101 protein-coding genes and 2 pseudogenes (2 of these 103 only partly in view) are annotated in these 115,343 nt (G+C 62.5%); 31 read left to right on the forward strand and 72 right to left on the reverse strand.

From position 1 onward, the window contains the following. From HDG33_RS17470 to HDG33_RS17535, 14 genes are all read right to left on the reverse strand, one after another. Positions 1-619, reverse strand: partial view of an aldo/keto reductase gene (locus tag HDG33_RS17470; RefSeq protein ID WP_184031854.1) — the 5' portion only. 398 nt of this gene lie to the left of the window's left edge; the window shows 619 of its 1,017 coding nt (coding positions 1-619); it begins with the start codon at positions 617-619; the stop codon falls past the left edge of the window. Between the two features lie 184 nt (positions 620-803). Beyond that, positions 804-1,466: an acetyltransferase gene (locus HDG33_RS17475; protein WP_184031375.1), complete on the reverse strand. Its 663-nt coding sequence runs from the start codon at positions 1,464-1,466 to the stop codon at positions 804-806. Between the two features lie 114 nt (positions 1,467-1,580). Beyond that, positions 1,581-2,381, reverse strand: a complete 801-nt coding sequence (phnE, locus tag HDG33_RS17480; protein WP_184031376.1) for a phosphonate ABC transporter, permease protein PhnE — start codon at positions 2,379-2,381, stop codon at positions 1,581-1,583. Then, a complete protein-coding gene (locus HDG33_RS17485; RefSeq protein ID WP_260330459.1) occupies positions 2,378-3,061 on the reverse strand; it encodes a phosphonate ABC transporter ATP-binding protein in 684 nt (227 codons plus the stop codon). Before HDG33_RS17485 ends, phnE begins: the two co-directional genes overlap by 4 nt. Before the next feature lie 173 nt (positions 3,062-3,234). Further along, a complete protein-coding gene (locus HDG33_RS17490) occupies positions 3,235-4,134 on the reverse strand; it encodes a phosphate/phosphite/phosphonate ABC transporter substrate-binding protein (protein ID WP_184031380.1) in 900 nt (299 codons plus the stop codon). A 65-nt stretch (positions 4,135-4,199) separates the two neighbouring features. Beyond that, entirely contained in the window at positions 4,200-5,333 is a 1,134-nt protein-coding gene (locus HDG33_RS17495; RefSeq protein WP_184031382.1) for an alpha-D-ribose 1-methylphosphonate 5-triphosphate diphosphatase, read from the reverse strand. Between the two features lie 503 nt (positions 5,334-5,836). Beyond that, complete coding sequence (locus tag HDG33_RS17500) at positions 5,837-6,787, reverse strand: SMP-30/gluconolactonase/LRE family protein (RefSeq protein ID WP_184031384.1); 951 nt, start codon at positions 6,785-6,787, stop codon at positions 5,837-5,839. A 37-nt stretch (positions 6,788-6,824) separates the two neighbouring features. Then, positions 6,825-7,703, reverse strand: a complete 879-nt coding sequence (locus HDG33_RS17505) for an SDR family NAD(P)-dependent oxidoreductase (protein WP_260330460.1) — start codon at positions 7,701-7,703, stop codon at positions 6,825-6,827. 86 nt (positions 7,704-7,789) lie between these two features. Then, positions 7,790-8,101, reverse strand: coding sequence for an NIPSNAP family protein (locus HDG33_RS17510; RefSeq protein ID WP_184022539.1), 312 nt, complete (start codon positions 8,099-8,101; stop codon positions 7,790-7,792). Positions 8,102-8,145: 44 nt separating this feature from the next. Beyond that, a complete protein-coding gene (locus HDG33_RS17515; RefSeq protein ID WP_184031386.1) occupies positions 8,146-8,595 on the reverse strand; it encodes a CoxG family protein in 450 nt (149 codons plus the stop codon). Positions 8,596-8,604: 9 nt separating this feature from the next. Continuing rightward, positions 8,605-9,573 (reverse strand): NAD(P)-dependent oxidoreductase, encoded by a 969-nt coding sequence (locus HDG33_RS17520; RefSeq protein WP_311548339.1) that lies wholly within the window; start codon positions 9,571-9,573, stop codon positions 8,605-8,607. Then, on the reverse strand, positions 9,501-11,855 hold the full coding sequence (locus HDG33_RS17525) for a xanthine dehydrogenase family protein molybdopterin-binding subunit (protein WP_184031388.1): 2,355 nt from the start codon (positions 11,853-11,855) through the stop codon (positions 9,501-9,503). The genes HDG33_RS17520 and HDG33_RS17525 overlap by 73 nt, the downstream gene beginning before the upstream one ends. After that, positions 11,848-12,336 carry a (2Fe-2S)-binding protein gene (locus HDG33_RS17530; RefSeq protein ID WP_184031389.1) on the reverse strand — a complete coding sequence of 163 codons (489 nt, stop codon included), beginning with the start codon at positions 12,334-12,336 and terminating at the stop codon, positions 11,848-11,850. The genes HDG33_RS17525 and HDG33_RS17530 overlap by 8 nt, the downstream gene beginning before the upstream one ends. 7 nt (positions 12,337-12,343) lie before the next feature. Then, positions 12,344-13,216: a xanthine dehydrogenase family protein subunit M gene (locus tag HDG33_RS17535; RefSeq protein ID WP_184031390.1), complete on the reverse strand. Its 873-nt coding sequence runs from the start codon at positions 13,214-13,216 to the stop codon at positions 12,344-12,346. Between the two features lie 591 nt (positions 13,217-13,807). Here HDG33_RS17535 and HDG33_RS17540 point away from each other — a divergent pair. Beyond that, positions 13,808-15,220, forward strand: a complete 1,413-nt coding sequence (locus tag HDG33_RS17540; RefSeq protein ID WP_184031859.1) for a DHA2 family efflux MFS transporter permease subunit — start codon at positions 13,808-13,810, stop codon at positions 15,218-15,220. A gap of 130 nt (positions 15,221-15,350) precedes the next feature. Next, positions 15,351-15,842 carry a hypothetical protein gene (locus HDG33_RS17545; protein WP_184031391.1) on the forward strand — a complete coding sequence of 164 codons (492 nt, stop codon included), beginning with the start codon at positions 15,351-15,353 and terminating at the stop codon, positions 15,840-15,842. Positions 15,843-16,093: 251 nt separating this feature from the next. Here the strand turns inward: HDG33_RS17545 and HDG33_RS37360 are convergent, their stop codons facing one another. The 8 genes from HDG33_RS37360 to HDG33_RS37365 all read right to left on the reverse strand — a co-directional run bounded on the left by HDG33_RS37360 (position 16,094) and on the right by HDG33_RS37365 (position 24,892). Then, complete coding sequence (locus HDG33_RS37360) at positions 16,094-16,672, reverse strand: hypothetical protein (protein WP_260330461.1); 579 nt, start codon at positions 16,670-16,672, stop codon at positions 16,094-16,096. Between the two features lie 428 nt (positions 16,673-17,100). Then, a complete protein-coding gene (locus HDG33_RS17555) occupies positions 17,101-18,969 on the reverse strand; it encodes a tetratricopeptide repeat protein (protein ID WP_260330462.1) in 1,869 nt (622 codons plus the stop codon). Then, positions 18,966-19,835, reverse strand: a complete 870-nt coding sequence (locus HDG33_RS17560; protein WP_311548333.1) for a peptidyl-prolyl cis-trans isomerase — start codon at positions 19,833-19,835, stop codon at positions 18,966-18,968. The genes HDG33_RS17555 and HDG33_RS17560 overlap by 4 nt, the downstream gene beginning before the upstream one ends. Before the next feature lie 14 nt (positions 19,836-19,849). Beyond that, positions 19,850-20,968 (reverse strand): DUF2827 domain-containing protein, encoded by a 1,119-nt coding sequence (locus HDG33_RS17565; RefSeq protein ID WP_184031394.1) that lies wholly within the window; start codon positions 20,966-20,968, stop codon positions 19,850-19,852. A gap of 33 nt (positions 20,969-21,001) precedes the next feature. After that, on the reverse strand, positions 21,002-22,105 hold the full coding sequence (locus HDG33_RS17570; protein ID WP_184031396.1) for a DUF2827 domain-containing protein: 1,104 nt from the start codon (positions 22,103-22,105) through the stop codon (positions 21,002-21,004). After that, on the reverse strand, positions 22,102-23,241 hold the full coding sequence (locus HDG33_RS17575) for a DUF2827 family protein (protein WP_184031398.1): 1,140 nt from the start codon (positions 23,239-23,241) through the stop codon (positions 22,102-22,104). The genes HDG33_RS17570 and HDG33_RS17575 overlap by 4 nt, the downstream gene beginning before the upstream one ends. Before the next feature lie 136 nt (positions 23,242-23,377). Further along, entirely contained in the window at positions 23,378-24,142 is a 765-nt protein-coding gene (locus tag HDG33_RS17580; RefSeq protein ID WP_311548334.1) for an OmpA family protein, read from the reverse strand. 18 nt (positions 24,143-24,160) lie between these two features. After that, positions 24,161-24,892, reverse strand: a complete 732-nt coding sequence (locus HDG33_RS37365) for a YadA-like family protein (protein WP_311548335.1) — start codon at positions 24,890-24,892, stop codon at positions 24,161-24,163. Between HDG33_RS37365 and HDG33_RS17590 the strand changes: the two genes are divergently transcribed. Beyond that, the gene (locus HDG33_RS17590) at positions 24,876-26,330 is read left to right on the forward strand and encodes a hypothetical protein (protein WP_184031404.1); all 1,455 of its coding nucleotides are present in this window, start codon (positions 24,876-24,878) and stop codon (positions 26,328-26,330) included. The genes HDG33_RS37365 and HDG33_RS17590 overlap by 17 nt on opposite strands. Here HDG33_RS17590 and HDG33_RS38245 read toward each other — a convergent pair. Beyond that, positions 26,330-30,682, reverse strand: a pseudogene (locus tag HDG33_RS38245) (beta strand repeat-containing protein); the annotation flags it as partial. The gene HDG33_RS17590 and the pseudogene HDG33_RS38245 overlap by 1 nt on opposite strands. Between HDG33_RS38245 and HDG33_RS17620 the strand changes: the two are divergent. After that, a complete protein-coding gene (locus tag HDG33_RS17620; protein WP_184031410.1) occupies positions 30,582-31,010 on the forward strand; it encodes a hypothetical protein in 429 nt (142 codons plus the stop codon). The pseudogene HDG33_RS38245 and the gene HDG33_RS17620 sit on opposite strands and share 101 nt — an antisense overlap. A 5-nt stretch (positions 31,011-31,015) precedes the next feature. Here the strand turns inward: HDG33_RS17620 and HDG33_RS38250 are convergent. After that, a pseudogene (locus HDG33_RS38250) lies at positions 31,016-34,087 on the reverse strand (ESPR-type extended signal peptide-containing protein); the annotation flags it as partial. A 117-nt stretch (positions 34,088-34,204) separates the two neighbouring features. Beyond that, positions 34,205-34,948 carry an EAL domain-containing protein gene (locus tag HDG33_RS17640; protein WP_184031416.1) on the reverse strand — a complete coding sequence of 248 codons (744 nt, stop codon included), beginning with the start codon at positions 34,946-34,948 and terminating at the stop codon, positions 34,205-34,207. A gap of 569 nt (positions 34,949-35,517) precedes the next feature. Between HDG33_RS17640 and HDG33_RS17645 the strand changes: the two genes are divergently transcribed. Next, complete coding sequence (locus HDG33_RS17645; protein ID WP_184031423.1) at positions 35,518-36,114, forward strand: recombinase family protein; 597 nt, start codon at positions 35,518-35,520, stop codon at positions 36,112-36,114. A 176-nt stretch (positions 36,115-36,290) separates the two neighbouring features. Here HDG33_RS17645 and HDG33_RS17650 read toward each other — a convergent pair whose 3' ends face one another. After that, the gene (locus tag HDG33_RS17650; protein ID WP_184031425.1) at positions 36,291-36,887 is read right to left on the reverse strand and encodes a recombinase family protein; all 597 of its coding nucleotides are present in this window, start codon (positions 36,885-36,887) and stop codon (positions 36,291-36,293) included. Positions 36,888-37,984: 1,097 nt separating this feature from the next. Here HDG33_RS17650 and HDG33_RS17655 point away from each other — a divergent pair. The 3 genes from HDG33_RS17655 to HDG33_RS17665 all read left to right on the forward strand — a co-directional run bounded on the left by HDG33_RS17655 (position 37,985) and on the right by HDG33_RS17665 (position 41,075). Beyond that, positions 37,985-38,824, forward strand: coding sequence for a PadR family transcriptional regulator (locus HDG33_RS17655; protein WP_184031427.1), 840 nt, complete (start codon positions 37,985-37,987; stop codon positions 38,822-38,824). Positions 38,825-38,888: 64 nt separating this feature from the next. After that, positions 38,889-39,725, forward strand: a complete 837-nt coding sequence (locus HDG33_RS17660; protein WP_184031429.1) for a siderophore-interacting protein — start codon at positions 38,889-38,891, stop codon at positions 39,723-39,725. A gap of 66 nt (positions 39,726-39,791) precedes the next feature. Beyond that, positions 39,792-41,075 carry an MFS transporter gene (locus tag HDG33_RS17665; RefSeq protein ID WP_184031431.1) on the forward strand — a complete coding sequence of 428 codons (1,284 nt, stop codon included), beginning with the start codon at positions 39,792-39,794 and terminating at the stop codon, positions 41,073-41,075. Positions 41,076-41,123: 48 nt separating this feature from the next. Here the strand turns inward: HDG33_RS17665 and HDG33_RS17670 are convergent, their stop codons facing one another. From HDG33_RS17670 to HDG33_RS17715, 10 genes are all read right to left on the reverse strand, one after another. Continuing rightward, positions 41,124-42,218, reverse strand: a complete 1,095-nt coding sequence (locus HDG33_RS17670; protein ID WP_184031433.1) for an AI-2E family transporter — start codon at positions 42,216-42,218, stop codon at positions 41,124-41,126. Between the two features lie 253 nt (positions 42,219-42,471). Then, the gene (locus HDG33_RS17675) at positions 42,472-42,654 is read right to left on the reverse strand and encodes a CsbD family protein (protein ID WP_018425391.1); all 183 of its coding nucleotides are present in this window, start codon (positions 42,652-42,654) and stop codon (positions 42,472-42,474) included. A gap of 179 nt (positions 42,655-42,833) precedes the next feature. Beyond that, a complete protein-coding gene (locus HDG33_RS17680; protein WP_221311444.1) occupies positions 42,834-44,111 on the reverse strand; it encodes a hypothetical protein in 1,278 nt (425 codons plus the stop codon). Then, entirely contained in the window at positions 44,111-45,754 is a 1,644-nt protein-coding gene (locus tag HDG33_RS17685; protein ID WP_184031437.1) for a hypothetical protein, read from the reverse strand. The genes HDG33_RS17680 and HDG33_RS17685 overlap by 1 nt, the downstream gene beginning before the upstream one ends. 300 nt (positions 45,755-46,054) lie before the next feature. After that, a complete protein-coding gene (locus HDG33_RS17690) occupies positions 46,055-47,218 on the reverse strand; it encodes an enoyl-CoA hydratase/isomerase family protein (RefSeq protein WP_184031438.1) in 1,164 nt (387 codons plus the stop codon). Next, positions 47,215-48,015, reverse strand: a complete 801-nt coding sequence (locus HDG33_RS17695) for an enoyl-CoA hydratase (protein WP_184031439.1) — start codon at positions 48,013-48,015, stop codon at positions 47,215-47,217. The genes HDG33_RS17690 and HDG33_RS17695 overlap by 4 nt, the downstream gene beginning before the upstream one ends. Beyond that, positions 48,012-48,929 (reverse strand): 3-hydroxyisobutyrate dehydrogenase, encoded by a 918-nt coding sequence (mmsB, locus tag HDG33_RS17700; protein ID WP_184031442.1) that lies wholly within the window; start codon positions 48,927-48,929, stop codon positions 48,012-48,014. The genes HDG33_RS17695 and mmsB overlap by 4 nt, the downstream gene beginning before the upstream one ends. A 32-nt stretch (positions 48,930-48,961) precedes the next feature. After that, a complete protein-coding gene (locus HDG33_RS17705; protein ID WP_184031446.1) occupies positions 48,962-50,503 on the reverse strand; it encodes a CoA-acylating methylmalonate-semialdehyde dehydrogenase in 1,542 nt (513 codons plus the stop codon). Between the two features lie 117 nt (positions 50,504-50,620). Beyond that, entirely contained in the window at positions 50,621-52,312 is a 1,692-nt protein-coding gene (locus HDG33_RS17710) for an AMP-binding protein (RefSeq protein ID WP_184031457.1), read from the reverse strand. A 153-nt stretch (positions 52,313-52,465) separates the two neighbouring features. Further along, the gene (locus HDG33_RS17715; RefSeq protein WP_184031869.1) at positions 52,466-53,599 is read right to left on the reverse strand and encodes an acyl-CoA dehydrogenase family protein; all 1,134 of its coding nucleotides are present in this window, start codon (positions 53,597-53,599) and stop codon (positions 52,466-52,468) included. Between the two features lie 221 nt (positions 53,600-53,820). Between HDG33_RS17715 and HDG33_RS17720 the strand changes: the two genes are divergently transcribed. From HDG33_RS17720 to HDG33_RS17750, 7 genes are all read left to right on the forward strand, one after another. Then, on the forward strand, positions 53,821-54,867 hold the full coding sequence (locus tag HDG33_RS17720; RefSeq protein ID WP_184031459.1) for an AraC family transcriptional regulator: 1,047 nt from the start codon (positions 53,821-53,823) through the stop codon (positions 54,865-54,867). Positions 54,868-54,952: 85 nt separating this feature from the next. After that, positions 54,953-56,575 carry a nodulation protein NfeD gene (locus HDG33_RS17725; RefSeq protein ID WP_184031461.1) on the forward strand — a complete coding sequence of 541 codons (1,623 nt, stop codon included), beginning with the start codon at positions 54,953-54,955 and terminating at the stop codon, positions 56,573-56,575. Beyond that, positions 56,572-57,342: a slipin family protein gene (locus HDG33_RS17730; protein ID WP_184031463.1), complete on the forward strand. Its 771-nt coding sequence runs from the start codon at positions 56,572-56,574 to the stop codon at positions 57,340-57,342. The genes HDG33_RS17725 and HDG33_RS17730 overlap by 4 nt, the downstream gene beginning before the upstream one ends. Positions 57,343-57,556: 214 nt before the next feature. Further along, the gene (locus HDG33_RS17735) at positions 57,557-57,823 is read left to right on the forward strand and encodes a DUF4148 domain-containing protein (protein WP_184031465.1); all 267 of its coding nucleotides are present in this window, start codon (positions 57,557-57,559) and stop codon (positions 57,821-57,823) included. Positions 57,824-57,963: 140 nt separating this feature from the next. Further along, positions 57,964-58,458, forward strand: a complete 495-nt coding sequence (locus HDG33_RS17740; RefSeq protein ID WP_090806534.1) for a YaiI/YqxD family protein — start codon at positions 57,964-57,966, stop codon at positions 58,456-58,458. A 129-nt stretch (positions 58,459-58,587) separates the two neighbouring features. After that, complete coding sequence (locus tag HDG33_RS17745) at positions 58,588-59,889, forward strand: NCS2 family permease (protein ID WP_184031467.1); 1,302 nt, start codon at positions 58,588-58,590, stop codon at positions 59,887-59,889. A 186-nt stretch (positions 59,890-60,075) separates the two neighbouring features. Further along, positions 60,076-60,609, forward strand: a complete 534-nt coding sequence (locus HDG33_RS17750; protein ID WP_184031871.1) for a cytochrome b — start codon at positions 60,076-60,078, stop codon at positions 60,607-60,609. Between the two features lie 165 nt (positions 60,610-60,774). On the opposite strand, the gene HDG33_RS17755 is transcribed toward HDG33_RS17750, so the two are convergent. Beyond that, positions 60,775-61,065, reverse strand: a complete 291-nt coding sequence (locus HDG33_RS17755) for a DUF1488 domain-containing protein (RefSeq protein ID WP_026226687.1) — start codon at positions 61,063-61,065, stop codon at positions 60,775-60,777. A gap of 305 nt (positions 61,066-61,370) precedes the next feature. Between HDG33_RS17755 and HDG33_RS17760 the strand changes: the two genes are divergently transcribed. Beyond that, positions 61,371-61,679: a 2Fe-2S iron-sulfur cluster-binding protein gene (locus HDG33_RS17760; protein WP_184031469.1), complete on the forward strand. Its 309-nt coding sequence runs from the start codon at positions 61,371-61,373 to the stop codon at positions 61,677-61,679. 54 nt (positions 61,680-61,733) lie between these two features. On the opposite strand, the gene HDG33_RS17765 is transcribed toward HDG33_RS17760, so the two are convergent. The 3 genes from HDG33_RS17765 to HDG33_RS17775 are packed head-to-tail and all read right to left on the reverse strand — an operon-like array spanning position 61,734 to position 62,895. Further along, on the reverse strand, positions 61,734-61,928 hold the full coding sequence (locus HDG33_RS17765) for a YqaE/Pmp3 family membrane protein (RefSeq protein ID WP_090806541.1): 195 nt from the start codon (positions 61,926-61,928) through the stop codon (positions 61,734-61,736). 21 nt (positions 61,929-61,949) lie between these two features. Continuing rightward, complete coding sequence (locus HDG33_RS17770) at positions 61,950-62,192, reverse strand: DUF1653 domain-containing protein (RefSeq protein WP_184031471.1); 243 nt, start codon at positions 62,190-62,192, stop codon at positions 61,950-61,952. Positions 62,193-62,250: 58 nt separating this feature from the next. Beyond that, on the reverse strand, positions 62,251-62,895 hold the full coding sequence (locus HDG33_RS17775) for a transcriptional regulator (protein ID WP_018425410.1): 645 nt from the start codon (positions 62,893-62,895) through the stop codon (positions 62,251-62,253). Positions 62,896-63,132: 237 nt separating this feature from the next. Here HDG33_RS17775 and HDG33_RS17780 point away from each other — a divergent pair, with 237 nt between their 5' ends. From HDG33_RS17780 to HDG33_RS17805, 6 genes are all read left to right on the forward strand, one after another. After that, positions 63,133-63,351: a hypothetical protein gene (locus HDG33_RS17780; RefSeq protein WP_184031473.1), complete on the forward strand. Its 219-nt coding sequence runs from the start codon at positions 63,133-63,135 to the stop codon at positions 63,349-63,351. A 592-nt stretch (positions 63,352-63,943) separates the two neighbouring features. Next, positions 63,944-64,225, forward strand: a complete 282-nt coding sequence (locus tag HDG33_RS17785; protein ID WP_013092017.1) for a hypothetical protein — start codon at positions 63,944-63,946, stop codon at positions 64,223-64,225. 135 nt (positions 64,226-64,360) lie between these two features. Further along, positions 64,361-64,630, forward strand: coding sequence for a translation initiation factor IF-1 (infA, locus tag HDG33_RS17790; protein ID WP_184031475.1), 270 nt, complete (start codon positions 64,361-64,363; stop codon positions 64,628-64,630). Positions 64,631-64,878: 248 nt separating this feature from the next. Next, positions 64,879-65,289 (forward strand): hypothetical protein, encoded by a 411-nt coding sequence (locus tag HDG33_RS36975; RefSeq protein ID WP_221311445.1) that lies wholly within the window; start codon positions 64,879-64,881, stop codon positions 65,287-65,289. 266 nt (positions 65,290-65,555) lie between these two features. Next, complete coding sequence (locus tag HDG33_RS17800; protein ID WP_184031477.1) at positions 65,556-66,131, forward strand: ANTAR domain-containing response regulator; 576 nt, start codon at positions 65,556-65,558, stop codon at positions 66,129-66,131. A 7-nt stretch (positions 66,132-66,138) separates the two neighbouring features. After that, positions 66,139-67,290, forward strand: a complete 1,152-nt coding sequence (locus HDG33_RS17805; protein WP_184031479.1) for a CmpA/NrtA family ABC transporter substrate-binding protein — start codon at positions 66,139-66,141, stop codon at positions 67,288-67,290. A 91-nt stretch (positions 67,291-67,381) separates the two neighbouring features. On the opposite strand, the gene rhaS is transcribed toward HDG33_RS17805, so the two are convergent. The 6 genes from rhaS to rhaM all read right to left on the reverse strand — a co-directional run bounded on the left by rhaS (position 67,382) and on the right by rhaM (position 73,369). Then, positions 67,382-68,392 (reverse strand): rhamnose ABC transporter substrate-binding protein, encoded by a 1,011-nt coding sequence (gene rhaS, locus HDG33_RS17810; RefSeq protein WP_184031481.1) that lies wholly within the window; start codon positions 68,390-68,392, stop codon positions 67,382-67,384. A gap of 39 nt (positions 68,393-68,431) precedes the next feature. Continuing rightward, positions 68,432-69,463, reverse strand: coding sequence for an ABC transporter permease (locus tag HDG33_RS17815; protein ID WP_184031483.1), 1,032 nt, complete (start codon positions 69,461-69,463; stop codon positions 68,432-68,434). After that, on the reverse strand, positions 69,456-70,511 hold the full coding sequence (locus HDG33_RS17820; protein ID WP_184031485.1) for an ABC transporter permease: 1,056 nt from the start codon (positions 70,509-70,511) through the stop codon (positions 69,456-69,458). The genes HDG33_RS17815 and HDG33_RS17820 overlap by 8 nt, the downstream gene beginning before the upstream one ends. After that, entirely contained in the window at positions 70,508-72,037 is a 1,530-nt protein-coding gene (locus HDG33_RS17825) for a sugar ABC transporter ATP-binding protein (protein ID WP_184031487.1), read from the reverse strand. Before HDG33_RS17825 ends, HDG33_RS17820 begins: the two co-directional genes overlap by 4 nt. A gap of 46 nt (positions 72,038-72,083) precedes the next feature. Next, complete coding sequence (locus HDG33_RS17830) at positions 72,084-72,977, reverse strand: amidohydrolase (protein ID WP_184031489.1); 894 nt, start codon at positions 72,975-72,977, stop codon at positions 72,084-72,086. A gap of 74 nt (positions 72,978-73,051) precedes the next feature. After that, positions 73,052-73,369, reverse strand: a complete 318-nt coding sequence (gene rhaM, locus HDG33_RS17835; RefSeq protein ID WP_184031498.1) for an L-rhamnose mutarotase — start codon at positions 73,367-73,369, stop codon at positions 73,052-73,054. 121 nt (positions 73,370-73,490) lie between these two features. On the opposite strand from rhaM, the gene HDG33_RS17840 reads away from it, so the two are divergent. Continuing rightward, positions 73,491-74,486, forward strand: coding sequence for a LysR family transcriptional regulator (locus HDG33_RS17840; protein WP_184031518.1), 996 nt, complete (start codon positions 73,491-73,493; stop codon positions 74,484-74,486). Positions 74,487-74,505: 19 nt separating this feature from the next. Here the strand turns inward: HDG33_RS17840 and HDG33_RS17845 are convergent, their stop codons facing one another. The 5 genes from HDG33_RS17845 to HDG33_RS17865 form a co-directional block, all read right to left on the reverse strand. After that, positions 74,506-75,288 (reverse strand): SDR family NAD(P)-dependent oxidoreductase, encoded by a 783-nt coding sequence (locus tag HDG33_RS17845; protein WP_184031520.1) that lies wholly within the window; start codon positions 75,286-75,288, stop codon positions 74,506-74,508. Positions 75,289-75,345: 57 nt separating this feature from the next. Beyond that, the gene (gene rhmD, locus HDG33_RS17850) at positions 75,346-76,524 is read right to left on the reverse strand and encodes an L-rhamnonate dehydratase (RefSeq protein WP_184031529.1); all 1,179 of its coding nucleotides are present in this window, start codon (positions 76,522-76,524) and stop codon (positions 75,346-75,348) included. Positions 76,525-76,634: 110 nt separating this feature from the next. Next, positions 76,635-77,387, reverse strand: a complete 753-nt coding sequence (locus tag HDG33_RS17855; RefSeq protein ID WP_184031531.1) for an SDR family NAD(P)-dependent oxidoreductase — start codon at positions 77,385-77,387, stop codon at positions 76,635-76,637. Between the two features lie 162 nt (positions 77,388-77,549). Further along, a complete protein-coding gene (locus HDG33_RS17860; protein ID WP_184031536.1) occupies positions 77,550-77,783 on the reverse strand; it encodes a hypothetical protein in 234 nt (77 codons plus the stop codon). Positions 77,784-77,929: 146 nt separating this feature from the next. After that, positions 77,930-78,547 (reverse strand): copper-binding protein, encoded by a 618-nt coding sequence (locus HDG33_RS17865; protein WP_184031543.1) that lies wholly within the window; start codon positions 78,545-78,547, stop codon positions 77,930-77,932. Positions 78,548-79,492: 945 nt separating this feature from the next. On the opposite strand from HDG33_RS17865, the gene HDG33_RS17870 reads away from it, so the two are divergent. After that, positions 79,493-79,768, forward strand: coding sequence for a hypothetical protein (locus HDG33_RS17870; RefSeq protein ID WP_184031549.1), 276 nt, complete (start codon positions 79,493-79,495; stop codon positions 79,766-79,768). A gap of 85 nt (positions 79,769-79,853) precedes the next feature. Here the strand turns inward: HDG33_RS17870 and HDG33_RS17875 are convergent, their stop codons facing one another. Beyond that, positions 79,854-80,162, reverse strand: coding sequence for a hypothetical protein (locus tag HDG33_RS17875; RefSeq protein ID WP_184031551.1), 309 nt, complete (start codon positions 80,160-80,162; stop codon positions 79,854-79,856). Between the two features lie 787 nt (positions 80,163-80,949). Between HDG33_RS17875 and HDG33_RS17880 the strand changes: the two genes are divergently transcribed. After that, the gene (locus tag HDG33_RS17880) at positions 80,950-81,276 is read left to right on the forward strand and encodes an H-NS family nucleoid-associated regulatory protein (RefSeq protein ID WP_184011295.1); all 327 of its coding nucleotides are present in this window, start codon (positions 80,950-80,952) and stop codon (positions 81,274-81,276) included. Here HDG33_RS17880 and HDG33_RS17885 read toward each other — a convergent pair. Together HDG33_RS17885 and HDG33_RS17890 are read right to left on the reverse strand one after the other, a co-directional pair. Beyond that, positions 81,273-81,893 (reverse strand): arsenate reductase ArsC, encoded by a 621-nt coding sequence (locus HDG33_RS17885; protein ID WP_184031553.1) that lies wholly within the window; start codon positions 81,891-81,893, stop codon positions 81,273-81,275. The two genes, HDG33_RS17880 and HDG33_RS17885, sit on opposite strands and share 4 nt — an antisense overlap. Positions 81,894-82,175: 282 nt before the next feature. Continuing rightward, positions 82,176-82,889, reverse strand: coding sequence for a J domain-containing protein (locus tag HDG33_RS17890; protein ID WP_184031555.1), 714 nt, complete (start codon positions 82,887-82,889; stop codon positions 82,176-82,178). Positions 82,890-83,324: 435 nt separating this feature from the next. On the opposite strand from HDG33_RS17890, the gene HDG33_RS17895 reads away from it, so the two are divergent. From HDG33_RS17895 to HDG33_RS17905, 3 genes are all read left to right on the forward strand, one after another. Next, the gene (locus tag HDG33_RS17895) at positions 83,325-83,540 is read left to right on the forward strand and encodes a transcriptional regulator (protein WP_184031557.1); all 216 of its coding nucleotides are present in this window, start codon (positions 83,325-83,327) and stop codon (positions 83,538-83,540) included. A 203-nt stretch (positions 83,541-83,743) separates the two neighbouring features. Then, a complete protein-coding gene (gene iaaH / locus HDG33_RS17900) occupies positions 83,744-85,198 on the forward strand; it encodes an indoleacetamide hydrolase (RefSeq protein ID WP_184031559.1) in 1,455 nt (484 codons plus the stop codon). 103 nt (positions 85,199-85,301) lie between these two features. Next, the gene (locus HDG33_RS17905) at positions 85,302-86,090 is read left to right on the forward strand and encodes a CDP-diacylglycerol diphosphatase (RefSeq protein ID WP_184031561.1); all 789 of its coding nucleotides are present in this window, start codon (positions 85,302-85,304) and stop codon (positions 86,088-86,090) included. Between the two features lie 238 nt (positions 86,091-86,328). Here HDG33_RS17905 and HDG33_RS17910 read toward each other — a convergent pair whose 3' ends face one another. From HDG33_RS17910 to HDG33_RS17990, 18 genes are all read right to left on the reverse strand, one after another. Continuing rightward, positions 86,329-87,993 carry a glycoside hydrolase family 44 protein gene (locus HDG33_RS17910; protein ID WP_184031563.1) on the reverse strand — a complete coding sequence of 555 codons (1,665 nt, stop codon included), beginning with the start codon at positions 87,991-87,993 and terminating at the stop codon, positions 86,329-86,331. After that, complete coding sequence (locus HDG33_RS17915; protein WP_184031565.1) at positions 87,971-89,146, reverse strand: alginate O-acetyltransferase AlgX-related protein; 1,176 nt, start codon at positions 89,144-89,146, stop codon at positions 87,971-87,973. Before HDG33_RS17915 ends, HDG33_RS17910 begins: the two co-directional genes overlap by 23 nt. A 4-nt stretch (positions 89,147-89,150) precedes the next feature. Beyond that, positions 89,151-90,560 carry an MBOAT family protein gene (locus HDG33_RS17920; protein WP_184031572.1) on the reverse strand — a complete coding sequence of 470 codons (1,410 nt, stop codon included), beginning with the start codon at positions 90,558-90,560 and terminating at the stop codon, positions 89,151-89,153. Positions 90,561-90,713: 153 nt separating this feature from the next. Then, the gene (locus HDG33_RS17925) at positions 90,714-91,409 is read right to left on the reverse strand and encodes a cell division protein FtsQ (protein ID WP_184031577.1); all 696 of its coding nucleotides are present in this window, start codon (positions 91,407-91,409) and stop codon (positions 90,714-90,716) included. Between the two features lie 50 nt (positions 91,410-91,459). Next, positions 91,460-92,110: an SGNH/GDSL hydrolase family protein gene (locus tag HDG33_RS17930; RefSeq protein WP_184031580.1), complete on the reverse strand. Its 651-nt coding sequence runs from the start codon at positions 92,108-92,110 to the stop codon at positions 91,460-91,462. 52 nt (positions 92,111-92,162) lie between these two features. Then, on the reverse strand, positions 92,163-96,209 hold the full coding sequence (locus HDG33_RS17935; protein WP_184031592.1) for a cellulose biosynthesis protein BcsC: 4,047 nt from the start codon (positions 96,207-96,209) through the stop codon (positions 92,163-92,165). A 12-nt stretch (positions 96,210-96,221) separates the two neighbouring features. Further along, the gene (gene bcsB / locus HDG33_RS17940) at positions 96,222-98,630 is read right to left on the reverse strand and encodes a cellulose biosynthesis cyclic di-GMP-binding regulatory protein BcsB (protein WP_184031598.1); all 2,409 of its coding nucleotides are present in this window, start codon (positions 98,628-98,630) and stop codon (positions 96,222-96,224) included. A 40-nt stretch (positions 98,631-98,670) separates the two neighbouring features. After that, positions 98,671-100,995, reverse strand: a complete 2,325-nt coding sequence (gene bcsB, locus HDG33_RS17945) for a cellulose biosynthesis cyclic di-GMP-binding regulatory protein BcsB (protein ID WP_184031600.1) — start codon at positions 100,993-100,995, stop codon at positions 98,671-98,673. Continuing rightward, complete coding sequence (bcsA, locus tag HDG33_RS17950; RefSeq protein WP_184031607.1) at positions 100,992-103,247, reverse strand: UDP-forming cellulose synthase catalytic subunit; 2,256 nt, start codon at positions 103,245-103,247, stop codon at positions 100,992-100,994. The genes bcsB (HDG33_RS17945) and bcsA overlap by 4 nt, the downstream gene beginning before the upstream one ends. A gap of 103 nt (positions 103,248-103,350) precedes the next feature. Then, complete coding sequence (gene bcsR / locus HDG33_RS38255) at positions 103,351-103,773, reverse strand: BcsR/BcsP family cellulose biosynthesis protein (RefSeq protein ID WP_409259033.1); 423 nt, start codon at positions 103,771-103,773, stop codon at positions 103,351-103,353. Between the two features lie 610 nt (positions 103,774-104,383). After that, on the reverse strand, positions 104,384-105,523 hold the full coding sequence (locus HDG33_RS17955) for a mannitol dehydrogenase family protein (protein WP_184031613.1): 1,140 nt from the start codon (positions 105,521-105,523) through the stop codon (positions 104,384-104,386). A 25-nt stretch (positions 105,524-105,548) separates the two neighbouring features. Beyond that, positions 105,549-106,559, reverse strand: coding sequence for a zinc-binding alcohol dehydrogenase family protein (locus HDG33_RS17960; protein WP_184031621.1), 1,011 nt, complete (start codon positions 106,557-106,559; stop codon positions 105,549-105,551). Between the two features lie 113 nt (positions 106,560-106,672). Further along, on the reverse strand, positions 106,673-106,987 hold the full coding sequence (locus HDG33_RS17965) for an L-rhamnose mutarotase (RefSeq protein ID WP_221311446.1): 315 nt from the start codon (positions 106,985-106,987) through the stop codon (positions 106,673-106,675). A gap of 25 nt (positions 106,988-107,012) precedes the next feature. Next, on the reverse strand, positions 107,013-107,186 hold the full coding sequence (locus tag HDG33_RS17970) for a hypothetical protein (protein WP_184031630.1): 174 nt from the start codon (positions 107,184-107,186) through the stop codon (positions 107,013-107,015). Continuing rightward, on the reverse strand, positions 107,183-108,199 hold the full coding sequence (locus HDG33_RS17975) for an aldo/keto reductase (RefSeq protein WP_184031632.1): 1,017 nt from the start codon (positions 108,197-108,199) through the stop codon (positions 107,183-107,185). The genes HDG33_RS17970 and HDG33_RS17975 overlap by 4 nt, the downstream gene beginning before the upstream one ends. A gap of 114 nt (positions 108,200-108,313) precedes the next feature. Beyond that, on the reverse strand, positions 108,314-109,258 hold the full coding sequence (locus tag HDG33_RS17980) for an ABC transporter substrate-binding protein (protein WP_184031634.1): 945 nt from the start codon (positions 109,256-109,258) through the stop codon (positions 108,314-108,316). A gap of 68 nt (positions 109,259-109,326) precedes the next feature. Further along, entirely contained in the window at positions 109,327-110,355 is a 1,029-nt protein-coding gene (locus tag HDG33_RS17985) for an ABC transporter permease (RefSeq protein WP_184031637.1), read from the reverse strand. Further along, positions 110,348-111,895: a sugar ABC transporter ATP-binding protein gene (locus HDG33_RS17990; RefSeq protein WP_260330473.1), complete on the reverse strand. Its 1,548-nt coding sequence runs from the start codon at positions 111,893-111,895 to the stop codon at positions 110,348-110,350. The genes HDG33_RS17985 and HDG33_RS17990 overlap by 8 nt, the downstream gene beginning before the upstream one ends. Positions 111,896-112,139: 244 nt before the next feature. On the opposite strand from HDG33_RS17990, the gene HDG33_RS17995 reads away from it, so the two are divergent. The 3 genes from HDG33_RS17995 to HDG33_RS18005 form a co-directional block, all read left to right on the forward strand. Then, a complete protein-coding gene (locus HDG33_RS17995; RefSeq protein ID WP_184031639.1) occupies positions 112,140-112,880 on the forward strand; it encodes a FadR/GntR family transcriptional regulator in 741 nt (246 codons plus the stop codon). A gap of 530 nt (positions 112,881-113,410) precedes the next feature. After that, complete coding sequence (locus HDG33_RS18000) at positions 113,411-114,715, forward strand: ATP-grasp domain-containing protein (RefSeq protein WP_184031646.1); 1,305 nt, start codon at positions 113,411-113,413, stop codon at positions 114,713-114,715. A gap of 10 nt (positions 114,716-114,725) precedes the next feature. Beyond that, positions 114,726-115,343, forward strand: the 5' end (the start) of a protein-coding gene (locus HDG33_RS18005) for a CoA-binding protein (protein ID WP_184031653.1). 2,082 nt of this gene lie beyond the right edge of the window; 618 of the gene's 2,700 nt are visible here — the first part of the coding sequence; it begins with the start codon at positions 114,726-114,728; its stop codon lies beyond the right edge, outside the window.

Below are 115,343 nucleotides of genomic sequence, written 5' to 3' on the forward strand. Positions count from 1 at the left end.
GTGGGCTGTACGAAATCACGCCGAGGCCGTAACGGTGCGCGGCTGTCAGCTGTTCGGCCTCGGCCTGCCGATTCGCGAGGTTGTAGAGCGGCTGACTGGCTACCGGGGCAGCGAGACCCAGTGCCTGGGCGGTATGACTGAATTCGGCGATCTTCCATGCGCGATGGTTCGACAGGCCGTAGTAGCGCAATTTGCCGGCCTGGACCAGATCATTTAGCGCGCGCACCGTTTCATCGACCGGCGTGTCGTGATCTTCAGCGTGGAGGTAAAGCAGATCGATATAGTCCGTCTTCAGGCGCTTGAGGCTGGCCTCAACGGCTCGCACCATGTGTTTGCGCGACGCGCCGCGCGCATTGACGTCACCATCGCCGAATGGACTGGCAAATTTCGTCGCCAGCACCCAGCGATCGCGCCGGGCGGCGATGCAACGCCCGACGACACGCTCCGATTCACCGCCAGCGTAGACGTCGGCGGTATCGATCGAGTTGACGCCTTGTTCATGCGCCTGGTCGACGATGCGTGCCGCGGTTGCTTCGTCGGTCGGATCGCCGAACAGCATCGTCCCAAGCGTCAGCGTCGAAACCTTCAGGCCGCAGCGGCCGAGTTGGCGATATTCCATATGAGACTGTTCCGTTAATTTGAAGGATCTAACCTGGGAATTCCACGTGACACATCCATAGAGACGGGCACGTCGAGACCAGGTGATTGAAGCGACGACAGTTGGCACCCTCGTCTGGGCAACGCACCATTAGGGCCGTGCAAGGCTCCGCCCGTCGCGGAGAAACGGCCGCTTGGCCATTCATTCACTTTTGCCCGTCGTACTTCTCCACGAACTCGGCCGCCGTGAGCCCACGAAAATCGGCCAATGCCGCGTCAATGCGCTCGGCGCTCCAGTCCCACCAGGCTATCTGCTGCATGCGCTCCGCGATGCGCGCGTCGACGCGAAAACGCAGCACCCGCGCCGGCACCCCGACGACGATGGCGAACGGCGGAACGTCCTTGGTCACAACGGCTCCTGAGCCGACCGCGGCGCCAGTGCCGATCGTCACGCCGGGCATGATGATGGCATCGTGGCCGAGCCACACATCGTGACCCACCTCGACCGACTCCTGCGCCCGCCACTGCAAGATGTCGACGTCGTCGTCGAGAGACAATCCGTACGATCGCGAGCGATAGGTAAAGTGATGGTGGGTCGCACGCCACGAAGGATGATTGGGCGGGTTGATGCGCACGCCGGTGGCGATATTGGCGAACTTGCCAATGAGTGCGTGGGCGATCTGATTGTCACCCATCGCATAGCCGTAGTCGCCGATGACGGATTCGGCGACATGACTGCGCGGACCGAGATAGGTGTAACGGCCAAAGTCGCTGGCGCGAACTACCGCCGTTGGATGGATTTCCGGATGCTCCGACAGAACGCGACCGAGCGCCCACGGATCGACGCCGACGCCATGATTGATCAACATATCAATTCTCGTGCTTCAATGATAAGGAGAACCTTGGGCCGCCGGCTGCGCACTTCCCATGACGATCGCGCCAGGGCATATAGAGCGACGGCGACGCAGGTGAGCGGTCCGCGTTCAGGTGACACGGCTGCGCAGGTAAGCGGAAACGCGTTCGGCACAGACGACCAGGACGAAGGTGGCGATCAACAGGAACGACACCGTCTGGTACTGGAACAGGTTCATTGCAGTCAGCAACTGGAAGCCGATTCCGCCTGCTCCAACAAAGCCGAGCACGAGCGACGAGCGCAGGTTTTCGTCGAAGCGGAACAGCCCAATGCCGAGCAGCGAGGGCAACACGCCCGGCACGACAGCATGGCTTAACACCTGCAGGCGCCCTGCACCGGTCAGCGTCAACGCTTCGACGGGGCCCATATCCATGTCTTCGATTACTTCCGCGAACAGCCGCCCAAGCATGCCGACCGAATGGACCGCAAGCGCAAGTGCGCCCGGAAACGGCCCCAGCCCGACCGCCGTGACGAACAACAGTGCCCAGACCAGATCGGGCACTGCCCGGGTGACGCCGATCAGCGCGCGCGCGGCGTAGTACAGGGGCAGCGCGGGTGTGACATTCGCGGCCGCCAGAATCGACAGCGGAAAGGCGAGCAGCACCCCGAACACCGTGCCGAAAATCGCCAGATCGATCGTTTCGAGAACCGGCCACAAGTTCGGGACGAACTGATCGAACGCCGGCGGCAAGGCGCGCGAAATAATGTCGACCATACCGTGGGCACCGGTAACCAGATCCTGCGGACGGGCCTGGACGACGATCCACGCCTGCACAAACAGCGCGAACAGCACGACGGCGGCACACACCGACCAGATGGTCCGGCTGCTCGACGAGCCCGTCGATGCGCGCATTTCAAGAACCTTGCTCATGACGCCTCGGCCAAATAAAGGCTCGCGATCTGTTGACGGGAGACGGCCGACGCCGTCCGATCGAATTCAAGCAGGCCGCCGCGCAGACCGATCAGTCTGTCGGCATATCGCGTCGCCAGTTCGGGCTGGTGCAGTACGCACACCACCGCGAGACCATCCTCGTCGGCGAGGCGGCGCAGCAGCCGCATGACTTCGTCGGCCGCTTCGGGGTCCAGACTGGCGACCGGCTCGTCGGCGAGCAATACGTGAGGACGTTGGGCCAGCGCGCGGGCCACCGCCACGCGCTGCGCCTGTCCGCCCGAAAGCGTGCCGGCGCGCTGGCGCGCCAGATGCAGCAAGCCGACCTCGTCCAGATAGGACAGCGCCGGATCGATCTCCTCGCGAGGCACCCGACCCAGCGCGGTTGCCAGCGTCCGGTGTCGGCCGAGCGCGCCGCAGCAGACGTTCGCCAGCACGCTGCGCCGCTTCACGAGATTGGCGTTCTGCGAGATCAACGCAAGCGGCAGACGCGCCTCACGCAAAGCTTTGCCCGACAGTGCGGCGAGATCGCGCCCAGCCACCTCGACCGACCCGGCGGTCGGCCGATTCAGTCCGACCACGCACTTCATGAAGGTCGACTTGCCGCTGCCATTGCTGCCCAGCACCACGACCAGCTCACCGGCGTGGACCGACACATTCATGCCGCGCAGCGCAGTGTGGCCATTTGCGTAACGCATCGTCAGATCACGGACAGCCAGCTTTACGCCGGGCCCACGCGTCGTATGGAGTGCTGCTCCGGGTAGGCTCGACACGCCGGCTGAAAACCGGCTCGCCGAATCTATCGGGACGCCACCCGAGGTGCTGGACAGAGTGCTCACAGTTTTGCCAGGTCGATGTGAAGAGTCGAAACCAGATCGCGGATCTGGTTATAAGCAGCATCCGTTTGCGGCACCGTCTTCAGTTCCGGGTTCTGGTTCGATGCCAGGAACTTCTGATCGGCTTCCGGTAATTGGCGTAGATCGAGCGAACTCAGCACACTTGCCAGACGGGCCTTGAAATCCGCCGGCAAGTCTCCGCGCACGGCCAGCGGGTCGAGCGGAATCGGTTCCGATTTCCACAGCGTCACGTAAGCCGCAGGATCGAATTCCTTGTGTAGCTTGGCGCTGGCGATTTCTTCGCTGTTCAGCTCCCCCGCTTCGACCTTATGGTTGCGCAGCGCCTCGAACGACGCCGTGTGGCTGCCCGCGTAGACCGCTTTTACGCCCTTGTCCGGATCGATGCCGTTCTTGCTCAGTCCGAAGGCGGGAAACAGATGGCCGGACGTCGACGCCGGATCGGCGTAAGCGAACGAGCGACCCTTGGTGTCGCCCAGCGTCTTGATGCCCGAGCCGGGCCACGTGACGATGGAGGCGTAGTAAGTGGCCGGCTTGCCCTGCTCGCCGGCGAACGTGGCGACGGCTTCAGCGTGCGCGACCTGGTGGGCGAGCACGTAGCCGAGGGGACCGAATTCGCCGAATTCGAGCTTGTTGTTGCGCATTGCCTCGATCTCGGCGTTATAGCTGGTCGCGACGTAGAGTTGCACCGTGCAGCCGAGCTTGTCGCCAATCATCTTGGCGAGATCTGAATAGACCGGCAGCATGCGCTGAGCCGATTCGTAAGGTTCGACACCAAAGCGAATCACACCATCGTTCGGACACGTACCCGCTGCATGTGCGGTAACGGAGACAAAACTCACGGCCAGAGCTGCTGCAGATAAAAAGTTGGATACCTTCATATTTTCCTCAATTTATGTTTCGTACAGACCAGGCGACTCAACAACGGATTGCTTTGTTCCGGGCATCAGACAACGCGCTCGCCTGCCCGATACGTCGCGCGAGGCACAGGCAGCGCATCGTGCATCCGCACGCGCACAAAATCGGCACGCAAACCGGGGGCGATCGCGCCGCGGTCGTCCAACCCCACTGCGCGCGCGGGTTCCGCGGATACCGTTGCCATCGCGCGCGGCAGCGTCCAGCCGGCCTTGCCGACCAGTTCGAAGGCGGCGGTCAACAGGCTCGAGGGCACGTAGTCCGAGGACAGGATGTCGAGCAGTCCGGCTTTCGCAAGTTCGATTGCCGAGACGTTGCCCGAGTGCGATCCGCCTCTTACGACGTTGGGCGCGCCCATAATCGTTGCGATGCCGTGTTCGCGCGCGGCTTGCGCGGCGATGCGGGTGGTTGGGAATTCCGCCAGGACGATGCCTTCGGCCGCTGCCTGTTCAACATGCTCGATTACGGTGTCGTCGTGGCTCGCCACCGGCACGCCGAGCTCCATGCAGCGCGCAACGATCTCGCGACGGTGCCGGTCGGCGAAACGTTCCTGTCCGTCTGAAAGCTCAGCAATCACTGCGGCGAAGTGTTCGTCGGTCAATTTGCCGTGCCGTTCCTGCCAGCGACGCCATTGATCCCGATCGTGCCATTGGCGCTGGCCCGGCGTGTGATCCATCACCGAAGCGAGCCGCAGCAATGAATGCGTGCACAGTGAATCGAATACATTCACGACGTCGGGGGCGGCGATTTCACAGCGCAGGTGGAGGAAATGCTCGGCACGCAGCAACTCGCACGCGGACAGGCGCGCGAGTGCCTCCACGCATTGCGTCTGAAGATCCCGGCTGTGCATGTCGACGTCCGAACGCGCGCCGATCCTGAGCGAATCGAATACGGTTGTGATGCCCGCCGCGGCCACCTGTGCGTCATGAATCACCAACGCCGCGTCGATATTCCATCTCACGCCCGGCCGCGGCGCCAGATGCTTCTCGAGATTGTCTGTGTGTAGTTCGACCAGGCCCGGCAACAGATAGTCACCGTTCCAGTCTTCGGCTTCGGCCGCCGACGTCGTGCCCCGTTCAAGGTCGACAATGACGCCGTTTTCAATCCGCAAGGTTCCCGTAAATTCCTCGTCCCGCGTGACGACGCGAGCGTTCCTGATCAGCATCGACATGCTCCGTATGTGTGTCGGCTTTAGCGAGCTGCTGTACGACGCAGCGTTGGTCGTGATTCGACGCGATGAGTCGTGCTGTTGCGTCCGCGATCTCGACGCTCCGCCCGGCAGAAAGCGACGCTCGTGCTTCATGGGCGTTTCCTGCCGGCCCAGAAAGCGGTTGCTGGCCGCGCTTTCGTCTAAACGTCTAGATGTTTAGGGAAAGATCCAACCGGCCGATTCCGCGAGCACGACCGTAATGGGTTCATCACGGTCCGCGCTCTACCATGCACAACTGCGAATTCATTTCACCCGACCGGAATGACAAGACCATGACAGCGACCGACAACAAACACCGAGCGTTTCAATCGAGCGCGGAGTAGACGTTGTAATGGAGCGGCAAATCGAACAGATTCTTGATTGACGAGGTGGACAGGGGCATCGCAAGTGGACGCCATTCGTCGTCGATGAGCATCGAGGGCAGTCGCAATGCTGAAGCTGGCTGCCTCAACACTGGCTCATGTTGGGACGGCCGCCTTGGCATCCACGTAAAGCGCGTAGAGCGACTGGCCGGCGGCCATGAACAGGCGGTTGTGCGCTGCGCCGCCAAAGCACAGGTTCGCACAGCGTTCAGGCAGCGCGATGCGGCCGATGGCCTCGCCGTCCGGTGCGAACACCATCACGCCGTTCAACGCGGGTCCTGTACCCCAGCCGGCCCACAGGTTGCCGTCGGTGTCGCAGCGGAAGCCATCCGGCGCGCCGTGCTCGCCGCCGTCGACAAAGATGCGGCCGTTGACGAGGCGTCGGCCATCCTCGACGTCGTACGCCCGGATGCGTCTTGGCGTGGATCCGGACTCGACAATGTAGAGGCGGCTTTCATCCGGCGAAAAACAAAGGCCGTTCGGATTGGCGATGTCGCCAGCGACGATCTCTGCTTCGCCGGAGCGCGGGTCCAGGCGGTAGACCTGGGTTGGCAGTTCGGCCTCCCCCCTGACACCCCCGTAATCACTCACAATTCCAAAGGTCGGGTCAGTGAACCAGATGCTGTCGTCGCTCTTGACGACGACGTCATTGGGCGAGTTGAGCCGCTTGCCGTCGAAACGGTCCATGAGAATGGTCAGGGTGCCGTTGTACTCGGTGCGCGTCACCCGGCGGTTGCCATGCTCGCAGGTGATCAACCGCCCCTGGCGGTCACGCGTGTTGCCGTTGGCGAAACCTGACGGCCTGCGAAACACCGCAACCGCACCGGTTTCTTCATCCCATCGCATGATGCGGTTGTTCGGAATATCGCTCCATAGAAGGTAGCGGCCGTCGCCGAACCACACGGGCCCTTCACCAAAGCGCATTCCAGTCGCAAGGCGCTCCACTGCGGCATGGGTAATGCGATATTTCAGAAAGCGCGGATCGAGGACCTCCACCGACGGATCGGGATAGGTTTCGCTCTGTCGCCACCTTGGAATCTCTACCATCTCCCATCTTCCACTTACGATTTGCGGGGCGGGCAAGTCAGTCGTTCTTTTGGATATACGCTGCGAACGCCTGCTCGTAGTCCGGATGCCAACGCGATAGCGCCGGGCGATTCTCTACAATGTCTCCCGCAGCCCAAAGAATGCGTCGCTCGTCGAGGGAGCGAGGCACATCGTTGTCGGGGCACAGAATGTAGAAATCGCCGGCACCCAGTCGCTCGATCATGAAATCGACAGTCTGCTCGGGTGTCCAGGCAGCGGCCGGTTTCTCGGTACGACCTTGCGCGGCAAGCTCCGTAAACACAAAGCCAGGGATCAGCAAATGCGCGCTGATCCGGCAGCCTGGCGTATTGCGCAACTCGTGCTGCAGTGCTTCGGTAAACGCCTTCAGGCCGGCCTTGGAGACGTTATAAGCCGGGTCGCCGGGCGGCGTCGTGATGCCCTGCTTCGAACCGGTATTAATGACGAGGCCCGGGCGTCCGCGCGCGATCATCGCGGGCACGAAGGTCTGAGTGCCACGAATGACACCCCATAGATTGACGTCGAGCACCCGCTCCCAGTTAGCCGCCGCGCCGAACATGGCGCTACCCGGTTGAATCCCCGCATTGTTCATGAGGATATCCGTGCCGCCGAAGCGATCCCGAACGGCTGCTTCGAGGCGGACCAGGTCTTCGAGGCGGCTGACGTCCGTCTCGACGGCCAGTACATCCTTCGCGCCTTCAGCAGCCACGCTGGCAATCGCCTGCTTCGCGTGCGCCAGGCGGTCCTCACCCAGATCCGCGATGCACACGCGAAGCCCGAGCTGCGCGAACCGCTTCGCCGAGGCGAGTCCAATGCCGGCAGCGCCGCCTGTCACGACGGCGACGGCTCCGGGAGTGAAAGTAAAGTGTGTCATCAATAGTCCTTTCTGATTCGTCATAAAACGTCAGCCCGCCACCTCACAAGCAGACCGCCAAACGGCAGGTACGTCGATAGGTCGCGCAGCCGGGAAATTCGTCACTCACCTCAGTCCATTGGGCAAAACGGCACTGGCGACAGAAATACCGATTCCTGATGGACGAGATACGGCAGGATGCGCGGCGTGAAAGCTTGCCAGCGTGGATCGGCTGCGAGTTTCGCGCGCTGCGCGGCCCGATGCGCGTAGTCCTCGTAGCCCCAGCAGAATACGATCGAGTTCAACGTGCCTGAGTCCTTCGTCCAGCAACCCTTGAGGCGGGCGTACTGACCGATGATGCCGAGCCCTTCGCGCTCGTAGATGTCGAGGAACTCGCCTGTCTTTCCCGCCGTAATCTGATATGTACGCATTTCTACCAACATGATTCCCTCTGTTTCGATCGGTACTCTCTCGCAGCACACCGCCCTCAGACCGCGTGGCTTTCGACGTGCGCCTTCAGCGCGCTGAAGAACTCGTCGAGATTCTTGCTCGCGGCGGACTGAATCAGGCGCGACCCCACGCTCATCAGCTTCCCGCCAATCTCGACGTCAGCGTCGTACACCAGCACGGTCGTATTGCCTTGCGCTCCAAGCTGCAGGCGCGCAGTGACTTTGGCAAAGCCCAGCGCACCTGCACTGCCCATACCGGCAATCGTATAGGCCCTGGGCGGATCGAGATCCGACAATTCGACGTTGCTTTTGAAGGTCACCGCCATCGGGCCGACGCGAATCTGCACGGTCGATTCGAAATGCAGGTCGTCGAGCCTCTTCAGCGCTTTGCAGCCGGGCAGGCATGCTTCGAGTTCTACGGGATCGTTCAATGCACGCCATGCGGCTTCAGGGGGCACGGGCAGGATGGTTTGATCTGTCAGCTTCATCGACGCCGCTCAGCGCTCGTAGAGTTTGGACAGCGCCTGCGTGCCGTTGCGCGCGCAGCCCCGCTCGGCCAACTCCTGGTACATTACGCGCACCAGTTCCAGACCCGGCAATTCACGTCCCATGCTCCGCGCTTCCTCGTGCGCAATCCGCATGTCCTTGATGAAATGCTCGATGAAGAAACCGGGTGCAAAATCGCCCTTGGCAATGCGCGGCCCCAGGTTGTTCAGCTGGAATCCACCCGCCGCACCTCCGCCAATCGCGCTCAATACGGTGTCGGCATCCAGGCCGGCGCTGTGCGCATAGGCGAGCCCTTCGCACACGCCCATCATCGTCGACGCAATGACGATCTGATTGCACAGCTTCGTGTGCTGACCCGCACCCGGGCCGCCTTGCAGGACGATGTTGGTGCCGAGGCAGCGCAACATCGGTTCCACGCGTGCGAGCACAGCGCTTGCGCCGCCGACCATGATCGACAGGCGCCCTTCGCGCGCACCGATGTCGCCGCCCGATACCGGCGCATCCAGCATGTGCACCCCGCGCTCAGCGGCGTGCGCGGCCAACTCTTCGGCCAGTTTTGGACTCGACGTCGTCATGTCGACCAGCACCGCGTCGCGCCGCGCATGCGCGATCAGACCGTCGTCGCCCAGATATAGTGTGCGGACGTCCGCGGGGGTGCCGACAATCGTGAACACGACGTCCGATACTTCGGCGAGCGCCCGCGGGGTCGCTTGCCATGTCGCGCCGGCCTCGATGAGCGGCTCAGCCTTCGCACGCGTACGGTTATAGACATGCAGCGGATAGCCCGCGGCGGCGAGCCGCGAGGCCATCGAGAAACCCATGATGCCAAGGCCGATAAAGCCAATCGCGCGTTTGCCTGTAGATTGATTCATGATGGTTGGTCCGTTCAGAGTTTGTCGCGCAGCAAGTCGCGCAATAGCATGGGAGTCAGTGGATGACGGTCGGCAACGACGCCAAATGGCGCAAGCGCATCATTGACCGCGCTGGTCAATGCGCCGATCGCTCCCATCACCCCGCCTTCGGCCATCCCCTTGATGCCGGCCGCCGTCGACTTGCCAGGCGTATGCAGCGGGATGATCTCGAAGTTGGGCAATTCAGTTGAAGTAGCGATCAGGTAGTCGGCGAGTGAGCCGGTCACGTTCTGTCCTGAGTCGTCGTAACGCATCTGCTCGAACAGCGCGCCCGACAGTCCCATCGCCACGGCGCCATGCTGCTGCCCTTCCACCACGGTGGGATTGAGCAGCGTGCCGCAGTCTTCGGCGACGACGTAACGCGCGATACGGATTGCGCCGGTCAAGACGTCCACCTCGATCTCGCATCCATGAGCCGCATTCGAATAGGTCATGGCCGGAGGGTCGTAAGTCAGGTGAAATTCAAGGCCCGGCGTCAAACCTTGCGGCAACGCAGTGGGATCCAGATACGCACGCCGCGCCACGTCGGCAAGCGTCAAACCTGTGTCGATCCACTCGTGCGCGCGACGACGCTCGATTCTGGCGTCGATCAGGCGCAGCGACTGCTCGTCAGGCAAACCAAGGCAACCGGCGGCGATCGCGAGCACCTTGCGGCGTGCGTCGAGTGCGCACAGGTAAAGCGCGCCGCCGCCTGCCGTGCCGCTGCGGGCGCCACGACTGCCCATACCGTATGGTGCGATATCAGTGTGGCCCATATGAATGCGCACGCTCGACGGCGGCACGCCCAGGCCCTCCGCCACCGCGTTGGCCATCGCGCTCTCATAGCCCTGGCCGCTGGGCCCTAGACCGACCGACGCGTTCACCACCCCGCCTGGTTCGATACGGATCCAGCTTGCCTCGTGCCCCGAACCGGGAATTCCCGCGGCCTTATAGAAGCGCGAACCATACGTGGTCGGTTCCACCACGTTGCACAGGCCAAGCCCCAGGTAATGGCCATCTGCGCGCGCCGCCTGCTGGCGCTCGCGAAAGCCCGCGTAGTCGAGCGCCGACAGCAAGGCCTCGAACGTCTGGGTCGGCGTGATGTCGTCCAGACATTCTCCCGTAGCAGTGCGGTACGGCAGTTCTGCCGGACTCAGCAGGTTGCGCCGGCGTACCTCGACCGGGTCGAGTGCCAGTTCCCGCGCGATTGCATCCAGCGTGCCGTCCATCACCCAGCTGGTGATGGACATCGGCGCGCGCATCGGTGCATTGCCGCATTTATGACTGAGCACGACCTTCACATCGAAAGCGTAGTCCTGCAGCCGGTACGGTCCGCTCAGGATCATCGCAACGACGCGCGCCAGATAGTTGGCAGGAAAGAAGCAATAGGCGCCAAAGTCTTCGCGGAGTTCGAGTTCGAGAGCGAGCAGCGTGCCGCGCTCATCGACCGCTGCGCGGGTGCGGCAGAAGTCCTCACGTGAATTGGCGGCGGCCGTCAGGTTCTCGAGGCGATCCTCACGCCAGCGCACGGGCCGCTTCAAATGGCGAGCCAGCGCAGCAACGGTCAACTCTTCGCGATACAAGGCGATTTTCTGTCCGAACGCTCCGCCGACATCGGGCGACATCACGGTCACCTGAGACTCGTCGAGCTTGAGGCGCTGCGCCAGTTGAGTGCGCAAAGGATGGGGCACCTGCGTTCCGATATGGAACGTCATGTGGTTCCGTCCGGCGTCCCAGACCGCTGCACAGCCGCGGGTTTCGATCGGCACATGGGTCTGGCGCTGCTGCTGGAAGGTCGCTTCGACTATCCGGAAGGCCCGGCTGTTGGCGCGCTCAGGGTCGCCATGCACGTAGGTCTGGTGCGAGACCAGGTTGCCTGGCACGGCCGGGTCCACTTGCGCCGCGTTGGGCGCGAGCGCCTGCCACATGTCTGTCACCGCGGGCAGCGGATCGAACTCGACGAGCACCTGCTCGGCAGCGTCTTCAGCGAGGTACCGGTCCGTCGCGACGACGCAAGCGATCAGATCGCCCTGAAAACGCACTGTGTCCACTGGCATCGTCGCAAATTCGACGGGCTTCAGTCCTTCGACGGGTGGTGCGACACGGAACGGTGTAGTCCACTGCGCGAGTTCCACGCCCGTGATGACGGTTACGACGCCGGGCATTGCGGCGGCGCCGTGAATATCGATGGAGACGATCCGCGCATGCGCGTGCGGCGAGCGAACAAAGCACACGTGAAGGACACCGGGTATCTCGATGTCGTCGAGATACCGGCCATAGCCGGTCAGCAGCCGATAGTCTTCGGTGCGAGGCGTCGCTTTGTTGAGGTAACGAAACGTCTGCTCAGACATCGCCCGTCTCCGCGCGCATCCGCTCGGCCGCGAGCAGGATCGCCCGCACGATGTTCTGATATCCGGTACAGCGGCACAGATTGCCCGATAGCACCTCGCGCACCTGGGCCTCGGATGGCCAAGGGTTCTCGCGCAGGTACGCTTCAAATGTCATGACGATGCCGGGCGTGCAGAAACCGCACTGCAGACCGTGGCATTCATGCAGCGCGAGCTGGAGCGGCGACAGACGACCGTCTTGCGCTACCGCCTCGATGGTCGTGATCTGCGCTTCATCCATCTGCACGGCGTAAGCCAGACATGAGCGTGCCGGGCGGCCATCGATCAACACGGTGCATGCGCCGCACACACCGTGCTCGCATCCGACATGCGTGCCCGTCAGCCGGCAATCTTCGCGCAGCACATCGGACAATAGCTTGCGAGGCTCGCAATGCACATCATGGCGCGCACCGTTCACACTCAGATAAATTGCTGTCTTTTCCATGAACGGCCTAATCGGGTTGCGTAACGCCAGCGGTTATCCGCTGCAATGCTCGAGCGATGAGCGCCTTGACGAGATCGCGCCGATACGCGGCGCTAATGCCTGGCTGATCGTGCACCTCGACGGCGTTTGCGACTGCCTCGGCAATCCTGCCGACGCTCGGCGCACCGGCCGTTTCGCCGACGAATCCCGCAGCGAGGTCGTCAAGCACCAGCGGCACATCTGCCACACCGCCTACGCCGATCCGCAACGAGGCGAACCTGTCATCCGCGAGCACGGCGGTGACAGCGCAAGCCGCGATCGCGAAATCGCCGTGCCGTCGGCTAAATGCTTCGAAGGCATGCCGCTCGCCGGACAACGCCGTCGGAAAGCGCACCGTGCGAATGATTTCGTCGACCGCCAGATCGGTGGTCATCACCGCGATCAGAAACTGTGCCGCCGACACCTGTCGGCTGCCGGCCGGCCCGACAATCTCGATGCGTGCGCCTAGCGTGCTCGCAATGAGCGGCAATTGCGCCGCGGGGTCCGCATGCGCGAGACTGCCGCCGAGTGTCCCGCGCTGTCGGATCGCGTAATGTCCGATCGTCGCCGCCGCTTCAGCCAGTAGCGGGCAAGCAGCGCGCACTGTGTTGCTGGTGGCCAGCTCGTGATGGCGCGTCATTGCGCCGACCGCTAGCGTATCGGGTTCAAGCGTGACGCCCTTGAGTTGAGGCAGCGCATTCAGATCGACCAGGTGCGCCGGTTGCGCGAAGCGCATATTCATCATCGGCGCGAGGCTTTGTCCTCCGGCGATCAGCTTGGCGTCAAAACCGTGAAGAGCAAGAAGCGACAGTGCGTCGTCGAGCGTGTGCGGCCGGTGATACGAAAATGCGGTGGGTTTCATATGCCTTGCGCCCGCGGACTCAGGCCGCAATTCCGGGCGAAGACCGGCAACCCGCGACAGCCCCCGCCCGCCGATAACCGAGGCAATCGACGACGGCCATTCCCGATTCGCTTGACGCTGCTCATGAGTCGCTCCAGCCGCGTGCGCGGCGCTGTTCACCCCGTGGGATAGCTACTGCTTCAGCCATCGCATTGGCAACGAGGATATCGCCGATAAATTAAATCGTCAATTGACGACTAAATTTCCATGAACAGGCTCGACGTCGATCCAGCATGCAAGCTGGTGTAGTTGCCTGTTTGTAAGGGAAATCACGATGTGGCGTTTTTTATCGGCCGTTTGATCGGCGCCATCCCTGCCTTCATGCCCCTCCCTTGTGAACCAGTTTTTCAAATACATCTTCACATGACGACTTATGATTTGATAGAGTACATCGTCCGCAAGCATGAACCGGTGTCGCCATGCTCCCGGTCTAGCCATGCACTATCTCAGTGCCATCGCGAAGCGAGCTTCATCTGTGACCGCCGGCATCGGCAAACACCCGCGCCAGTGCGTTTGCGAGTCTGCCACTCAACCCGTATCGGTTCTCCGCTCATGTCTTTGTCAAGCCGTCAATCGGTCGTCATTGCGTTGATCGTCGCCAGTGCCTATTTCATGGAGAACCTGGACGCTACGGTGATTGCGACAGCGCTGCCCCACATGGCCGCCACGTTCGGCGTCACGCCCGTGAGGTTGAGTATCGGCATGACCGCCTATCTGCTCGCGCTCGCGGTTTTCATCCCGATCAGCGGCTGGGTGGCGGATCGCTTTGGGCAACGCTCTGTGTTCGGTAGCGCAATCGTCGTGTTCACGGGCGCCTCGATACTTTGCGGACTCAGCAACGGTCTCGTCGAATTCACAGTCGCGCGGATCCTGCAGGGACTCGGCGGTGCAATGATGGTGCCGGTAGGCCGGCTCGCGGTGCTGCGCAGCACTGAGAAGCGTCATCTGATGCGCTCGATCGCCTACATTACCTGGCCCGGGTTGGCCGCACCGGTGCTGGGTCCAGCGCTGGGCGGCTTTATATCGACCTATTTCAGCTGGCGGTGGATCTTTTTGCTGAACGTCCCGATCGGTCTGCTGGGTCTGGTGCTGACCGCCACGTTCATTCCGAACTACCGCCAATCCAGCCGCCGGCCGTTCGATGTGCCCGGATTCGTGCTTAGCGGAGTCGCGCTAACCTGCCTCATGTATGGCATGGAACTCGTTGGGCAACCATATGGCGACTGGCACATCACGGTCGCGGCCCTGACGGGTGGCATGGTCGCCGCGGCCTTCGCGGTACGGCATTTCCGGCGTGCCGAACATCCGCTGATCGATCTTGCGCCGTGGCGAATCCCGACCTTTCGCGTCACCCTCGAAGGAGGTTCGTTGTATGTCGTCTCGGTCAGCGTTTCGCCCTTCCTGTTGCCGCTGTTCTTCCAACTCGGTTTCGGGCTGAACGCGTTCGCCGCCGGTTTGCTCGTGCTCGCTTACGCGGCCGGCAATCTGGCCATGAAGACCGTCACCACGCCCATTCTCAAGCGCTTTGGTTTTCGCAAGGTAATGATCGTGAATGGCCTGCTCACTGCCGTCACCATCGCCCTGTGCGCCCTACTCTCGCCGGACACGCCACGCACGCTGATCATGCTGGTGCTGCTGATCGGCGGGCTATGCCGATCGATGCAGTTCACCAGCATCAACACGCTCGCATTCGCGGACGTGCCGCCGGCGCGGATGAGTTCGGCGAGCACGTTTTTCAGCATGGTCCAGCAAATGACCATCGGTCTAGGCATCGCATTCGGTGCGATCGCGCTGCATGCTGCAGTCCTGATACATGGCGGCCACGCGCAGCTTTCGCTCGCTGACTTCCGGGTCGCGTTTCTGCTTGTCGCGGTGTTGGTACTGATCTCCATGCTCTACTTTATCGGCATCGAACCCGATGCCGGCTGCGAGGTTAGCGGCCATACGCGAGCCGCATCGCAGTAGTGCGGAAATTGTATCGAGCGCATTGACGGCTACCGGTCCAAATTAAACAGAGAGAGTCCGTGCAGAATAACCCGGGTACGCCGCTCACCGCTGCACATCTCACGCTGCGCCAGGTCGGCGCTACGCAGTAATGTGGAGGGATGCGATCAGCTTTCCGGAAGGTCACGAGCGAGTTTGGCAGAACCATTTTTCGAAGAGCATCACGCGTCTGACCCACATATTCGGCGAGGAATCGACTCAACAGGCTCTCACTCAGTTCGGCGAGGAAGCAACGGCTTTGCTAAAGCGATTGCTGGCTCAGCATGAGGTAATTGACCGATATCGTTCTGATGTCGACGGACATTGCTCTGCGTGTTTCCGTGTGCTGTCGGGAGGCTTGCCGCGTGATGCCAGCGAAGCGGCGCAGGCCATAGAAAAGGCAGGGCGTCATCTGATTCGCGAGCGGCTACCTGCTATTTTTGGCGGCGGGACAGGCGCCCGGATCAACTACGGCCTGTCGGTGTTCGTTTTGCCTTCCGAAGCAGTCTCGGGAGATGCCAAAGCATGTTGGCGTCAATGGACGAAAGATCGATCGAGGTCCCAAACCAAAAAACCCAGGCGGAAGACCGCCGCTTCCTGCTGAGCAGAAACTCGTTCAGCGTTCGATCCGGCTGACCGCCTCACAGTGGGCGAAAATCGATGCATACGGCCTATCCTGGCTGCGCCAGCTAATCGAGCGCGCCAAACCACCAAAAAGATTGCAGGAGCCTGGAGAACAGACGCCTGACGATTGATCCAAAAAAGAGTCGGCGAGGCGAACAAACCTCGCCGACCGAAAATGCCCCGGCTTTACGAGGGTCGCCGGGACAGGAGGGCCAAACCTTGATTAAAAAATTACTTGCTGATCGCGACGCGCACGCCTGACGAGACAGGACCGGATACCCCTGAACTACCGTGCTGCGTCGAATTTGCCAGTTGATTCACGAAGGAACCGACTTCCGGCCAATGATAGAATTTCATCCACACGACAGCCGCGATCAGCACGGACGCCATGGTCAGCGCGAACACTTTCCACGTGCGCCGTGATCGCGGTTTTTCGTCTTTCGCAGCAGCGAGTGCTGCGGCAATTGATGAAGACGGTTTGATCGTGCTCGTGAAGCGGATGTCGTTCACGAACACTTTCCCGGCTTCGAAACGGTTGTGCGGCGGAATTTGCGGCTGCTGCGCCGGTTTTGCTTCTTCATTGGCGCCAGATGCGCTCACGCGTTCAGCGCTCACGCGTGGCCGCTGCGGTTCGAAGTCCGCAGCTACAACCGCGAGCCGCACAGATACCCTGTCGAGAAAAACCTGCACATCTGGTTGCAGGTAGCCGAGCGCATCTATCGATCCTTCATTCAGATGGTCCGCAATCGTCGCAAGCTGCGACGCCAACAGCCCCGGCAATTCCGAAATATCGGCCTGCTCGATCAGCACGTGATGCTTGATTAATCCGCCGAGAATCGCGGCGCAAATGCATGTCAATGCGCACGTAGCCTGCGCCGGTACGCCAATTTGCGTGGCGACGTGATCACTCAGCACGCTCGCATCTCTGCCGGTCGCGAGAGCCACGAACGTGAAGCCCGCGTGTTCAAGCTCTTTCAGTTGACCGGTCGTATCGACCAGCTTTGCGCACTCGTCGTCAATGCGCGGGTTGATATCGCGCGACATCAACGCGCCGAATACCATGACAGTTTCCTCGCGCCCTTCCGATGATCGCGCAGCAAGCGCGGCAATCAGAATCGATCCGGCACGGCTGAAAACGTCCGCGATAGCGGGCGCAGGCAATCCGACTTTCATCGCGATTTTTTCACGAACGATATCGTCAACGCACGCACCCAGTGCGGCGGAAAGATTGATCCGTTTCAATGCAGGCTCCCCGTTGCGTTTTCCGTTTGCTCAACCTGCGTTTCGTGACTGAACGCAAGCACAGCAAGATCGCGCGTCAGCGCCTCGAAAACAGGCGTCCAGTCGCCGTATGTGGATTGCCGGTAAAGGCGCGTGTTTGCGTACCACGGACTATCCGTGCGGTCCGTCATCCAGACCCAATGCGGATTAACGTCGAGCAGGACCCACGTAGGCACGCCCAGGCCGCCCGCCAGATGCGCAATCGACGTGCACACAGTGATGACGAGATCGAGGCCGCTGACGACTGCTGCTGTGTCGTCAAACGATGACAATTCCGCAGCCGGATTTGCGACAGTCAGGCCCGCGCCGCGCAGATGCTGCACGACCGTTTCCGCGTCCATCTGCAGATTCACGAACGTGACATTGCTCATGCCTGCAAAGGCGCGTGCGTAATTCAGCGGATCGACCGAACGCAGTCCGTTGCGTTGATGCGTTTTGCTGCCGCTCCACGCGAGGCCAACCCGCAATTTCCGGTCGTTCGGCAGATACTTGCTCCACGTCTGGACCTTCTGCGGATCGGCTTTCAGATACGGTTCGTCGGGCAAATCGTTGAGCGTCACGCCGAGTAGAAAAGGCAGACTGCCCACGGGCAAATGAAAATCGAAATGCGGCAGCGGACGCTGATCGTGCGGAATGATTGTCGGCACTTCGTCACCGAGGCTGCGTGCAAAAAGCATTTGCAGACTGCTGAAACAGCAATAAACCAGCTTGCCGCCCTGCCGTTCCACGAATTCAGTGACAGCCGGGACAAAACGCACAAACTGCAGGGCATCGCCGTGCCCCTGCTCGCCCCAAACGAAAATCGTTTTACCCTTTAGCGCTTCGCCGTTCCAACGTGGCGCGGGGATATTCGGCACGACATCACGCAGTTCCGGCGAACCACTCCAGCGCGCCTCGTGATTTCGCCAGCCGTTTTCGTAGTCGCCGAGCAGCAATTGCAGCATGGCGATAGTCCAGATCAGCGAAGGATTTTCCGGATTGAAGCTCAGCGCCCGCTGCGCGATTTCGAGTGCGGCAGAGAACTGTTGCAACTCGCGCAGCACGTACGAATATGTCTGCAACGCGCTGACGAGATTCGGCGCGAGCGCGCATGCCCGTTCGGCTGCGACCAGGCTGTCATTGAGCTTGCCGGTTTTGAGCAGCACAGACGCAAGATTTGTCCACGCAAAGGCGTGATCCGCGTCTTCAGCAAGTGTCGCTTCGAAAAGGTGACGCGCCTCGTCGTACCGGTTCAATTCGAGGTAGGCAGCGCCGAGGTTGTTGCGCAGCATCGGCAATTTCGTGTTCAGGCTGAGGGCCTTCTGGTATGCCTCGAGCGCCTGCGCATGGCGTCGCGTCTGCTGATACGCGAGCCCGAGCCGAAACCAGTTCCCGGCATCGGCGCCGAAATGCTCACAAAGAATGATCGCGATATTGATGGCGTCATCGCCCCGCCCCATGCGCGATAAAGAATCGAACCAGTCGATGAGCCACACGTCGCCGCGTGCGCCGGTATTCCACGCGCGCTGAAACCATTCCTGCGCATCGGCATCGTTGCCGAACCTGATCGCCACGCGCGCACGTTCGACAAGCGCATCTACGTTGTCCGGTTTGATGCTGTGCGCCTTATCGAGCAGTTGCTGTGCTTGCACGAGCCGCCCACGCAGAATCATCAAGCGGCTGCACGCGATCAACACTATCGGCTCATCTGACTCCATCGCGCGCTGCGCATCGAGCAGTCGTGACGCGCCAATCAGATCGCTGCGCGTGATTTTACTTTCGACATCACCGAGCCATTTCATTTGCGCGTCCGTCACTTGCTTCCCCGTCACTTGTGTCAGCGTCATTTCGATGCGCTCCGGAAAGTCTGTTGCGGACGGATGGCCGATTTCTCCGCAAGCCGACCAATCAGCCCTGCAAAGGTGTCATCGTTCTTTTTGCCCTGCATCGCTTTGCGCATCGGTTCGCGCGCTTCGTCGTAAGACGGAACCACCGTAGCGCGTCGATCATTGAGGCGCGCAACGATAAAGCTGTCGCCGACGCGAACAGGCGTGCGCGTGAGTTCGCCGGTCTTCAACGTCGCGATAACATGCGCGAGCGGCACCGGCACACCTTGCGCGTGACCTTCTGTGATCGGAGTTTTGAAGCTGACCCATGCCGTTTGCGCAGCACTCGCCTGCGTGCGTGCAGCGACCTGATCAAACGAATCGCCGTTCTGAAGCAGCATCAACGCGAATCGTGCTGTCGGCTCATCGGCAAACACCATCTGGCTTACCTGATACTGATACGGCCCAAGTTCGCTGATGATTTCGTTATAGCGTTGGCGCACCTCGGCATCCGTGACCGGTTCAGCAGACAGATGCCGCGCAACGTACAGCCGATTTTCGGTATCGATTTTCGCTTTCTGCATTGCGGCGCGAACCGGTTCCGTGTTGCCCAAGCCTTCGCGCTCCGCTGCCTGACGCAGCAATTCACGCGCAACGAGCCCTTGCAGAATTTCCGGTCGCATCGTTTCGGGACGGCCTGTCATCGCTTCCTCTAATTCGACGCGATGGACGGCCACGCCGTTAACCGTCGCCACGGCATCATCAGAAGCTGCGAGCGCCGTCGGAACGTGAAGTCCAGCCGCGACGATTGCCAGAACCATCAAACCCGTCACGCGCGGAGTACGTACGTTTTGCATGTGTGTTTTCCTCATCTGTGTTTTTTTCACTTGTGGTTTTCTGGTTAGGCCGCGACTAGCGCCGCGAGCAATTCGTCGTAACGGGCAATAAGCGGTTCGTGCGTGGCAAGGAAAGGTTTGATCGCTGCGCGCTGACGGGCGCGATACGTTTCCCAATTGCCGTTATGGTTTTTGATCGCGTGCACAAGCTGCTGCGTACCTGCATCCAGATCGCTTTCCGGATAGAAGTACCCGATTTCCTTGCACAGATGCGCGTTATGCACGAGCGCATATCCGTTCCAGGCCGCATCGAAATAGAAATAGTTCAGCGCGAGGCCCCATTGATGCGACACGACGATATCCGTGTGCTCAGCCAGAAATTGCGGCGTATCATGACGGCCAACGAAGCTGACCTTGCTGTCGCGCACCAGGTCCAGGTAATGCGCGATGCCGATAAATTCAGGACATGAGCGCGCCAGATGTTCAGCGTTCGTCACGTGCACGTAGCCGAGTTTTTCGCCAACCTGCCGATATGCACTTTCTGCAATCAGCAGCGGATTCAGGCAGAACTTCAGCACGTCGATATTCGGTTCCATGATCGATATGCGTGCAGACCCCTTACCCGGCCTGTATTCGCCTGCGAACGGCATTTCTTTCGTACGCATGTTGAGGCACATCGAGTCCCACACGAAAGGCACAGGGACGACTTGATGACGCCGCAGCACGCCGAGAAAGCCTGCGCTTGTCTCCATCACCTGCGGAATCACCCAAACCTGGTCATAGTTCTGGTTGATGAAAACGTGATCGGTCAGACGCCGTCCGAAAATCATCGCCTCAGTCATCTGCACGCATTCAGGCCCGCAGCAGTAGCTAACGATCTTCGTACCACGTGCTTTGAGATAGGCCGTCTGCTCGTTGCCGATCTGGCCGCCCAGCTCGATCAATACATCGAGACTGTCTTTTGCATCCGCGAACGCACGTGTCGGGAAGCGGTTCAAATCCCACGGCAGCGCGGAAGTAACGGCCACGTTCGTTGTGTTGACCAGCGTTACCTCGTGACGCAGCGGTGAATGCTGAAACAGCTTCGCCAGATACAGCGCGTTCTGCTTGATGCCGTTGACCCACAGACTTTCAGCTTCGTGGTGAAGCCCAATCGTGATACCAATTCGTAATTTTCGATTCATACTTCCCTCCTGTTTTTTATAAGGTCAAACGGTTCAGGCAGTGACGACCGCCGCGATTGCCGCGCTGTACTGTTCGATATTTGCGGGCGCAAGCGGATCGAGCGTCGCGAGAAATGCCTGTGCTTTCGCCCTGTAGTCATCGAGGCTTGCGTCGTGAACGACGAACGCTTCACGCAGCGCGAGGGCTCCCCCTTCGCAATCGAAATCCCCGTACCGATAGCCGCAGCCGCCCAACAGATCCGAGTTGTGGATCAGCGGATAACCGCCGTGCAGCGCTTCGTAATAGACGTAGTTCTGTGTGTTCTCCCAAGTGTGCGAAACGATGGCGTCCGCTTGCTGCGTGAGAATTTCGTGGACCGGCAAACGCGGCTCGAATGTCGCGCGGCCCTGCGTGACGAGATCGAGGCTGCGAGCAAAACCGACGAACTGCGCATCATTTTTCAGATGCATCGTGTTGAAGAAACGCGCGTAGTCGATCAGGCCCGGTTGCTGCCGATGCGCAAGGTCTGCGAGTAGCATCGGAATATGCGACGTTTTCACCATGCAGATATTCGGTTCGAGCACGGCGAGCCGCCAATTCGACCGACCCGGCTTGTATCCGAACGCACCATTTGCCGCACGCTCAACAAGCGCAGGGCTCCACAGGTGTTGCATCGCCTTCACTGGCGCACGCAGTGCCGTTTCGTAATAGCTCGCGCAGGTTTTTTCGAACGCAGGCAACGTCCAGATTGCACTGTAGGGCGTGCCTGACACGAGCATTCCATGTGGCAAACCGAACATCATTCGCTCTATGTCGATCACGTAATCATTTGCTACACGCATGCCGATGACATGACGACCTTTCTCGCAAAAACTGCGCGCCCAATCCGGATTAAGCTGCGCACTCAGCTCGACAATCACGTCGAGCTTTTCTCGCGCCGTATCGAGGTCGATCACGGGCACGGGTGCGAATTCGAGAAATTGCGCTGCTGCTGCCGGATCGCCGTCGCCGCCGTTGACCAGGTACGCGGCTTCGACGTTGGGCGAATGCTTGAGCAGCATCGCCAGGAAATAGCAGTTCTGAAAAATGCCGTTTTCCCAAATGGACTGCTGGCCTTGACGCAGATAAATGGTCACGCCGACCTTTAGCTTTTTCATACTGCCACCCCCGCCTTTCTGGCAGTCAGGGCGAGCAGCAGCCGCGCGTACGCTGAAGCGTTGGGCGGTGCATGTGGTGACAGCGACGCGAGGAAGCTGCGCGAACGCTGCAAGTAATATTTGTGGTGCGCGTCGTGTGAGCGGGCGCGAAGAAGCTGCGCCGCGCCGGCTTCGATGTCTGAATCCGGATAGTAGTAGCCGTATCTTTCGAGCCACGGCGAATTGTGGATAAGCGGATACCCACCGTACAGCGCATCGAGGTACAAAATGTTCTGGTCGTTCTGCCATTGATGCGCGACCACGGCATCGGCGTGCTGACTCATGAAACCGGCAAAATCGTGCCGCCCATCGAGCCGCACACGCTCCTGCCGGTTCAAATCCATCGAGCCGAGCAGAAAGGAGAACGACGGATGATCCTGCATCTGCACGCTGTTCAAGACGTGCAGGGATTTGACGGCATCCGGTTCCGCGCGGAAGGCTGCTTCAGCGATCAACATTGGAATCACGCAGCATTTGACGACTGAAATGTTCGGCTCAAACACGGCCACGCTCAGACTGCGACGTATCGGCTCGCCAAGGGCTGGCCGCGATTCGTAGCCGAACTTGAGTCCGGCTTTTTCGACAGCCGTGATTCGCTGCTCGATAAATGTGCTGTCCCACAGAAACGGCACTTCGACAACCGGACAGCGATGCAGCGTGCGCATCATCGGAATCAACGCACGATCCTTGCCGAGAATCCAGATTTCATCGCAACGTGTGGCGCGCGAGAAATAGCCGTCACGTTTGAAAACGCTTGGTTCGATCAGGCCCACATACGGCTGACCGCAGCAGAAAAAGACGATTTTCGAACCGCGCGCGCGAGCGTAGTCGAGCCATTCGACATCGAGGCCCCCGCCCATTTCGAAAATCAAATCCGGCAGTTCGGCCAGCTCACGCGTGGCGACGAGCGGCACGCCATTTGCAAGTGCTTCGGCTTCTGGCGGCAAACACGGCTGATCGCCGCAGTTCAGAAGCACAATATCTGTCACAAAAGGCAACTCCCGCAGCAGTTGCACAAAGTAAAAGATGTTCTGCCCTAACCCGTTTTCCCATATGCTCTGCCCCGCGTGCGTGAGCACAGAAATCCCGATCTTCATTTCCCGTTTTCCCTCTTTTTAGTCTGTTGGTCCTTCCGCGCTAAAGCGTGCTCATTTCTTTTTATGCGCGAGCGTCGTTGTTCACTCGAGCGCTCACGCGAACAGCGCTTTGCGGTAGTACCTGTGCAGCAATTCTCTATTCGAGCGTGATATCGACCCGCCTATTTTTCGCGCGACCCGCCGCTGTTGCATTGCTTGCGACCGGACTGCTTTCGCCGTAGCCGTGCACGTTGAATTTCTCCGCGCGCAGCCCGTGATCACGCAGATATTTCGCCACCGACTGCGCACGCCGTTCGGACAGGTCCTGGTTGTGTTCAACGGAGCCAGTCGAATCGGTGTAGCCGTTAATCGTGATCGCCCGGAAAGTCGTCCCGTTCGCAGCTTCGACTAGCACGTCAAGCTTTTCGCGCGCCTCTGCTTTCAGCGTCGATTTATCCGTGTCGAAATTCGCGTCACTGTCGAGCGTGATGCGTTTCGGTGGCGCAGCCGGTACAACAACAGGCGCAGGAATCGGCGCAGGCTTCGCTACAACGGGCTGCGCAGGTTGCGGCGGTGTAGCGCATTGGAAAGTGAGAATGCGCACGTCACGCGGGTTTTGATCATCGCCCAGGGGCGCAACCTGCTCGAAGGGCTGCATCTGCTTTTTGCCGCAGATTTCTTTCGCCTGCGAAAAGCACGCGTCCTGACCTTCGAAAAGGCCGTGACAATCAACGCGGTACGCCTGTTGACCATTCGGCATGCTGACCCGATAGGCATTCCAGGTGGGACCTTGCGACGAACACGCCGCGAGCAACACGGCTGCAAAAGCACCAAGCAGAATTTTTGCTGACATTTTTTCCTCGTTTTTGATCGGCTTTTTCTGCGCGGGACAGATGTTGTGAAATCCATCCCGCGCACTCATCAACGCATCAACCAGGAGTTACCACTGATACGACGCGCCTACGCCATACGAACTACCGGCGCTGCTGATGCCCACACCGGCCCGAACCTTCAGGTTGCTCGTAATGCGTGCGGTGAAGCCGATTGCGGTTGCACCGTAGCCCTGATAGCTCGCCCCGCCAATTCCGACCGAAAGCGTCTTGCCTTGATCGACATCCGGAATCATCGTGAGAGCCGTAGCCGCAGCAACGCCGCCGTATGCCTTGCGGGCAACGGAATTGATGCTGTTGTTCAGGCTGTTCTGCACGCCTTGCAGTTGGGACATGTTCACGCCATCAGTCGGGTTGATACCCGGCGCGACGTTCGTCAGGCGACGTTCGTTACCAGCCGAACCGAGGGAAACGGTGTTGTCCTCATCCGCAACCGAATCCTTGCCAAGCGAAACGGAATTGCGCCCGCTCGCGATGGCACCCGCACCAACCGCAGTTGCGTTATCTCCGGATGCAGTCGAACCGACGCCCATAGCGCTCGAATTCGCGCCGGTGGCATTCGCGCTGTAGCCGAGCGCCGTCGCGGCGTTTCCGGCAGCATTTGCCTTGTTGCCATAAGCCGAAGAATTCGTACCCCCGGCAGTCGCGTTCACGCCAACAGCGATAGCATTTGTGCCTGTTGCACCATCGTTGTTGTAGTTCCCGCCTTGCACACCGTCATCGTTGATGCTCACGTAGTGCGACGGTTTCAGGGTCGAAATCACCGTGGACAGCGAAGACACATTGCTGTTCGTCGTGGACAGGCCGGTCGAAAGCGAATTGACGCTGCTCGTCACAGTCGAAAGACCCGTCGAAGTCGAACTGCTCAACGACGACAAACCGGTACTCGTGGACGTGCTAAGCGACGACACGCCAGTCGAAAGCGAACTCGTTGCCGTAGACAGCGAACTCGTTGCAGTCGATGTCGAAGTCGAAAGCGAATCCACGTTGCTCGTGACCGTCGAAAGTCCGGTGCTCAAGCTCGAAATACCTGTCGAAGTCGAAGTGGACAGCGACGAAATGCCGGTACTCAAGCTCGAAATTCCGGTGCTCGTGGACGTGCTCAACGACGAAATTGCAGTCGAAGTCGAAGTCGAGAGCGACGAAACACCCGTGCTCAAGCTGCTGATGCCCGTCGAAGTCGAAGTGCTCAACGAATCAATTCCGCTCGTCACGGTGCTGAGGCCCGTCGAAAGCGAACTCAGGCCGGTTGACAAAGAGCCGATGCCGGTTGACGTGGACGTACTGAGCGAATCGACGCTGCTTGTCACGGTCGAAAGCCCCGTCGAAGTCGAAGTCGAAAGCGAATCAACGCTGCTCGTGACAGTAGACAGGCCCGTACTGAGGCTACTAATCCCTGTCGATGTCGAAGTCGAGAGCGACGAAACGCCCGTGCTCAAACTCGAAATGCCAGTGCTCAGGCTCGATACAGCCGTCGAAGTCGAAGTGCTCAACGACGAAATACCGGTGCTGAGACTGCTAATTCCGGTCGAAGTCGAAGTAGACAGCGACGAAACGCCGGTGCTCAAACTGGACACAGCCGTCGAAGTCGATGTCGAGAGCGAATCGACGTTGCTAACAACGGTAGACAGGCCCGTGCTGAGGCTCGAAATTCCGGTGCTAGTCGAAGTGCTCAACGACGACACGCCGGTGCTCAGGCTGCTGATGCCGCTTGACGTGGAAGTGCTCAACGAATCGACGCTGCTCGTCACAGTTGAAAGACCGGTGCTCAGTGACGAAACGCCGGTGCTGAGCGAACTCAGACCCGTGGAAGTCGAAGTGCTCAGCGACGACATGCCGGTCGAAGTCGAAGTCGAGAGCGAACCGATTGCCGTGCTCGTGGACGTGCTGAGGGAATCGACGTTGCTGACGACCGTCGAAAGGCCCGTGCTCAACGAACTGAGGCCCGTACTCGTGGACGTGCTCAACGACGAAAGTCCCGTGCTCGTGGATGTCGAGAGCGACGACAAGCCTGTCGAAGTCGAAGTGCTCAACGAATTTACGTCACTGACGACTGTCGAAAGACCGGTGCTCAAACTGGACAAGCCCGTCGAAGTCGAGGTGGACAGCCACGATACGCCCGTGCTCAGGCTCGATACAGCCGTCGATGTGCTTGTCGAGAGCGAAATTATTCCCGTGCTCGTGGACGTGCTCAGCGAATCAATCGCCTGGTTCGTTTGATAAAGCTGCGAACCATTGATTGCATCCGTGCTGTTCGCGTTGATTTGACCCGCCGCGACGTTCGTGATTTGACGTTCCGAACCCGGCGCACCAACACTCACTACGCCGACAGGATTTGCACCGGCGAACTGATACGTTGCGCCGCCGATAACTGCGCTCGGAGTCGGATGCGAAACGTCGGTAATCGAGCCTGCGCCAAGTGCAACCGAATTATCGTTTGCAGCATTTGCGCCGTCGCCGATCGCAACGCCCCTTGCGCCCGCTGCTGTGGCGTTCGTACCTGCCGCAATTGCGTTCAGACCTGTCGCGCCATCGTTCGCGTAGTTGCCTTGCTGCACGCCGTTATCGTTGACGCTGTAGTAATGCGTCTTTGCGGCTTCGATTGCAGTCGAAGTCGATGTGGACAAGGAACTGATGCCCGTCGATGCAGACGTGCTCAACGACGACACGCCGGTACTCAACGAACCGACACTGCTTGTCACAGTGCTGAGCCCCGTCGAAGTCGAACTGCTCAACGAAGAAATGTCGCTGACCGCAGTCGAAAGACCCGTCGATAACGAACTTACGCCTGTCGAAAGCGAACTTGCGACAGTCGAGGCCGAAGTCGAGAGCGACGAAATTCCCGTCGATGCCGACGTGCTCAACGATGACATACCGGTCGACAGGGAACTTACGCCCGTGCTCAACGAACCGATATTGCTCGTCACAGTGCTGAGGCCCGTCGATGCGCTCGTGCTGAGCGAATCAACGCTGCTCGTGACCGTAGACAGACCGGTCGAAGCAGACGTGCTGAGCGACGACAGGCCGGTGCTTGCCGAAGTGGAGAGCGAAGCCACATTGCTATCCGTTGTCGAAAGGCCCGTGCTGAGGCTCGAAATCCCGGCGCTAGTCGAAGTGCTCAACGACGTGACGTTGCTCGTGACCGTCGAAAGACCCGTCGATGCCGATGTGCTCAGCGACGAAATGCCCGTGCTCAACGAACCGATGCCGCTCGTTACCGTGGACAAACCGGTACTCGTGGAAGTCGAAAGCGACGAAATACCCGTGCTCAGCGAAGAAACCGCAGTGCTCGTGGACGTGCTGACCGCATCGATTGCCGTGTTCGTCGCGTACAGTTGCGAACCATTAATTGCGTCCGTGCTGTTTTGCGTGACCTGGCCTGCCGCAACGCTGGTAATCTGACGTTCCGCATTCGGAGCGCCGACGCTAACGACACTCGAAGGATTTGCACCTGCATATTGATACGTTGCACCGCCGACCGTACCGCTTGCAGTCGGATGCGAAACGTCAGTGATGGAACCCGAACCCAAAGCTACATCGCCGGTATTTTTCGCAACAGCGCCCGAACCAACGGCCACAGAGTTTGCGCCCGTCGCATTCGCCGAATTTCCGACTGCAACGCCTGCTGCACCAGCTGCGGTTGCGCCCACGCCTGCCGCGAGCGCATTGATGCCTGTCGCGCCATCATTTGCGTAATTCGCGCCCTGGACGCCGTTGTCGTTGACGCTGTAATAGTGCGTCTTGCTTGCCGAAATCGCTGTAGACAGCGAACTCGTCGCACTGGACAGGCCGGTCGAAAGCGAACCGATTCCGCTCGTGACGGTAGACAGGCCCGTCGAAGTCGATGCCGACACGGAACCGATGCCGCTCGTGATCGTGGACAGGCTGGCCGAAGTTGCAGTGCTCAGTGACGACAGGCCGGTCGAAGCCGAAGTGCTCAAACTCGAAACGCCGGTACTGAGCGACGACACGCCAGTCGAAAGTGAGCTTACGCTTGTGCTCAACGAGGCCACGTTGCTCGCGACCGTCGAAAGACCAGTACTTGTCGAAGCGCTCAACGAAGAAATACCGGTGCTTGCGGAAGTCGAGAGCGAGGACACGCCGGTCGAAAGGGACGACACGCCAGTGCTCAACGAAGAAACACCCGTCGAAAGCGACGACACGCTAGTGCTGAGGCTAGAAATTCCCGTTGAAGCGGAAGTGCTCAGACTCGATACACCTGTGCTCAACGACGAAATTCCCGTCGATGCGGAAGTGCTGAGCGACGACAAACCGGTCGAGAGCGAGGAAACGCCAGTGCTCAACGAGGAAACGCCGGTCGAGAGTGAAGATACGCCCGTGCTCAACGAGGAAACGCCCGTGCTGAGGCTCGAAATGCCGGTCGATGTGGAGGTCGAGAGCGCATCAACAGCGAGATTAGTTGCATTCAGTTGCGAGCCGTTAATCGCGTCTGTGCTGCTCGCATTTACCTCCCCTGCTGCAACGTTTGCGATCTGACGCTCCAGGTCCTTCGTGCCGACGCTTACAACACCTGTGGGGTTCGCGCCTGCATATTGGTACGTATTGCCACCGACCGTACCGCTCGAAGTCGCAACGGCATTTTTCGTCAAAGCTCCGTTGCCGAGCGCGACAGAATTTGCAGTCGATGCTGTTGCGCCATTTCCGATAGCGATTGAATTTTGCGTTTTCGCCTGCGCGTTGCCGCCAAACGCCATTGCGCCATCGGTCGAAGCAACCGCGCCGCTGCCGACTGCAACCGAATTGTTTCCGGATGTGATTGCACCGTTACCAATAGCTGCGTCACCGTCACCGGATGCCGTTGCGCCGTGTCCCAAGGCAGTCGAATCGTTACTGCTCGAAACCGAATTCTGACCGACTGCTACACCGCCGACACCGTTTGCCTGTGCACTGTTTCCGACTGCAACTGCGCCATCACCAAGCGCGCTCGTGTTGTAGCCGATTGCAGCCGATGCATTTCCTTGCGCATTGGCATTTACGCCCGCAGCGATCGCATTTACGCCGCTTGCGCCGTCATTGTTGTAATTCCCTTGCTGCACGCCGTTATCGTTGACGCTGTAGTAATGCGTTTTGCTTGCGAAAATTGCGGTCGAAAGAGAACTCGTTGCACTAGACAGGCCGGTCGAAAGCGAACTGAGCCCCGTGCTTGCGGAAGTCGAGAGCGAGGAAAGTCCCGTGCTGAGGGACGATGCGCCCGTGCTCAACGAACTAATGTTGCTGACGGCACCGGACAAGCCGGTAGACAGCGAGCTATTCGCCGTCGATGTGGACGTGCTCAAAGAGCTAAGGCCGGTCGATGCCGATGTGCTCAACGACGATACGCCCGTCGAGAGCGATGCCACATTGCTTACGACCGTCGAAACCGAATTCGACAAAGAACTGATACCGGTCGAAGCCGAAGTCGAAAGGCTCGATACGCCCGTGGAAAGTGAACTCACGCCCGTGGACAGACTGGAAATCCCCGTCGATGCGCTCGTGCTCAACGACGACACGCCAGTAGACAACGAGCCGACGTTACTTGCGACCGTGGACAGCGAATTCGACAAGGACGAAATTCCGGTCGAAGCCGAAGTGCTGAGCGACGACACGCCGGTACTCAGCGATGAGACTCCGGTTGAAAGTGACGAAGCGACCGTGCTCAACGATGAAACGCCAGTGCTCAGCGAAGAAATGCTAGTCGAAGTGCTTGTCGAAACGGAATCAAGCGCGAGATTCGTCGCATTAAGCTGCGAACCATTTACGGCATCCGTGCTGTCCGTATCGAGTCGCCCTGCCGCAACGTTCGTGATTTGACGCTCAGCATTTTTTGCGCCGACACTTACGACACTCGTCGGAGCCGCACCGGCGAAGTCATAGGACTTTCCGCCGATGGTTGCATTCGGAGTCGGATTTGCAGCAGCCGTGCTCGAACCGCTGCCAAGTGCAACGTCCCCTGCATTTGTTGCGACAGCAGACGAACCGAGGGCAATCCCGCCGTCCGCCGCCGCAGTCGAAGTGCTGCCGAGGGCAAGTGAGCCGGTTCCGGTCGCGCTGTTCGAATTACCGAGTGCGACTGCGCCTGTTCCATTCGCTGTATTGTTTGCGCCAATCCCCACCGCGCCCGTACCTGAAACCGAACCCGGATCGCCGATTGCAACTGCACCATCGCCGCTTGCAGTTTGCTGATTTCCGATTGCGACCGCACTACCGTTGAGCGCCTGCGATTTATAACCCATCGCAACGGAACCATGACCGGCAGTCGCTGCGACCGTGTTGCTATCGCCGACTGCCACACTCGAATCCGCCAGCGCCTGCGAGTTGTAGCCGACCGCCGTTGCATTTGCACCGCCTGCCGATGCAGCGACACCTGCGGCAATTGCATTTACGCCGGTTGCGCCCTTGTTGTCGTAATTCGAACCTTGCGTGCCGCCGTCGTTCACGCTGTAGTAGTGCGTTTTATTTGCATCGACAACGGTGCTCAGCGACGACACGTTACTGTTCGTCGTTGAAAGACCCGTGGACAAAGAACCGATGCCCGTCGATGCTGAAGTGCTCAACGAATCCAGCCCGCTCACGACAGTCGAAATCGAGCCCGACAATTGCGACGCGCCGGTACTGAGCGACGAAATTCCGGTCGAAGCTGATGTGCTGAGCGACGACAGGCCGGTTGAGAGCGAACTCACGCCGGTTGAAAGTGACGACACGCTGGTCGATAAAAAACTCACGCCCGTCGAGAGCGAGCTTGCGACGGTCGATGCGGAAGCCGAAAGGCTCGTGACGTTGCTGTTCGTTGTCGAAAGACCTGTACTGAGCGACGACACGCCCGTCGAAAGTGACGATACGCCCGTGCTCAGGCTGCTAATGCCCGTCGATGCAGACGTGCCGAGCGAATCAACAGCTTGATTCGTTGCGTTCAATTGCGAACCGTTCACGGCATCCGTGCTGTCTGCGGTAAGCCGCCCCGCTGCAACATTCGTGATCTGACGTTCGTTGTCTTTGCTGCCGACGCTCACAACGCTTGCCGGTTTTGCGCCTGCGAAGTCGTACGATTTTCCGCCGATAGTCGCGCTCGGAGTCGGATTCGCTGCGGCAGTGACCGAGCCGGAACCGAGGGCGACATCGCCGTCATTTGTCGCAACTGCTCTTGCGCCGACTGCGACAGAATTCGCGCCCGTACTATTTGCTGTGTCGCCCAACGCTACACCGCTCGCGCCTGCTGCTGTAGCGCTCGTGCCGATAGCAATTGCATTTACGCCCGTTGCACCGTCATTCGCGTAATTGCCTTGCTGCGTGCCGTTGTCGTTGATGCTGACGTAGTGTGATTTGCTCGCGGAAACGATGGTGCTGAGCGACGACACATTACTGTTTGTCGTTGACAAGCCAGTCGAAAGCGAACCGATGCCGCTCGTCACAGTAGATAAGCCCGTCGAAGTGGACGCGCTCAAAGAGCTAAGGCCGGTGCTTGCCGAAGTCGAAAGACTCGAAATTCCCGTGCTCGCGGAAGTGCTCAACGAAGAAAGACCCGTGCTCAACGACGACACGCCAGTCGATAAAGAACTCACGACGGTGCTGAGGCTCGAAATTCCGGTCGAGGTGCTTGTCGAAAGCGATTCAACAGCCTGGTTCGTCGCGTCAAGCTGCGAACCGTTGACGGCATCCGTCGAATTTGCGTTCAGTTGTCCAGCTGCGACATTCGTAATTTGTCGTTCAGCGTCTTTATCGCCAACGCTGACGACGCTTTTCGGGGCAGCGCCCGCAAAGCTGTACGATTTTCCGCCGATAGTTGCGCTCGAAGTCGGATTCGCTGCCGCAGTTACTGAGCCCGAACCCAAAGCCACATCGCCCGGATTTATTGCCGTCGCCTTCTGACCAATCGCGACCGAATTTGCTGCTGCGCCGTTCGCTGCATCACCGAGAGCCACCGCGCTTGCGCCCGCTGCCGTGGTATTTGTACCTATGGCAATTGCATTTACGCCGCTTGCGCCGTCGTTCGCGTAATTGCCTTGCTGCGTGCCGTTATCGTTGATGCTGATGTAGTGCGTGCGCGTCGTGGACACGACCGTGCTGAGCGACGACACATTGCTGTTTGTCGTGGACAGGCCGGTCGAAAGAGAGCCTACGCCGCTCGCGACCGTAGACAAACCGGTTGATGCAGAAGTGCTGAGCGAACTAAGACCCGTGAACAGACTAGATACGCCTGTGCTGAGCGACGATACGCCGGTCGATAAAGAACTGACGGCAGTCGATGCCGAAGTCGAGAGCGAACCGACGTTACTATCAGTTGTCGAAAGCGCGGTGCTCAATGAGGAAATGCCCGTGCTTGCGGAAGTCGAGAGCGACGACACGCCTGTGCTCAGACTCGACACAGCAGTCGATGTAGAAGTCGCAAGGGTATCGATTGCCGAATTGGTTGCGAAAAGCTGCGAGCCGTTGATTGCATCGGTGCTCGCGCCTGTAACGCGACCTGCGGCCACATTCGTGACTTGCCGTTCTGCGCCTGTCTTGCCCACGCTCACGACGCTCGTCGGAGCGCCCCCGGCATACGTATAGCTCTTGCCGCCAATCGTGCCGCTAGGCGTTGGATTTGCCGCAGCCGTAATCGAACCGGTTCCTAATGCGAGACTGTTTGCGTTTGCAGCCGTTGCGCCGTTACCGAGTGCCATTGCACCAGCAGCCGAAGCAACTGCGGCCCCGCCGATTGCAGCCGAATTTCCGCCGACAGCCGATGCGCCACTTCCAAGCGCAAGATCGTTGATGATCGTTGTGCTGCCTGCCACGCCCGCCACCGCGTTCGTGCCTGCCGCAAAAGAATCCGTGCCGTTCGCTTTGGTTCCTGATCCAATAGTCACGGCTCGCAAACCAGACGCAATCGCCGATACGCCGACCGCCGTTGCGTTCGTATTCGACGCCGTTGAATTCATACCAACGACTGTCGCATTCACCCCGGACGCCAGCGCACCGTTACCAACCACGAGCGAATTCGTATTGTTACTGATCGAGGATGTACCGACTGCCATCGAGCCGGTGCCACTTGCCGTCGCTAAAGAACCGATGCCTACGTTATTTGCCGCAGAAGCGGTTGCACCGACACCGATTGCGGTAGCACTTGTTCCGCTTGCGGTTGACGTTGCACCGAGCGCCATACTTGATGCGGCATTAGCCAGTGCGTTCATACCGAACGCAGTCGAATTTGTTCCGTCTGCTTCGGCTGAATAGCCGACCGCCATAGCTTGTGGGCCGGTAGCCGTTGCTTGACGCCCAAGCGCAACCGCGTTTGCGCCTGTCACTAATGTCTGCGCGCCGATAGCCATGCCGTAGAGGCTCGTCACTCTCGATGTCACGCCGATAGCCACGCTCGCGTCGCCGCCTGCGCTTGAACCGGGAGCAAAAGCGAGCGAATTATCACCCGAGGCAGTCGAAGTTGCGCCAATAGCAGTAGCAGCAGCGCCTATGGCGTTCGCACCAATCCCAATCGCCGCACTAGACGCTCCGCTTGACCGCGCGTTGGGACCGAATGCAACCGAATTCAAACCAGTTGCTCGCGCGGCAGTACCGAAAGCCGAGGCACCTTGCACAGAAGCTGTCGCATTAGTACCCACCACTGTCGAATTTGGTCCCGCTGAAATCGCATCGCCGCCGATAGCAATCGTTCCGGAAGATCCCGCAGTCGCGCCACAGCCAATCGCAATGTCTTTCAATGTACCGGCCACCGTTGACTCCGTACACGCCGGAGCACCACCGGGAATATTCACTGACTGTGCATACGCCACATCCGGCGCGCTGAAGCCCGCGACGACCGCGACTGCTGCCATCGCCATCATCGTAAGTTGTGGAACGTGTTCGCTGAACCACGGACCAATTTCCGCCGCACTCAAAACGCCGCCTGCAACCTTCCCCTTCCCGTGCGCGGTATCCAATTCAGACACCGCGACGAAAGCCCCTAACGAGTCATTCCAGATCGTTCGATAACTTACGTTCATTTTCAGCCCGCCTTTCTCAAAGGTTTTTCTTTAAACATCGTCGAACACACGCACATCCGCTGCACAGGGGGCATCCCTCGCCAACGCGATTAGTAGTCGTATTTGTTAAATCGAAAACTACAATTGCAAATTACTGGCAACCCAATTCAGGGCGTCAGGTGCCTTGACGAAATGACCCTGAACCCATTTCGTCGTGCACTCGTGGACGTGCAGTAAATCCATCGGCTCATCAACGCCCTGGATCACTACATCGTCGGCCTGCTCTGCTGCGAGGCGTACCAATCGCGCGAGGCGTCCAACGTGTTTTTCGCCGTGGCGGGCAGCGGCGACGAAGGACGCATCGATCTTGACGATGTCAGGCGTACGGATGCCGATAGCGGTTTCGATTCCGAAGTTGTCTATCGCGATCCTGCAACCGGCCTGCTTGAGGCGATATGCGAAATGCTGTGCGTTGTCGTGGGCGTCGAACCAGGCGGGCTCCGGAAATTCGATCACCAGCCGTTGCGCCACTTCGGGCGCTTCTTCGAGCAGATGAAAAATCGCATTCCACACGACATCTGCGACCGCGCTCTGAACGGAAATGTTGATGCCGAGCCTCAGAGTGGCAGAACCGCGCAAGGCCGCGATGGCTTGTTTGACGACGTACCGGTCGAACAGACGGATGAGCGACATGCGCTCAAGCGCCGGCATGAAAAGAGCCGGATTCAATTCGTTGCCGCGTGCATCAGTCGCTGCCGCGGAACACTCGTGATAGAGCACGTTTTCGCTGCCTGTGACGTTACACACCGGTTCACGGTGCAACTTCACACGCGAGTCGATCATCGCGCTAAACACTTTTCCCGCCAAACCCTTGTCGTCCATCTTCTTCTCCGGACCGGTCAATTCCGTACTTCTTTTTTGAGCGGACAGCACTCGAACCACAGGTTTAAGTGTTAAAAATTCTGATTCTTTTTCGGGCGAACCCCGCACGCACAGATCGCCCCGATCTATCGGTCACGGTCGTCGACTTCAATTTGCGAAACACTGTCGACCCTTCGTCTCGAGGCGGTCAAAAAGGAACCTTTGTGCCAAATTGCTAAAAAAGTTCTTCCAGCTTCCATACGGCCGCGTCAGGTAAGCCCTACTGGCACGTCAGGCGAGGATTACAAGCAGTCAAAATGGGGCGGACAAAAGGGTTCCTTTTTGTCCAGTAGAATGCGTTCATATCTTGCAATGCCTGACACTTCTTTGGCTCACGGAACATAGACAAGTACAGAGCAACCGCAATGGCAAAGCTGTGCGCTCGCACCAAAAGCTTTGTGGATTTCTTATGACTGACAGATGGATGAAGTACGCCTTTTTTCGCTGGGTTTGCCAGCTGTCGGCATTTTTCTCAGAGATGCAGGCGGCCTGCGGTACCGCAACGGGGCCGCTCAGCGGAGGAGCACACTATGAAAATCGGATACGCGCGCGTCTCAACAGAAGAACAAAACCTATCGCTACAGCAAGACGCATTGCTGCGTGCAGGATGTGAAGTGTTGTACACGGACCATGGCATATCCGGCGCGTCCTTTTCCAGGACAGGACTGAACAACGCGCTCGCAAAGATATCGGCCGGCGATACGCTTGTCGTATGGAGGTTGGACCGGCTTGGCCGATCAATCGGGAAACTAATTGAACTGGTGAACTATCTTGGCAACAACAGTATCGACTTTATCTCGCTGACCGAGTCAATCGACACAACATCAGCCGGCGGCATGCTGATGTTCCACATGATGGCAGCACTGTCCGAGTTCGAGCGGCGACTCATTAGCGAACGCACTCGTGCAGGAATGGTGGCGGCGCGTGTACGCGGCAAGAACTTCGGCCGTAAGCCGCTACTAAGCCCGGCACAGCGTCGCCAGGCGGTCGCACTATTGGAAACGACCTCGATAGCCGAGATCGCACGGAAATTCAATGTGCATCCACGCACACTGAAACGGGCGATCAGCTTGGACGCTAATGCGATACGGCAACGAACGAAGCCGTCTGCGCAACGAGGTCAATGAACCTCCGTATTGAACAGACGCGGCTCAGGTGCGCAGCGTCGTTTTGAAAGATGCCGATTGCTAGAGGCACTGAGTGGCATCCGGACGCACACGTGGGTCTTACCGAGACAGTCCTGTGGTGACTCACGGTTCCACCGAACCACAAACCGATCTATCGGCGGTCGCAGCGGCAATCGCTATTCCATATCGGCAGTAGTTAAAGCCCGTGCTTTTGGCTGATTCATATATCGCCTCAACGTGCGCCTGTCGATATTTAAGGTTTCCGCAACGACCTTGGCAGGATGTTCCTCTAGCAATTCGCGAGCTCGTTGTCGCTGTGCCTCGTTCAATGCGGCCGGCCTACCGATATTGCTGCCCCGCGCACGTGCCGCAGCAATACCAGCGCGAGTCCGTTCACTGATCAGTCCGCGCTCGAACTCCGCAAGCGCCGCTAGCATGTGAAATGTGAAGCGTCCGCTTGACGAGCGCGTATCAATGTACTCGGTCAATGACACGACTCGCACTCCGCGCATATCCAAGTCTCCGATTATTGCCGCGAGGTGCCTCATTGACCGCCCGAGGCGGTCCAGCCGCCACACAACGAGAGTGCTGCCAGGGACGGCTGCGGCCAACGCTTCGTTCAAGCCGGGGCGGTCGAACTTAGCACCCGAAATTCCCCGGTCTGAAAACGTCGCATCGCAGCCGTAGGCGGCGAGCGCTTGTAACTGCAGGTCCAAGTGCTGTTCATCGGTTGATACTCGGGCATAGCCGATTTTGTTGTCACTGATCTTCATACCGGTCGCAGGTTCTATTGTCGTGAAAAGATTGCGCCGTGCGCAAAATCTCGGGTGCCAATCCCGTCTTCAAGTCGGGTATGGGTGCCTCGCCGCATCGTCCCGGAGGCTTCGCCGCAATTGGCGATTTCGCGAGATAACAACGCCGACGTTACGCTACTCGTATGACGTACGACGACATTCCGATGCGTCGCAAATTCTTAAGGCGACGCGACGTGCGCAGCGCCGACGTTTAATTAAACGCTTTCGACGTCAAATGTGAATTGTAAAGCGGACAAATATATTGACAACTTAATTCGCACGTTTCGCGCAGCCATTTGTACAAATAATGTTAATTCCTGTCTTTTGCTCGCCTTCAGGCGCGAAGTGAACTCAGGGTCTCGGAGAATCGGCCTTTGCTTCAAAATAGGGCCGACACATTCCCACCTCCTTGGTCGGAAGAACGGATAGGGCGCACGCCTGCCGAAATGCGTCAGGCAGTGGTGTCTGCCACTGCCCGTCTCTCGCGAGCTCGTAATGGCAACGTGGCGTACATACTACGCAACATCCCTCAAGAACCTTTGCGGGCGACCAATCAATTGACCGAAACCGACAAAGCGGACATCAAACAGGCCGTCGTCATATTAATGAATGGACATGGGAAGTTCCGATCTTCATAAGAACGCGCGAAAACCTTAAATCTGTCCACGCACCCATAATGAGTAGCTTATTGTCATTAAGTGGCGTTCTGTGCCGTCACGTCAAATTCATATAGATAAATAGTTAACTATGTTATATGATGTCATACGTAATTTGCGACCGTTGCGATTGCTCGATGGAATCCAGAACACGAGAGCAGTGGCGGAAATCGGCTTGCCGACCAGACCGATTTTGCGCAGCGCGACCAGCCGCTGAAGGCGTTCCCCAACCGGCGTGTCATCGTCGCCGGCCGCGCGCCAGGTAGCACAGGCGTAGCGGCGTTTCGTCCGCGACCGAACGACCTTTCGCGATCCCGCAGACTTCGTTGTGCGCTCATAAGATCGCAAAAAGAGTTTGACAGACAATCTTTAGATATATATCTTAAGATGCATCTTACGACACTCATAGGAGAGTCCCAGATGCGTCATCCACATCATTTTTCCGGTCCGCGCGGCGCGCGCGACCGTTTTCATCTCGGTTTCCGCCTTCCCTCGCCGCAGGCGAGCGAAGTCGCCGACCTGGGCGCCTCCGAAGCATGCGCTTCCTCCGGCGCCCGCCACCACTACCTGCTGCACGTTTTGCGTCACGCCTTTGGCCGCCATCACGAGTGGCGCTTCGGCGGCCGTGGCTCGCGCTTCGGCGGTGGTTTCGGCGGTCCGGGCAGATACGGTGGCGGCCCCGGCGGCTTCGGCGGCGACGGCGATGGTTTCCCGCGTGGCCGCAAATTCAGCTCCGACGATCTGCAACTGCTGCTGCTATCGCTGATCGAAGCGCAGCCGAGTCACGGCTACGAGTTGATCAAGGCGCTCGAAACGCGCTCGAACGGCTTCTACAGCCCGAGCCCCGGCATGGTCTATCCAGCGCTGACCTATCTCGAAGAACTCGGCTACGTCACCGTGCGGCTCGAAGGCAACCGCAAGCGCTATGAGCTGGCGGATGCGGGCCGCGAATATCTGGCCGCGAACCGCGAGCGCGTCGAGCTGATGCTCGCGCGACTCTCGCATATCGCACGCAAGATGGATTCGGTGCGCCGCGCGTTTGCCGGCGAGGAGCCGGCCGACGTCAGCGAAGGCGGCTGGGTGCCCGAGCTGAATGAAGCGCGCCGCACGCTGAAGAACGCGCTGCTGCGCCGCGACAACGCGCCGGCCGACGAACAGCGCCGCATCGCAGCGATCCTGATGCGCGCGGCCAAAGAAATCGAAGGCGGCAACCGTGGCGACATCGCAAAGCCCGGCAACGACAGCGAGCCGACCGCCTGACAACGCGCGCCCGTCCACGAGGCGACCCGCGCGTCCTCCCGAACCGAACCGGAGCATCGCCCACATGCAAGAGCAACCCACTCGCCCTGATCTCGCCGTGCATCGCGTACGGCATCCGTTGAAGTTTCGTCTGCTGCAGGTCAAGCAGGTGCGCGCGCTGACGCCGCACCTGATTCGCGTGACCTTCACCGGCGCCGATCTGGACGACTTCGTCTCAGCCTCGTTCGACGATCACATCAAGGTCTTCTTCCCCGACCCCGGCGCCGACAAACCTACGCTGCCGCAAGCCGGCCCCGACGGCCCGGTGTACCCGGAAGGCAAGCGGCCGACCGCGCGCGATTTCACGCCGCGCCGTTTCGATCGCGACGCCCGCGAGCTCGACATCGAGTTCGCGATGCACGACGCGGGCCCCGCGGCGACGTGGGCCGCGCAGGCGCAGGCGGGCCAGTATCTGGGCGTCGGCGGCCCGCGCGGTTCGCTGGTGATTCCGACCGGCTTCGACTGGCATCTGCTGATCGGCGACGACACCGCGCTGCCCGCGATCGCGCGCCGTCTCGAAGAGTTGCCGGCCGGCACGCGCGTCGCCGCAGTGATCGAGGTCGCCGATCCGTCGGCGCGCATCGAGTTCACGACGCAGGCCGAGGTGCATCTGGTCTGGTGCTATCGCAACGAAGCCGACACGCAAAACGGCACGCGCGGCGAAGCGCTGTTGCACGCGGTGCGCGAGACCTGGCTGCCGGAGAACGGCGAAGGCTACGTGTGGGCCGCAGGCGAAGCGGCGACGATCCGCGCGGTGCGTCAGCATCTATGCGGCGAGCGCGGCGTCGACAAAACGCGGATTCGCGCGGCCAGCTACTGGAAACAGGGCGCGGTCGCGGTCCACGAAACGATCGACGACTGAGCTTCTGCTCGCGTGGCGCGCGGCATTAGCGGCGTACTTCGAACAACGACAAAAGGAAATCAACCGATGTACTCAATCACTGCACGGCACGAGCGTCGTTTGTTGTGGCTGCTCGCGCTCACGCAGTTCACCATCATCATGGACTTCATGGTGATGATGCCGCTCGGCCCGCAGATCATGAGCGCATTCCAGATCGCGCCGGCCGCGTTCGCGACGGCCGTATCCGCGTATTCGTGGTGCTCGGGGCTGTCGGGCCTGTTCGCGGCGACCTATATCGACCGCTTCGACCGGCGCCGTCTGCTGCTCACCATTTACGCGCTGTTCGCGCTGTCGAACCTCGCGTGCGCGCTCGCGTCGAGCTTCGCGCTGCTGCTCGCCGCGCGCGCGTTCGCGGGCATCACCGGCGGCGTGCTCGGCTCCGTGATCATGGCGATCGTCGGCGACGTGATCCCGCTGCAACGGCGCGGCGCCGCGACCGGCACGATCATGACCGCGTTCTCGCTCGCGGCGATCGCCGGCGTGCCGGCCGGCGTGATGCTCGGCGCGCAGTTCGGCTGGGCGGCGCCGTTCTTCCTGCTGGTCGCGTTGTCGCTGCTGGTGTGGTTCGCGGCCTCGCAACAGGTGCCGTCGCTGGCCGCGCATCTGAGCCGCCGGCAGCCGCCGCTCGCGGAAGTACTGCCCGAGCTGTGGCGCCTGCTGAGCAACCGAAGCCATCTGAACGCGTTCGCGCTGACGTTCATGATGATGATCGCGCACATGCTGGTGATCCCGTTCATTGCGCCGATGCTGGTCGCCAATCACGGCGTCGCGCCGCGACAGCTGTCGTGGCTGTACATGGCCGGCGGCGCGGCGACCTTCTTCACGTCGCGCCTCGTCGGCAGATTCGCCGACCGCTTCGGCACGCAGCGCGTGTTCCGCTGCGCGGCGCTGCTGTCGTTCGTGCCGGTGCTGTTCATCACGCATCTGCCGAACCTGCCGTTCTACGCGCTCGTGCTGTTCTTCCCGTGCTTCCTCGTGTTGATGAACGGCCGCATGGTGCCGATGCAGGCACTGCTGACCACGGTCCCCGAGCCCGCGCGACGCGGTGCGTTCCTGAGCGCGAACAGCGCGCTGCAGGCGCTCGGCACCGGCACTGGCGCGTGGCTCGGCGGCTTGATGCTGAGCACGTCGGCTGATGGCCGCATCGCCGGGTATGGAACCGTCGGCTGGGCGGCGGTGGCGGTCGCATGCGCGGCGGTGCTGTGGGTCTCGCGCGTGAAGGGCGTGCCGCGCGAAGTGGCGGCGGCCAGCGCCGCTGGCGCGATGATGCCTCGCGCCGGCATCGAAGCTCACATCGCTGGAGAAGGTTAGCGATGCCAGGCGGCGCGCGGTGTCGCTGCGCCAACTGCGCGCCGCGCGTTACGCCTCATCGTCGGTGCTGCCCGTCAGCGCGCGCCGCGCGGCCTCGCCCTGCCCGTGCGACGCCGAGTAAAACACGCGCGCCCGGCCGATCACGATTTTCAGCGTCGCGATGACGGGCACCGCGAGAAAAATCCCAGCGACGCCGCCAAGCTGATCGCCCGCGAGCAGTCCGACGATTACCAGAAACGGACTGACCTCCACGCCTTCGCTCATCAGATACGGATTGAGCACGTAGTCCTGGAACAGCCGGTACAGTCCGATAAAAATCACGAGCCACAACAGGTGCGGATAGCCGCTGAATACGGCGACCACGAGCGTGATCGCGACCGCGGCAAGCGGCCCCGCGAACGGCACGAATTCGAGCATCCCCGCGCTGACCGCGAGCAGAAACGCGTACGGCACGCCGAGCAGCGAAAACACGACGCCGTAGCTAAATAGCGTGGCGAGCGACAGAAACAGCAGCGCGCGCACGTACTTCGACAGCAGCACGTTCAGATCGTCGACGATCTCGTTCCACAGCACGCGATGCCGGCTGTTCAGCAACGCCAGAAACGCGTCGCGCATCCGTTCGCCGTCCTTGATCAGCAGGAAGCTCAGGATCGGAATCAGCACCAGGTAGATCAGGTTGCTCGCCGCGTGGACGACGCCGAGCCCGAGGCTGCGCGCCAACGGCACGGCGTTGTCCGAGCCGGTCTCGATCTGGCTGCGCACGAAATCGACGATCCGCTCGCGCAGCGGTTCGAGAAAATGCGGCAGCGGAAAACGGTTCGGCACATCGGTGCGCAGCAGCGCGGGCAGTTGCGTGAAGAGGCGCGTCGCCTGATCCTGCAATTCCACGCCGAACAGTGAGCCAACCACCGCGAGCAGCGCGACCACGACGACGAACACGACCGCGATCGACACGACGCGCGGCATGCGGCGCGGCCTCACGCGTTCGACCAGCACCACCATCGGGTAGATCAGATAGCTGAAAAACACCGCGAACACGACGACGAGCACCGTCGTCGACGCGATATAGATGAGGAAAAATAGCAGCGCGAGCAGAGACGCGGTCCAGACTTTCCTGGCCGCGCCGACGTCGAATCCCAGCATGAAGCGTCCTCGAATGGGCGATGCGGCGCCGGCGCGACGAGTGCGCCGGCTGACTCTGGACCGTAACAGAAATTTACACGTTCCGTGTGTCGAACGCCGCGCCGCGCCGCGAGGGCGCGACGCGGCGAGCACCGGCGGCGTGCGAGGCGCTACGCACGCGGTGCGTCATTGCACGGCTTGCGTGCCTGACTTGATGCGCCCGATACCGGGGGGCGGGATAAATGAAGCTGCGGGTACGTGAAGTTTCGGCTCGCTAACTCTTCACACGCTCTCGTACCTCTTCGGTTTCTTCGCCGATTCTCGCCTGTATCCTGCCGGCTATTTTTTCGGCCGCTCCTTCGGCCTGTTTCGCGCGATTGCCGGTGACCTTGCCAATCGCTTCCTTGACCGAGCCCTTGAGCTCCTTCGCTGTACCTTCTACACGATTCCTGTCCATGGTGCCTTCCTGCCAGGTTTGACTGTGGAGTTGCCTGCTGGCGTTGCAACGAAACAGCCAACGTACGGCGCGACGCGCCTCGTTATGGCGCGGATCGCTTCGCCAGAGGCGATCCGCGTCGGAGCAACCTTAAAATTCCTAGCATCCGGCGTTCCCGATACCCAGTGCGCCGCGCATCGTCACCTCACCGTGACGGTGTCCTTCGCGGCGTCGTTGGCGGCATCCTTGCCGTGAGCCGGATCAGGATGATCATCTTTCGCGCCATGAAAGATATGCTTGAAAAGTTCCTTGTTCTTTGCGCCATTCAAGAGGTTTCGCAGCGCGGCTTCGTCATCGGCCGGCTTGAACGAAAGCACTCTCTTGCGGTAGCGCTCCCTGCGTTCATCGAGCATGTAACTCGCCGGTAGCGGCAGTTCGCGGCTGCCCACGTCGAGATCGATGCCTTCGAAGGTCAGCAGCCCCGCATCGTGATTGATGAAGCACGCGGGAGGCTTGGTCCGGTCGATCACGTAGACGCACTGCTTCTGCAGATTGCCGGCGTCGGGCAGCTTGCCGCGGAAGATCTTGTCACGCAGGAACGTGCACATTTCTTCCCAGCACTCCTCGGTGGATTTTCCCGCCGCGCAGGACCGCAAAATTTCGGTCTTCAGAATGGCCTCTGGCACGGCATAGTAAATCGGATAACCCGCCCTCAGGTAAAGTTGCAGTTGCAACACTTCGTAACAGCGGCCCAACGCATGGATCGACGGCACGAGCAAAGACCGTTCATCCGACTCGTCGCCTTCGGTGGGTCCGGTCGCCGTCTGACTGCGGATCGACGGATGTTCCGGCAGCCCGGAATTCTCCGGTTCCGGCTGTCCGCCGCCCCACAGGATCAGATCGCGAAACAGGATCATCGGCAGGAACGAATGGACGATCAGATCCGTCGACGCCCTGCGTTTGGCGCGCTCGTTCGCATCGGCTTCCACCGGCAGCGTGGGATGCCACTTGCGCGACGAGCGCACGATATCGCCGATCGCCTTCGCCACGCAGATGCCGTTCGGTAGCCCGCCCCCCTCCTCGTCGGCCCAGGTCTGCACCAGGTCCCACGGCTCGCCAATCGGCACGCCGAGAAAATAAAGACCGAGCGACACCGCCGTCAGCAACTCGACGTAGAACTGATTCGCCTGATATGGCGCCGCAGGAATGCCCCGCATCAACTGCGAATCGGCGAGCAGCTTCTTGCCCGATCCGACCTTGCACAGCGCGCCGGCGCAGTGCTTGAGCCGGTCGACGAGACCGCGCACGTCGCGACCGGCAAGCGGCGACTGCCCGCCGACCAGATGGTGTCTGACGATCAGCGAGATCGGCGTCGTGAAGTTCGACCGGTCCGTGTTTTTCGTCGGCACCACGATGGACATCACCAGGTCGCTGATGATCTCCAGGTCGGCCAGCATCGCATCGATGGAAGTAGTCATCACTCGACCTCCGCTGCTATCTCTTCGATCGACGGATCGTATTGGCCGTCGATGGTCGCCGTCTGCCTCGGCTCGGACGTGGCGATGATCGCCACGGCATCCCGGATCAATCCCTTGCAGCGCGCGGCCAACACTCGCTTGCGAATTCCCGATGGCGCGTCTCCTTCGTTCGCCCATTCCTTGAATCCGAGTCTTTCGAGTACGTGATCCTCGTTCTGTCCGAAGGTGGCCGCGCCGTCTGCGGGTATGGCCTGATGGGCATCGGTCAGGCAGGTGCAGATGTACTCCTCGACGGTCGGGCCACGCGCCGCCAGCGTTTGAATTTCACGCTTGGCCCAGCGGGCGAGCGATACCGAGATCTCATCCATGTCGTGCGTCAGGTTGCGCACCTTGACGTCCTTGCCGCGATCGTCGCCGAGAATCTGATAGACGGTCCGGTCGACCACATGCAGCCACAGCGAAGTCTGCGCAATGCGGATCTTGTGTTCGCACATGACGTCTTTCGAGTCGGCCTCGAGCGCGCGCCGTACGTGCCACAGCACGACGTAATGCCATACGAGTCCAATGAATTTGCCGAAGAAGAGTGCCTTGTCCTGCATCGAGCCGTCGTCGAACTCGGGATATTCGAGGGGCGTCACCAGCGTCATCTTCGTGCGCGCGCCTTCCTTCAGGGTCCGATAGAGCGTTGCCGCGGGGCTGCTGCGATAGCCGTCCCAGGACTCGCGCGCCCACCATTGCTTGTCGATATCGAAGAAACGATAGATCGAAAAAATGCCTTTTTCCGACTCCTGAACGTTCGCCGCGCCGCCGTGAGCCTGGTGCGCCGCGCTCGGCTGCAAGCGCTTCCTCTCCTCTGCGCGGGACTGGTCGTGGTTCGGGTCGCGATAGGCGTCGTAAATCACGCGAAGACCATAGCGGGTTCCCATCGCGTTATCGATGCTGGCCACCTTGTCGCTGAGCTCCTTGCGGATGGTCTCGAGCACCGCTTCCTGCTCGTCGACGAGCTTGCGTTGCTGCTCGAGCGCGGAATAGTGTTCGGCGGCCACGTAAATGGCGGCGAGCGCCAATGCGAGTACGACCGCATCGGTATAGCCCTCCCATATCTCTCCGCCGAACAGTAATACCGCGGGGACGTAGCAGAACACCGGAATGCACCAGCGCGACGCGAACCAGCTTCGCAGGATGCCGACTACACCCTTCGAGCGGGAGTCGACGTCGGGAGCGGCCTCGCCTTCCTCTTCCGCGATACGCTTCTTCTCCTCGAACTCGCGTTCCGCGATGGTCCGCGCCCGTTCTTCTTCTCCACGGCAAATGTGGACATAGAACACGAGGAACGTGAAGGCCGTGACCAGCAACGCAAGCAGCCAGCTCTCGCCCATGCTGGTTGCGCGATCCGCGTCGCTGACTTCCTCCATCACCGCGGCGATCTTTTTAACGCACTCGATGCCGGGAGGAAAGCAATCCGCATGCGGCACGCGATGCGAAAAGGTCACCACCCAGTAGATACCGCTGCCCACCAGAACCGCAATGCCGCCTAGCGCGGTGAGGACGAGCTTTTTTGCATGCGGGCCCTGCTCGACGTGGGAAGCGGGTTTGTCGCCGAAGGGTTTGGAGCGGCGATTCTCATCTGACGGCTTTTCCATACGCATTGCCTCCTGATCGATCAAGAGCACGAGAATGCGGGAAGCGGTGACGTATAAACGCACCGTAGGTCGGACGAGCGCCGTGATGAGGGCTGCGAGCAGGCTTTGCCGGTCGGGACGGGGCTGAACTATCTATCTAAGATTGCGCCCGGAAAGATGTCAATCGGCGCGCGTAGTCTGTGTACGCCACACCACAATTGGCACCGGCGGCTGATGGGCGGGACATGCCAGGCAAGCCTAAGGGCGGGCGCGGGTGCGCCGGGCCGCGCGCCCCGCGCGGCATGCGATACGCCGCGCAAGTCAGTCGCCATGCTCCGCGCCCAGCGCCGCCAGCGGATGCGCGTCGCCGTGCCACGGCGAACTCAGGAAATGCCGCACGCGCTCGGGTTGCACATCGGCGAGCGTCGCCGGTGACCAGCGCGGCCGACGGTCCTTGTCGATCAGTTGCGCGCGCACGCCCTCGCGGAAATCGCCTTCCTCGATCGAGCGCTTCACGATGCCGAGCTCCATCCGGAAGCAATCGGCAAGCGCCATCTGCCGGCCGCGCAGCAGCGCTTCGCGCGTCACGTGCAGCATCGTCGGCGAATGGGCGGTCAGTGCGTCGTAGGTCGCTTGCAGCCATTGCCGCACCTCGCGCGGCGGTTCGCGTTCGAGATCCTGACGCAGTGTCGCGACGATGCGCTCGACGCCCGAACGCCGGTCGAAGTGGCGCAGGATCAGTTGCGTCAGCGCGCCGAGCGGCGCGTGCGGCACGATATTGCACGGCGGCTCGAACACGGCGCGCAGCGCGTCGATGCGCTCGCCGTCGTGCGACATGCGCTGCAAACGTTCTTCGAAGCTCGCGAGCCAGTCGGCCGGCACGCACAGGTCGGCCAGTTGCAGGCGCATCGCGTCGGCGCCCGCTAGCGTCGCGCCGGTCAGCCCGACATACAGCGCAAGCTCGGCCGGCATCACGCTTAGAAAGCGGCTCGCGCCGACGTCGGGCACGAAGCCGATGCGAGTCTCCGGCATCGCGATGCGGCTGCATTCGGTCACAATGCGCAGCCGCGCCGCCTGGCCGAGGCCCATGCCGCCGCCCATCGCGATGCCGTCGAGCAGCGCGACCACCGGCTTCGGAAACGTGTGCAACGCGTAATCGAGCCGGTATTCGTCGACGAAGAACGCGAGCCAGCGTGGGTCGCCCTGCGTCGCGAGCCGATGTACCTCGCGCACGTCGCCACCCGCGCAAAAGCCCTTGTCGCCAGCGCCCTTCAGCACCAGCGCGACGATCCCGGCATCGGTGCGGCAATGCTCGACCAGCACCGCGAGTTCGCGCACCATCGCGTGCGACAGCGCGTTGAGCGCGGCAGGCCGGTTCAGCGTGATGATCGCCACGCGGTTGACAACGCGAAACAGCACGTCGGGTTCGGCTTGCGTGTTCGTCGCGGCGCGCATTTCGACCGCAAAGCCGTGCAAAGTGCTCATCGCTGCGTCTCCCGCGCTGCACGGCTCGTCTGCCAGCGCGGCGCGCGTTTTTCGAGGAACGCGTTGACGCCCTCGCGCTGATCGGCGCCATCAAACAGATCGACGAAGCGCTCGCGTTCTAGCGCGAGCGCGGCGGCGCGCGGCACGCCATGCCGCGCCTGATGGATCAGCTCCTTGCTGAAGCTGACCGCCTGCGGGCTCAAACCGGTGACGCGCTGCGCCATGTTCAATGCGGCTTCACGCGCGGCGCCGCGCTCCACCACTTCTTCGACGAGACCGATGCTGAGCGCGGTCGCCGCATCGACGCGCTCGCCGGTCAGAATCATCCGCTTGGCCCAGCCTTCGCCGACGAGCCACGGCAGCGTCTGCGTGCCGCAGCCGCATGGCAGCAGACCGACCGCCGTCTCGGGGAGCGCCAGCACCGCATGCTGCTCGGCGATGCGGATATCGCACGCGAGCGTGCATTCGAGACCGCCGCCCATCGCAAAGCCGTTGAGCGCCGCGATGACGACGGGCCGCGCGTTCTGCAGCGACTCGAAGGCCGCGCCGAAACGCGCGGCCGCGGTGCGCGCGACTTCGCGATTGCCGTCCGCGAACGTGTTCAGATCGGCGCCCGCGCTGAAAAACTTCGGACCGTCGCCGGTGATCACGAGCGCGCGCACGCGCGCATCGGCGTTCAACTGCTCGACGGTGCGTTGCAATTGCAGCAGACCGTCAGGCGTGAAAGCGTTCGCGGGCGGCCGTTTCAACATGATCAAAGCAACGGCGCCGTCATGTGCGTAATCGAGGTCGATCATTGCGTGCCTCCCTGGCCGTTACCGCCGCGCTCACGCGAGCGATACAGCTTGATCACCGCCGAAAAGTCCAGGCGCCCCGCGCCGTTCGCGCTCATCGTTTGATAAAGCTGCTGCGCGAGCGCGCCGAGATAGACCGGTTGACGCACGCCGCGCGCGGCATCGGTGGCGAGGCCGAGATCTTTCAGCATCAGGTCGGTGCCGAAGCCGCCGGTATAGCCGCGCGACGACGGCGCAGTCTCGATCACGCCCGGCATCGGGTTATACGTGTCCGAACTCCAGCAGCGCCCGGTCGACGTATTGATGATGCTACCGAGCACCTTCGTGTCGATACCGAGCGCCTCGCCGAGCGACATCGCCTCGGCGACGCCCGCCATCGAGATGCCGAGCACGAGGTTGTTGCAGATCTTCGCGACCTGGCCCGTGCCGGTGTCGCCGCAATGCACGATGTTTTTTCCCATCGCCGACAGCACTGGCTTGACCTGCTCGTACGCGCTCGCACTGCCGCCGACCATGAAGGTCAGCGTGCCCGCCGCCGCGCCGCCCGTGCCGCCCGAGACCGGTGCATCGACGAAGTTGTTGCCATGAGCCGCGGCGAGTTCGGCAAACGCTTTCACGCTGGCGGGATCGATCGTGCTCGAATCGATGATCGGCACGCCCGGCGCGATGCCGGCGAGGATGCCGTCGTCCGCGACGAGCACGCTGCGCACGTGAGCCGCGGCGGGCAGCATCGTGATCACGCATTCGACGTCGCTCGCGGCGGCTTGCGGTGAGCGGGCCGGCTGCGCGCCTGCGTCGACGAGCGTGCGCACAGCTTCCGCGCTGAGGTCGAACACGTTGAGCGCGTGGCCCGCCTTCAGCAGGTTCAGCGCCATCGGCGCGCCCATATTGCCGAGTCCGATAAAGCCTATTTTCATGATGTCGTCTCCCGGGTGTGCCCTCAGTGCCTTCAACGCAGGCGGATCGTCGTGTTGACGCCATCGTTGACGGTGTCGTCGTCGAACCAGCGCGCGGTGACCGTCTTGGTCTGCGTGTAAAACTGCACGACCTGCTTGCCGTAGGGACCGAGATCGCCAAGCTTCGAGCCGCGCGAACCGGTGAAGCTGAAAAACGGCACTGGCACCGGAATAGGAATGTTGATGCCGACCTGGCCGATATCGATCTCGCTCTGGAACTTGCGCGCCGCCGCGCCGCTTTGCGTGAAGAGGCCGACGCCGTTGCCGAACGGGTTGGCGTTGACGAGCGCGATAGCATCGTCGAGCGTCGCGACGTTCACCGCCACGAGCACCGGCCCGAAGATTTCGGTGCGGTAGATTTCCATGTCGGCCGTCACGTCGGTGAACACCGTCGGGCCGATGAAGTTGCCCTGCTCGTAGCCGTGCACGTTCACATCGCGGCCGTCGAGCGCGAGCGTCGCGCCCTCTTTCACGCCAGCGTCGATCAGACCGAGAATGCGCTGCTTCGCGGCGCGCGACACGACCGGCCCGACATCGGTGCCCGGCTCGTGACCCGCGTTGACCTTCAGCGTCTTCGCCTTCGCGACGAGCTCGGGCAGCCACTCGCGCGCGGCACCGACCAGCACCGCCACCGAACTCGCCATGCAGCGCTGACCGGCCGCGCCGAACGCGGCGCCGGCGAGCGCGTTGAGGGTCTGTTCGCGATTCGCGTCGGGCAGCACGACCGCGTGGTTCTTCGCGCCCATCATCGACTGCACTCGCTTGCCGTGTTCGCTGCCGAGGCGATACACGTGCGTGCCGACCGCCGTCGAGCCGACGAACGAAATCGCCTTCACCAGTTCATGCGTGCACAGCGCATCGACGACTTCCTTGCCGCCGTGCACGACGTTCAGCACGCCCTTCGGCACGCCGGCTTCGAGCGCCAGTTCGACGAGCTGCATCGTCGACAGCGGGTCCTGCTCGGACGGCTTCAGCACGAAGGTATTGCCGCACACGAGCGCCATCGGGAACATCCACAGCGGGATCATCGCGGGGAAATTGAACGGCGTGATGCCGACGCATACGCCGAGCGGCTGGCGCAGCGTGTAAGTGTCCACACCACCCGCGACGTTCTCGGCGAACTCCCCCTGCTGCAATGTGCCGATCGAACACGCGTGCTCGACGACTTCCAGACCGCGGAAGATGTCGCCCTCGGCGTCGGGAATCGTCTTGCCCTGCTCGGCCGACAGCGTCTTCGCGATGCGCGGCATATGCTCGCGAATCAGCGCCTGGTACTTCAGCATGATGCGCATGCGCGCGCCGATCGGCGTGTCCTTCCACGTTTTGAACGCGGCATGCGCGCTATGCACCGCCGCGTCGACTTCCGCGACGGTCGCGAACGGCACGCGCGCGAGGACCGCCTGCGTGGCCGGGTTCACGATGTCGCGCCACTCAGTCGTCTTCGATTCGACGAACTCGCCGTTGATCAGCAGTTTGACGGTGGCCACGGCGCCGGCAACGTCGCGGCCGGTCTCGTTCGAAGCAAGGGTGCTCATGCTGAAACTCCTGTGATTTAGAAAACAGTGCCCCGACGCGTCGAATCCGAAGCTCGAATTCAATACGTGCGATTCAAACCGGGGCGGCAAACCAGCAATGGCGAGGAATAAAGACAGTCACCGCAAGTCGGGAAAATCCTCTTCCCAATACTCGTCCGGCAGACGCGCGGGCTCGGCTGCGCGCTCCATTTCGCGGCGCCGCAATTCGACGCGGCGAATCTTGCCGGAGATCGTCTTCGGCAGTTCGCTGAATTGCAGACGGCGAATCCGCTTGTACGGCGCGAGTTTTTCACGCGAGAACGCGAACACCGCGCGCGCGAGTTCGGGACCGGCTTCGTAGCCGTGACGCACGGTGACGAACGCCTTCGGCACCGACAGACGCAACGCGTCCGCGCTCGGCACGACGGCCGCCTCGCCGATCGCCTCGTGTTCGATCAGCACGCTTTCGAGTTCGAACGGACTCAGGCGATAGTCGGACGACTTGAACACGTCGTCCGAGCGGCCGACGTACACGTAGTAGCCGTCGTCGCGACGCAGCGCGACATCCGACGTGCGATAGAGGCCGTTGCGCATCGACTGCGCGGTCGCGTTGGCGTTGTTCGCGTAACCCGTCATCAGGCCGAGCGGCCGGTCGGCGAGCGGCAGCGCGATTTCGCCTTCGCCGACCGGGTGGTCGTCGGCGTCGAGCAGCTCGACCCGGTAGCCCGGCAGCGGACGCCCCATCGAGCCGGCCACGACCGGCTGGCCCGGCGAATTGCCGATCTGGCAGGTCGTTTCGGTCTGGCCGTAGCCATCGCGAATCGTAATGCCCCACGCGTGCTTGACGCGCTCGATGACCTCCGGATTCAGCGGCTCGCCGGCGCCGACGATTTCGCGCAGCTTCACCGGATAGTCGCCGAGCGGCTCCTGCACGAGCATGCGCCAGACGGTCGGCGGCGCGCACAGCGTGGTGACGTTGAAGCGCACGAGCGCGGCGAGTGTGTCTTTCGGCACGAAGCGCGGGACGTTGAACACGAACACGCAGGCCTGCGCGTTCCACGGCGCGAAGAAGCAGCTCCACGCGTGCTTGGCCCAGCCCGGCGAGCTGATGTTCCAATGGATGTCGCCGGGTTGCAGGCCGATCCAGTACATCGTCGACAGATGCCCGACCGGATAGCTCTGGTGCGTATGCTCGACCAGCTTCGGCTTCGAGGTGGTGCCGGACGTGAAGTACAGCAACAGCGGATCGCTGGCGTGGGTGACGCCGTCCGGCGTGAAATGCGGCGAAGCCTCGTATGCGGCGGCAACATCGATCCAGCCGTCGCGCGGCGCACCGACCGACAGGCGGGTGAGCGGCACGTCGAGCGCATCGAATTTGCCCAGCTCCGCGCTGTCGACCACGACGAACTTCGCGCCGCCGATCTGCACGCGGTCGCGCACGTCGTCGGCGGATAGCTGCGTGGTGGCGGGCAGCACGATCGCGCCGAGCTTCATCGCGGCGAGCATGACGTCCCATAGCTCGACGCGGTTCGGCAGCATCAGCAGCACACGGTCGCCGCGGCCGACGCCCGCGCCGCGCAGAAAGTTCGCCATCCGCGACGAGCGCTCCGACATCTGCGCGTACGACAGACGCAGGCCGTCGCTGGAAGGATCGTCGACGATCCACAGCGCGGGGTTGTCGTTGTCGCGCGCGATCGCGTCGAAGTAGTCGAGCGCCCAGTTGAACTCGCCGAGCGCGGGCCACGCGAATTCGCGGTACGCGCGCTCGTAGTCGGTGCGATGGCGCACTAGCAGATCGCGCGCTTCGAGAAAGGCTTTCGCTGCTGTCATCGTCGTCTCCTGTCGACCAGAGTTAGCGCTTTAGCGCTTACTCTGGTCTCATGCAACGTAGTTGCGAGTGGCGCGGGGCGCGCTCGGTTATTTTCGCCGCGGTGATCCAGGCGAGCATCCACGGCCAGGCTATTGTGCGCTCAAACGCCGCCCTCAAACATGGCGCGCGATCACCATCCGCTGCACTTCGCTCGTCCCTTCGTAAATCTGCGTGATCCGTGCATCCCGATAGTGGCGCTCGACCGCATAGTCCTCCAGATAGCCGTAGCCGCCATGAATCTGGATCGCGTTCGAACAGATCTCCTCCGCAAGCTCCGACGCAAAAAGCTTCGCCTGCGACGCCTCCGACAGACACGGCCGCCCCGCCGAGCGCAGCCGTGCCGCGTGATGCACGAGCAGGCGCGCGGCATTCAGGCGCGTCGCCATGTCGGCAAGCATGTTCGCGATCGTCTGGTGGTCTTTCAGCGGCTTGCCGAACTGTTCGCGCTCGTTCGCGTAGCGGCGCGCGGCGTCGAACGCGGCGCGCGCAATGCCGACTGCCTGCGCGGCGATGCCGATGCGTCCGCCTTCGAGATTCGACAGCGCGATGCGCAGACCCTCGCCCGGCTCGCCGAGCAGATTGGCCTCGGGCACCGCGCACTGATCGAGCGAGATCGGACAGGTGTCCGATGCGCGAATGCCGAGCTTGTGCTCCGGCCGGCCGACGTCGAAACCCGGCGTCGAGGTCGGCACGATGAAGGCGGACAGGCCGCGCTTACCGCGCTCGGGATCGGTGACCGCGAATACGATCGCGAGACCGGCGCGCGCACCGTTGGTCACGAACTGCTTGCTGCCGTTCAGAATCCACTGCCCGTCGCGCCGCTGCGCGCGGGTGCGCAGATTGTTCGCCTCGGAGCCCGCCTGCGGCTCGGTCAGGCAAAACGCGCCGATCGTCCGGCCGATGGCGAGCTCGCGCAGATAGCGGTCTTTCTGCGCGGCGCTGCCGAAGTTCAGGATCGGCGCGCAGCCGACCGAGTTGTGCACGCTCATCAGCGTCGCGCAGGCGGCGCAACCGGCCGCGATCTCTTCCAGCGCGAGCGCGTAGGCGACGTAATCGGTGTAGGAGCCGCCCCACTCGGCCGGCACCATCATGCCCAGAAAGCCGAGTTCGCCCAGCTGCGCGACGACCTCGGCCGGCAGTTGCGCGTCGCGATCCCATTGCGCCGCGTGCGGCGCGAGGCATTCGGTCGCGAAGTCGCGCGCGGCGTCGCGGATCATCCGTTGTTCGTCGGTGTAGAAGCTGTCCATGACTGCGTCCTCGTTGGTGCTGCCGGCCGTGCTGGCGATCGCGGTGATGCGGCAAGTGTAGGCAAGCGGCCCGCGCCGTTCGATGCTCGCTCCGCTCATTCTTGCTGAGCGATTTTGCCATCCTGCTACCATGCACGTGCATGGAGTCTCGCCATTTCAGGGGCTTCATGAGCCACGATGCAGCCCATGCTGAGCGCTTTTGCCAGAAAGGCCGAATCCCGATGAAAAGCGACAAAGGCACGATCTCCGTCAGTCTCGTCGAGGAAACGCTCGCGCTCGCGACGGCGCGCGGCCTCGACGCGCGAGCGCTCGCCGAAGCGGCCGGCATTGCCGCGGCGATGCTCGCGTCGCCGAAAAGCCGCGTATCGTCGGCGCAATACGGCGCGCTGTGGGCCGGCATCGCACGCGCGCTCGACGACGAATTCTTCGGCCAGGACTCGCATCCGATGAAAAGCGGCAGCTTCATCGCGATGACGCAGACGGCGCTGGGCGCGCGCAACGGCGCGCAGGCGCTTGCGCGCGCGGTCGGCTTCATGCGGCTCGTGCTCGACGATCTCGGCGCGACGATCGACACCGACGCGCAGCGCGTGCGCCTGAAGTTCGTCGAGCGCGCGGGCACGCGCAAGCCGGCGATGTTCGCTTACGCGACGTATTTCATCCTCGTGTACGGGCTCGTGTGCTGGCTCGTCGGCCGGCGCATTCCGTTGCTCGAAGCGCGCTTTCGCTGCGCCGCGCCGCCGGCCGCGCACGAATACCGGCTGATGTTCTGCGAAGACATGTATTTCGACGAGCCCGAGTCGTCCGTCGATCTCGACCCTGCGTTTCTGGAACTGCCGGTGATCCAGACTTCGCGCTCGGCGCGGCCGTTTCTGCGCGATGCGCCCGGCAGCTTCATCGTCAAGTACCGCAATCCGGGTTCGCTCGCCGCGCGCGTGCGCAAGACGCTGCGCGCGCTGCCGATGTCGGGCTGGCCCGCGGCCGATCAGATGGCCGCGCGACTGCACGTCGCCGAGGCGACGATGCGGCGGCACCTGAAGCAGGAGGGCCACACGTATCAGTCGATCAAGGACGCGCTGCGGCGCGACATCGCGATCGCCGAACTGCAGCGCACGCAGCGCACCATCGCCGATATCGCCAACGCCGTCGGCTTCGCGGAGCCGAGCGCGTTTCATCGCGCGTTCCGCAAATGGACCGGCATGCGCCCGACCGACTACCGGCCGGCCCGGGCCGCGGGGCTCGATCTCACGCGACGCGCCGAATCGGACTAAGCTTTAAGCGGCAACAGGCCAGCCTTGATCGAGGGTAGGGGCCCGCGCCGCCGGTTCGCACCGGCTGGCGCGACGGCCGTCAGCGATGAACACGACTCCGCGTCTCCCGCTCCGGCAGTCCGGTCCGCGCAGGCCGCTTATCCGCGGCGGCATCGTGGGCCGTTTGATGCGCGGCATCGCCGTGCTCGGCGTGCTATGCGCGTTCGGCTTCGCGACGCGCGAAGCGCTGGCGCCGCTGCAAGCGGCCAATGCGGCGAGCGCGGCGAACGTCGCCACCGCGACCGCCAACAGCGTCGTCGTGATTCCGGTGAATGGCGCGATCGGACCGGCCACCGCCGATTTCATCGTGCGTGGTTTGCAGCGCGCGGCCAGCCAGCGCGCACAGCTCGCGGTCCTGCAACTCGATACGCCCGGCGGCCTCGATACGTCGATGCGGCAGATCATCAAGGCGATCCTCGCCTCGCCGGTGCCGGTCGCGACCTTCATCGCGCCGAGCGGCGCGCGCGCGGCCAGCGCCGGCACCTACATCGTCTACGCGAGCCACATCGCGGCGATGGCGCCGGGCACCAACCTCGGCGCCGCGACGCCGATCCAGATGGGCATCGGCGGCAACGAGCCGCCCGCCGGCGGCCCACCGGTAACGCCAGCCACCCCAGGTACGCCGGCGCTGCCGGACATGCGCACGCCGCCTGGCGGCGCGTCCGCGCCTGCGTCACCCGGCGCATCATCCGAAGCCGCCAGCGCACTGCCGCTCGACACCCAATCGACCGAATTGCGCAAGCAGGTCCACGATGCCGCCGCCTACATCCGCGGCCTCGCGCAGATGCGCGGCCGCAACGCCGAGTGGGCCGAGCGCGCGGTCCGCGAAGCGGTGAGCCTGTCCGATGAGGACGCGCTCGCGCAGCACGTCGTCGATATCGTCGCACGCGACGTGCCGGACCTGCTGCGCCAGCTGGACGGCCGCACGTACGTCACGAGCGCGGGCAGCGTCACGCTGCACACCGCGCATGCGCCGCTGATCACGCTCGAACCCGACTGGCGCAGCCGCTTTCTCGCCGTGATCACCGATCCGAGCGTCGCGCTGATTCTGCTGATGCTCGGCATGTATGGCCTGTTCTTCGAATTCGCCAATCCGGGCTTCGTGCTGCCCGGCGTAGTCGGCGCGATCAGCCTGCTGCTCGGCCTGTTCGCGATGCAGATGCTGCCCATCAGCTACGTCGGCCTCGGGCTGATCTTTCTCGGCATCGCCTTCCTGATCGGCGAAGCGTTCCTGCCGACCTTCGGCTCGCTCGGCTTCGGCGGCGTGGTCGCGTTCGTGGTCGGCGCAACGATGCTGATGGATACCGACGTGCCCGGCTACGGCATCCCGGTGCCGCTGATCGCCGCGGTCGTCGTGTTCAGCGTCGCGTTCGTGCTCGGCGTGTCGCGGCTCGCGCTGCGCGCGCGGCGGCGGCCGGTCGTGACGGGCTCGGAGGCGCTGATCGGCTGCGTCGGCGTGGTGCTGGACGGCGGCTTGCTGCCCGAACCCGAACACGCGGCGGGCGGCCCGCTGGCCGGCTGGGCGCGCGTGCACGGCGAGCGCTGGCGCGTCTCGAGCACCACGCCGGCCGCGCCGGGTCAGAGCGTGCGCGTGACGGCGCGCAACGGCCTCACACTGACCGTGGTGCCCGTTACGTCGGTCGACGCCTTACAAGGAGAACGCTCATGATCGGCTTCACATTCGGCTTCGGCAGCATCCTGATCCTGCTCGTGGTCGCGCTGATTGCGTCGTCGGTGCGGATTTTTCGCGAGTACGAACGCGGCGTCGTGTTCATGCTCGGCCGCTTCTGGAAGGTCAAGGGGCCCGGGCTCGTATTGATCATTCCGATCGTGCAGCAGGCGGTGCGCATGGATTTGCGCACCATCGTGTTCGACGTGCCGACGCAAGACGTGATCACGCGCGACAACGTGTCGGTCAAGGTCAACGCGGTCGTGTATTTCCGCGTCGTCGATCCGGAGAAGGCGGTGATCCAGGTCGCGCGCTACTTCGAGGCGACCAGCCAGCTGGCGCAGACGACGCTGCGCGCGGTGCTCGGCAAGCACGACCTCGACCAGCTGCTGTCGGAGCGCGAGCAGCTGAACACCGACATCCAGAAAGTGCTCGACTCGCAAACCGACGCGTGGGGCATCAAGGTATCGATCGTCGAGATCAAGCACGTCGATATCAATGAAACGATGATCCGCGCGATTGCGCGTCAGGCCGAAGCCGAGCGCGAACGGCGCGCGAAGGTGATTCACGCGGAAGGCGAGTTGCAGGCATCGAAGCAGTTGCTGGAGGCGGCCCAGACGCTCGCGCGGCAACCGCAGGCGATGCAGTTGCGCTATCTGCAGACGCTGGTGACGATCGCCGCCGACAAGAACTCGACGATCGTGTTTCCGCTGCCGATCGACCTCGTGAGTGCGGGGCTGGAACGCTTCAACAAGCCATCGGCGTGATAGGACGATATTTGTCAGGACATCCATTCGGCGCGGATTAGCGTCGACGTTTCGGCATACCCGCCCGCTTGCGCGTTGCTTGCGCTGACGTGGCGAACGAGGCTCGCGGCGGGTTCGATTTACCGGCAGAAGTGGTGCGTTGCTTGTACCGCCTTACCCGGCGCACCGAAAAACCACCAGGTCCGGCTGTTTTTCCGCTCCGCAGGAGCCCGCCATGAAACTGTCTTCCCGCATTGGACTCGGCGCGCTGTTGGCCGCCGTGGGTATCAGCACCGTCTACGCGCAAGCGGTGACGCAGCCCGCCGACCCGTCGGCGCCGAAAACGCGCGCCCAGGTCCGCACTGACCTCGCGGAATGGCTTGCCGCCGGCTACGACCCGTTCGACTGGATCAACTATCCGGAGAACGCGCAGCGCGCGGGCCGCATCGTCGCGCAACACCGCGAGCAGCAGCAAGGCAACGCCCCGACGGCCGTGCAGTAAGGCGGTCGCGGCTTGCGTAGTCGCAGCCTGCATGCCGCCCGCCGCGAGCGGCATGGCACGGCTTGCGTCGCGCCAAGGTATCATCCGGTCCCTCCATTCCTCACGCAGCAAACCAGCCGCACACAGCCGGAACCCGCACCATGCCAATCTGGGTCGATGCCGACGCCTGCCCAGCCGTCGTCAAGGACATGCTTTATCGCGCGGCGCGCCGCACCGGCATGCCGCTGACGCTGGTCGCCAATTCGTTCCTGCGCGTGCCGCCGTCGCCGCTGATCCGCGCGATCCAGGTGCCGGCCGGCTTCGACGCCGCCGATCAGTTGATCGTCGAGCGCGTCGTCGCGGGCGACCTCGTGATCACCGCCGACATCCCGCTCGCCGCCGCCGTGCTGGCAAAAAATGCCCACGCGCTCGATCCGCGCGGCAACTGGTACACGCCCGGCACGATCGAAGAACGGCTGCGCATGCGCTCGATGCTCGACCAGTTGCGCTCGAGCGGCGTCGACACGGGCGGGCCGGCCGCCTTCAGCGCGCGCGATGGCAAGGCGTTTGCTGGCGAACTCGATCGCTGGCTCGCGCGTCAGGCGCCTCGCGGTGATGCGCAGGCGCCACAGTCGCACGGCAAACCGCCCGCCTGACGGGCCCGGGCGGCCTGCTGGCGCCGCCACAGGCGCCGGGGCGCTGCCATTCGTGACTACAATTCCGCCGTAACGCCGCCTCGATGACAAAAACACTGTCTGAACGACGAAAGAGAGAAAACCCGCCACATGGACTCGATCAACCGCTACTTCGGCTTCGACGCCGTCGACACCAACCTGCGCACCGAAGTGCTAGCCGGCGTGACCACTTTCCTGACGATGGCCTACATCATCTTCGTGAACCCGGCGATTCTCGGCGACGCCGGCATGCCGAAGAGCGCGGTGTTCGTCGCGACCTGCCTCGTGGCCGCGCTCGCGTCGCTGATCATGGGTCTGTACGCGAACTACCCGATCGCGCTCGCGCCCGGCATGGGCCTGAACGCGTACTTCGCATACACGGTCGTCAAGGGCATGGGCTACACGTGGCAGGCCGCGCTCGGCGCGGTGTTCATCTCCGGGTGCCTGTTCCTGATCGTCACGCTGTTCCGCGTGCGCGAGGTGATCGTCAAGGGCATTCCGCATTCGATCCGCATCGCGATCACCGGCGGCATCGGTCTCTTTCTCGCGATCATTTCGCTGAAGTCGGCCGGCGTGGTGGTCGGCAATCCGGCCACGCTCGTCACGCTCGGCAATCTGCATGACCCGCACGTCGTGCTCGCGGCGGTCGGCTTCTTCGGCATCGTCACGCTGGATCATATGCGCGTGCGCGGGGCGATCCTGATCGGTATCGTCGGCGTGACGATCCTGAGCTTTTTCTTTGGCGGCAACCAGTTTCACGGCATCGTGTCCGCGCCGCCGTCGATCGCGCCGACGCTGTTGCAGCTCGATATCCGCAGCGCGCTGTCGAGCGGCGTGCTGAACGTGGTGCTGGTGTTCTTCCTCGTCGAGCTGTTCGATGCGACCGGCACGCTGATGGGCGTCGCGAACCGCGCGGGGCTGCTGGTGGAAGGCAAGATGCATCGCCTGAACCGCGCGCTGCTCGCGGACAGCACCGCGATTCTCGCCGGCTCGATGCTCGGTACTTCGTCGACGACGGCGTATATCGAAAGCGCATCGGGCGTGCAGGCCGGCGGCCGTACCGGCATGACCGCGATCACGGTCGCCGTACTGTTCGTCGCGGCGCTGTTTTTCGCGCCGCTCGCCGAAGTGGTGCCGCCGTATGCGACCGCGCCCGCGCTGCTGTACGTGTCGTGCCTGATGCTGCGCGAACTGGTCGACCTGCCGTGGGACGACGCGACCGAAGTCGTGCCGGCCGCGCTGACCGCGCTGCTGATGCCGTTCACCTACTCGATCGCGAACGGCGTCGCGTTCGGCTTCATCTCGTACGCGGGACTCAAGCTGCTGACGGGCCAGGCGCGTCAGGTGAAGCTGGTCGTGTGGGTCATCGCGGCGATTTTCCTGTTCCGGTATTTCTATCTCGGCAGCGAATGAGGAGGTCGCGCTCGCGCGGCAGGGGGATCGAATGTGTCGTCGGGTTCGGGGACCGTTTATCATCCGATGTTTCGAATGATGATCGACCGGGTCGCGATCGACCGGGTCGCGATCGACCGGGTCGCGATCGACCGGGTCGCGATCGACTCGGTCGCAGCGGCACGGGTCGCCACCCCAGGAGCCTTGATGTCCTCATATAACCGCACGACGGACCGCTACACGAAGCCCGCGATTTTCTTCCACTGGATGATTTTTCTGCTGGTCGCGCTGGCCTATCTGGCCATCGAAATCCGCGGCCCGCGCGGCTCCGACAGCCGCGCGTTCTGGACCGGCGTGCATTTTTGGGCCGGCACGCTGGTGCTCGGGCTGGCCGTGTTGCGGCTGCTGTGGAGACTGTGGGCCGGCGCGCCGGAGGAGCTCGAAAGCAATCGGCTGCTCGCTTTTCTCGGGCGCTCCGCGCACCTCGCGCTCTATGTGTTCATCTTCGCCCAGCCGCTGCTCGGCATGCTGATGGTCAATGCGGGCGGGCGGCCGGTGCCGCTCGCATGGACGGACATCAGCTTCACGCTGGTGCGTGCGGATGCGATCGCGCGGCCGCTGTTGAAGGACGCGCACGAGTGGCTCGGCAACGTGTTCTATTGGGTGATCGGACTGCACGCGCTCGCGGCGATCGCGCACCATGTGGTGTTCAAGGATCGGGTGCTGCGCCGGATCATTTGAAAGTAATGGAGTTGGCTGCATGCCGCCGATGCATTGCACGCGGTCGCGGCTTGCACTCAGGCCAGCCAGCGGCAGCGGCACGGGTGAATCCGAACTTCGCGCTTCGGCAGCAGTCGCGCTTGCCGAAGCTTCGGTACCGATAGCCAGCCGATAATTTCAGATCGGTCAGTTACGCCAGTTCGCCTCGTAAAACCGCACGTAACCGCTTCTGAGCACGAGACACTGCGCGCGCGTTTCCGACAACAGCCGGCGCGTGGCGGCCTCGATGCGCGGCCGGTGCGCGTCGAACGCGACGATCATGTCCTCCAGCCGGGGGGACGCGGCGCCGAAGTGATCTTCGAGCGCTTCCGCGGTGATCATGCACTCCACCCTCTGCCCATCGACCATTGCCGGAAACGCCAAAGTAAGTTCGCGACCTGAATATTCAGGGGCTTCGTTCGGGAATTGGATCTGCATGGGAGTCACCTGGAAGAGTGCGCGCACGATGCGCTCGGGTAATGCACGCGCTGATTGCTTGCTATCGCGTCCGCCGCTCGTTCCTCCTTGTCCCATGCAGCCGACGCGGGCCGTCGCCTCGACGCGGCATCGTCAGTTCGCGCCACGCGGAGGTGAATTGATTTACTTTAGACGAGTTCGGGCCAGGTGCAAGATTTCCCCGATTTTTTCTTGAAGGCGCGACTGACGCGCCGATGTTGCGGCGCCGCATAAAGCGGTGTCCGATCCCGTGTAAAGTGTCGCGCACCTAGTCATTGACCTGCACGATGTCCGCCCCCACCCGTCCGCCTGTCGTTCGCGTCGAACCGCTCGGCCAGAGCTTCGAAGCGCCCGATTCGCTGACGATTCTCGAAGCCGCCGCTTTCGCCAATGTGCGTTTGCCGCGTTCGTGCCGCAACGGCACGTGCCGAACATGCTTGTGCCGGATGACGTCCGGGCGTGTGCGCTACTCGATTGAATGGCCCGGCGTGAGCCGCGAGGAAAAGGCGGACGGTTATATCCTGCCGTGCGTGGCGGTCGCGGAAACCGACGTGGTGATCGAAGTGCCGGATGCGGTCGCGATACCGGCACAGTGAGCGGGAGCGTAGGGGCCTGACGCCCCGCTAGCCGACGCTTTCACGCGCTGTGTCTTACCGCCCGTTGCCCATTGCGCGGGCAATTTTCTTGTCCGTGTTGTACTGGCTCAGCGAATACACCGACCAGATGGCCGCCGGCACCCAGCCGATCAGCGTGATTTGCAGAATCAGGCAGATGATGCCCGCAAACGGACGGCCGATCGTGAAAAACTGCAGCCACGGCAGAATGATGGCAAGCAAAAGACGCATTCGGTTTTCCTGTTCCTGTGATTACGGCAGCATGGGTGAGTCCGCGGGGGACGCATCTGCCTCGTTGTTGAACTCATCGAGCGGCGCAAAACGCGGCACCTTGATGCCTTCCTGCTCAAGCAGCTCGAAAAACACCGTCGCTGGACGGGTCCAGATCGTACCATTGGCCGCCTTGTAGACGATCATCGTGACCGTCGGATCCGATTCGAGCGTGGCCTCGCAGACCAGTTCGTAAATGCCGCCTTTGTAGTGTCGGTAGCGCATGGTGTCTGTCCTTATTTTGGGCGTCGTCGATGCATTTTCAAGCACGGCGCGCCTGAGCTCAGCCGCCCTCTTTCATCTGCTTCAGGATCTTGTAGACGGTCGCGCGGCCCATCGTCAGCACCGCGGCCACGTAATTCGCCGAGCTGCGGCCGCGAAACGCGCCCTGCGCGTGCAGCGCCTCGACGATTTCACGCTTGTGCTCGCGCGTCAGCGCATTGATGCCGATTTGCCGGTCGCGCAGCCACGTGTGCAGATACGTGTTGATGCGGTCCTGCCAGTCGTCGCGGAACAGATCGTCGGCAGGCGCGTCCGTCATCGCGCCGCCCTTGATGAACAGATCGAGCGTCGAGCGCACATCCTCGAACACCGCGATGTTGAAGTTCACGCACAGGATGCCGGCGGGCTTGCCGTCGTCGTCGAACAGGATGTTGCTCACGCAGCGCATGCGGCGGCCGTCCCAGTTCAGCTTCTCGTAGGGGCCGATGGTCTGGCCGCGCGCCGCGAAGTGCGCGTCGTCGAGCACCGACGGCGCGCCCACCTCGAGCCGCGACAGATTGTTCACCAGATACGCGATGGTCTGATCGCGCAGATCGTGAATCACCACCTCGGCGCACGGATAGAGCAGCGCGGCGATGCCGTCGGCGATCGGCGCGTAGCGCTTCAGCAGCAGGTCTTTGACAGGAGACACGTTCGGGTTGCGCATGGAAAAAACGCGAGGTTCGAAGGAGGCGGCGCGCGATAGCGGATGACGACGAAGCCAGATGCCCGCAGTGGACGCCGGCGCGCCCGCTCGGTCCGCGATTCAGGAAGTCGCCATTGTAGCGGCCTCGCGCCGGCGCCGCGACTCGACGCCGGACGGCAATTTTGTCTACCTCGCGGGCGCATTTTTTTCGTGCGATAAACACTGATCCGCCGACACCCAACCGAACGGAGCCAACCGATGGCCACACTCGAAGCGCTTCGCGCCGTGCTCGACGACAAGCGCACGCCGGAGATCATTCGCAACCACATCATCGATTCGCTGCAGTACGCGCTGCGCAACCATGGTCAGGTCTTCACGGCCAAGGAAATCGAATGGTTGACCGGCTGGGACGATGCGCGCCTGCCGCTGGCGGCCGCGCGCGAATTGCAGAAGCGCGTCGCCGAGACGTCGCGCTGACGCACGCGTTCGGATAGGAGCCTCGCGCGCGCCACTCGCGCCACTCGCGCGTCAGTCGCCCGTCCCGCCTCCGACACGACTTCGCCAACCGCCCGCGAAGCCCCGCCAGTCGGGCGTTCCGGTCGTGCGCTGAAGTTTGCACTATCCAATCAGGGCTATTTCAGGCATCATATTGCAATAGTTATACCTCGCACCCATATAGCACTGGCAGCACCAGGCAGTCTCAACCCGGCATCTCCGCACCACCCCCGACTGTTCGACCGCCCTTTATCGGCGATCCCGTCACTCCGGCAATGCGCCGCCCGCATTCGCCGTCGCGAGAAGTACACCGAGCGGTTCAGCATCATGCGTCCGGCGCCCGAATTGACGCGCCGCTTCAGCGTTTTTTCGGTCGAATCCGCGTTTTCGCGCGACCGCTCGAGCCATTGTCATTGAGCCCGCCGGGTCTAGCAGGCCTGTGCCAACCATTTTTAACGCGGCGCGCCCATCGGTGCTGCGCCGCCGGTCCGCGCCGTGACGCGTCAAAGGAGCGTTGCCGGAAGCAGCGCCCCGCACGCGGCGCGTGGACCACGCAATACAGGACATGTTTCTCATGAATTCAGCAGTCAAGACCTACAAGGGTTACGAAATTCACCCGCTCGTTTATCCGCGCCGCCCCGCGGGCGCGCAAGCGACCCGCAATCCGGGCGCCGGTTACGACGCTTCGGTGCGCATCTGCCGCGTCGGCGCCAATCCGGCGGCCGACGGCCGGGTTTTTCGCCTGCAGTATCTGTTTCCGTTCGACGGCATGGGCAAGGCGCGCATCGCGTGCATGGCGCATGCGGAACGGCTGATCGACGGCCAGGTGAGCGGTCAGTCGGTCACCGATCTTTGAGCGGCGTCATCGGCGCGTCACTCATGTCGCGCAGCGTGCTTTCGGGCGCCGCTGCTTTTCAAACGAATCCACAGTCGCGCCGCTCGCAATGCCTGCGGCCGGTTTCCCCTTTATCCCATCGACCAGGAGTGATGCATGGCGAAAGAAGAACTGCTTGAACTTGACGGTATCGTCGACGAAGTGCTTCCGGATAGCCGCTACCGCGTGACGCTCGACAACGGCGTCGTGGTCGGCGCCTATGCGTCCGGGCGCATGCGCAAGAACCATATCCGTATTCTCGCGGGCGATCGCGTGACGCTCGAATTGTCGGTCTACGACCTGACCAAGGGGCGGATCAATTTCCGCCACAAGGACGAGCGTGCGAGTGGCGGCGGTGCGCCACGGCAAGCGGCGCGGCGGAGGTAAGCAGGGGTCACGGCGCCGCCCTGCGTACCTGTGATGTTGTTGCAGGCGATGCGGGCAGCCCGCCCGAACCCATGCGAAAGCGCGAGGCCCGACAGACTCGCGCCATACCTTCCGACTCCGCGTTCTGCTTGAACGCGCTACGTCAGCCTCGCCGCCCAAGCGCGTGAAATAGACGTCTTCCCTGACATTCGGGATGCTCTCCAGCGCATGCGCGAACGTCGTACGCCGCAACACGCGCGGAGTCTTGATTGGAATCTGGCGGCACGCCGCTTCGGCGACCACGCACGTCGCAGCACGTCTCGCTAAACTCCAAACACCGCCCCCAAATCCTCCCCACCCGCGCTTTTGCGCACCTGCTCGACCACCCGCTCCTCCAGCCCCATCTGCACCCGCTGCTGACCTCGATCAGCCCGTTGATGACGGCGATTCGCGACGCGACCGGCTTGAGCTTCTACGGCACGTCATTGCTGACCAGTCTGCCGGTGGTCGCAATGGGCGCCGGCGCGTTCGGCGCGGCGGTTGCGCCGCTCGTGGCCGGCATCGTGCGCGGCTGGAGCGGCGGATTCGTCGCCGCGTGGATCATGCTCGCCGGCTGCATCGCCGCGATGATGGCGGTGACCTTGCTGTTTTCACCGCGCAGTTATTCGCGCTGGCTTTAAGGCTCCAAGGCTGCGGCCGCGACGAACGCGATGCGCCGCTTCGGTGCATCGGGCGTCCGCTGTCCTGCATGCCCCTCGCCGGTGCAGCGCGACCAGCGTGGCCGCGTCACCTCTTTCGCGGAAGATTCGCAGCGATCGCCCGCAAAAGACCCGATCGATCCCCGCCATTCGCGCGAATGCGCTCACACACCTCGCCAAGCCCCGTCGCGCGAAGGCTGGCATATCCATTGCTCTACTGATAGTCAGATGTCCCTTCCCTCGACTCCATGCTGCGTGTTCTCCTTGTCACCGACACCGACAAACCGATCGGCGATCTGCGCGATGCGCTCGCCTGTCTCGGCTGCGAAATGCTCCCCGGCACCGCGACGCCGCAGGCGCTGCATCGCGCGGTTCAGGACGAGCGGCCCGACGTCATCATCATCGATACGGAGTCGCCGTCGCGCGATACGCTCGAACAGCTCGCCGTGATGCACGCGACCGCGCCGCGCCCCGTGCTGATGTTCAGCCACGACGCGAACCAGCAACTGATCCGCCAAGCGGTCAACGCGGGCGTCACCGCGTATCTGGTCGAAGGCCTCGCGACCGAGCGGCTCGCGCCGATTCTCGAAGTCGCGCTCGCGCGTTTCGCACAGGAGTCGCAATTGCGCGAGCGGCTCGCGCAGGCCGAAAACGAACTGGCCGAGCGCAAGCTGATCGATCGCGCGAAACGCCTGCTCATGGATCAGCAGAAACTCACCGAACCGGCCGCCTACGCGAGTCTGCGCAAACGCGCGATGAACCAGGGCGTCAAACTCGCCGAGGTGGCGCGCGAGGTCGTCGCGTCGGCCGGCTCGCTCAAATGATGCGCTCATGAATCCAGCCACTTCCGTCACCGCCGCGGCCTTTGCGGAGCCGCCTGAAAAGACCCATCTGCGGCTCGGCTTCGTCGCGTTGTCCGACGCGGCGCCGCTGATCGCGGCGAAGCTGCTCGAGTTCGGCCATGCGCACGGGCTCACGCTCGAACTGTGCCGCCAGCCGTCGTGGGCCGCCGTGCGCGACAAGCTGCTAGCCGGCGATCTCGACGCCGCGCACGCGCTTTACGGGCTCGTGTATGGCGTGCAGCTCGGCCTCGGCGGCCCGCGCACCGACATGGCCGTGCTGATGGTGCTGAACCGCAACGGCCAGGCGATCACGCTGTCGAATCGGCTCGCCGATGCGCTCGCGAAGCATGGGACCTTGCGCGAGGCGCTCGCGACGCTCGGCCGCAAGCCGGTGTTCGCGCACACCTTCCCGACCGGCACGCATGCGATGTGGCTGTACTACTGGCTCGCGGCGCAAGGCGTCGATCCGTTGCGCGACATCGACAGTGTCGCGATTCCGCCGCCGCAAATGGTCGCCGCGCTTGCCGAAGACCGGCTCGACGGTCTGTGCGTCGGCGAGCCGTGGAATGAAATGGCCGAGGCGCATGGTGTCGGCAAAACGATCGCTTATTCGAGCGAGGTGTGGCCCGAGCATCCCGAGAAAGTGCTCGCCTGCCGACGCGATTTCGTCGATGCGCATCCGCGCACGACGCGCGCGCTCGTGCAGACCGTGCTCGAAGCGTGCCGCTGGCTCGACGGCGCCGGGCATCGCGACGAGATCGCCCGCTGGCTCGCGCGGCCCGATTACATCGGTATCGACGAGACGCTGATCGCGGCGCGGCTCGGCGATCACCTCGACACGGCGAACCCGCGCCGCCTGCCGATGCGTTTCTTCGACGACGGCGCGGTCAACTATCCGCATCCATTCGAAGGCGCGTGGTTCCTCACGCAGTTCGAGCGCTGGGGGATCATCGATGCGCACAACGACTACGACGCGCTCGCCGCGCGCATCAACCAGACGCACTTGTATCGCGAGGCCGCCGCACGCGTGAACGTGCCGGTGCCCGGCGAGGACGTCACAAGGGAACTGATCGATGGCGCGGTGTGGGGAAGCGGCTCACCATCCGCCGCTTATGCGCGGCGTTTTGCGATCCGCCGCTGAGCGGACCGCACGCGAAATCCCCGAGATCCGCTGCGCTGACTGCCCACGACCCGCCAACGGCGATCAGGTGGACAGTCGGCGTTGCCGAAGCTCAGAAGTTGTACTTGTCGATGTTGCTCGCATCGAACGTGGTCGGCGGCCCGAGAATGATTTCGCCGTGCGCGCCAATCGTGCGCTTGCCGAGCTTGCCGGCGTCGAACGTTTCGCCCTCCTTACCCGTGATCTTGCCCGACGCGAGCGACGCCGCCGCGTACGCGGCCAGATAGCCGAGCTCGCTTGGGTCCCACAACTGGAACGCGGTCACGGTGCCGTTCTTCACGAACGCGCGCATCTGGTTCGGCGTGCCGAGGCCCGTCACCGCCACCTTACCCTTGCTCGACGACGACGAGATATAGCGCGCCGCCGCCGCGATGCCGACCGTCGTCGGCGCGACGATCGCCTTTAGGTTCGGATACGCCTGCAGCAAGCCCTGCGTTTCGACGAAGGACTTCTGATCGTCGTCGTTGCCGTACGCGATCTTGACGAGCTTGATCTTCGAGTACTCCGGTTTCTTCAGTTCCTCCTGCATCCACTTGATCCAGGTGTTCTGGTTCGTCGCGTTCGGCGTCGCCGACAGAATCGCGAACTCGCCCTCGCCGCCCATCAGCTTCGCGACCAGTTGCACCTGGCCGCGGCCGATGCCTTCGGCGTTCGCCTGATTGACGAACAGCTGGCGGCCCTCGGGCGCGGTATCGGAGTCGAACGTGACGACCTTGATGCCCTGACCCATCGCCTTCTTCAGATACGGCACGACCGCGTTCGCATCGTTGGCGGCAATCACGATCGCATCCTGGTGCTGCGTGATCAGCGTGTTGATGTACGACACCTGCGACGACGCGCCCGCATCCGATGGCCCGACCGCCTTGCCCACGCCGCCGAATTCCTTGATCGCGGCGAGGCCGCCGTCGTCGGCGATCACTTCGTACGGGTTGTTGATCTGCTTCGGCACGAACGCGATCTTCAGCCCGCTTTTCAGTTCCGCGGCGAACGCGCCGCCGCAGCTGATCGCGAGTAACGCAGCGCAGAGCGCGGCCATGCCGGTGTGACGTAGAGGTTTGAACATGAAGTGTCTCCTGCGTTGTTGTTGGACAGAGAGGGGAAGCTAGGTTGCGGATGAAGAAGAAGCGGCGGCGGACTTCGCGATGAAACGCCGGTCGCGTGCCGCCCGCCAGCGCGCGACGAGGTTCGGAATCAGCACCGACGCGAGCAGCAGCACGCCCGTCACGATGGTCAGCGTTTCGCTCGATACGTCGTCGAGCGTCAGCGCGTTCTTCAGCACGCCGATGATCAGCAGCGACAGCAGCACGCCGACCATCGAGCCGCGCCCGCCGAAAATGCTGACGCCACCGAACAGCACCGCGGCGATCACCGACAGCTCGAAGCCCTCGCCGTTATCGCCGCGCGCGCTCGTGAAGCGCAGCGTATAGACGATGCCCGCGAGCGCGCTGACGAGACCCGACAGCACGAACAGGCGCAAGCGGATCTTCGCGACCTCGATGCCGGAGAACGCGGCGGCGGTCGGATTCGCGCCGATCGCATAGAGACTGCGGCCGAACGCGGTGGCTTGCAGCAGAACCGTGAACAGCACGGCGGCGACGATCACGATCACGAACGGCAACGGAATGAACGTGGAGCCAAGCGTGTTCATGCCGAACGCCGTATACGCGGCCGGAAAATCCGCGACCGCCTGATCGCCGAGCAGCACATACGCGAGACCGCGAAACAGCGCGAGCGTACCGATCGTGACCGCGAGCGACGGCAGGTTCAGCTTGACGATCACGAGGCCGTTCAGCAGGCCCGCCAGCGCGCCGGCGATCAGCACCACGACGATCACGACCGGCATCGGCAGCCCCATGTGCCACAGCACGCCCATCAGCGCGCTCGACGCGCCCAGCACCGACGCGACCGACAGATCGATTTCGGCGGCGACGATGATCAGCGTCATCGGCAGCGCCATCAGCGCGATCTCGGTCAGATCGGCGAATACGTTGCTCAGGTTCGCGCCGGTCAGAAACACCGGCGACAGCCAGCGGCCCAACACCAGCGACACGATCAGCACGATCACCAGCAACACTTCCCATTGCAGCGGCGTTTCGCGCTTGCGCGTGAGCAGCGCGGAATCGGGTTTAGCCATGATCGCGTTTCCTCATCATGCGTTTGGCGACGGAGCGGGCCAGCAGCGTGTCGGCGGCGATCGCGGCGACGATCAGCGCGCCCTGGATCGCCTGCTCCCAGAATGGCGACACGTGCAGCACGACGAGCGCGATGCTGATCACGCCGAGCACGAGCGCACCGAGCGTCGCGCCGAGGATCGTGCCGACGCCGCCCGTAATCGCGACACTGCCGACCACCGCCGCCGCGACGACCTGCAATTCGATGCCCTTCGCGGTGCTGGCATCGACGGTGCCGAAGCGCGCGAGCCACAACGCGCCCGCAAAGCCCGCAATCGCCCCGGACAACAAAAAGCCCGACATCACGCGACGCTCGACGTTCACGCCCGCGAGCCGCGCGGCTTCCGGATTCGAGCCGATCGCATAGTGCTCGCGACCGCCGCGAAACTGCTTCAGATACACCGACAGGCCGGCGAGTACGACGATCGCGATCAGCGCGAGCGTCGGGATGCCGAGCAGCGTGCCGGTCGCGAGCCGCGAGTACGCGTCGGGCAGACTGGTCGCGTTGATCTGGCCGCCGTGCACCCATGCGTAATCGGCGCCGCGAAAGATGTACAGCGTCGACAGCGTCGCCACCAGCGAAGGCACGCGCCCCACCGCGACGAGCAGCGCATTGATGCCACCCGCGACGAGCCCGATCGCGAGCCCCGCGGCCAGCGCGACGAGCACCGGCATATGCGGGAACCCAACGTACAGGCTGCCCACCGCGTACGCGCTGATACCCACCGTCGAGCCGACCGACAGATCGATATGGCGCATCAGGATCACGACGGTCATCCCAGCCGTCAGCAGACCGATGATCGACACGTTCAGCAGCACGTCGCGCAGGTTCTGCAGATTCAGGAACTGCGGCTTCGCGAGCCCGGTCCCCGCGATCAGCAGGATCAGCACGACGAACAACGTGGTTTCGCGGCTCTTCGCGACGCTCGCGACGAGGCCGCCCGATGAAGCGGCGGAACGCTTCGGCAGCGACTGCCGCACCGGCGCGGGATGGGTGGAATGGCGCATCATGCTGCACGTCCCAATGGTGACAGTCCCTGACCGAGCGCGGCGCCCATGATGCGCTCCTCGTTCGCGTCGGCGCGCGCGAGCTCCGCGCTGATGCGGCCTTCGTGCATCACGAGTACGCGATCGGCCATACCGAGCACCTCGGGCAGCTCGCTCGAAATCATCAGCACGGCCATGCCATCGCGCACGAGTTCGGCGAGCGCGCCATACACCTCGGCTTTCGCGCCAACGTCGATGCCGCGCGTCGGTTCATCGATGATCAGCACTTTCGGGCCGGTCGCGAGCCACTTGCCGAGCACGACCTTCTGCTGGTTGCCGCCCGACAGCGTACCGACCGGCGCCCCCGGGTCGCTCGCCTTCAGGCGCAGACGCGTGCCCCACTTGTTGGCGAGCTGCGTTTCGCTGCGCGTCGAAATGAGCCCATGCCGGACGAGCCGTCCGAGCACCGTCATCGACGCATTGCGCGCGATGCTCAGTTCGAGCGCGAGCCCTTGCTGGCGGCGATCTTCCGGCACCAGCGCGAGCCCGGCGCGCACCGCGGCCGCGGGCTTGCCGGTGTCGAGCCGCGTGCCGGTCAGCCACACTTCGCCCGAATCGAGCGGATCGATACCGAAGATCGCCCGCGCGACCTCGCTGCGTCCCGCGCCGACGAGGCCCGCGAGCGCGACGATCTCGCCGGCGCGCACGTCGAACGAGACATCCTTGAACACGCCGATGCGCGTCAAGCCGCGCACCGACAGACGCACGTCGCCCGGTGTGCAATCGGCCTTCGGATAGAACGTTTGCAGATCGCGGCCGACCATCCTGGCGACGATCGCGTCGGTGCTCAGATCGGCGGTCAGCGCGTCGAAGACTTTCGCGCCATCGCGCATGATCGTCACGCGCTGCGTCAGCGCGAACACTTCGTCGAGCCGGTGCGTGATGAACAGAATCGCGACGTCGCGTTCGCGCAGCTTGCGCACGATCGCGAAGAGCCGCTCGACTTCGGGCAGCGACAATGCGGCCGTCGGTTCATCCATGATCAGCACGCTCGCGTTCAGCGACAACGCCTTCGCGATTTCGATCACCTGCTGATCCGCGATCGACAGACCACGCACCAGTTGATCCGCGCGCAACTCGACGCCGAGCGACGCGAGCAGTCCGTCCACTTCGCGATGCATCGCGTCGTACTGGATGCGGCCGAAGCGGTCGACCGGCTGCCGGCCCATGAAGATGTTCTCCGCGATCGACAGATCGAAGAACAACGTCGGCTCCTGATAGATGACCGCGAGCCCGGCGTCGCGCGCTTCGGCCGGCGTCGCGAAGCGGCGTGGCTCGCCGTTCACCAGAAGCTCGCCGGCGTCGGGCTGATGCACCCCGGCGAGAATTTTCACGAGCGTCGATTTGCCCGCGCCGTTCTCGCCGAGCAGCGCATGCACCTCGCCGGGCCACAGCACGAGGTCGCCGTCGGACAGCGCGCGCACCCGGCCGAAGGATTTGCTCGCGTGCCGCAATTCGAGTCGCGGCACCGCGGAAGGGGATGGCTGCACTGCGTGTCTCCTTTTTTGCGGCTGCTTCTCTTCGACGCGCCGCGCGTCAAATCCGGTAGTACCGTTCCGCGTTGCGCCGAAACAGCGCGTCCTTCTCAGCCTCGCTCGCATCGCCAATGATCGCCGCATACGCGCGCCACAAATCCGTATACGAACCAAACAGCCGGTCGACCGGAAAATTCGACGCGAACATCGCGCGTTCGGCGCCGAACGTATCGATCGTTTCGAGCACATAAGGCCGCAGGCTTTCGACGGTCCAGTGATGATCGAACATCGCGAGCCCGCTGATCTTCACCGCGACGTTCGGACACGCCGCGAGCAGGCGCATGCCTTCGCGCCACGCGCGGTAACCGGCCACGCTATTACGATCGACGAACATGCCCGCATGATTGACGACCAGAAGCGTGTCCGCATGCGCACGCGCCAAGGCGGCCGCCTCCTCCATTTGCGACGGATACAGTTGCAGATCGAACGACAGGTCGTAACGGCGCAGCAACGCGAAATGCTCGCGCCACCGCGGCTCGCGAATGTAATGACGGCCGACGTAATCGAACAGTTTGTTGTCGTGCACGTTGAGAATCTGCCGGATGCCGCGCGTATTCGCGAACGACGCATGCGCTTCGAGCAACGCGGGCGCATTTTGCGCGGACAGGTCCACGGCGGCGACGATCGCATTCGGCATGCCGCGCGAGGCGTCGCGATCCGCGATCGACTGCAACCAGCGCGTTTCCTCGACGGGATCGGCCGGATCGTGATTCGCTTCGACGTGCACGAGCTTCAGCACGTCGATGTCGCCCGCTTCACCGAGCAGATCGTCGAGCAGATAGTCGTGCTTCAGATCGCGCGCATCGCCGACGAACGACACGCCCGGGTTCTCCAGCCACGGATAGCGATGCGTCTTCAGATCCCACAGATGGATATGCGAATCGACAACCTGCATGCGGCACCTTCGTCCGGTGAAAAGCGTTTCGAGGTTCGTGCGTCGTTGCGGGATTCAGCTGGGTTCAGCTCGACTCAATGACTGAGACGAAAGACCGGTTCGAGCGTCTGCGACAGCGGCGTGTGATCGGGCGCGGTCTGCATGATGTCGGCCATGTAATCCCACCATTTGCGCATCACGTCGAGTTGCGGCAACTGGTCCATCGTGTGATCGCTGGTGCGCGAGAGCACCGCGAAAAGATGATGCGTGTCGGGGTCGAAGAAAATCCGGTAGTCGCACACGCCGGCGTTGTGCAGCGCGTCAACGAGTTCGGGCCAGATCTGCGTATGACGCCGTTCGTATTCTTCGCGCATGCCGGGGTTCAGCACCATCCGGAAAGCGATTGTCTCCATTGCGGCCTGTCTCCTGTCGACCTCTTCGGACGACTATAATTCCTGCATCGATAGCCTCTCAATCCGTTGTTGGGATTGGTCGATCCACAAACCGAATCGCACGGGCACTCCTACTGGCACCATGAGCCAACATTCAGCCGCCGTCGCACTCGTCAATCGTCTCAAGTTCAAGCATCTCGCCCTGCTCGTCGCACTCGACGACACCCGCAACCTGCATCAGGCCGCCGAGGCCGTCAACGTCGCGCAACCGAGCGCGAGCCGCATGCTCGGCGACATAGAGGAAGCGTTCGGCTTCCTGCTGTTCGAGCGCAACGCGCGCGGCATGACGCCGACGCCGCTCGGCGTGGTCACGCTCGCTTACGCGCGCCGTGCGCTGGCCGAGCTCACACGCTTCGCCGAAGACCTCGATGTCAAACGCCGCGGCGGTCACGGCCAGTTGACCGTCGGCGCGATCATGGGCGCCGCGCCCGATCTGCTGGCGATGTCGGTCGCCGCGCTGAAGACCGAAAGCCCGCTGCTCAGCGTGCGCATCCTCGGTGAAACAAGCGATCAGGTCGTGCAATTGCTGCATCGGCGCGAGGTCGATCTCGCGCTGGGGCGCCTGACCAACCCTCTGCAGCACAACGACTTCAGCTTCGAGCCGCTCGCGCGCGAAACGCTGCTGCTCGTCGTGCGCGCCGTGCATCCGCTCGCGCGGCGCACGCGCATCACGTTGCGCGAACTGGTCACGTGGCCGTGGGTTGCGCAACCCGTCACGAGTCCGGCGCGCGTGCTGTTCGAGGAAGAACTCGCGCGTGCCGGGCTCGCCACGCCAGTCAATCTGACCGAATGCGCGTCGATCTTCGCGACGCTGCAATTGCTCGAGAATTACGATGCGGTCGCGATGCTGCCGGAGTCGGTCGTGCGCGATCATGTGCGCGGCGGCCTGCTGGTCGCGCTGCCGCTCGAAATCGGCAAGAGTCTCGCCGGTTTCGGCATTCTCACGCGCAAGGAAGAGCAACTCGCCGAGCCGGCGCTGCGCTTCATCGAACTGCTGCGCGGCTTCTCGCGCGACCTCGCGCGCGACAATCCGGCCGCCGCACCCGGCACGCCGACTACGCCCGTCACGGTCAATTGACGCCCGCATCGCGCGTCGCTTATTGCAGGTTCACGAACAGGCCGCCGTCGACGAGCAGCGCGGCGCCCGTCACATAGCGCGCGCGGTCCGACGCGAGAAACACGACGCAATCGGCGACGTCGTCGGGACGCCCGAGGCGGCCAAGCGGAATGCGCTTTTCGAAGTAGGCCTTCTTCGCTTCGTCGGCGAGATCTTCGGCGTTCAGATCGGTCGCGATCGTGCCCGGCATGACAGAGTTGCAGCGGATGCCGAACGGCCCCAACGCGATCGCGCACGACTGCATCAGCGAATGCACGCCGGCCTTGGTCGGCGTGTAATGCGTTTGCATGCCGCCGCCCACCAACGCGCTGATCGAACTCGTCGCGACGATCGCGCCGCCGGCGCCCTGCTTTTTCATCTGCTGCGCGGCAGCCTGCGTCACGAAGAACGCGCCGTTCAGATTGACCGCGACCGTCGATTCGAGCACGTCCGCCGGCATGTCGAGAAAAGCGTGAAACGGGCAGATGCCGGCATTGCTCGCGAGCACGTCGAGCTTGCCGAACGCGTCGACCGTGCGGCGCACCAGCTCGTGCCCGGTGTCGCGCGCCGCGACGTTGCCTTCCACCGCGATCACGCGCCGCCCCAACGCCTCGATTTCGCCGACGACTTCCTCGACCGCCGAGCGCCGGCCATACGATGCGTCGTTGTCGCCCCAGTAGTTGATCGCCACGTCCGCGCCTTCGCGCGCGCAGGCCACCGCGATCGCGCGTCCGATGCCGCGCGAGCCGCCGGTGACGATCACGACTTTGTCCTTGAGCAGCACCTTAATCTCCTTTGCGGCGGTTCGCCGTTCGGCACAGGTTCAAAACGTTCGACACGTTCAATGCTGATAGGGCCGCACCAGCGCGCATTCCGGATTGAGCCGCACGCCAAAGCCCGGCGTGTCCGGCACCTTCATGCGCCCGTTTACCGGCACCGGCTCGTCGAGCAGCAGCGGATTGAACATCGGCACGACTTCGTCGGCTTTCGGCGCCATCATCAGAAACTCGGAGAACGGCGAGTTATGGCGCGTGACGACGAAGTGATAGCTGTACACCGACGACCCATGCGGCACCACCATCACGTTGTGCGCATCGGCGAGCGCGGAAATCTTGATCAGCTCGGTGATGCCGCCGCACCAGCCGACGTCGGGCTGGATCAGATCGCAGCACTGCATCTCCAGCAGCATCCGGAAGCCCCAGCGCGTCGCCTCGTGCTCGCCGGTCGACACCATCATGCCGCGTGGCACGTTGCGGCGCAGTTCGGCGTAACCCCAGTAATCGTCGGGAGGAAGACATTCCTCGACCCATTTGAGGCCGTATTCGTGCGCGCCTTGCGCGAGCCGCGTCGCGTAGCGCACGTCGAGGCTCATCCAGCAGTCGTACATCAGCCAGAAGTCGTCGCCGACGCGCGAGCGCATGTCGGCGAGCTTGTCGAGGTTTTGCCTGAGTCCGTCTTCGCCTTCCGCGGGACCATGCTGCAACGGCAGCTTGCCGCCGATGAAACCCATCTCCTTCGCGAGATCGGGCCGCGCGCCGGTCGCATAGAACACCAGCTCGTCGCGCACCGGACCGCCCAATAGTTGATACACGGGCTCCTTGCGAACCTTCGCGAGCAGATCCCACAGCGCGAGATCGACACCGGAAATCGTGTTCAGCACGACGCCCTTGCGCCCGTAGTACAGCGTCGCAAAGTACATCTGATCCCACATCTTCTCGATGTCGGTCACCAGCTGCCCTTCGAGAAAACGCGCGAGATGCTTTTCGACGATGAACGCGCCGATCTCGCCGCCGGTCGTCACCGCGAAGCCCACGGTGCCGTCGCTCGCTTCGATCTCGACGACCAGCGTGCCGAGCACATTGATGCCGAACGACTGACGGCTCTGGCGGTACTCGGGATAACGCGCCATCGGCGTCGCGATGTGATCGTCGATCCAGTGTCCGCCGGCCTGGTCGTGATAGTCCGCGCCGCCGCCGCGAACGATGAAGGCACGCACGTGCCGGATGGTAGGCATGGCCATGAAAGGGCTCCGGGAGAGAGGCGTCGAAGCGGCTCGACAACGCGCGTTCGACGCGTGTGCAATACGCTGCGGGATGTGAGCACTGCGTGAGCAATGCGCGAGCAGCGCGCTCAATAGGTGGCGCGGCCGCCCGACAGGTCGAATACCGAGCCGGTGCTGAACGCGCAGTCTTCGGAAGACAGCCACAGGATCAGCGACGCCGCTTCTTCCGGCAGCAGGAAACGGTTCATCGGAATCTTCGACAGCATGTAGTCGATGTGCTGCTGCGACATCGAATCGAAGATTTCGGTCTTGGCCGCGGCCGGCGTGACCGCATTGACGAGGATGTTTCTGGTCGCGAGTTCCTTACCGAGCGACTTGGTGAGCCCGATCAACCCCGCTTTCGATGCGCTGTAGTGCGAAGCATTCGGATTGCCCTCCTTGCCCGCCACCGACGCGATATTGACGATGCGGCCGTAGCCCTGCTTCAGCATCTGCGGCACGACCGCGCGGCAGGTCAGGTACGGGCCGATCAGATTCACGTCGATCACGCGGCGCCACATGTCGGGCGCAAGCTCCCAGGTCGCGCCGTTGCCGCCGGTGATGCCCGCGCAGTTGATCAGCACGTCGATCGAGCCGTGCCCGGCGACCGTTTGCGCGGTGGCCTGCTGAACCGCGGCGTCGTCGGTCAGCTCGACCGTGATGGCGCTGACCTTGCCGAGTTCGCTCAGCTCGCGCTGGCTGCGCGCGAGCCGTTCGCTATCGACGTCCCACAACGCGACCGACGCGCCCGAGCGCAACGCCCGCTGCGCGACCGCATAGCCGATGCCACGCGCGCCGCCGGTGATGACGACCGTGCGCCCCTCCAGATCGATCCGATTCATTGCTGTGCTCCAGTAGGCCGCCGTGCGGCGTGCCATCGAGTTGTTGTATATCGCTGCAGTCAATATACGGGCGGCGCGATGCGCCAACAATTCGACTATTCGGGGGGGCGATAGCAAAAGTGGATCGGCACCGGAAGCGAGCGCTAAAGGGAAACGAAGCGGCTAATCATCGGCAGCGACGAAAAGCATCGAGACATACAGAATGGTCGACACGACGATGATGCCGACGCCGACCAGCACCTTGGTCTTGTCGAAGTTGATCCCGCCGATGATCGCTATGCCGATCCCGAACACCGACGACAACGTGCCGAGCGCCGCGAGGCCCACGTGTATCTTGCTGCGGACCAGCCGTTTGCGCTCCGATTCGGCAGTGGTTTCCGTTTCGCTCTGTTCCATTCCCCGCTCCTTCGCGCGCGACGCGATGACCATCGTGAAACCTGAGCCGCAATGGCCGGCGCGCGACATCGAACCGTCGGTTGCGGTTCGACGTCGCGCACCTCGATACGCTTCAGCGTAGTTTATTTAAGCCTTCTCGATCGCCGTTATTTGACGTCCGCGCCATTGCGCGACACCGACGCCGCGATGGCCGAGACGAATACCGCGCGCACCGAATCGCCGACCTTCAGTTTCTCGAGCGTAATGTCCGGCGCCACGTCGAGCGTTTCCGTGCGCGACGGCCCGCGCAGCGTGATCGTGCGCTTCTTGCGATCGATCTTGCGCACCGTCGCGACGACCTCGATGCGCCGCGCCGATGCAACGACACCGTTCGCCGCAGGGTGCGTGACTTCGGTATCGATGCGCTGGCGGATTCCGTTCGGCGCGAGTTTGTCGACGCCGACCAGCACCGCCTTCTTGTACGCAATCGTCACGACGTCGCCGACATGCAGCTTGCTGACGTCGGCGGCTTGCGGATTCACGTCGAAAGTTTCCTCGCCGCCTTGCGGGCCGCGCAGCGTCACGCTGTTCGTCGCGGGATCGATCGCGACGACGCGCGCCTGAACGTGCAGCAGCGCCGCGGCGCCAATTGCCCGCTGTTCCGGCGCGGACGCGGCCGCGTTGTCCTGTGCCAGCGCCGGACCCGCCGCGGCGACGCAAACCACCAACGCAACCGCGATCGCCTTCACCCGCATGAGCCCGGAGTCCGTTGAATTGCAAGCCATGAAATGCTCCTTTTGATTGCGTCGATGTTACGGCAAATGTTTTGTCGCAGATCGCGTACTACGTTTAGCACCGGCAAGTGCAGTCGCTTCGAATAAAAAGAAAAACGGACTATTAATCGCTTTTATCGAACGGGGTTACGCTTTTTGAAACCAATAGCGGTTCCTTTCTAATGCGTCGATTTGTCCCGGAGAGCCAATCGCGAAAAGCGCGTGCTTCTCCATGCGATGCAATCGGTGTGCGGAGTCGTGGCGGATGAGCTTGCGCAAGGAGCCGCGCGGCTTTGCACATGCGTTCCCGCGAGCGTCAGCGGAGGGGTAGAGAGCTAGCCATAACATATTCCTCGCAACGAGATGGACTACCGGGCGACCCAACGTGAGCGGGTCCGGAAATTGCCGAACGTTATGACTTTTTCAAACGGTTTCGGGGATGCTAGCAAACGCGCAAAGGAATGGCAAGACAAGTGGCTGCGCATCGCCATTCCCGATTAATCGGGTTTGCCGCGTCAAATCTTTTATGACGGTGGGCGATTCATTTGCCATAAAAATATGATCGCTGCAATTCGCTGAGCTCAGAGGCCCGGCGACGCCGTCCTCGCTCTGACTCTGTCTGGTTGCCTGACAACAGTCGAATCGGCGCATTCGATACGCATTGAAAAGCGGTGGGCGCGCGGCAGATTGGCAATCGCCGAACGACTCCGCACAAACCCTTAATGGATGATACTGAAGCGATTACGCATCGCTGCGCGACGAATACAAAAAATTGTCGTCAATCATTGGAATACTGCGAACACCGGTTATTGATCGAGCGAATTTTGCCGTCAAGGCAACGAAAAAGGACGCTTGAGCCGATGGCCACGGTCATGTGGGCATCGCAGGCACAGCGTTTGCTGAAGCTCGCGTCACCGTCTAACGCACACACATTGGTTTATCGAAAGGACACCACACATGGTCACGACTCGCCCCTGCACCGCCGCCTGCGTCATCGACGGCCTCCTCGTCACGCTGACGTTCTATCCGGACAACGGCGTGTTGCGTATTGCCGATTCGTCCGGCGCCTGTCTAAGAGAAACGCGCTGGCATGGGTCATGGCGCGCTCTGCTCGAGGAGTTCCGCGGTTACTACGAAGCGGCGGAAAACGACGCGGCGCGCGGCGTCGACGATATCGTCGCTCGCCTCGGCGAGCGCTGCGCTGATGCCCAGCGGGAATTGGCATTCGCGTGAAAGGCGGCGGCAGCGCTCGGCACCTGTTCGTTGCCTCGCGATCCGGGGTCGTTCCTGGCGCCCCGCTGCCGCTCGCGAACTCTGGTCATTGACCGAAATAAGTCTTGCACTCCGTGCTGAACGAGCATGACTGGCTGCGCCGGCCTCCCGCTTGCGACTCGCCCGCCGGAACACCACCATACGACGCGTTGCGTATGCCCTGCTCACGCGGGTCCCAGTTCTGACCGAACGACATGTCGGTCGTCGCCTGCGCCGATTCATTCGCATCGTGCTCCATCATCGCGCGACCCGACACGGCGTGGTCCGCCTGGCCGCTCAACTCCTCCGCGATGGCCGTTCTCGGCGCGAGAAACAGAACGGCGGTCGCGGCAATCATTAATATACGTACTCTCATTTCCGGACTCCTCGAATCCGGCGCAGCAGTGTTCGTCCTCCACAAGAATTGATCCGCGAACAGCCAATCTGCCCAATCGGGCCGAGGAACGGGTCGATGCCAATGCGCTACTGCTGCGACGGGTCACCGAACTAAACAGATGAAGAATTACCGCGCTTGCACCCGATACTCGACGCGTTCCCGAGCGTCGGCGGAATCGGCGCGTACAAGGCGGCTGTAAGTCTGCATTCGCAGCTTGTCGTCCTTCTTTTATAGTTCGCGCACCCCGGAATTCAATCCAGGAGCTGCCAGCAGTGTCGCCAATCGTCCACACCGTTCGATAAACCGCATTCATCGACAAATTCAACGTGAACTAAGCGTGCTTTGCTCGCGCATTGCGCTATCATGTTGCTACAACGCACAAAAAGCGAACCCGCACATCGACGAAAGTCCGGTGAAAGACGGACAGCGTGGAATGACTCCATCCATTCGCAATCATTGCATCGAGACACAGAGTTTTTCATAGCGAACGTCAGGCTTACCGGCCTCGTTCGTCGCGTTGCGACATGCTGAAATATTTGCTGATCGAGACTCTCGGTTCGAGGGTCAGTTGTTCCAGCGGCCGTCTTTGTCCGAGGCCGTATTGCAATTCAGGGAGCAACGTTTTTTAACCCGGCACATGGCATTTCCGTCAATCGACAACCCCACCGCGGGCCGGCCCCATTCAGTCGGGCTCGATGCTTCGCAGCTTTTTCCCCGCAATCTGTCTTCGACAGCACGCTGCACGTTTTAGAAGGACGCATATCCTATGGACGAAAGGAAGCGAGATAGCATGATTGCGTATCTCCGCCATCGTATGGAAGAGTTTGGTATCAGACCAGAAGACCTTGCCGCAGCGCTGGCGACCGAGTCATTGGCCAAAAAAGCTGAGCGCTATCGCAATGCGACCGGAGACAGCTGGGACGGCAATGGCGAAATGCCGCAATGGTTGAAGCAGGCTATTAGTGCCGGCCAGAGCATTGAGCATTTCGAATTGGCCGCAAAACCGGCGCCCGCGCCCCAACCGAAAAAACAGGTGGACTGGTCGAATGACCCGTTCGCCGGCACGCGGCTCGGGCGCCCGAATAACCGCTAGGTGCAGGCCGCCGCGCTCGAAGGCGCGGGCACAATGGCTGCGGCTTCGAAACGAACCGCCGTGCCACGCACCGGTTTTGCGCCACCGCTTGCCACATTTACGGCATTCACCGTATTCCCCGCATTGACGGCATTCGCCGCATCGACGAGATTCGCGTGATTCGAGGCAGGCTGCGCATATTGCGGCAGCTCGATAAGCGCGCTGACCTGCCGGACGATCTGCCAGAAGGTCTTGTCGAAAAGACGGGCCTGCTCGTCAGCGGACCCGTGGCCGCCCGCGAGCGGATCGGTAATGGTCCAATAGACGAAAGCCGGTGCACCGGGAAATACCGGCGCGTGCAGTCCGCCGACGAATTCGTCGAGCGCGATCACGATATCCATGCGCGGCGCCCATTCGCCGGTGAATTCGAGCCAGCTTTTCGGGCTCAGCACCGCGCGCCCGGAAATGCCGGGCCGCAATTGCGCGACCGCGAGTGGATGAAGGCGCGCGGCCGGTTCAGGGCCCGCGCTGAACGCGTCGAACCGGTGCCCCGCCAGTTCGCGCAGTAAAGCTTCGGCAATGATGCTGCGGATCGAATTATCGCGGCAGAGAAACAACACCTTATATTTTCTGGACACGCTTACCCCGTACCGATGTTTTTTTATTGGCCTCTGGGCGGAATTGTGCCGCTCCAGTCTTGCGCCCCCGTGACACTACGGCGTCTTTATTATTTGCGCCTCGGGATTCGCACCAGGTATCTCGACTCACGGGCACAGAGCACAACTTTGCGAACGATGGGCAGTGTACCAGTGTCCGGCCCACTGTTTCAGCAACCTGTCAATATTTGCCAGATCAACCGACGCTGCCGCCGGCCCGCCGGTCCGGCACGATGGGCTTGCCCGGTCGCCGTCGGCGGCGGGTCAGAACTTCAGGCTGTTGAGGAACTGAAACCACAGGTTGCCGAGCGCGCCGGCCGGATGCATGTCGCTGACGGTTTCGTCGCGCTTCGCATGGTTCTCGCGTCTGGAAGGCTGCGTGTCGTGAGGGGCGGTTTGCGAGGCCGCGCCGGTGTCTTGCGCGCGGTCCGCCAGTTCGGGCTCGGACGCCTCGGCTTGCGCCGCTTGCGCGCTCTTCGCGGTCTTTCCCGCGCGCTGGGCGTGTTGCGCGGCGTCCGCCTCGTCGCGGCGCGCGGCCTGCAACGCCGCGACGCTGTCGGCGATCTGCGCGGCGCGCTGCGGTTCGCATTGCCGCCCGAGCAGCACGCCGAACAGCACGTCGCGATTGTGGCCCTGGTCGGCGAAGCGGATCGCGATCGACACCATCTCGGCATACGCGGCTTCGTCGGCCGCGCGCGCCGCTGCCTCGCGCTTCGCCTGCGCGCGTTGCCGATGCGTGTGCTGCGCCTCCCACTCGCGCATCTGCTCGGTGTAGACCGCGTCGTAGACGTTGCGCTGCTCGGCATCGGACAGGATCGCGTACGCGTCCTTGATTTCCTGGAACGCCGCGCGCGCCACGTCCTCGGCACCGTGGTTGCGGTCCGGATGCCACTTCATCGCGGCTTTCCGGTAGGCCCGCTTGATTTCGTCGTCGGTGGCGTGCGCGGGCACGCCGAGCGTCTCATACAGGGTTGCCATGCTGGACTCGATCTCGCGAAAAATCACTGCGGGCATCGTAGCATGCTAAAAGCGGCGTCATCGTGACCCGGCCTCCACGCAGGCACGCTCATGCCGGCATTGCCGCGATGGCACGGCGGCAGATCGTCCCGTGACGCCGCCGCAATCGCGCGCGGCGCCACGCTTTGCGCCGAGCGACCGTGCGCCACATAACAGACACCGTGCCTCCACGCGAATAGAGTCACCGGACACAGCGACTTCGATCCAATCCGGGCTTCTGATTACCACTCCGGCCCCGCGCTGATCTGCTTTCGACGAAAGATTGGTTCAACCGCTGCGCAGCGCGCCCTACGCTTGACCTGCCCGCCGCTTCACTCACCTATGGCAACGACAGGGCCGCGCCACACGCATTGGTATTCCGCACGACATTCGCGGGCACACAGACAAGTCAAGATCATGAACTCACACATCCGCTACAAGGGCTACGAGGTCGAAGCGGCAACGCAATCGCTCCCCAACGGATTATTCGCCGCCAATCTGACGATCGAGCAGCGCGACGAGAATACGCGCAAGGCTTATTCGTTCGACGCGCTCGACTACTTCTTCGACGAAGAGCATGCGCTCGCCTACGCGTCGGACTGGGGGCGCATGTGGATCGATAATCACCAATAAGGCGATCCCGGAGCGCATCGATGTCGACGACAGCGAGCACGACAAGCGTTGCGCATCGCCCGGCATCGGGTTTGAGGCGGATGTGCCAGAATAGGTGAACCCTTGCGTTCGCTGTCTGCCTGCATGACCTGTCCGCTACTTCGACGGATGCAGTCGAAACTCGCGCCGCCCGCGACGCACCCATCGATACGGAGACGCCGGTCATGACATGGACCGTCGACGCACAGCTCGCGCTCAGCGCGACACAAGCGGTCGAGGCGCTGCAATCGGGCCGCCTCAAAGCCGCCGACTACGTCGCCACCCTTCTCGCGCGCGCCGCCGCGCTCTCGCACCTGAATGCGCTCACCACGCTCGACTTCCACGGCGCGCTCGCCGCGGCGAAGCGCATCGACGCATTGCCGCCGGCTGAGCGGGCACGTCTGCCGCTCGCCGGTTTGCCGATCGTCGTCAAGGACAACATCAACACCGCAGGTCTACCGACGACGGCCGGCACGCCCGCGCTCGCGGGCTTCGTGCCGAACACCAACGCCCCATCGGTGCAACGCCTCGTCGACGCGGGCGCGATCGTGCTCGGCAAGGCCAACATGCACGAACTCGCGTTCGGCATCACGAGTACCAACCTGTCCGCGCACGCGGGGCCGGTGCGCAATCCGTACGATCCGTCGCTGATACCGGGCGGCTCGTCGGGCGGCACCGCGGTGGCGATCGCCGCGCGCATCGCGCCCGCCGGACTCGGCACCGACACCGGCGGCTCGACCCGCATCCCGGCCGCGCTGACCGGCACCGCAGGCTTGCGTCCATCGGTCGGCAATGGCGGTGCCGAGCGGCGCTATCACGACCCCAACGCGGTGGTGCCGATCAGCCATACGCGCGATACCGTCGGGCCGATGGCACGCAGCGTCGCCGACCTGGCGCTGCTCGACGGCGTGATCACTGGCGACGGCGCGTTGCCTGCGATTGCGCTCGATGGCTTGCGCATCGGCTTGCCCACGCCGCTGTGGGATGCTCTCGAGCGACAGGTCGAGGACGTCGCGCGGGCCGCACTGCAAAAGCTCGAAGCGGCGGGCGTCACGTTCGTGCCGGTCGCGATGCATGAGTTGGAGTATCTGAACGGGATGGTCGGCGGTCCGCTCGCCATTCACGAAGCGCGCGACGACGTGCTCGCGTGGTTGGTCGCGAATCGGGCGCCGGTGCAAACCGTCGCCGCACTGGCCGTGCGCATCGCGAGCCCGGATGTGCGCGCGATCTACGACGACGTGCTCGCCGACGTGCTCGGCTCGCACTACTCCGCGGCGCTCAACTACTGGCGACCGCGGCTGCGGAACTACGTCGCCGCGACGTTCGCGAATGCCGGTCTCGACGCGTTGCTGTTTCCGACGACGCGGCTCGTCGCGGTACCGATCGACGATCTGAACGGCTCGTCGACGGTCACGATCGACGGCGGTCCACCAATCGATACGATGGAAGCGTTCCTGCGTAATACCGACCCGGCCAGCACATCCGGCATTCCGGGGCTGTCGCTGCCGGCGGGTATCAGCGCGAGCGGGCTGCCGGTCGGCCTCGAACTCGATGGACCGCTCGGCTCGGACAGGCGCCTGCTGGCCATCGGTGTCGCGTTCGAACAGGTACTGGGAACGTTGCCCGCGCCGGTGCTTTGAAGCCCGTGTTTCACGTGCGCGCCATCAGGTTTGTGCTTTAATGCCTGCGCGTTGCAGCCCGCATTCCGACGCTTTGCCCGCCCGAACCTCCCCCTAAGCGACGATGACGAACCCCGCCACCGCCCTCTCATTTCGCGGCCTCGTACGCCGCGTCCTTCACTTGAGCGCCGTGCTCGCGGTCGCTTTCGCCGCCAGCGCCTGCGCGCGCCTCGCGACGGTCGATTCCGACACGCTGTGGAAAATCGTCGACATCCGCTGCGTGCCGTCGCAGCAGGCCACGGGCACACCGGGTCAATGCACGGTCGTCGATCTCGACCAACGCTACGTCGTCCTGAAGGACATTCTCGGCCGCTCGCAGTTTCTGCTGATGCCGACCGATCGCATCACCGGCATCGAAAGTCCGCTGATCCTCGCGCCCGATGCGAAGGACTACTGGCGTGACGCGTGGGATTCGCGTCATTACGTGCAGCAAGCGGTCAAACGCGAGTTGCCCGACGATCAGCTCGGCCTCGAAATCAACTCCGAATCTCGTCGCTCGCAAAACCAGCTGCATATCCACATCGATTGCATGCGGCGTGAAGTCAGCGCCGCGCTCGCCGATCACGCTCACGACACGCCCGGCGAGTGGCGTTGGGAGACGCTCGATGGCGAGCGCTACAGGATCATGCGGGTGAACTCGCTGAGCGGCGCCGACGACCCGTTCCGGATCGTCGCCCGCGACAATCCTGATCCGGCGACGATGGCCACGCAAACCATCCTGGTTACCGGCGCGGGACCGTCCGCGGCTCGGGATGGCTGGCTGATCGTCAACAGCGGCATCGACATCGATGGCGGCAGCGGCACGGCCGAAGGGCTGCTCGATCACGCGTGCCGCGTCGCGGACGATCATTGAGCGTTTGCCGAACACGCAGAATTCGCGCCCGCTTTTCCACGATTGCGCAGATGCATTGCTCAATCAAATGGTTCGGGTGCACAGCGTTGCCCCGTACGATCGGTCTGAACCTGCGAGTCGCGACGGCGATTGGCGCGGCGTACCCGCATGGCTCGCGCGATACACGATCAGATCGAGCGGCTCAAGGCCGGCATCCACCGGGCCGGAATTGGCCCGCACCAGCATGCGAGTAACGGAGTCATTGCCGGCCCGCGCCGTGCAAAACCAGCAAGGTTACGGTTTTCGGCGGCAGAGCAAGGTGCAATTGGCCGCTCGCATAGTCGGTGTCGTGCAGACGGGATATGGCATTGTCCATGAGTTGCCAGGTCTGGGCTTTGCCTTGAGTCACATCAAAGTTGTTGATCGCAATTGTGGCGTCAGCCGGTTGATCAAGCTGCTTGTTGATCACCACGATGGTCATGACGCGGTCGTGATCACGCACGGCGGCAAAAGACGAGACCCGATCCGGGTCGGGCTGCGTGTCGGCGATGCTGGTGGTGCCAAAGCCCGAGCCCTGGCCATCGTAGTTGCGATAGAGCTTGATCGCCTTGTAGACCGGCATGTCCCGATTCAATGTGCCCCAGCGCGTGGCAATGTCCAACCCTTCCCGGCCAAAGATGCCCAGCACGTCGGCCTGGGCCGTGGCGCCGTTCATGGTCGTATCGCCGCCCCAACTGTATTCCGTCAGCGCGATCGGCGTACCAGCGTAGTAATAGCTGTCGACCCACCGCCGCATCAACGGAATCAGGGCCACCACGCTATTGATCCAGGTCGGATCCTTGTAGCTCGTATCCCACAGGTCGCGCGTGGAGCGGTTACGGGCGAGTTCAATGGCAGGCGTTTCAGCCGTGGCCGTATTCTGGTTTTCCTTGAATTCTCCGCCCTGCGGGTAAAAGTGCAGGCTGAAAACGTCGACAGGGCGGCCGGCCTGCTTCCATTGCGTGAGCAGCCATGGGACGTAATCCATGCCTCGCGTTTCGTTTTCCCTGTCCGGCGGATTGCCCTGACCGTGCGCGGCGAAGTACTGCTGATCGAAGCCGCTAAAACGATACCCGGTCCAACCCCACTCTTCCGGCGCCACGACCCGCGCGCCCGGGTCTGCCGCCTTCACGGCGTGCGAATAGGCGATCACCTTGTTCGCTACCTCGCTGGCATGGGCGCCGATGGGATGCATGTCGCGATGGTTGAGTTGCCACAGACTCGGCTCATTGTCCATCAGGTAGTAATGCACACCGTCCGAGCCGGCACTACCGGATCCACGCATGAGTTGCCTGACGCGCTCCTGCTGGCTCTGCGGATCGTCCAGCAACGAAGCATCGTCCGGGTCGTTCCTGATAGGGGTGCCGTCGGGTGCGATGCCGTTGCCCGCGTCAGACAAACCGTGAGCGTCGACACTCTGCTGCTTGCCGTACCTGTTGACCGAAAAACTGACGAGCGGCTTACCGTCCTTATCGAGTCGCGCTACCCTGCCGATCATCGGGATGGTCAGCATCGGTAAAGCGTGTCCGTCACGGGTAAGCGCCGCGAAACGGTCGTTATATTGGTAGATGTCTTTTGGATCGGTCGGCAGGCTTTCGAAAAACCAGTCCTGGCCCGTGTTGTGAGCGTCTATCCGCCAGTTGTAAGCCGAAGCGGTGTTGCCACCCGAGCGGTTGATCGGCACGCGCAGATCCCGCAGGATTTCCGCCGTCCCGAAGTTCAAGCCATAGATGAGCGGGCTGATTGGATGCCGGTTGGCCGCGGCATCCACCGTAATGATCACCGGCGGCGGCGCAGCCATGGGCAGATCGGCGTAGAGCAGCGCGCCCGCCCCTAGCATCATCGCCATCAAGCTATGGCAGTTAAAGTGTCCTGGCTTCGACATGCGGAGTCCGTGAGTCTATGGCGCTGGATTTCGGCACGACGACCGTATCTTCCGCTTCGAGCGGCGACTGCAGATCCCGTTCGTCCAATTCCCAAACGACGAGCCTGGGCGGTGTCTGAGCATAAGCCGGACTCGCGAAATAGGCGCGCGCCGAGCCGCCGAACTTGCCGCCCTCGCGTGCGAAATTACCCACACCTGTTCCGAGTGCCAAAGCGAGCTGAGGCACGAAATCGGACGTCGTCGAATAAGAAGTGCCGATCACGACGATGCCAGGCAGATCGGCATCGCCGAACAGATCGTCGGCTGACGCGGCCGCCTGAGCCTGAGGAATGTAGTCACGGCTGGCCGCAATCTCGGGCCTCGGCTGCCAGGACGGCGGCAAATCATCCAGTCCGGCCAGACGCACAAGATCGCCGGGCCGCCGGCCGGGAGGCTTGTCTGTGACGCGATAGTCGGGCTTACTCGAACCCAGCGGAACCCCCATCGCACGGATGCGCTGCGCCACGGCCTGAGCCGCGGCACCCGCGCCGTCCTCGGTCCAGTGCGTGTCAGTCCGAAAAAAAGCGCCGCCCGGCGCGCCACGCAGCGCCGCACTTAGATCCAGCACCTGCACGCCGTCAGCGGTCAGACGCGAGGTCCACTCAGCAAGACGCGCACCCAACGAAACCGGACGATACAGACTGCACAGATGTTGCGGCTCGATACGCGACTTGTCGGGCACCACGACGACCAGCAACGCGATACCGTGCCTCGCCAGCTCGCGCTGCACGGCGGCCACCGTGTCCGCGCGCGTGGCGAGATGACTGTCGCTATCGGCATACACGCTGAGTTCGTCGCGCAGGAACAACCAGCCCGGGCAGCCCTGCCGCACGCGCGGCCCCAGATCGTGCAGCGTCAGCCAGCCCAGCGCGCGCTGCGCGCGCGCCGCGTCGGCGGCGATCGGCGTATCGGCCATGCGATTGGCGAGTTCCTTCGATACCGCACCGTCCAGAATGCCGGCCCGGGTCACGGCATGAGGCAACACCGATTCGGTCGTCGACGCGAACCTGAGATTGGAAAGCAGGCCCGCGAACAGGAAGACCATCAGGATGACGGCAGCGATCTTGCTGGCGCGCGAGGCGGGTAATTGAGGTAGCGGCTTGGGATCTTCCATGGCGTCAGAACTGGAAGTAGAGGAAAGGCACCGCGCCGCGCGCGACGATCAGACCGAACGACAACAGAAACCCCCCTAGCGGCCACCCCGCCTGCCATAGCTGCCGCAGCGCCGTGTCGGGAAGGCGATCCCAACGCTGTTGCCAGAACGGCAGCAGCACGCACACGATGCCCAACCCGGCAGCCAGAGCGTGCACGGGCCGCAGCAGCACGAGCGTCGCGTCGCTCAGGCCGATGCCATTCAAACCGAACTGGCCGCGATACATGGCGAGCGCAGCATGGAAACCCGCCGCGCGAAACAGTGTCCACGCGAGCATGACGAAAACCAGCGTCAGCACGTGCGATAACCAGGACGGCATGGTCGGCAAATCGAACCGGCGCCAGAGGCGCGCGACCATCAGGGCGATGCCATGAGCGAGGCCCCACAGCAGGAAGTTCCAGCTATCGCCGCCGTGCCACAGGCCGGCGATCGCCATGGTCAGCAACAGATTCCGGCAGGCTTGCCACTCACCGTGGCGGTTGCCGCCTAGCGGGATGTACAGGTAATCGCGTATCCAGCTCGACAACGACAGGTGCCAACGGCGCCAGAAATCCTGAATGCTGCTGGCAAGGTACGGATGGTTGAAGTTCTCGGGAAAGCGAAAGCCCAGCATCTGCCCCAAGCCGATGGCCATGGCGCTGTAGCCCGCGAAATCGAAGAACAACTGCAGCGTGTAGAAACCGCAGCCCAGCCAGGCGTCGGCCAGCGTGGGCGCGTGCAACGAGAAGATCGCGTCGACCATCGGCGAGAGTGTGTCGGCCACCAGCACCTTCATGCTCATGCCCACCATGAGCCGCCTTGCGCCGGCTGCAAAACCGTCCCAGTCGACCTCGCGCGACACCAGCTCGCGCCTCACCCACGCATAGCGAATGATCGGCCCCGCGATCAGATGCACGAACATCCCCTGATAGGCGCCGTAACGGATCATGCTGCGATCGGCCGCCACCGTGCCGCGCTGCACGTCGATCAGATAGGAGATGGATTGCAGCACGATGAACGAAAGCCCGATGGGCAGCACGACGTGTCGCCAGGGGATGGACCCTGCATGGCCTGCCCCCAGCACACTGTCGAGACTATCGACCACGATGTTGGCGTACTTGTACCAGCCCAATATCAGGACGTTGACGACGATGAACACGGCCAGCCAGCCACCGCGTGCACGCTGGTTCGGCGCCCTGTCTATGACCATGCCGCCGAACCAGCCCCAGAAGGTCAGCGCGATGAACAGCAGCAGAAAGACCGGGCTCCACCAGCCGTAGAAAAGCCAGCTGCAAAACAGCAGCACGCCATTGCGCCAACGCGCGGGCAACGCGACGTAGATCGCCAGAAAGGCCGGCAGAAACAGCGTCAGGAATTCGAGGGACGCGAAAACCATGCATCGTTCTCAATCGAAAAAGATATCTGGACCGACGCGCCATCGCGAAACACACCGAACCCCGCTCTGCCCGTCGTAACCAGATGAAAAACGGGGAACAGCCGGAAATCGGCGATGAGCGGCGTCGCTTTCAAGGAGCAGGCGCAAATGAGATCAGTGGCTCACCGCGTCGTTCGCCATGAAGATGCGCGAATGCGCCCCGCCCGGCACGAGCAACACCGTATAACGCTGCCCCGCCGCGAGCGTACCGAGGCTGAGCGGCCGCCCCACAGGCTGGCCGCCGCAGACCAACTGCACCGAGAGGGCGACCGGGTTGACCTGGCGCCGCCTGGCTTGTCCCACAGCCACGCCGTCGAGCAGCACGATGTCGCGACCCGGCACTTTCAGCGCGGGTGTCGCGCAGCCAGCGTCGAGGTTGTAGAAAGCCACCGAAGCTTTGAGCGCATTGAAGTCGTCGGGTTTTTCGCGGACCGTCACCGTATGCAGGCCACCCGCTTTATCCGCGCCATCGAGCGCAACGATGCTGACGAACTCGCCAGGCTGCACCGTCGCCGATACGTCCTGGTGCGCACTACCGGCTCTCAGTGTGCCGGCCACCGGTTTGCCGGCGGCGATCGGAAGGAAGTGAGTGGCCGGGTTCGCGGCGTCGAGCGTCAGACGCGCTTTCGACCCCGCCGCGCTCACGTCGACCGGACCCGAACCGCCATCGACAAAACGCACGAACGACGAGTCCTCCGCGGGACCGGTCGGGTATAGCGGAATTTCTGCGGCCATGGCCGGCTGCACGGTCAAACCGAGACCGGACAGAGCGAAGCTGGACAACAACAGGGAGGAGAGGAAATTTTTCATTCTTTTCTCAAACGGGAAACCTGGGCAGGCGCAGCTCGAAGACCGGCGCGTCATTTCTGCGGAACGACAGGCAGCTTGACCAGTGCCTTCATGATGTCCGTGCCCCAGTACTTGTAGCCGGTCGTCGTCAAATGCTGACCATCGACCGTCGCCCATTCGCCCGGCCTGGAAAACGTGAGCGAGTCGATGTACTGACACGGCGCGACATTGGCGGCGAGGAAAGACGACAGTTGCTTCACACGGGCGAAGCTCTTCTGATACTTGCCGCCCTCGGTGCCCCAAACCGGCCCTACCCAGACGCAAGCCGTCTTGTTGGCGGCCAGGTCTTGCGTCAGCGCCGTGACCTGCTGCCAGGCCCAGGCCTTCGGGAAATCGTCCTTGGCGTATCCGCCGATCGTGTCGCCCTGGACGATGATGACGAGCCTGGCCTTGTTCGCGGCGATCAATTGATCGACGGGTTGGGTCTTCGCGTTGTGGTCGATGACCAGGGGCGCCTTGCCGTTACGCTCGGCGCCACCGCATGTGCCGGGCACGGACTTCACCCAATCGCCGGGAATACTGCCGCAGACGCCGTAGGTATGCACCTGCGCGCCAGCGGCGATCAACTGATCCTGCAACGTATCGATGAGATAACCGGGTTCGCTCAGATGGCTATCGCCGACTATGAGAATGCTGAGACCAGCAAGTACGGAAGCAAGCATGACTCTTCGACTCCTGAAAAATAATCAATGTCCGATCGATCAGTATGGCGGGCTACTGATCGCTGTAATGCGACTGGTAAGGGAGGACCGGCATATCCAGCGCCTTCGTCTGTGGCGCAAGGGTATAGCGCAGATACAGGCCCGCCGCCCACTGCCGGTAGCTGGACGCGTTGTTGGCGCCCACCGAGGCTCCGCCAGTCAGATGATTGGTGAAGCGGTATTCGGCCGTGGCCAGCAGGTTGTAGCCGAAGCCGGTCGAGGACTGGTCGGGATGGATCGCGCCGTCGGCGAGGCCAATGGTCGAAGCCGCTGAGACTGCTGCGGCCTGCAACCCGCTGTCGGTCGGGAAATACGCCGAGCCGGCCTGGTGGTAGTACTGCACACCGACGGCCCCTTGCAGCTTGTACGTCCAGCGCTCCGAACGCTGCGCCCACGTGAGCGGCAGGTTGAACGCATAGAACCGCTGCGGGCTGAAGTAGCCGCCGTTGCCGTAGGTGAAGTTGTTTTCGTTGTGGTCGTAGATCATGCCGCTCAGGTTCACGCCCGCGCTCAGCATGCTGTTTTCCGTGCGCAGCAGGTACCAGTACGTCCCGGCGCCGACCTCGGCGCCGACGTTGGACTGGACGTTATGACCGTCCAGGTATTTCGCGGAACCGTAGCCGTAGACGCCGTAGTCCTGATTGTCGAGGCCGATCGCACCATGCACGCCGGTGGCAGTCACGCCACCCCAGCTCAAGCCGGATCGCGAATCGGTCGAGCCGGCAAAAGACGTGATGCTGTCCGTCACGGCGCGGCGCGATACGCCCACGTTGAACCAACTGCCCTGCCCGGCATCGATGGAGTTCCTGAACATCACGCCGCCAACGACATTGGTGTACTTGAAACCCAAAGGCGTGGTGCCGATGTCGGCCACCCAGTTCCCGGTCTCGTAGCCGAGACCCAGACCGACGCCGTAGGCGGTCTGTTTGCCCGGTGCGGCGACCTTGCCGGCCTGCTGCGCCCGGGTGGCAGCCGGGCCGCCGCCGAACTGACTGGCGCTGAAGACGTCGGTACCCAACGTGCCGCCCTCGAGTTCGACCGGCGTCACGCGAATGGAAAGCTTGCCGTTGTCGACCGGCAGCACCCCTTCCAGAGCTTGCTGCACGCTCGTCAACTGACCCGTACCGGGTGCTGCGTTGTTCGACGAGACGAACAGCCCACCCCTGACTTCCGGTGAACGCTGCGCCCGGAGGTCGCTGAGTTCATTACGCATTTCCTCGAGCGACGGCGAACCGTCCTGAGGCTCGCTCACCGCGACCGTGTCTTGCGGCGCCAGGCCGCCGACCGGCGTGCCCGCCACGGTTGGCAGAGCGGATGGACCAGAGGACGAGCGCTCGCGCACAGCCGTGGATGTCACGGTCGAGGCAGTCGCGCTCGCCGCGGTAGCAGCCGGAGCAGCAGCGGGCCCGAAACCAGGCTTCTGGTTCGCCAGCACGCAATCCGGCGCCGCGGGTTGCGGGGCGAACGTTTCGGCAGCGGGCAGGCGACTGTGGTGGACCTGACGACGGTGAGCGTCGTCGTGGTGGACGAAGGGATTGCCCGCCACGTGGACGTCTTGCGCCTGCACGCCGAGCCGCTTTTCCTTGGCGGCAATGGCGGATTCCAGCAGCGACTGCGCTTCGCGGGTCTTGCCCTGCATGACGTAAATGCGCGCGGCGCCGGCCAGCACGTCGGGATCGTTGGGCGCCTTCGCAACGGCCTCCTTCAATGCCGCATCGGCAACGCTGTTCTTGCCGGCCTGCACTGCCGCCATCGCGACGCCCAGTTGCAAACCCGGATTGTTGGGGTCGTTGACGAGCGCCTTCTGGTAAAGCGACAGTGCCTGGTCATACTTGTCATCGGCGGCGTACATGCGCGCGAGCGCGGCCGTGGCGAGGCTGTCGTTGGGCCGCTTCGCGAGGATCGGCGCCAGCGTGTCGTAGGCCTGCGCGAGGTCACCTTGCTGACGTTGCTGGTCAGCCAGTCGCACGGTGTAGAGGTAGTTCAGTTCGTCCAGTTGCCGGCGCTGGTCCGCGGTCAGCGTCTGGCCGTGCAACTCGCGCATCGCGAGCCCGGCCTGGACATACTGGCCGGTCTTGAGCAACAGGCCCAGATAAGCCAGTTGCACATCCGGGCCGCTGCCCTTCAGACCGTTAAGCATCAGTCCGTGCATCAGGCTCATGGCGCGCGGCGTGTTGCCCGCGTCGACATACGCCTGCGCCAACGCGCCCACCTTGGCCGGGTCTTGACCCGCCGCGGGTTCGAGCCGCGCCAGCATACTGCGCGCATCCTCCAGATTGCCTTCGAGCGCCGTTTGCGAGGCTTGCGCCACGACCACCTGAAAATCGATCTGCTGCGCCGTCGCAATCATGTTCGGCGTGCGCGAGGCGGTGGAGATGCGCGTCATCGTGTCCTGCGCGCGCGTCCAGTCGCCCATCTGCATGGCCAGCAGCGCGCTCGCATAGAGCGCTTCGGGATTGTCCGGGTTCGTGACGAGCAGGCCGTCGACGAGTTGCTTCGCTTCGTCGGCATGACCCTGTTTGAGATCGTAGCGCGCCAGCTCCAGGCGAATCCACGGGTTGTCGGGCGCACTGCGCTGGGCGTCTTCCAGAATGTGCCGGGCCGCGCTCAGATCGCCACGCTGCGCGGCGGCATCGGCCCGAGCGGCGGCGACGGCGGCGCGCAGCCGATCGAGCCCGCCGATGCCGGCCTTCTGTTCGGGTGACATGCCGTCGATCAACTTCTGGGCCTCATCGGCGCGTCCCGTCTGCGCCAGGATATCGATGAGGCCGCTCGCCGCCTCGCGGTTATCGGGGCTTGTCGCCAGCACGCCGCGATAGCCCTTTTCAGCGCGCGTCAGATCGCCCTGCGCCGCATCCAACCGGGCCGACGCATTGCGCCCGCCCGGCTCGGCTGGATCCAGCCGCAGCGCCTGATCGAGTGCGCGTCGCGCGGCGGCGAAGTCGCCCACGTTTTGCGCGCCCTCGGCCTGGTTCACCAGCAGCCAGTAGCGCGCGGAATTGAGGGCCTTGGCCCAGTTCGCGCCCGCGCCCGGACGCGACACCGCCCGCGACAGCAGCGTCTGCGCCTGCGCCAGGTCGCCTTGCTGCATGCGCACGAGGCCCAGTCCCCCCAGCGCATCCGTGCTGTCGGGTTTGTCACGCAGCACAGCGGAAAAGGACTGCTCTGCCGTGGTGATGTCGCCTGACTTGAACGCGGCAAAACCGCGTGTCAGTCGTGCATCCACGACCGGACCGGCCGGTGCGAGCGGATGCGGCGCCAGCATCTGATGGCGTATTTCGTCGTCGTCCGGATGCAGCTTCAGATAGTCTTCAAACCACGATCTGTTTTTCGGCGTGGGCGTGACCCAAGTCAGCACGGAGCGCCAGACTTCCGTCGCTTCGCCGCCGATGTCCGGACGAGCGGCAAGCTTTTCCAGAAGGGCGACACCCGCCGCGCGATCCTGTTCGTCGCGCACCATATGCTGGGCCAGTGGCAACATGGTGTTCGGATCATTCGGCGTCTCGGCATTCAGGCGCTCGAGGCCCTGGATGGCCTGATCCACACCGCCATCCGTATAGCCGAGATAGCTGTAATACTCTCGCGCCACACTGCCCTGCGGCGCTTTACCGCCCAAGGCCTTGTTATATTCGGCGATGGCCGCCAACAACGCGGCCTGATCCTTCTGGTTGACGGCGTCTTGCGCCATCTGGCGCGCCTTGGCGAACGTGGACTTACCCGGTTCGACCGCGAGGCGCAAGCTCTGCTCGAGCAGCGGCACGAAGCGGCTGCCCGGCGCGGCCGCACGAAGTCTGGCCAGATACCCGTTCGCCGCCGCGAACTGCTGCTTGCCGACGGCGATCGTGCCCATCCCATACAGCGCCTCGGGCTGCTTCGGGTCGCTCAGCAGCAGTTTCGACCAGGACTGCGCGGCCAGATCGGGCTTGTCATGCGTTTGCCAGTAGCGGCCCTGTTCCAGCAGCATGTTGGACGTAGCATCCTGCGCCCAGCCCGGGTGGCCGATCGATGCGACCATCAGTCCGAGAATCCAGGCCCGGTTGCGGCTGCGTCTGACTACCATGACTTTCCTTGATTATGATTGTTGCTGCCGCGATGCCAGCAGCCGCTCACGGGCTTCAGCGTCGCGCCGGGCCTGGCGGCGCCGCAAGAACGAAAACAGACCAACCGCGATCAGCACGAGCGCGATGATGCCCAGCGCCTTCAGCACCCACGCGAGCGACAGGCCGAATGAAGCCAGCCACCAGTCGAGGCCGCGCCAGATGCCGAGATGCCCGACGTAGTAGGTATGCTCGCTCACGAGCGAATCGACTTGCGTGCCGCGGATGGACACGAGGCTTCCCTGGATGGGCTGCTTGCCCGAATTCGGCGCATCCAGCAACGCGGAGACCGCATCCTTCAGGCCGTCGGGCTGATTGCTGGCCAGCATGACCACGCTGCGGCCCGGTTGCTTCGGCGATTCGAAGCCTGCGAGCACGGCGCTCACGCCCGGCCCCGACCAGGCCACCGACAGGCGGCGGGGTTCGGCGTCGAGGCGCGGGTTGGCATGGAACCAGCCGAGCACGCGACCCGGCAGATCCGATACGGCGAACTGCGCGCTGTGGTCATACGCCGCGGGCATGGTCCGCGCCCAGTCCTTGAGCCAGGCTTGATCCGCACCCGAGGCGATCACGAGCAGATCCTTGTCGGACGGCATCGCGTCGATGCGCTGACCGCGCAGCACGGTGACGCCGCGTGCCGGATAGCCGGTCGAATCGCCCATGCGGCCCATCACCGCCAGATACGTGCTGTATTCCGGTGTGCCCGCGTTGGGGCCCAATACGACGTCCGTTCCGGACAGGTCGGCCATGCGCGTGAACGGGAAGCCCGCCTGGGCGAACGAGGCCAGGTTCGGCATGGCGATGTAGTGCGGATACTGCGACAGATCGATCGTCGATTCGGGATCGACCGCGCCGCGCACGTTGTCGATGATGATGTCCCGGCACTCGCCCTGCTTGATGTAGTCGTACATGTAGCGGAACTGCAACTGGGTATTCGGCTGCAACAGCGCCTCCAGCGGCACTTCCAGTTTCGCCTGGCGCGGCAGGCTGCTGTCGGGCAAAACTTCACCCCGCAGCTTGCTGCCGCCCTCGAGCCGTTCGAGCGAGAGCAGCGGAATCGACTTCATGAACTGGTCACTGACGCTGAACAGCAGCGACGAATTGACCATATAAGGCTGCGGCGTATAGCGGTAATGCAGGTCGATCGGCACGTTGGGCGCGTGCCAGCCGAACAGGTCGGGCGGCACGCGCATATTGATGCGGATCAGATCGGGGCTGTAGCCCGACACCTGCAATTGTTTGGCGTCGACGAGTTCGCCCAACAACGTCGGACGGTCGGTGCGCAGCCAGCGCGGCGCATCGTACGGCTTGCGCGGCGCGAGGTCGGCGAACCGCGTGATCAGCGCGCTCGAACCCGACAGCGTCTGGCTGCCCGTGACCAGCGCGTCGGCGGCCTGCTTGAGTTCCTTGCCGTCACGGCCCATCACCAGCAACAGCTTGCCGTTGGGATCGTTGGGGTTGGTCACGACGGCGAGAGTCGGACCTTGCAGCGGCGAGCCCGCCAGGCTCGCTTGCGCCGCGCTGTCGACGATGACGACCGCGTTGCCCCTGGCAGGCACGGTAGAGATCGATACCGGGAATTGCGCGCCGCGATAGGTCGCCAATGCGCCGAACCACGACGACACGGCGCCGGCCGCTTCCAGCGCCGCCGTATCAGGATTGCCGGTGAACACGAACGGCAGGTTCAACCGGCGAATATCGTGCTCGTCGAAGAAGGGTCGCGGCAGGCGAGCCAGATCGCTGGCCTGCGCCAGCGGCTGGGTGTCGATGCTCAGCGTACTGTCGTTGCTGATGTTGGCCCACAGGCTCGAATGCAGCGGGTCTTCGCACTGGTTGGTGTAGTGGCCGATCAGTTGCAGACGCAGCTTGCTGTTCGCGGTGAACAGATACGGCGGCAGCGTGATAGTGCGCTGCAGGTTGGTGCCGGAGGTGTTTTTGGGCACGTCGATCGACGCCGCCACCTGATCGTTGACCAGCACATTGATGTGCGACAGATCGGGCAGCAGCGCCGGCGAATAGGCATAGCGCAGGTTCAGTCGCGCACCTGTGACGACCCGATCGTCGCGCACGCCGACCGGCAGCGTATTGCTGCCGTCGACGCCGCGCAGGTTGAGCGCGTATTGCGCGCCGAGTTGCTGCAGCGAATAGGTCACCGTCGAAGAAGCCGCGGTAGCGGCTCCGGCGTCCGGCGCGGACTGCAGCGGCGCCGCGTTGCTATCTCCCGTTGCCGGCCGCGCGGACGGGTTGGCCGCGCCGCCGGCCGAAGCCGGCGCGTCCTGCCGCGCAGCGGCGGCAGCCGCCGCTGGTTGCGCGGCCTGGGTTACCGTCGATGTGACAAACACACAACCGAGCAACAGTGCCGGCCATACTGGTTGCGCAGTCATGCAACGCGCAAGGCGTGCCCGGGAGATGTCAGGCCGTCTTCTAAACATGAGAACCTCTTCGTCCTTCTTCACGTTGCGATGTCTGGGGAATATCCAGGTCTAATCGATTCAGGGCACGCCGGTGCAGAAACACGCCGCCGAGCAAACCTATGAGCACGACGCTGGCGAGCGTCGCCACGAGCAGCAGCAGGATGTGGCTCGCGAAGAACCATTCGAGCGCGAGCCCAGGCGGCAAGGACCCGATGAAATAGCTTTGATCGTTGCTCAGCGTGGTGAGCGTGCCGTCATGCACGACCACGAGGCTGCCGCTGATCTTGTGGTCCGGACGCTTGCTAACGAGGTAGCGGTTGGCTTGCAGCACGTCCACGACAGCGTCGAGACCGTCCGGCGTATTGCCCGATACGACCACCGCGCTGCGGCCGCGAGCCAGCGGCGACTCGAGTCCCGCCAACATGCCGTCATGGTCGTCGCTGCTATACAGTGCGGCGATGGCGGCCTCGCGTTCAGCCTGCGCATGCCCACCCGTCAGCTTTTCCCACCACGCGGCGATCCAGCGGTCCGATGAAGCAACCGGAGCGAAGAAGCCGCGCGGCAGATCATCACGCCATGCTTTGAGCAAGGGCTGGTTATCGCCCGACGCCAGCACGAGCAGGTCCTTGCGACGCAGCGCGTCAACCTGCGCTGGATCGCCCACCGTCACGCCCAGCACCGGATAACCCGTGGTTTGACCCATGCTGCCCATCAGCGTCAGGTAAGCGGAATAGTCGCCAGCGACCGGCTGTGCGGGCAGGATCACCGCCGTCCCGGACAGATCGGCCATCCGCGTGAACGGAAAGCCTGCGTCTGCGAAGGCGCGCAGATCCGGCATGGCTGCGTAGCGCGGCAGTTGGGAAATGTCGATCGTCGAAGTCGGATCGATGGCGCTCAGGAGCGGGCCGCCGGGCACATCCTCGACGTGGTCTTGCGGCGCCACGGACTCGTAGCGATAGTCGAATTGCAGCGTCGTCAACGACGGCAGCAGATAGGTCGGAACGCGTATCACCGCATAACCGTCCGACGCGTCGCCTGTCAGCGGCAAGGTCTGCAGGGGCGTGTTGCCGGCCAGCACACCGAGTTCCGAGCGCGTTGACTCCGGACGGGCCGTATAACGGTAATGCAGGTTCAGCACCGCGCCGCTGTTGTCAAAACCGAACAGACCCGGCGGCAGACGCAGGTCCACATTGATCGCCCCAGGGCGAAAGCCCTGCACCGTCAAGCGGTCCGCCGATAGCATCTCGCCCAACTGCACCGGGCGGTCACCCGGCAGCCAGTTGGGTGCGTCATAAGGCTTGCGCGGCACAACGGAAACCGGGGCGTCGATCTTGACCCGGGAGCCCGACAGCGTCTTCGCGCCAAGCACCAGCGCGGTCGCGGCCTCGCGGATCTGCGCGTCGTTGCGGCCCATGACCAGCAGCAGCTTGCCGTTAGCGTCATTGGGGTTGGGCACGATGGCCAGCATCGGCCCTTCCACCGCAGGCAGGGTCAAGCCCGGCACCTCGCCCGGCAGCGCGAGCACCACTGCATGTCCATGCGCGGGTATCGCACCCAGGCTCGCGGAGAAGTGCGCACCGCGATAGCCCGCCTGCGCACCCAGCCACGAGGTCACGATACCGGCCGATTCGAGGCGCTGCGCGCGAGGCGCTCGCGGCAGCACGACGGGCAGGTCCACCCTGCGCACATCGCGCACGTCGAGGAACGGCGCGGGCAGTTGCGACAGGTCACTGGACAGGGTCGCCGGAACCACGGTCAGTTCCAGCGCACTGTCCGGCCCGGGCTTCAGCCACAGGTCGGAACTCAGCGGATTGTTGCCCTGATCGCTCGCCTTGCTATGCGCGATCAACTCGAGGGTGAGCTGGTTGAACCCGGACAGCAGCGACACCGGCAGATCCACACTGATATGCGCCGGCGTCCGCGGCGCCGGTTCGGGCAACGCTACGGTCGCCCCCACGACGCTGTTGAGCAACACCTTGAGATGCGAGAGCGTAGGCAGCAATGTGGACGAGTAACTGTAGTCCAGCACGAGCCGCGCGCTGACCACGCGCTCGTCGCGGCGCAAACCGAAGTCCATGCCCGCATAGGCATCCTCGCCGAGCAAGGTCAATCCCTGCTCCGCGTTTTGCCGCAGCAGCGGGATCCGGTAGGTATACGCGTCGGCCGGCGCCGCCGCGCTGAGTTCCGGGTGCGGGCCTTGCCGCACGGCATCGACCGGGACAGCCGACGCGGCCAGCACGTCGCCCGCTCCGAGCAACAGGACCGAACACAACACCGCGCCCAACCGGCGCGCGCTCGTCAAGGAGCGCAAAAGCGACAGGTAGCCGACACTCACGATTGCTTTGTTCCCAAGTCGCTTGCCGGGTCTGCGGACGAACGGCCAAGGCGCTCACGCCCACCCAGGAACAGATGCCGGAACAACTCCCCGAAGCCGCGCATGCCGATACCGAGCACCTCGAACAGGCTTCGCAGCGGCCTGTCGGGACGATAGCTGCCCCATGAGGCGATCCAGCTGTCGGCGCGCGAAAACGTCGCCCCTATCCAGGCGCGCTCCTGAGCGATCGTCAGGGTCGGAAAACTCACGCCGATGGTGCGTCCGCGGCACACCTGCACTTCGGCTGGGAAAACGTCCTCGTAGTCGTCGCGCAACACCGCCACCGTGATGCGATCGCCGTGCTCCGGCAACGGTGCGCCCTCAGGCAGCACCAGCCCCAGACCACCGTGCGAATAGTCGCTGGTCTGACAGTCGATGCGAGTTCCGTCGGCGTGAATCACGGCGGCCGGCAGTTCGATCTGGACCCGCGGAGCGAGACGCAACTGTCGCGATTCGCTCGCTACGCCCGCGGCCGCGCTGAGGTTCATGATGTTGTAGGTTACCCATACCAGGTTGAACAGAATGCTCGTCGCTTCGGGCCAGCCCGGACTGCGGATCAGACCTGCGACACCCACCATGAATCCGGTCAGATTGATGAGCAGCAGAACGATGTAGGGCCGGGCCATCGCCCAGTCCAGGAAGGACTGACGGATCACCCCGCCCTTGGACGTCACGTTGAAGCCTTTGCTGCCTGGAAAGAGTACGGCTTGCAACGCGGGCAGAATCACGTACCAGGCCAGTACCGTTTCGTAGACTTCGCTCCAGAACGAATGTCGGAAACGCCCTTGAATGCGCGAGGCGCCGAGGCTCGAAATGACGAGGTGCGGCACGACATAGGCCAGCACCATCAGCGCGGAAGCATGAAAGACGTGCGCGCCAAAGAACAGATACGCCATCGGTGTGATCAGAAACACGATGCGCGGCAAGCCGAAGAAAAAGTGCATCATCGCGCTGAGGTAACACAGACGCTGTGGCAGTGTTAGCCCTGCGATCAACAGCGGGTTGAAGCGACGGAATATTTCCGCCATGCCTCGTGCCCAGCGTATGCGCTGACCGACGTGACGCCCCAGACTCTCGGTGGCGAGACCCGCTGCCTGAGGGATGGCGAGATAGGCCGTGTTGTAGCCCCTCGTGCTCATCTTGAGCGCGGTGAGCGCATCTTCCGTGACACTTTCCGTCGCCACGCCGCCTACATCCTCCAGCGCCGAACGCCGCAGCACCGCGCAGGAACCGCAGAAAAAAGCGGCATTCCACAAGTCGTTGCCGTTTTGCAGCACGCCGTAAAACAGGTCACCCTCGTTGGGCACCTTGCGGAAGGTTTCAAGGTTGCGCTCGAACGGATCGGGCGAGTAGAAGACGTGCGGCGTCTGCACCATGGCCATCTTCGGATCTTTCAGGAACCAACCCATGCAGACCTGCAGGAACGAGCGCGTGGTGACGTGATCGCAGTCGAACACTGCGATGTACTCGCCGCTCGTCCTGGAGAGTGCCGCGTTGAGATTGCCTGCTTTGGCATGCGCGTTGTCCGGCCGGGTCAGATAATCCACGCCAGCCTGCTCGCAGAATTGCCGGAATTCGTCACGACGGCCGTCGTCCAGCACATACACGCGCAGCTTGTCGGCCGGCCAGTCGAGCAGCGTGGCGGCCAGCACCGACTGCCGCACGACCTGCAGCGGCTCATTGAACGTGGGAATGTACACATCCACCGTCGGCCATGCCGAGCTATCGGCCGGCAATCGCGCAGGCCGGCGATGCAGAGGCCAGAGCGTCTGAAAGTAGCTGCACAACAGCATGAGCACCGCGTACCCTTCGGCCAGCAGCAGAAGGCAGCCAAAGGTCATGTCGAGCGAGGTGGTAAAGGACAGCGTCTGCGTCACGCGCCAGTACAGGTAGCGCAAGGACATGAACACCGACAATGCCACCAGGGACACCGTGATGATCCTGCCGCGAATGCGGTTCAGCAGAACCGCGACGACCATGCAAAGGATGCCAAACGTCCATTGCTTCGACACGGCCAGATTGACCGTCATGGCAGAAGTGAACAACAGCGCGGCCAATAGCGTCACTGCCAGCCGCAGCCAGTTCGACGCCCATAGCGGTGTCCCCGCTTGCAGAAGTTTGTCGTCCCAACTTCCGGCATCGTCACTCTGGTCCGTGTTGCGCGTTTGCCGCCGCTGCTCCGTCTTGCTCAGCCTACGTTCGATCTGTGCCATGGAAAGGTCTTCTAGCGCGTGCGCCGGTTCGGCACGACGCGCAGGTTCGCGGCCACCGTGGTTTTAACCAGGCCGTCATTGACGGAAAAGACTGTGACGAAGTTCATGACGTCTGGCGTTGCGGAACACCTTCTTGAGGCTCACTCCGTTCCCGCAGGCGCGCAAACACGGCGCTCAGAGAGTCTGGCTGTCGAGGAACGGTGACAGGTTCGGGATTGAACTGAAGGACCGGCTGTTCGGGGGCGGCTTGCGATACCGGAAGAGATCCGGACACGGCAGCGGGGACGGCTGGCGCAATCAGTTGCGGCGGCGCGGCGGGTGCCACTTCAGTCACATCGGTGGGAAGAACGGCTTCAGCCTCGCGAGCCGAGTCGTCCCGGGTCGTGTCCCCTGGCGACGAGGTGGTCTGCATGGACCAACGCCCACGCGAACCTTGCCCCTGCTCTATTCTTTCTATTTCTTGATAATGCGACGGGCTCACGCCCAACATCTGGAAGAGATTCGAAATGTCTGATGCACTGCTCATACGCCATCCCCGTCGAACTGGCCATATTGTTTGTTGCAGACTGCACCGCGTACCATCGGGCAATTTGCTGTAATTTTTACTTACGGAATAAGGATAACCATTATTCGTTACATCATTGCGTCCGCCATAATAATTCCCAAATCGTGAGGCGGCACCGTTGATACACTCGCCCTTTAGAGACCTCTTCAGGAGAGCCGCGCCCAGGTCTTGTTTTTCAGCCAAGGCAACCGAGGGCCCCGCCGCTGCGGTACGAGCGTGTAACTCATGAGATACCCTTGCGCTCAGGATGAGCGGCGCGTATTGTACAGCGGAACTTAATGCGTGGACCCAAATAATTCCAATCTATATATCGGCTATTCCAGAGCAAAGTTAAGCGTTTTAATTGTTAAATATGGTCAGTCAAACGTTTGCTTTTTATTGGGCGTCCGATTATTCCCGAATTTGCGCTGGGAATCGGTTTTGAAAAGCGCGCCGTGGTATTGCCCTTGAGGTCATTGTCAAGAAATCGCCCCGGATCTGTTCGAGCACTGGCATACGAGGGCCGACGTCGGAAATGTAACGCGGGACCGGTCGATAATCGCGTCGTACGTCTATCAGGACGTGAAGAACGTCAAGGCAAACGACATGCGACGCGCTCCAGCATCGCTCGTATTCGCAGCGGTCCAGGCTTCACGCCGAGTTTGTCGGCAAGTTGCACGAGCGGCAGAAAGCGCCGCTGCAATTTTTCTCTGTGATTCTGCGCGATGTCCGCTATCCGGTGCTCAAGAAACGGATTGAGTAGGCGCTCGCGTAACTCGACGAGATAGGCGAGAGCCTGCTCGCGCTGACCGAGGACCGCAAATGTCGGGAGCACTTCTTCCGCCCAGACAGTTTCCAGGCTGGCGCGTAGTATCGGGTCGTTCATTGCCTGACATACGGTCTCGTCAACCGGTCGGCGGTCCTCTAGCCACCGCTCCGCCAGATAGCTGTGACCGAGATTGAGCAGGAACAACTTCAGGCGCTCGAAGTGCTGCAGATCGTCAGTCAAAACGATGTTTTCATGGGTGCAGGGTAGAACCAGCCCCGGCTGCTGCTCAATCGCCCAGAGCGCATACGGTTCGGCAACGGCGCCCACCGGTTCGATCGCCTGCGAAACGATGCGGTCGACGAGCGAATTGGCCCATATGCAACGCGTTCGAAGGTAGGTAGTGAACGGCTCCGGCAGCCGCCATTTTACCGCGAGAGTCACGACAAGTTCGCGCAACGTATCGCCGTTATTGACCACGAGTTCGCATGGAAAAAGGGAGAGCGGCGCATCAGGGTTTCGTTCCCAACGGGCATGAAGCAACACCAGCAGCTTGGCCGGAAAGCTCTGTGGCACGCGCTCCGGATGATTCACGAGCGTCGCGGTATCCCGGTCATCAAGCCGGAATCCCCTGTCTCCCGTATTGGAAACAATCACTTCGACGTGCTCTGCCACGGCGTCTCGCACTTGTGCCCAATGAGACTCGGCGTGCCATGCTGCGCGCACCGCGTTGCCGCTCAGCATTTCGTCCACCAGCACTCCGTGACGCATACCTCGAACCCGTACCGGATATCGCCCGCCCTCTGCCAGCGCTGCAATACGCTTCTGACTGGACTCGCTGCTGGTGGTCTGCACGACTGTAATGCCACCGAGCGCGGCACCCCGCGTCATGGCTTCCGAAACAAACAGGTCGACATGCGCCTGAAGAAAGCGGCTAGTGCCGAACTGGAGAATTGGCTGGCTCATGGCAAATATCCGATATGCGTCAGAGTCAGCATTCGATGATGGCTTTCACTACACCTGCGGACGGTTCGAGCAGTTTCGAAAATTCGGCAGGAACATCGGCAAGCTTCATCCGGTGCGTGTTGAGTGCCGCATCGGGCACCTGACCGGCGCGCATGGCCCTGAGCACAGTTTCGAAATCTTCCGCAGTCGCATTGCGGCTTCCGATCAAGGTGGCTTCGCGCTTGTGGAACTCCGGATCGGAGAAAGTGATCTTGTCTCTCACCACGGAAATCAACACGTATTTCCCGCCGTGCGCAATAAACTCAAAGCCGCGCTCCATGGCAGCCGGATTACCCGTCGCATCGAAGACCACATCGAAGAATTCGCCGTCGGTGAGTTTCGCCAGCTCGTCGACGTCGGTATCACTGATTTGCACAGTAGCCGCCACTTCAATTTTCTCAGCGCAGAAGTTGAGACGATCGAGCCGTGTATCGAGCGCCGTCACCGTGGCCCCGCGCAGACGTGAAAAGATCATTGCGGCCATACCGATCGGACCTGCACCGACCACCAGCACGCGCTGTCCCGCCTGAACGTCCGCGCGACGAACCGCGTGCGCGCCAATGGCGAGAAACTCGATCATTGCCGCCTGATCGAGCGTGATTCCTTCAGCCTTGTGAACGAACTGACGCGGCAGACTTAGATACTCCGTCAATGCGCCATCACGATGCACGCCCAGTACCTGAATGTTCACGCAGCAGTTCGTTTTTCCGTTCCTGCAGGCAATGCACTGACCGCATGACAGGTAGGGCATCACGTAGACCGGGTCGCCGGCGTCCAGGCCGGAATCCGTGTCGGCTTCTTCGACCGTGCCCGACAGTTCGTGTCCCATCACGCGGGGATAGGCGAGAAATGGCTGATTGCCGGTAAAGATGTGCAGGTCGGTGCCGCATACGCCGACGCGTCGCACGCGTAGCAACACTTCGCCGCGATCGCGCGGTGGCCGTGAGCGCGTCTCAGCGCGTAGTACGCCGGGAGTTTCACAAATAATAGTGAGCATGAGGTTTCCTTTTTCAGCTACAGAACCCGCGAAGCCATAGTGCGGTTTCGATGCGAGCCCGGTTAATCTGTTTCTTCATGGCGAGGTCAAACGAGTGCCGTGTCGAGACAACGCTATTCGAGGTAAAAGATCTCTTCCATCTGTGCCCAGTGTTCCGACGGCGCACGACTCACCAACGGTTTCTGGCACGGGCTGCACAGGCTCCACCAACGTTGTGTTTCCGGGTCGCTCGCAATCTCGGCCATATCGCTTTCATAGTCGGTTCCGACGTATTCCCAGTAACCAAACAACAGGTTCTCGGGCTCCCGCAGGAAAATCGAGTAACGGGTGACATTCGAGCGTTTCAGGCGATCGAGCACCGTCGGCCACACCTGCGCATGCAAGCGTTTGTATTCGTCGATGTGCTGCGGATCGATACCGATGACCATTCCCATTCGTTGCACTACACTCTCCCTATTCTTCGAGCCGGTAGAAGCGATAAGCGTTGCCGCCGAATACAGCGTCTTTGTCCTCATCGCCCGCATACCGGTCACAGTAATCTTCACAGGCGGCAAGCCAACCGGCGTAGTCGCCGAAATGTGTCGCGAGGTGCCAGAAATGGTGATGTGCGTCGATGCGCAGGCTCACTCGACCACCTCGGGCACAGGTGCGGTGTCCGCGATCAGACCGTCCGACTTCAGCTCCTGCCACAATCCGGCTGGCAGCGCCTGCTCAAACCACGCGACGTTCTGCTGGAGTTGTTCGACACTGCGCGCGCCCACCACGCACGACACAACCGCAGGATGCGCAAGCGGAAACTGCAGTGCCGCGGCGGGTAGCGGAACCTCGAATTCGCGGCAAACCTCAGCCAGCCGGTTGACGCGCGACACGACACCGGCGGGGGCGTCCCCGTAATTGAACTTGCCGTTACCTGCCAGCACGCCAGAATTGAACACACCGCCGACCACGATCGAATTCCCATACCGTACGCAATTGTCGAGAAACGGCGCGAGACAATCCTGCTCGAGGAGGGTATAGCGGCCCGCCAGTAACGTCACATCGAGCTGTAATTCCTGCATGGCTTCATGCGCGACCTGCCACTCGTTCACGCCGAGGCCGATGGCTTTGACCACCCCTGCGTTGCGCAGCGTGTCGAGCGCGCGGAAACCGCCCCCTTCTGTCAGCTGTTTCCAGAATTCGACGTTTGCATCCCCATGTGTCATTCGACCGATGTCATGCACATACAGCAGATCGATCTGCGCAATACCGAGACGCTGCTGGCTGTCTTCGAAAGACCGCATGACGCCGTCGAAGCTGTAGTCGTAGTGCGGCCGGAAAGGAAGCGGCTCAGCCCAGCCGTCGTCGCCGCATTGAACAGTCGGATCCGGCCGAAGAAGCCTGCCGACTTTCGTACTCAGCACGAACTCGTCGCGTGGCCGCGCTGACAACGCGTTGCCCACGCGGCGTTCCGAAAGCGTGTAGCCGTAGAACGGCGCAGTGTCGAAATAGCGCAGACCGAGCGACCATGCTTCGTCCATCAGCGCGCGCGCCTGTTCCGGCGGCATCGTGCTATACAAGCCGCCAAGTTGCGAACAGCCCATACCCAGTGCGCTCAGTTGCACCCCGGCACGCGACACCTCACGCAGATCACTTGCTTTCATCAGGAATTCCGTTCCCAGGGATTCATTGCTGGATGTTCAACGCTTCACAGCGCGTCTTGAGTAGCGCTGGACTCAAGGGCGGACAACGCCGTCTGGCGTCGTCCGCATCGCGCTTCAATACAAGACATTCTTCGCGGCGGGCTGATCGATGTTGTCCTTCTCGACCATCACGACACCGGTATCCAGTTGCTTCGTAACCGGTTTGTGTTCGATGACATCCACCGCCGTTTTGACACCCTTGTAGCCCATCTGATACGAGCCCTGGACAGCGATGGCCTGGATGGTTCCGTCCTTGATGAAGCCCTGGAGGTCCTGGTTGCCGTCAAAGCCGATCGCGACGATCTTGCCGGCTTTCCCGGACTGCGCCAACGCGCGCCCCATCCCCACAGCAGTCGGTTCATTTGCACCGAAGATACCCTTCAGATCCGGATTGGCCGACAGCACGTCGGTCGTCTGATTGAGCGCGGTTGCCATCTGCGACTGCGAGTAGAACGGTCCGACAATCTGCAGCTTCGAGTGCTGCGCGAGATACTTCCGGAACCCACCCACGCGGCCAATCTCGGAACCCGCGCCGGCGACGTACGACATCACAGCGACTTTCCCCGTCTGTCCGACACGGTCGATCATCGCTTTCGCGCACAACTCACCGGCCTTGACGTTATCGGTCGAGAGAAACGACTGGTAATACTGCTTGCCGGAATCGGACACGAGCGAATCGATCAGGACGACCGGAATTTTTGCCTCCCAGGCCTTCTTCATTGCCGGGATCAGCGCGTCGGGATCGGACGGCGCGAGCACGATCGCCGCGACATGCCGGTTCACCGCGTTCTCGACCATATTGACCTCGTCCGCCACGGCTGACTCGGTCGCCGGCCCCTGAAACGTCATCGTGTAGCCGTTCAGCCCTTTCATGCCCTCCGTTGCACCCTTTTGCACGTTCTGCCAAAAATTCGAGTTGGCCGTCTTGACGATCACGGCGATCTCTCCGCCCGCCGCATTCGCGTGCGCCGTCACTGCGGTCAAAAGTGCGGCGGCCAATACCAGATATGTCTTCCTCATGTCTCACTCCTTGGGTTGGTGATTGCACTGCTTTGTTGGACTTCTCGAATGGCTTCATTCGATGTGCTTCATCGTCGGTTTCTGACCTGGTCGATCCAGACCGTGCCGAGAATGACCAGTCCGATGATGATTTGCTGGATGAAACTCGATACGCCGTTCATGTTCAGGCCATTGCGCAGCACGCCGATCACAAACGCACCGATGGCCGTACCGGAGATCGTGCCTACACCGCCCATCAGGGACGTCCCGCCAATCACGGCGCTGGCGATCGCATCGAGTTCGTACATGACGCCTTCGTTTGGTTGCGCCGTGACGAGGCGCGACATCAGCACGCAGCCCGTCAGACCGGCGAGCACGCCGGACAGCACATAGGTAAACAAGGTGACGCGGCGGACATTGACGCCGGAGAGTCGCGCAGCTTCGGCATTCGATCCGACTGCGTAGATGTGGCGGCCAAGCGAGGTGCGCGTCAGCATGATCGACACGGCCACCGCCAGCACGACCATGATGATCACGGGATACGGGATCCCCGGAAATACCGTATCGGGGAACCCGTCTGCTCCGATATGCGAGATGCGGAACAATGCGCCATTTCCGAGTTCGCCGAACGCGTCGCCGAGTCCCGAAACCGGGCGCGCGCCAGTGATCTGAAGCGCGAGACCACGCGCGACCAGCATCATGCCGAGCGTGGCGATAAAAGGCGGCAGACCCATACGCGTGACGCACAGGCCATTAACGAATCCGCACAGGCCGCCCACCACGACGCCGCCGAGCATGCCGAGAGGGATCGGCACGCCAGCCTTGACGAGCAACGCGGCGACCACACCAGACAGCGCGAGTACGGAACCCACGGACAGGTCGATTCCGCCCGTAATGATCACGCAGGTTGCCGCCACGCCGAGATAGGCGATCGACGTCACCTGCAAGGCCACTGTCATGCCATTGTCGACCGAGAAGAAAGCGGAACTGGTCAATGAAAAGACGGCCACCAGCATGATCAGACTGCCGAGCGCGGCAAATTTCTGAATCAGGTCGCGACGCCGGAGCTTCGCGCTGGTGTCGACAGTAGTGGTCTGTTCGGATGTTATTTCAAGCATGATTTCGTCCCGATGCGAAGTGCATGATTTCTTCCTGATTGGTGTGGCGCGTCTCCAGGATCGTGGCGATCTGGCCTTCGTGGAATACCGCGACGCGATCGGACATGCCGAGAATTTCAGGCAATTCCGAACTGATCAGCACAACGCCGATGCCCTGCGCGGCGAGCTGGTCCATCAGCGTGTAGATCGCGTATTTCGCGCCGACATCGATCCCGCGCGTGGGCTCGTCGAAAAACAGAATCTTCGATTCGCGAAACAGCCATTTGCCGATGACAACCTTCTGCTGATTGCCGCCGGACAGGTTGCGCGTGAGTTGATGGACCGTCGGCGTGCGGATCCCGAGCGTTTCGACGTAACGCTGTGCGATGGCCGCTTCTTCGGCGAAACGAATGAAGCCGGCGCGACCCGACACCGCCTCGATATTGGCCAGCGTGATGTTGGTCGCGACCGGCATCTTCAGCGCGAGACCGTCGCTCTTGCGGTCTTCCGACAGATACGCGATACCGTGGTGAATCGCATCGATAGGCGAGCGAATCGAGAGGCGCTCGCTCCCCATATGAATCTCGCCGCCGTCCGGTTGGTCAGCGCCGAAAATCGCCCGTGCCACCTCGGTCCGGCCTGCGCCCATCAAACCGGCAAAGCCGAGAATCTCGCCTCGCCTCAGTTCGAACGAAACCGGCCCAAATGCCGGTGCGCGCGACAGATTGTCGACGCGCAGCAGCACGTCCTGCGTCGGAACCGAGCGGCGCGGCGGGTACGCATCGTTCGGCGCCCGGCCGACCATTCGCGCAACGATTTCATCCATGCTGGTCGCCGCGAAATCGTCGGTTGAAATGTGATGTCCGTCGCGCAGCACCGTCACGCGGTCGACAATCTGCTTCAGTTCATCGAGACGATGAGAGATGTAGACAATGCCGACCCCGCTCTCGCGCAACTCCTTGATGATCCGGAACAGGTGCATGGTTTCGGATTCCGTGAGCGACGAAGTGGGTTCGTCCATGATCAGCACCTGGGCGTCGAGCGAGAGCGCCTTGGCGATTTCGACCATCTGTTGCTGGGCGATCGACAGCGTCCCCACCAGCCTCGTGGGCGGCAACGACAATCCAATGCGGGCGAGCGCGCGCTGGGCGTTCCCATTCAGTCGTGCGCGATCGATGAACGGCCCGCGTTTGGGCTCGCGTGCCAGGTAGATGTTTTCCGCAATCGACAGGTGGGGCACCAGGTTCAGTTCCTGGTGAATGATCGCAATGCCTGCTTCCTGTGCCTCGAGTGAGGACGCGAACCGCCTTTCCATGCCGCGAAAAACGATCGTGCCGGCATCCGGCTGGTATTGCCCGCTGACGATTTTCATCAGGGTTGACTTGCCAGCGCCGTTTTCGCCACAAATCGCGTGCACTTCGCCGCGGCGCAATTGGAAGTGCACGTCCTCCAGTGCAACGACACCGGGAAACCGCTTGCCCAGTCCGCTCAGTTTCAATAGCTCCGGGGGTTCCTTTAACGCGAAGCCGTCCACCACGCGCGGGGCCAGGTCAGTGCTCAGATCTGTCACACGTGTCTCCTTCTTTTGTGTAGAGGCGCTGCCGTCGGTCAGGCCAATCTGATGCAGATTAAAGAATAAACGGCGATTTTGGTCAAGCCAATTTGCAAGATACTTCTTCCGGCCTTACCAAGGGCAAACCCGAACTGTTCCTGTGAAATGCGCTGAAAACCTTGTCAGGCTTGCGTGGTAGACTTTGATCGCTGGTCGACAGACGACCCGGGCCATTTATCCTTCCGGCAGCAAAATGAAACAGACCGAGCCAAAGCGGCTTTACCAATTAGTCGCCGACCAGATTCGCGGCCTCATCCACGGAGGGGATTTCCCGCCGGGGTCGAGACTGCCGCCGGAGCGCGAGTTGTCGCAGCAACTGGGTGTTTCGCGCCCGTCTCTGCGCGAGGCGTTGATCGCACTGGAAATCGGCGGCAGCGTCGAGACCCGCATGGGTTCGGGCGTCTATGTGCTCGAAACCGCAAACGAACGTGAAGAGTCACTGGCTGTATTAGGCGAAAGTCCGACGGAAATCATGCAGGCCCGGGCCGTCATCGAAGGCAGCCTCGTCGTGCTCGCCAGCACGCGGCTTACGGCCGGCTCTCTGGACCGGTTGCGGCGCAGCCTGGATGCGATGCATCGCCTCGCCTCTGCCGGCAAATCTCCTGTGGAACCGGACCGGCAATTCCACCTGATCATCGCGGAAACGGCCGGCAATACGGTGTTGAGCCGGTATGTGGCCGATCTGTTTGACGCGAGGCGCGATCCGATCGGGGCGAGGATTAGCGAACTCGTCGAAAATACGGCCACATGGATGGCTGCGGTTGAGGAGCACGAAAATGTTCTGCGTGCACTGCAAGCAGGAGACCCTATTGCTGCAGAAGCGGCGATGCGATCGCATCTGAAATCTTCTGAAGAGCGTTGGGTCGGAAGTGACATCAAGAAAGTTGCACCCAACGATGCCGACGGTAAAGCTGGCCGCGTGCGACTGGGTTGAGTTGCGAAGTCGACCGGTTAGAGCTTGCGCCGAAATTTCAAGCGCGTGACCACCACGTGGCACATGGAGGACTGGTTCGGCCTGTTCCTTCAGCTCGGCCAGTTCCCTGCGCAATCCTGACCATCGCCGTGAGGCCCACCATGAAAGCAGCGCTCGTCGCCACAACGTAACGGCGTTCGACGATATTGATAACCGTTGAACATCAATGCTTCAAAAAATTGCACTTCTCGTTCGGGGCGTCTTGAGCAAATATCGATGCTCAAGAAGTTCATAAACGCGTCGACAGAGAACGCATCGGAGACAGGCGCGAAACGCAGAACAGCGTTTCGCCGCATTCCAGTGCAACCCGGTCACGGGTGCCGCCAACGGTAGCCGATGCCCATCTCGCATGACCCACCTCGCGTTGTGAATCCTGCCGCCGCTTTCAAGCGAGTCCACGGCAGATGAGCATTTCGCGCCTTCCGCAGCGAGCTAAGCGAACTCAATACCTGCTTCATTCGTCATTGCCTTGAATTTCAGGAGACACTCATATGCAGATCACCGGAATGTTGCACGGCGCGCGCCTATTGCAATTCGTCGGATTCCCGGCTAGCGAAGTGCTGGGGCCGAGCGCCAGCGAAGAGGAGATAAAGTCGCTGATCGACCGCCACGGGCAGGTTTTTATCAAGCCGGTATTCAAGGGCGGCGTGGGCAAGAAGGGCAAGGCCGGGTTGCTCGGGCGCGCGACAGATCTCAAGACGGCGCTCGCCGAGAAAGAGCGGCTGTACTTCGCCGAGCACGTCGTGGGTCATGTAAGGGCCAAGGCGAACGGCGTCACGTTCGAAGCAGGCGTACCGGCCAAACATGAAGTCTACTTCTCGATCACCGATTCCACCCGCTTTCGCGCTCCCACCATGACGCTGTCGCACGCGGGTGGCATGGACATCGAAGAGGTCGATCCAAAGCACGTCGCAATGGTGCCCTTTGATGCATTGACCGGCCTGAAGGCGTTCGTCGTCGCGAATGCGTTGAGCGAGATCGGCGCGCCGCGCGAAATCATTTCCCCGCTCGTGCAGCAATTGCCGAAGCTCTGGGAGCTCTTTCACAACTTCGGCATGACGACGCTCGAACTGAATCCGATCCGCATGCGCGAGGACAAGAACGGTCGGCTCACACCCGTGGCCTGCGACTTCAAGTGCGGGTTCGACCGTGACGACCCGCGCTTCTCGCGCCTCGGCCTGCCTGCTCACCTGTTCGCTGCCGACTACTCAGACTTCGAGCAGGAGATCAACCAGCTTCGCACGCACCAGGGTCAAAGCGATGTCTATGTGATCAATGACAAGGGAACGATCCTCGCGCCCACGTTCGGCGGCGGGGCCAACTCGCTCGTCACGGAGATGTTGGGCGACGCAGCCATCATCTCTTCGGATTTCGGCGGCAATCCTCCCTACGAGAAAATGAAGGAAGTGGCGCGCATCTGCTTCCGGCATTGGCTGAAGCAGTCCAACGTACTGTTCATCATTGGCGGCAAGTCCAACAACACCGATATCTACGAAACACTGCGCGCGATGGCCGATGCGCTACGCGAGCACTTCAGCGAGCACGGTCCCACCCCGCTGTATGTCGTCCTTGGGCGCGGCGGTCCAAACCTTGTTCGTGGCATGTCGGCACTGCGCGACACCTGTGATTCGCTCGGCCTTCCCTATCGCCTGTTCGGCTTTGACTCCGACATCAGCGAAGTGATCCAGTACGCACGGAAGGCCGATGCGTGGATGCAATCGGGAGGACGCGCGCAGGTCGCAGCGCGCATCGGCGCGCGTCAGACGCAACCGCAGACGGATACGGCAGAGGCGTAAGGAGATCGACATGATCAAGCAAGGCAATAATCATTTCAGGTATTTCGTCGGCATCCAGTCGCTTGCACAAATAGTCACGCGCGAGGACCGCGTTTGTGTGCTCAACATTCTGGGAGGCGAGTCGTCGGACGTGACGCCGGTGAGCCACGCGTTTTCCGGTGGAAATATCGTATTCGGCACTGCGCCTGGCAAGCGCGGGCAGGTGCTCGTGACGCCTGCCGGCGACATCCCCGTCTATAACAACGTGCGCGAAGGCCTCGAAGCCGGGCATCGTTTCAATTGCGGCGTCGTCTATCTGCCGCCGTCGGCCGCGCGCGATGGGGTGGCCGAACTGATCCGCGTCAATCCCGATCTGCGCAAGATTTTTATCATTACGGAGAAGATCTCCGTGCACGACGCCCGGGAAATTCGCGCGATGGGCCAGCAAGCAGGCATCGACATTTTTGGCGCGAACGGGCTGGGCGTCGCGGACTCCTGGCAGCGGGTGCGCATCGGGGGTGCGCTCGGCGGCGATGATCCCGGCGCAACTTTGCGGCGGGGCTCGATCGCGATCTTTTCCAACTCGGGCGGTTTTAGCACCACCATTGCGCAATATCTGCGCATGAGCGGCTGGGGTACATCGACCGTC

The sequence above is a fragment of the Paraburkholderia sp. Cpub6 genome (assembly GCF_014201065.1).
Taxonomy (GTDB): domain Bacteria; phylum Pseudomonadota; class Gammaproteobacteria; order Burkholderiales; family Burkholderiaceae; genus Paraburkholderia; species Paraburkholderia tuberum.

Excerpts from the sequence above, each read along its gene's own strand:
- HDG33_RS17660 (WP_184031429.1), top strand. The coding sequence starts at position 38,889 with ATGCAAGAGCAACCCACTCGCCCTGATCTCGCCGTGCATCGCGTACGG.
- HDG33_RS17565 (WP_184031394.1), bottom strand. The coding sequence starts at position 20,968 with ATGAATCGAAAATTACGAATTGGTATCACGATTGGGCTTCACCACGAA.
- HDG33_RS17515 (WP_184031386.1), bottom strand. The coding sequence starts at position 8,595 with ATGAAGCTGACAGATCAAACCATCCTGCCCGTGCCCCCTGAAGCCGCA.
- HDG33_RS17725 (WP_184031461.1), top strand. The coding sequence starts at position 54,953 with ATGAACACGACTCCGCGTCTCCCGCTCCGGCAGTCCGGTCCGCGCAGG.
- HDG33_RS17995 (WP_184031639.1), top strand. The coding sequence starts at position 112,140 with ATGAAACAGACCGAGCCAAAGCGGCTTTACCAATTAGTCGCCGACCAG.
- HDG33_RS17685 (WP_184031437.1), bottom strand. The coding sequence starts at position 45,754 with ATGGAAAAGCCGTCAGATGAGAATCGCCGCTCCAAACCCTTCGGCGAC.
- HDG33_RS17765 (WP_090806541.1), bottom strand. The coding sequence starts at position 61,928 with ATGCGTCTTTTGCTTGCCATCATTCTGCCGTGGCTGCAGTTTTTCACG.
- HDG33_RS17975 (WP_184031632.1), bottom strand. The coding sequence starts at position 108,199 with ATGAAAGCAAGTGATCTGCGTGAGGTGTCGCGTGCCGGGGTGCAACTG.
- HDG33_RS17905 (WP_184031561.1), top strand. The coding sequence starts at position 85,302 with ATGACGAACCCCGCCACCGCCCTCTCATTTCGCGGCCTCGTACGCCGC.
- HDG33_RS17815 (WP_184031483.1), bottom strand. The coding sequence starts at position 69,463 with ATGGCTAAACCCGATTCCGCGCTGCTCACGCGCAAGCGCGAAACGCCG.
- iaaH (WP_184031559.1), top strand. The coding sequence starts at position 83,744 with ATGACATGGACCGTCGACGCACAGCTCGCGCTCAGCGCGACACAAGCG.
- HDG33_RS17680 (WP_221311444.1), bottom strand. The coding sequence starts at position 44,111 with ATGACTACTTCCATCGATGCGATGCTGGCCGACCTGGAGATCATCAGC.
- rhaS (WP_184031481.1), bottom strand. The coding sequence starts at position 68,392 with ATGTTCAAACCTCTACGTCACACCGGCATGGCCGCGCTCTGCGCTGCG.
- HDG33_RS17785 (WP_013092017.1), top strand. The coding sequence starts at position 63,944 with ATGAATTCAGCAGTCAAGACCTACAAGGGTTACGAAATTCACCCGCTC.
- HDG33_RS17930 (WP_184031580.1), bottom strand. The coding sequence starts at position 92,110 with ATGCTTGCTTCCGTACTTGCTGGTCTCAGCATTCTCATAGTCGGCGAT.
- HDG33_RS17805 (WP_184031479.1), top strand. The coding sequence starts at position 66,139 with ATGAATCCAGCCACTTCCGTCACCGCCGCGGCCTTTGCGGAGCCGCCT.
- HDG33_RS17645 (WP_184031423.1), top strand. The coding sequence starts at position 35,518 with ATGAAAATCGGATACGCGCGCGTCTCAACAGAAGAACAAAACCTATCG.
- HDG33_RS17755 (WP_026226687.1), bottom strand. The coding sequence starts at position 61,065 with ATGCAGATCCAATTCCCGAACGAAGCCCCTGAATATTCAGGTCGCGAA.
- HDG33_RS17665 (WP_184031431.1), top strand. The coding sequence starts at position 39,792 with ATGTACTCAATCACTGCACGGCACGAGCGTCGTTTGTTGTGGCTGCTC.
- HDG33_RS17690 (WP_184031438.1), bottom strand. The coding sequence starts at position 47,218 with ATGAGCACTTTGCACGGCTTTGCGGTCGAAATGCGCGCCGCGACGAAC.
- HDG33_RS17965 (WP_221311446.1), bottom strand. The coding sequence starts at position 106,987 with ATGGTCATCGGTATCGATCCGCAGCACATCGACGAATACAAACGCTTG.
- HDG33_RS17490 (WP_184031380.1), bottom strand. The coding sequence starts at position 4,134 with ATGAAGGTATCCAACTTTTTATCTGCAGCAGCTCTGGCCGTGAGTTTT.
- HDG33_RS17485 (WP_260330459.1), bottom strand. The coding sequence starts at position 3,061 with ATGAATGTGTCGGTCCACGCCGGTGAGCTGGTCGTGGTGCTGGGCAGC.
- HDG33_RS17740 (WP_090806534.1), top strand. The coding sequence starts at position 57,964 with ATGCCAATCTGGGTCGATGCCGACGCCTGCCCAGCCGTCGTCAAGGAC.
- HDG33_RS17915 (WP_184031565.1), bottom strand. The coding sequence starts at position 89,146 with ATGGAAGATCCCAAGCCGCTACCTCAATTACCCGCCTCGCGCGCCAGC.
- mmsB (WP_184031442.1), bottom strand. The coding sequence starts at position 48,929 with ATGAAAATAGGCTTTATCGGACTCGGCAATATGGGCGCGCCGATGGCG.
- HDG33_RS17540 (WP_184031859.1), top strand. The coding sequence starts at position 13,808 with ATGTCTTTGTCAAGCCGTCAATCGGTCGTCATTGCGTTGATCGTCGCC.
- HDG33_RS17865 (WP_184031543.1), bottom strand. The coding sequence starts at position 78,547 with ATGGCTTGCAATTCAACGGACTCCGGGCTCATGCGGGTGAAGGCGATC.
- HDG33_RS17830 (WP_184031489.1), bottom strand. The coding sequence starts at position 72,977 with ATGCAGGTTGTCGATTCGCATATCCATCTGTGGGATCTGAAGACGCAT.
- HDG33_RS17870 (WP_184031549.1), top strand. The coding sequence starts at position 79,493 with ATGGTCACGACTCGCCCCTGCACCGCCGCCTGCGTCATCGACGGCCTC.
- HDG33_RS17730 (WP_184031463.1), top strand. The coding sequence starts at position 56,572 with ATGATCGGCTTCACATTCGGCTTCGGCAGCATCCTGATCCTGCTCGTG.
- HDG33_RS17710 (WP_184031457.1), bottom strand. The coding sequence starts at position 52,312 with ATGACAGCAGCGAAAGCCTTTCTCGAAGCGCGCGATCTGCTAGTGCGC.
- HDG33_RS17985 (WP_184031637.1), bottom strand. The coding sequence starts at position 110,355 with ATGCTTGAAATAACATCCGAACAGACCACTACTGTCGACACCAGCGCG.
- HDG33_RS17675 (WP_018425391.1), bottom strand. The coding sequence starts at position 42,654 with ATGGACAGGAATCGTGTAGAAGGTACAGCGAAGGAGCTCAAGGGCTCG.
- HDG33_RS17750 (WP_184031871.1), top strand. The coding sequence starts at position 60,076 with ATGTCCTCATATAACCGCACGACGGACCGCTACACGAAGCCCGCGATT.
- HDG33_RS17780 (WP_184031473.1), top strand. The coding sequence starts at position 63,133 with ATGGCCACACTCGAAGCGCTTCGCGCCGTGCTCGACGACAAGCGCACG.
- HDG33_RS17640 (WP_184031416.1), bottom strand. The coding sequence starts at position 34,948 with ATGGACGACAAGGGTTTGGCGGGAAAAGTGTTTAGCGCGATGATCGAC.
- HDG33_RS17840 (WP_184031518.1), top strand. The coding sequence starts at position 73,491 with ATGAGCCAACATTCAGCCGCCGTCGCACTCGTCAATCGTCTCAAGTTC.
- HDG33_RS17855 (WP_184031531.1), bottom strand. The coding sequence starts at position 77,387 with ATGAATCGGATCGATCTGGAGGGGCGCACGGTCGTCATCACCGGCGGC.
- HDG33_RS17650 (WP_184031425.1), bottom strand. The coding sequence starts at position 36,887 with ATGAAGATCAGTGACAACAAAATCGGCTATGCCCGAGTATCAACCGAT.
- HDG33_RS17570 (WP_184031396.1), bottom strand. The coding sequence starts at position 22,105 with ATGAAAAAGCTAAAGGTCGGCGTGACCATTTATCTGCGTCAAGGCCAG.
- HDG33_RS17920 (WP_184031572.1), bottom strand. The coding sequence starts at position 90,560 with ATGGTTTTCGCGTCCCTCGAATTCCTGACGCTGTTTCTGCCGGCCTTT.
- HDG33_RS17475 (WP_184031375.1), bottom strand. The coding sequence starts at position 1,466 with ATGTTGATCAATCATGGCGTCGGCGTCGATCCGTGGGCGCTCGGTCGC.
- HDG33_RS17505 (WP_260330460.1), bottom strand. The coding sequence starts at position 7,703 with ATGACGAATCAGAAAGGACTATTGATGACACACTTTACTTTCACTCCC.
- HDG33_RS17910 (WP_184031563.1), bottom strand. The coding sequence starts at position 87,993 with ATGTCGAAGCCAGGACACTTTAACTGCCATAGCTTGATGGCGATGATG.
- HDG33_RS17535 (WP_184031390.1), bottom strand. The coding sequence starts at position 13,216 with ATGAAACCCACCGCATTTTCGTATCACCGGCCGCACACGCTCGACGAC.
- HDG33_RS17860 (WP_184031536.1), bottom strand. The coding sequence starts at position 77,783 with ATGGAACAGAGCGAAACGGAAACCACTGCCGAATCGGAGCGCAAACGG.
- HDG33_RS17670 (WP_184031433.1), bottom strand. The coding sequence starts at position 42,218 with ATGCTGGGATTCGACGTCGGCGCGGCCAGGAAAGTCTGGACCGCGTCT.
- HDG33_RS17760 (WP_184031469.1), top strand. The coding sequence starts at position 61,371 with ATGTCCGCCCCCACCCGTCCGCCTGTCGTTCGCGTCGAACCGCTCGGC.
- rhmD (WP_184031529.1), bottom strand. The coding sequence starts at position 76,524 with ATGGCCATGCCTACCATCCGGCACGTGCGTGCCTTCATCGTTCGCGGC.
- HDG33_RS17775 (WP_018425410.1), bottom strand. The coding sequence starts at position 62,895 with ATGCGCAACCCGAACGTGTCTCCTGTCAAAGACCTGCTGCTGAAGCGC.
- HDG33_RS17960 (WP_184031621.1), bottom strand. The coding sequence starts at position 106,559 with ATGCTCACTATTATTTGTGAAACTCCCGGCGTACTACGCGCTGAGACG.
- HDG33_RS17980 (WP_184031634.1), bottom strand. The coding sequence starts at position 109,258 with ATGAGGAAGACATATCTGGTATTGGCCGCCGCACTTTTGACCGCAGTG.
- infA (WP_184031475.1), top strand. The coding sequence starts at position 64,361 with ATGGCGAAAGAAGAACTGCTTGAACTTGACGGTATCGTCGACGAAGTG.
- HDG33_RS17735 (WP_184031465.1), top strand. The coding sequence starts at position 57,557 with ATGAAACTGTCTTCCCGCATTGGACTCGGCGCGCTGTTGGCCGCCGTG.
- HDG33_RS17715 (WP_184031869.1), bottom strand. The coding sequence starts at position 53,599 with ATGGACAGCTTCTACACCGACGAACAACGGATGATCCGCGACGCCGCG.
- HDG33_RS17745 (WP_184031467.1), top strand. The coding sequence starts at position 58,588 with ATGGACTCGATCAACCGCTACTTCGGCTTCGACGCCGTCGACACCAAC.
- HDG33_RS17525 (WP_184031388.1), bottom strand. The coding sequence starts at position 11,855 with ATGTCTGAGCAGACGTTTCGTTACCTCAACAAAGCGACGCCTCGCACC.
- HDG33_RS17875 (WP_184031551.1), bottom strand. The coding sequence starts at position 80,162 with ATGAGAGTACGTATATTAATGATTGCCGCGACCGCCGTTCTGTTTCTC.
- bcsB (WP_184031598.1), bottom strand. The coding sequence starts at position 98,630 with ATGACTGCGCAACCAGTATGGCCGGCACTGTTGCTCGGTTGTGTGTTT.
- HDG33_RS17495 (WP_184031382.1), bottom strand. The coding sequence starts at position 5,333 with ATGCTGATCAGGAACGCTCGCGTCGTCACGCGGGACGAGGAATTTACG.
- bcsR (WP_409259033.1), bottom strand. The coding sequence starts at position 103,773 with ATGAGCAGTGCATCAGACATTTCGAATCTCTTCCAGATGTTGGGCGTG.
- HDG33_RS17705 (WP_184031446.1), bottom strand. The coding sequence starts at position 50,503 with ATGAGCACCCTTGCTTCGAACGAGACCGGCCGCGACGTTGCCGGCGCC.
- HDG33_RS18000 (WP_184031646.1), top strand. The coding sequence starts at position 113,411 with ATGCAGATCACCGGAATGTTGCACGGCGCGCGCCTATTGCAATTCGTC.
- HDG33_RS17820 (WP_184031485.1), bottom strand. The coding sequence starts at position 70,511 with ATGATGCGCCATTCCACCCATCCCGCGCCGGTGCGGCAGTCGCTGCCG.
- HDG33_RS17880 (WP_184011295.1), top strand. The coding sequence starts at position 80,950 with ATGGACGAAAGGAAGCGAGATAGCATGATTGCGTATCTCCGCCATCGT.
- HDG33_RS17575 (WP_184031398.1), bottom strand. The coding sequence starts at position 23,241 with ATGAAGATCGGGATTTCTGTGCTCACGCACGCGGGGCAGAGCATATGG.
- HDG33_RS17955 (WP_184031613.1), bottom strand. The coding sequence starts at position 105,523 with ATGAGCCAGCCAATTCTCCAGTTCGGCACTAGCCGCTTTCTTCAGGCG.
- HDG33_RS17935 (WP_184031592.1), bottom strand. The coding sequence starts at position 96,209 with ATGGTAGTCAGACGCAGCCGCAACCGGGCCTGGATTCTCGGACTGATG.
- HDG33_RS17720 (WP_184031459.1), top strand. The coding sequence starts at position 53,821 with ATGAAAAGCGACAAAGGCACGATCTCCGTCAGTCTCGTCGAGGAAACG.
- rhaM (WP_184031498.1), bottom strand. The coding sequence starts at position 73,369 with ATGGAGACAATCGCTTTCCGGATGGTGCTGAACCCCGGCATGCGCGAA.
- bcsA (WP_184031607.1), bottom strand. The coding sequence starts at position 103,247 with ATGGCACAGATCGAACGTAGGCTGAGCAAGACGGAGCAGCGGCGGCAA.
- HDG33_RS17925 (WP_184031577.1), bottom strand. The coding sequence starts at position 91,409 with ATGAAAAATTTCCTCTCCTCCCTGTTGTTGTCCAGCTTCGCTCTGTCC.
- HDG33_RS17580 (WP_311548334.1), bottom strand. The coding sequence starts at position 24,142 with ATGAGTGCGCGGGATGGATTTCACAACATCTGTCCCGCGCAGAAAAAG.
- HDG33_RS17695 (WP_184031439.1), bottom strand. The coding sequence starts at position 48,015 with ATGATCGACCTCGATTACGCACATGACGGCGCCGTTGCTTTGATCATG.
- HDG33_RS17890 (WP_184031555.1), bottom strand. The coding sequence starts at position 82,889 with ATGGCAACCCTGTATGAGACGCTCGGCGTGCCCGCGCACGCCACCGAC.
- phnE (WP_184031376.1), bottom strand. The coding sequence starts at position 2,381 with ATGAGCAAGGTTCTTGAAATGCGCGCATCGACGGGCTCGTCGAGCAGC.
- HDG33_RS17770 (WP_184031471.1), bottom strand. The coding sequence starts at position 62,192 with ATGCGCTACCGACACTACAAAGGCGGCATTTACGAACTGGTCTGCGAG.
- HDG33_RS17545 (WP_184031391.1), top strand. The coding sequence starts at position 15,351 with ATGTGGAGGGATGCGATCAGCTTTCCGGAAGGTCACGAGCGAGTTTGG.
- HDG33_RS17510 (WP_184022539.1), bottom strand. The coding sequence starts at position 8,101 with ATGTTGGTAGAAATGCGTACATATCAGATTACGGCGGGAAAGACAGGC.
- HDG33_RS17655 (WP_184031427.1), top strand. The coding sequence starts at position 37,985 with ATGCGTCATCCACATCATTTTTCCGGTCCGCGCGGCGCGCGCGACCGT.
- HDG33_RS17800 (WP_184031477.1), top strand. The coding sequence starts at position 65,556 with ATGCTGCGTGTTCTCCTTGTCACCGACACCGACAAACCGATCGGCGAT.
- HDG33_RS17555 (WP_260330462.1), bottom strand. The coding sequence starts at position 18,969 with ATGACGCTGACACAAGTGACGGGGAAGCAAGTGACGGACGCGCAAATG.
- HDG33_RS17895 (WP_184031557.1), top strand. The coding sequence starts at position 83,325 with ATGAACTCACACATCCGCTACAAGGGCTACGAGGTCGAAGCGGCAACG.
- HDG33_RS17530 (WP_184031389.1), bottom strand. The coding sequence starts at position 12,336 with ATGGAAAAGACAGCAATTTATCTGAGTGTGAACGGTGCGCGCCATGAT.
- HDG33_RS17500 (WP_184031384.1), bottom strand. The coding sequence starts at position 6,787 with ATGGTAGAGATTCCAAGGTGGCGACAGAGCGAAACCTATCCCGATCCG.